The following is a 115343-nucleotide window of genomic DNA, read 5'->3' as shown; positions in this document are numbered from 1 at the left end:
ACCGCAAATGCGGATGTGGAGAAGAAAATTGTGACGAGAGACCCGACTGCGAGTTGTATGATGCGTTTCATGATGTTCACCTTCTGCCTGAGTGAGTAAAAATAAATCCAACTTTGCCAATACTATATTCAACACTAAGGCGTAATACTAACCGGTGCGATGGTTTAATGCTGTAGTCAGATGTTCCTTAATTTTTTAGGATGGTTGCCCTGGTTATGGGGTACACGATGCGTAAAATCTAGTCAGTTGGGCATTGGAACGGGGATCTGTGGTTACCCGAAATTGTGGTGCACACAGGTAATTGGATGGGCGAGATGACTTGCTGATGGTACTGAGACCCGGAAAATTTTCCCGCCGGGATGAAGGTTTACTTTAAAGCAATGCATAAAAACGGTTTTATCCGGATTAAGCAATTTTCTCCAGGTTGCTGCCGGCTTTTTCAGCCGCATATAAATGCACATGCAGCAGATCGTATATGCGCTCTCCGCTGAGTTGTTTCACATCGAATCCGGTTGCCAGCTGGATTTGCGTGAATTCCTTGCTGGCCAGCGTATCGTAGCCGATGTAGCCCATCGACCATTGCGAAAAACGGCGTGCGTCTACCGGTTCGAAATCAAGGACGACCACATCGCCATGGCGTGGATCACACTGAATGCGCTCGAAAGTTTCCTGAATATCATCGTGCATGCCTTCGAGCACTTGAGCAAAGCATTCCTGGTTGAACATGAGCGCGCCGGTAATGCCGGATGCCGCATTGCGTTGCCGGGAAATGGTCAATATCTGTTCGATTTCCTTATGAACATTTTCATTGCTGCCAAGAATCGTGTTTTGACTTAAATAAATCAGCCGGTATAAATTTTGTGTCATGGTTGCTTCCTCACTGCGATGGTCATCGTAAACTATGATATGAGCGCTTGAATTTGTTCAGCCGGGACCGGTTTGCTGATTAAATAGCCTTGAATTTCCATGCAACCATTGTGTGCCAGATATTCGAACTGCTCTTCTGTCTCAACGCCTTCGGCCAGGGTTTTTATCCCCAGCGCGCTACCGAGCGTTATTACCGCCTTAATCAGGGTGCGTGACTTGTCAATTTGCATACGGTGAACAAATGATTGATCAATTTTGATTTTTGAAAACGGAAAACTGCTCAAATAATTGAGTGAAGAATATCCTGTACCAAAATCATCCATCGCAACAGATACGCCCAACGCCTGTATTTCCTTGAGTTGCTCCAAAGCGTTTGCTACATTTTTGATCAGCAAGCCCTCGGTAATTTCCAGTTCCAGGCGTTGCGGTGCAAGGCTGCTGGCTGAAAGCGCCGCTTGAACGATTTGTTTCAAGTTGCCGTTTTCAAACTGCACGGGTGAGACGTTAACGGCAATCTTGATGTCTTCCGGCCAGGTTGTTGCTTCCCGGCAAGCCGTATGCAGCACCCACTTGCCAATTTCGTGAATTTCCCCTGTTTCCTTCGCCAACGGAATAAGCCGGACCGGCGATATGATTCCGGCGCCTGGTTTTTCCCAACGGATAAGCGCTTCAAACCCAACTATTTTTCTATCCTGCATGCGGACTTGCGCTTGATAAAATAACGTGAATTCCTGTAAAAAAAGTGCGCGCCGCAAGCCAACTTCAAGATCATGCTGTTCGCCCGCATTTTCTTGCAGGGATTGTTCATACAAGCGATAACTCCCGCGCGCATTGTGCTTAGCATCATACAGCGCCAGTTCCGCATGTTTGATCAGATCGCCGCTTGATCCGGTATCCTGATGCAAAATCGCAAGACCGATGCTGGCACTGATATTGGCTTGTTGACCATTGATCAAAAAAGGGCGTTTGAGCAGCCCGATGATGCGCTCCGCCATTGCGGTAGCGGCTACCGGTTGATTTTGATTGATTTGCAGCACGACGAATTGATCGCCCGAAAAATGCGCTACAAAATCATCCGAACGAACGATGCGCAATAATCGCTGCGCGGCGAATTTCAATAATTGATCACCGGCATCGTGTCCCAGTGTTTCATTGATTTTCTTGAAGCGATCCAAACCGATCATGATCATGGCCAGCGAAGCAGCACCGGATTCATCCGGTTTCCAATTTGCGATGCATTCATTGAGCATGCCGCGATTGGCCAATGGTACAGGGCTATGGTTTTGTGCTTGATGGTTGATTACGGATTGCGAAAAATTGCTGGAAGACAAACTCTCAACGATGATCAACCGCTGTTCCTGATTGCATGTGATGACATGCACATGAAGCGTTTTGTTATCGACTGTAGAAGTCAGTTTGATCGTTTTTGTATGCTGTCCGGCAATGGCTTGCCGGAGTAGATCGGGTGCTGACCCATTGAGCGGGGTGGTCAAATCAAATAATGTTTTATCCGCAACATCCGGCGGTAAGGCAAGAAGATTTAGAAAAGCCGGATTGGCGGATATGATTTTTCCTGCCGTATCAACCCAAGCGAGTCCACAAGACGAATCGATAGCCGTAAAATTCATTGCACTACGCTGTGATTGACGATTATTAATCTTGTGTTCCCCAATAGCTGATTGATGCAGGGAATTATAAATCATTCCAATTCTAAACCGGGATAGCTAATGCTAATGCGATTTACATGAAGGATGGTGCACACTGCTGTAGTGTGCGCTCGTGCTACTTAACGATTAAAGCAAATAGCGCGTGTGTATTTTGCTGGTACAACTACCGATGGTGAGTATGGCCGTAGAGCTTTACCGCTGATTAAATATACCCAATCGTTGAAACCCTGAAGCGATAACCGCTGTAGGCTCATGAACATTGCTGTCTGATTATGATTTCGGCATCTTCGAGTTCTGCCTTCCGGCGTCCATAGCCACATTGCTCGATCAATTTTCGCGCTGCGGCAAGATCGGCGGCGGGCGAGTTCCAAGGGTACGTTGTTTCGCGGAAGAAGAGGCGGGCGCGGTGGAGGTGAATAGCAGCCATGTACAGCCGCATGGGACCGCGTTCGGCGATTTCCCAGGCTTCGTCCAAATCGGCCTGCGCGCTCTCGGGGCCGGTCTGTCTGTCTTCGAGGAACCGCAGCCAGGCGCGGGTGAGGAGGCCACGGGGAATGTGGTGCATCGTGCCGGCGCGGCGGAGGCCGGACACGGCGGCATCTAGTTCGCGGCGGGCGGTTTCAAACGCACCATCTCCTCCTTCCAGAATCGCCGCGTAGAGTGCAGCGCGGCCCAGAGTTAGGTGATTGAGGGCAATGTCGAGAAGTGCGATGTTGTTAAGCTTGGCCCACTCGAGTGTCTGCTTTGTGCGTTGGGAGACGTCTTGTAGCGTCGTGCTATGAGCGATGATTTCTTCTGGTGGTTGCAAACCGCCGCTACAGATGATTTGCCACGCGGCGCGCTTGGGGGCGGAGAGGAGCAGGGCGCAATACCGGAAGCCTTGTACCGAGTAGAGCAGCGGGTAGTCGGACTGCCTTTCCTGCTGCATTTGCTCGGCCTCGCGGAAGAGTTTCTCCGCCTCGGCCCGGCGGCCCGCCTGGTGCAGGGCGTCGGCGTGGGTCGTGCGAAAGGCCATCCGCAGAAACACATCGCCGCTGCGGTCGGCGTAGGTCAGGGATTGCTCGGCATTTCCCACCGCTCTCGCTACTTCGCCCAGCGCCAGCTCCAGCTCGCTCAGGTTGCTGGCGGCTTGAGCTGCTTGCTTCCACTGCTCCAGTTTGACGCGACCTTTAAGTCCAGTTCGCATCGGTTCGATGGCCTCCGTTAGTCTACCCAAGGCACGCAGGCGTGTGGCGGCTGCACCTAGCAGCCAAAGTTGGTTGGTTTCTGTAAGTTTCATTGAGACACGACTCCACGGTGAATCAAAGAAGCAGGCGACTGCTCCTAAATCAGGACCGAACGCGCCGAGCTTGTCGAGGCTATAGTGTTCATTCCTACGAAGTGTGCGGCCAAAGTAAACCTTATCACAAGCCTCCTGCTGCAACTCCGCCTGGCAGCCGTGGGCCACGGTTTGGTAGAGCGGCTGGAGATCTTCGAGCGTGGGCTCGTCTTTGTCCTCCGTGGTCGCGCAAAGGTGTTCGTAGAGCCGCCGGTGGGCGGCGCACCAGGTGTCGGGTTGTTGGGTGCGCAGTTGCCGGGCGAAGTATTCGCGCAGAAGCGGATGCGCATCCAGCGAGACGAGCGCGCCGGACGCATCGCGGTTCACCGTGAGCAGTTTTGCGGCCTCGAGACCGCTGAGGCAGAATTCCCAATCGTCGTCGGCCAGTCCGGCGAGCGGTTCGGTGAGGCTAGGGATGGTTTCGCGCCGCAGGGCCGTGAGGCAGACGGCGTCAGCTGGCCGGTCAAATAGACCCATGAGCCGCAGCACGGCCACTTCGCGCTGGCCCTCAATGCCGCCGTCGCGCAACAGCCATTGCTGGTAGGCGGCCATGGTGCGGAACGCGTGCCCGCCGTCCATCTTCTCGTCGGCTTTTTCGAACTTCACGCGGTCGCGTTGGTGGATGTTGCCGTTGAAAGCGCGTTTCAGGAATCCGCCGAGCAGGGTCAGCGTGAGGGCGTGGCCTTTCACGTCTTCGACCAGCGCCGCGAATTCTTGGCTCCCGCCGTGCACGCCCAAGGTTTTGAGCAGATGCACACCGGCATCGAGGGACAGGCGCAGCAGCGGCACTTCTGGTGCGGTGGTTTGCCGGAACGCCCGCAAGTCCGGCAACGAATGCCGAGTGGTGACGATGCACAGGCCGTGACTGGCGGCAGCCAAGCCTTTGAGCAGCGCGGTAATACCTTGGTCCTTGAGTTCGCCTGGCATAGGCGCGCTGGGTGCGTATTGCAGTGGCTCGAGACCGTCGAGGATGAGCAAGCTGCGCCGCTGGCCGACGAGGCGAGCGAGGCGCTGGCCCTTCTCGAACGCGCCTGCGCCACTCGCAGCGAATTCCTTGTCCTTTTCATCCTTGGCAAAGAAGTTCAGTGCTTCCTTCAAGAACAGGTCAGACGATGCCGCGACCTGATCGCGCGTGCCCTGGCTGTAGAAACTCCAAGCAAAGGCGGCATCGCAACCGGGCCAGTCCTGCCCCGCCAGTTCCGCGACCCACTTGGCGGCGAGGGAAGTTTTGCCTTCACCGCCCAAGGCAACGAAGGTAAGGATGTGCGGGCGGCCTTTCTCCAAGCGAAGCGTCTTTTGCCATGCTTCGTTGAGGAGCTGGGTTTCTTCCTCGCGGCCGATGAGTTGGGCTGGAGCATATTTACCAATGCGAGCGATATCGAAACAGCGTTCGGCTCGTGTACCGGGACGGAAGTCTATAACGTCGCGATCACTGAAGCTCTGGGGCAGCGGGCAATCTTCGCGCCATACCGGGATAACGCGTTTGCCGAGGCGGCGAGCGAGTTCGACTTCCCGGCTTACCCAAGCGGAGGAATTTGAGGCAGCGGTAATTACGACGACGAAGGTGTCAGACTCGGCAATGCCTTGTTCGATGCGCGGCCAGAACTGTTCATCCGGCTTGATGGCGCTGATATCATTGAAGACATCATCGAAACCGGCTGCGCGTAAAAAGGATTCCATTTCCGCGACGAAACTGTCGTCGGCACTGCTGTGAGAAACAAAAGCGCGGGGCATCGGTTAAGTTTTGAGAATCATCCAATTTCAATTTGCTGTCATCATAACAAACTTGCTCAGCTCCACAAGACGGATAGCGTGACGCTATTGACACATAGTCCGACTAACTCCCTCCAAAACCCGCAAAACTGTTGAAGCCTATTGCTTATCCAGCCGGCGATACTGAATCGCTTCCGCAATATGTTGATTGTTGATTTTCTCAATGCTCGCCAAATCCGCAATCGTTCGCGCGACTTTTAAAATTCGATGGTATGCACGGGCGGATAAGTTCAAACGGCTGATCGCTTGTTTCAGCAGATTCTCGCTGGCGTCATCGAGTGCGCAGAGTTGGTCGATTTCCTTAACACTCAAGCGGCTGTTGGTTTTGCCTTGCCGGTTAAGCTGCAATTGATGGGCTTTTTCAACGCGCTGGCGGATGGTGCTGCTTTTCTCGCCTGTTGTTTGCTGTTTCATCAATTCTTGTTGCGGCACCGCCGGTACTTCGATTTGCATGTCGATGCGGTCGAGTAATGGACCGGAGATTCGTCCGCGGTAGCGGGCGATTTGATCGGGGGTGCAGTGGCATTTGCCGGAGGGGTGGCCTAAATAGCCGCAAGGGCAGGGATTCATCGCGGCAATCAGCTGAAATTGTGCGGGAAATTCGGCTTGCCGTGCGGCGCGGGAGATGGTTATTTTGCCGGATTCGAGCGGTTCGCGCAGGACTTCCAAGACTTTGCGGTCGAATTCGGCCAGTTCGTCGAGAAATAGCACGCCGTGCATCGCCAGCGAAATTTCTCCGGGGCGCGGGTAGCTGCCGCCGCCGACCAGAGCAATGCCGGAAGCGGTGTGGTGCGGGGAGCGGAATGGGCGTTTTTTCCAGTTATCAATATTGAAGCTACCCTGGCTCAATGATTGGATTGCAGCGGATTCCAGCGCTTCCGCTTCGGTCATGGGCGGCAGAATACCGGGAAAACGTGCCGCGAGCATTGATTTTCCGGTGCCGGGCGGGCCGATCATCAGTAGGCTGTGTCCACCTGCGGCGGCAATTTCCAATGCGCGTTTGGCGTGCGTTTGTCCTTTGACTTCGTCCAGATCCGGGTAAGCAGAACCGCTGGTATCCATGTCATTGGCTGCGGGATTTTGGTAAACCGGCAAGGATTCGTGTCCGCTCAGGTGCGCGCAGATTTGCAGCAGCGACTTGGCGGCGTAAATCGTGGCTTTGTTGACGAGTGCCGCTTCGGCGGCGTTTTGTTGCGGTAAAACAAAACTTCGTCCGGATTGCGATGCGTTGTAAGTCATCGCCAGCGCGCCGTGGATTGGCCGCAATTCGCCGGTTAACGCCAATTCTCCGGCCCATTCATATTGATCCAGTTTGTCGCTGGGGATTTGCCCCGTGGCAGCGAGTATTCCCAAGGCGATGGGCAGATCGAAACGCCCGCTTTCTTTGGGCAGATCGGCGGGCGCCAGGTTAACGGTGATGCGTTGCGCGGGGATTTTGAATTGCGCGTTTTGCAATGCCGCTCGGACGCGGTCTTTACTTTCTTTGACTTCGGTGTCGGGGAGTCCGACGATGGTGAAGCTGGGCAAACCGTTGGCGATGTGTGTTTCCACCGTCACCAACGGTGCTTGAATACCTGCCAACGCCCGGCTATACAGAACAGCGAGAGACATAGGCGAGTCGTAATCCTAGAGGCGAAAGTACGGCCTGGAGCAGGTCTGAACGAAGCCAGGAGTGATGATCTGCGTAAATTACCCTTCGGTCTGTATTTGATCCGGTGTCACATTTCTTTCTGTTGAGGTAGAGGTGGATTGATTAAAGCGCGCTTCCAGTTCAGCAACCCTGGCTTCGAGAAGTATTAATTTCTCCCGGGTGCGTTGCAGCACTTCCTGCTGGATATCGAATTCATCGCGCGTAACGAGATCAAGCCGTGAGAATGCGCCCGATAACAGGACACGAATATTTTTTTCGATATCTTTGGCTGGGCTGTTCTGCAATATTTCGCTGACTTTGGTATTGATTTCGTCGATTACATTTTTGTTAAGCATTGATGTTCTCCTTGTTGATGAGACTTACCAGTTGATCAGCTGATTGGGATGGCTACGTGATAAAATCCAAAACACTTTTTACTTTACGAAAACGGATTATCCACTGTTATTGAATTGGGTTCCAGTTTAAACAAACTGTTATCAATCGCTGGTTATTGTGCCATGTTGCCGCTGGCCGGTGAATAGATGAATACACTCAATTAGTGCTTTGTTTTAATACCGGTAAATTATCCGGGTACATCAATGGAACGTAAACAATTACTCGAACGCTGGCTGCAAGATCAATTTCCTGCGCAGCCATTTACTTTGCAGCCTGCATCCTCGGATGCCAGCTTCCGCCGCTATTTTCGTGCATCCTTGGGTGATCAGACGTTTATCGTCATGGATGCGCCGCCGCAACAGGAAGACTGTACGCCATTCTTGCGCGTAGCGGAAATTCTGACGGCTAGCGGTGTGCATGTGCCGAAAATACTGGCGCAAAATTTGGATCTGGGTTTTTTGCTGCTGTCCGATCTGGGCAATACGACATTTTTGCAAGCATTGAATCACCAGAACGGTAATGCTAGCAAGCTTTACGGGGAAGCGGCGGATGCGCTGATCAAGATACAATTGTCGCATCAGGCGGCAAGTCTGCCAGCTTACGATGAAGCCTTGCTGCAACGGGAACTCGATTTGTTTCCGGATTGGTATATCGCGAAGCATTTGCAAGTGGATTTGACGGAACAGCAACAAGCCGTTTTGCGCGCTGTTTTTTCCCGGATTTTGCAGAACAATCTGGCGCAACCGAAAGTGCTGGTGCATCGCGATTATCACTCGCGCAATCTGATGGTGACGTCTCCCAATCCAGGCATCATCGATTTTCAGGATGCCGTGTATGGCCCGATCACCTACGATCTGGTGTCGTTATTCAAGGATGCCTATATCCATTGGGACGAGGAGCGCATTTTGGATTGGACGATCCGTTATTGGGAGAAAGCGCGCAAGGCCGGGCTGCCAATCGCCGCCGATTTCGCGGAGTTTTACCGGGATTTTGAATGGATGGGCGTGCAGCGCCATCTCAAAGTGCTGGGAATTTTTGCCCGCCTGAATTACCGCGATGGGAAAGCCAATTATTTGAACGATATGCCGCTGGTGATGCATTATCTGCGTAAAGCGTGCGAGCGCTACCGTGAACTGGCTCCGCTGCTGAATTTGCTGGATGAATTGCATCCTGTTGAGTCAGATCAGAAAATTGGCTACACCTTCTAAGCGTATTCCTTATAAAGCGATGATTCTTGCCGCGGGACGCGGCGAGCGCATGCGTCCGCTTACCGATGCGGTGCCGAAGCCTTTACTGAAAGCGGGCGGCCATGCGTTGATCGAATATCAGTTGCACAATCTGGCGCGCGCGGGTTTTACCGATATCGTCATCAATCATGCATATCTGGGTGAAATGATCGAAAATGCATTGGGTTGCGGTGAACGTTATGGTGTTAATATTCACTATTCACCCGAGAAAGTGGTGCTGGAAACGGCTGGCGGGATTGCCAATGCTTTGCCGCTGTTGACGGATGAATCCGGTAGTCTGCCGTTTCTTGTCGTCAATGCGGATATTTTTTGCGGCATGGACTACGCGGCGTTGCTACCGGTTTTGCATGCGATGCAAACCGATACAAACCAGCGGCTTGCTCATCTGGTGCTGATTGACAATCCGCCACATCATACCGATGGTGATTTTGCGCTGCATGGCGATCAAGTAAAGCTGACTGGAAATCCTAAGCTGACATTCAGCGGTATCGGCATCTATCAGGCGCAGCTTTTTAGCGGTATATCGCCTGGCTTGCCGGTGAAACTGGCGCCGCTGCTGCGGCAAGCCATGACAGAAGGAAAAGTCAGCGGTGAATATTTTTCCGGGCAGTGGGTCGATGTCGGAACACCGCAGCGGCTTGAATGGCTGGACAAACAACTCCAATCGCGCGCAGAATCAACAGCAGGATCGGTTTAAGGACATCAGAACTCGTTTATGACACATTTTCAACATTTCATCGCCCGCCGCCAGCATCTGGCCAACACAATGCAATCCGGCATCGCGGTTATTCCGACAGCGCCGGAACGGTTGCGTAACCGGGATGCGCATTATCCGTACCGGTTCGACAGCTATTTTTATTATTTGACCGGCTTCCGCGAACCCGAAGCGGTGTTGGTCCTTGTTGCTGCGAATGATAAAGCACCGTCGAAGCATATTTTGTTCTGCCGCCAGAAAGACCAGGAACGCGAGATCTGGGATGGCTTCCGTTATGGCCCCGAGGCCGCCAAAACAATATTTGGTTTTGACGAAGCGCACCCGATCGATCAACTGGATGCATTGCTGCCCAAATTATTGGCCGATCAACCGGCGGTCTATACCGCAATGGGATTGGATGCGGCGTGGGATCAACGCGTTATCGGCTGGTTAAACCGGGTGCGTGAATTAGCGCGCACGGGCGTTGCTGTACCGGCGGAAATTCATGATAGCCGTGCGCTTCTGGATGAAATGCGCCTGATCAAAGGCACCGATGAATTGCAGATCATGCAGCGTGCCGCGGATATTTCGGCGCAAGCGCATCAGCGCGCGATGCAGACGGTGCGTCCAGGTATGCGCGAATTTGAAGTCGAAGCGGAATTGCTTTATACGTTTTACCGGCACGGGTCGCAAGCACCGGCTTATACTTCCATTGTTGCAGGCGGCGCCAATGCATGCGTGTTACATTATGTGCAGAATGATGCCGAGCTGAAATCAGGCGATTTATTACTGATCGATGCCGGGTGCGAGCTGGATGGTTACGCGTCGGATATCACCCGCACATTTCCAGTGAATGGTAAATTTACCGCCGCGCAGCGCGATGTTTATCAACTGGTGTTGGCTGCGCAAGCCGCCGCAATAGCGCAAGTACAGCCGGGAAGGCGCTGGAATGATCCGCATCAGGCGGCATTGCAGGTATTGGCCCAGGGTTTCATCGATCTGGGATTGTGCCAAGGCAGCGTCGATGCGGTGCTGGAATCGGAAGATTACAAACGTTTTTACATGCACAGAACCGGGCATTGGCTGGGCATGGATGTGCACGATGCCGGTGAGTACAAGCAGAAGGGCGAATGGCGTGCATTGCAGCCTGGCATGGTGCTCACCGTTGAGCCGGGGTGTTACATTCGTCCGGCGGATAATGTGCCGGAACATTTCTGGAATATTGGTATCCGCATCGAAGACGATGTCGTGGTTACTCCATCGGGCCATGAGATTTTGACGCTGGCGGCGCCCAAAACAATTGCCGAAATAGAGGAGTTGATGCAATGAGCGATGAAGAAAGGAAAATTATTATCAGCAGAGTTTCCGAGTACCGCCAGGACGAATCAGGTCAATATCAGCGTGTGCCGGTTTCTCCGGTGAATCGCTGGCTGACCTATGCGATACTCATTCCCGTTGTGGCGATCATGATCGTACTCGGCATATTCTTTTTTGCCGCTTTTCTTGCGCTACTGGCAGTGGCCATTTTGGTGGTCGGAACACGCTTCTGGTGGTTACGCAGGAAGTATGAAAATTCCATGCAACATCCCGGCGATGCCAACCGGCAAGCGGAAACGGATCAGACCGTGATCATCGAGGATGCGCAGATCATTGAAGAAACAGAAGCCCGCAACGAGCAGAAAAAACATTAAACGGAGTTAAATCAGCCGGTACACGCTGTGTTACCAGCTATTTCGATGGAATCAATTTCATCTGCCTTTGAGCAACACCCGGAAGAAATGCCGTTGGTTTCCCGCTGACCCAATTGGCGTGCCCGCTGCCGTAATACGGCGACAACGGGTGTCCGCTTTGCCCGCCGGGCATATCAAAATATCCTTGTTCTTCCTGCCCTGGCGCAACCACCGAGCGTTGCGATGCGCCGAAGTTGGGCGATTGCACACGCGGCATGTTGTGATCGCCGGGCAGCGGGTCGTGCGGCATATCCAGCCATTGCGCAATCCACCCGGGCAGTTTCTGGCTGAGCGGATGCTTGATCCGCGCGGCATTCTGCATTCCCCAGTTTCGCTCGGCAATGCCGCCATCCTGCTGTAATTGTGCCGCAATCGTTTGCGCGCAGCGGTAGAGTAATTCATCCCAAGTTTTATACGGTGACGGAAGCAGATGCTGCGGCTGGTGCTCGATCAATTGCCAGAGAATCGATTCGGTTTGGCTGAGTCTGGGGAGTTCAAAATTTTCATGATGCTGCCGCACCGGTGCAGCAAATCCATTTAACACGGTTTTCATCACTTCATAGCGGTACGCACGTACGATGCGGTATGCAACAGAATCCGCGGCAGCCTGTTCATTCCAACCGGCCAGCGCGGTTTTCATGACCGGAATCCATGAGGCCGCGTCGTCTGCTGTTTCGAGCGTGGCTTGCAGTAACTGATGCCAGCGGGTTAACAACAGCGCGCGGTAATCCAGCTGAATGGCTTGCAAGTCATCGACGGTAAACTGTTCGCGCGCCAATAAGCTGTCACGGATTTGCGTGGCGCGTGCGCCCAGATCGAAACCGCCATTGCCCAGCAGCATGAGTTGATCGCCCGAGACAGTGCGGGAATTGGCTGACCATAATCGTTGCGAAGCGGGGTTGTGAAGCACTGGATAATGCCCGGGATCGAGCCAGCCATGCCAGCCGGTATCGGGTTGCGTCCAATCGGCGGGTATTTGCCCATCATAATTGCCGGAACGGGCGGGAATGCGGCCCGCGAGCGTCCAGCTGATATTGCCGTCGCGATCACCGGCGATGAAGTTTTGTACCGGAATGCCAAATTGTTGCGCAATTTTCGCGGCCTGTGCGGCGGTTTTTACTTGTTCCAGCTGGATCAGATTGAGATTGACGGCTTCCGGCCGCAGCGCAGTCCAGGCCAGCGCCAGCGGTGTTTTATCATGATCTTCCGCAATGACCGGCCCCCATCCGGTTTCGGAAATCGTCAATACTTCATCCGGGGCGTTGCGGATACGGATGGTTTCCTCGACGATTTGCAGCGGTTGCCAGCCGGTTGCGCCGAGATAGCGTGTGTTATCGCGATCATCGATTGTAATGCGCACCCAATCGGAAAAATCGCCGTGGCTATTGGTGAAGCTCCACGCAATATGCCGGTTTGATCCGGTCACGATCGAAGGGACACCGGGTAAGCTTATGCCGGTGATGTCGTGCTGCTGGCCCGAAGTGGTGGCATCGGGATAAATCAGCCGGGAACGGAACCACAGATTCGGCACCCGCAGCGTCAAATGCATGTCATTGGCGACGATTGCAGCACCATCGGCTAACGCGCCGGAAACCGCGAAACTGTTACTGCCCGGGGACTGTTCCGTATCCAGCTGGCCATCCTTGAATAAATGTTTATCCAGCACTTGCAGGTTGATATCGGTTGCCGGCGGGAGTTGCGCCTGGGTAATCGGCGCATCAAGCAGCGGCGCATCCCAATTTCCGGCATTCTGCGTCAGAAATTGATAGACCGATGCGGGTAGCGTTGCGCGTAACCGCGATAACGCCAGCTCCCGGTCAATGTTTTCTTCGTTCAAGGTGAAGAACATCGCATAAATGACCAGGATACTGTCCTCGTTGCGCCAAGCGACAGGCTGGTTTTGTGTCAGTAAATAAGGAAACGGGCGCACCGCCAAAGCGGTGAGTCCCTGATTCACGCCGGTCCGGTAAGCATCAAGCAATTGCCGCTGTTCTCCGGAAAGCTGATTCAGCACCTCGGTTGCGCGTGCGCGCATGCGAAATAATCGTGCTTTACGGTCATGCGGCGCTGCACCGGAGCCGAATAATTCGGCCAATTCACCCGCCGCTTGGCGGCGCATCAAATCCATCTCGAAGAAACGTTCCTGCGCATGCACGTAACCCAGCGCCTGCGCCAGATCCAGCTGGTTTTGACCTTGCAAGGTGACACTGCCTAACGCATCCCGGTCGATGAATACCGTGCTGGCCAAGCCGGGTAACGCCGCTTCGCCGTCATATTGCGGCAAGCTGCCGCGCAATAATAACGCTGCTGTAAGCATCAATAAGCAAACGATTAACAGGCTTGTTATCAGGAAGAGGCGGATAAAACGTAACGTAGACTGCATAAGGAAATGAAAGTAATTAGATCGTTAGGTGAGTAGCGATGCGGGACATACATCGAAGGCGCGATATTATGCATGAATTATTATTTAACATATTGATATTAATAATTATTCGTTATTATTTTCAATGTTTCGATAATAAAGGGGATGATTCCTTCTTTATTCCCGCTATTGAATCCCAGTGTTCGCAATGATAATTCATTTGTAGATATTTGGAGCTTGTCATGGCTGAAGATAGTGATTTAGAACGTACCGAGGAGGCGACGCCGAAGCGCATAGAGAAAGCGCGAGAGGAAGGTCAGGTTGCGCGTTCTCTGGAACTGACTACGTTTACTGTATTGCTGGCATCCTCTGCCGGGATATTGTTCATGGGAAGCGGCATGATGGACAAGTTGCTGAAACTCATGAAAGCGGGCATGCAATTGGACCGTGAGCTGGCATTTCAACCGGATCTGATGGTCAACCGCATGTACGAGCTTGCGTTTGAAGCTTTAATCGCGATTGCGCCTTTGTTGTTTTTACTTCTGGTCGTAGCCTTCTTCGCACCGATGTCATTGAGTGGCTGGATGTTCAGCACCAAGGCACTGATGCCCAAATTTGACCGCATTGACCCCATTAAAGGTATCGGCCGGATTTTCTCCGTGAACAGCCTGATCGAGCTGGTGAAAGCGATTCTTAAAACGATCGTGATCGGTGGTGTCGCCGCGTTGGTGATCTGGTACAACAAGGAATCCGTGATGATGCTGCTGACGTTGCCTATCGATCTTGGCATCAGCCGCACGGGTGAATTCCTGATGATGAGTTTTCTGCTGATTGTGGGTGCGATGATCCTGGTGGTTGTGATCGATGTGCCTTACAAAATCTGGGAACATGCCAAGCAATTGCGAATGACCAAGGAAGAGATCCGCAAGGAATACAAGGAAAGTGAAGGCGATCCATTTATTAAAGCACGTATCCGCGGTTTGCAACGGGAAGCCGCGCGCCGCCGCATGATGGCGGAAGTACCGAAAGCCGACGTTATTGTCACAAACCCGACGCATTACGCCGTGGCACTGCGCTATCACAGTAACAGCATGCGGGCGCCGAAAGTCATCGCCAAAGGCGTGCATTTACTGGCAGCGCGCATTCGTGAGGTTGCCGAAGAACATCGTATCCCAATTCTGGAAGCCCCGCCGCTGGCGCGTGCTTTATATCATCACGCCGAATTGGAAAGTGAAATACCGGAAAAATTGTATACCGCAGTCGCCGAAGTGCTGGCTTATGTTTTCCAGTTGAAGCGCTATAACGAATACGGCGGAAAAGCACCGCAACCGCCAGTGGATGTGCCAGTTCCTGCGGAATTGGATCCGGGACAGCAGGCAGTCTAGCGGGACGGGATAACGTTGAACACTATTAATGAACAGTTTTTATGGCCCACACTATGAATAATGCAGCTACATTGTCATCCGTAGGAATGCTCAATAATCTTAAGAACTTGGCTGGGCCAATGTTGATTATTATGATTCTGGCCATGATGGTGTTGCCGCTGCCGCCATTCATTCTGGATGTGTTCTTCACTTTCAATATCGCGGTATCGATCATCGTGCTGATGGTCAGTCTGTACACACGGAATCCGCTGGATTTCGCGGTTTTCCCGACAATTCTGCTAATTACTACCTTGCTGCGGTTATCGCTGAACATCGCTTCCACCCGGGTGGTATTGCTCGAAGGTCATACCGGGCCCGATGCTGCCGGTAAGGTGATCGAAGCGTTCGGGCACTTTCTGGTGGGCGGGAATTACGCGGTCGGTATCGTCGTATTCATTATTCTGGTGGTGATCAACTTTGTTGTGATTACCAAAGGTGCGGGACGTATTGCCGAAGTCAGCGCGCGTTTTACCTTGGACGCCATGCCGGGTAAGCAAATGGCGATCGATGCCGACCTGAACGCCGGTTTGATCGGCGAGGATGAAGCGCGCAAACGCAGAGCAACGATTTCCCAGGAAGCGGATTTTTACGGTTCCATGGATGGTGCCAGCAAATTCGTGCGCGGCGATGCGATTGCCGGCATCTTGATTATGTTGATTACCATCATCGGCGGGTTGATTGTCGGTGTCATGCAACATGATCTGGAGCTGGGCGCGGCGGCAAAGAATTACACCTTGTTGACCATTGGCGACGGCTTGGTCGGACAAATCCCGGCGCTGATTATTTCGACCGCAGCCGGTTTGATGGTGAGCCGTGTCACCACCGATGAAGATCTGGGCGAACAAGTTCTGAATCAGCTGTTCAACAAACCGCAAATATTGGTTATCACCGCAGTTATTTTGGGCGTGATGGGAATGATTCCCGGCATGCCGAATTTTGTATTTCTGCTGATTTCGTCCATTTTGGGTGGAATAGCCTACTTGAAAATAAAAAATCCAGTTGTTAAGCCGGTTGAAACGGTGGTTCCGGAATTGCCTTCCATCGAAAAAACGGACGCAAGCTGGAGTGACGTTACCCCGATTGATACGTTGGGATTGGAAGTCGGCTATCGCTTGATTCCTTTGGTCGATAAAGCGCAACAGGGCGATCTGCTGAAAAGAATCAATGGTATCCGCAGAAAATTCGCCCAGGAAATCGGTTTCCTGCCACCGGTCATTCATATCCGCGACAACCTGGAACTACGTCCGAATGCTTATTGCATCACGTTGAAAGGTTCGATCATCGGGCAAGGCGAGTCGTATTCCGGCATGTATCTGGCGATCAATCCTGGCCGTGTCACTGCGCAGTTGCCTGGCACCGCAACGACCGATCCGGCGTTTGGTCTTCCCGCCGTTTGGATCGAAGCCAATTTGCGCGAGCAAGCGCAAATCAACGGTTATACCGTGGTTGATGCTAGTACCGTGGTGACCACGCATATCAATCATTTGATTCATATGCATGCGGCCGAGTTGCTGGGCCGGCAAGAATTGCAAAAGCTGCTGGATCATCTCAATGCGCAGTTTCCGAAACTTATCGAAGACTTGGTACCGAAGTTGCTGCCGTTATCGACGGTACAAAAAGTTTTACACAATCTATTGGAAGAAAATGTGCATATCCGCGACATGCGCACCATCATTGATGTGCTGACCGAATATGCAGCGCAGACACAAGACGCGATCGAACTGACCGCAGTTGTTAGAACCGCTTTGGGGCGTGCGATCGTCGATCAATTTTATCCTGCCGGTTCTGAAGTCCAAGTCATGAGCCTGCATCATGACCTGGAAAACATACTGGGTCACGTTATGCAGACCGGTGGCGGACAGGGTGCCGGAATCGAACCCGGGTTGGCCGATACCTTGTTGAGAGAAGCGCGTAATGCGGCTCAGCAGCAGGAAAAACTGGGATTGCCGATGGTATTGCTGGCGCCGGGCTCGATCCGTTTCCTGCTGGCCAAATTTTTACGCCGCGCGATTCCACAGTTAAGGGTGTTGGCGCATTCTGAAATTCCGGATTCACGAAAAATCAAAATCACTTCCGTGGTTGGAGGTAACAAATGAAAGTAAAACGCTATCTTGCTTCCACATCCCGCGAAGCGCTCCGTCATGTCAAAGAGGAATTGGGTGAGGACGCGGTAATTCTGTCGAACCGTAAAACCCGGGATGGCGTGGAGATCATGGCATTGGCGGATTCCGATATGACCGATCTGGTGCAACCAAACACACCGGCTATACCGGCTAAGCCATCAATGCAATCAACCCATTCAATGCCTTCAATGCCGCCGTTGCAGGGTATTTCGCATTATGAGCAAAGCAAAATGCTGAACGCGGCGGATCCGTATTCAGACATGCTGCCCATGCGCAATGAACCGGCGGAGTCGCGCAAAACTTCGAGCGATGTGCTGTCCGCATCCTTAGCCAAGGACATCATCACCGAGATTCAAGCGATGAAAAGTACGCTGGAAGATCAGCTGGCGACCGTAGCCTGGGGGAGTTTCACCCAGCGCAGCCCGGAAAAAGTAAAGCTGTTACGCACTCTGCTGGATACGGGATTCAGTCCGCTATTGGCGCGCCGTCTGATCGACAAACTATCCGCCGGTCTCGATTACGAGCACAGTTTGAAACAAGCCATGTCCGCGCTGGCCTTTAATCTGCGGACAGCGGCCAGTGACGACATAATTGAAAAAGGCGGGGTGTATGCACTGATCGGCCCGACCGGAGTCGGTAAAACAACGACCACAGCGAAGCTGGCGGCGCGTTGCGTGATCCGGCATGGTGCCGACAAGGTTGCGTTGCTGACGACCGATAGTTACCGTATCGGCGGTCATGAGCAATTGAGAATTTATGGGCAATTATTGGGTATTCCGGTACGCAATATCAAGGATACCGAGGATTTACAGCTGACGCTGTCGGAACTTAAGAATAAGCATATGGTGCTGATCGATACCGTGGGCATGAGTCAGCGCGATCAAATGGTGGCGCAGCAAATCGCCATGCTCAGCAACTGCGGCGCGGATGTGAAGCGCATGCTCGTTCTCAGCGCTGCATCCAATGGCAGCACATTGGATGAAGTGATCGCCGCGTATCAGAAGAACGGAATTTACGGTTGCATCATCACAAAAATCGATGAAGCTGCGAGCCTGGGCGTGGCGCTGGATGTCGTTATCCGGAGAAAATTGCCGCTGCACTATGTCGCCAACGGGCAGAAGGTTCCGGAAGATATTCATACCGCCAATTCACGCTATTTGTTGCATCGCATTTTTAAATCAGTGCCGGGTGATACGGCTTTTACTTTACAGGATGCGGAGTTCGCGTTGGTTATGGCAACCCGGAATACCGAGCCAGCGCCATCGGAAGAAAGATCATTAGCGGGATTCATGTATGACTAGGTTGATTTTACAAGATCAGGCCGCGGGTTTGCGCAACCTGACTTTCTATCAGAAGCGTGATCCGGCGCGCGTCTTTACCATCGCCGGCGGCAAATCGCGTGTCGGGAAAACCAGTATGGTTGTGAATCTTGCGGCAGCGCTGGCGCAGAACGGGCAACGGGTTTTATTGATCGATGAGAATCCTTGTCATAACAATATCTGCACCAGTTTGGGTTTGCAGGCGCGCTTCGATTTACTGCACGTGATTCATAAGGATAAAAGACTCGACCAGGTGCTGCTGCAAGGCCCGGAAAATATCACGATCTTATCGGCGATGCGCGGCATTCATGCACTGAACAAGTTGAACCCGCTCGAACAGGATTGGCTGGTCAAGAGTTTTTCCGAGCTGACGGAGTCCGTCGATATTGTGTTGATCGATACCGCCATGACCGGCACGACGCATGTTTTACCGTTAAGCCTGGCTTCGGAACAAGTCATGATCGTGATTTCCGGTTCTGCGGCATCAATTACTGGTGCTTACGCGCTGATCAAAATCATGAGTCAGGAGTATTCCAAGCAGCATTTTCTGATTTTGGTGAATAAGGTTGAATCGGAAACGGAAGCACTGATGATTTATCAGAATTTATACCGGGTGGCGCGCCAATATTTGTCGGTTTCGCTTGAATATGCCGGTTACGTTGAAAGTGATGAGCGATTACGGAGTGCAACGCAATTGTGTAAACCGGTGATCGAGATGTTTCCGGCTTCTCAGGCGGCTATTTGCTTCCGGCATGTAGCAGAAAATATTTTGCGCTCTACTTGCCCGGATAAATATAGCGGGGGAATGGATCATTTCATGCAGCGATTGATTATGACGAGCCATTTGAGTATGGCTAATTTTACGGTGTGATTGAATATGTATACTGCGACTGGAACCAAAACGATTGATAAAGAACAATTTATCACTGAATTTACGCCACTGGTAAAGCGCATTGCTTACCATATGATGACGCGTCTGCCAGCTAGCGTACAAGTTGATGATTTGATTCAGGTCGGCATGATCGGCTTGCTGGATGCGATTAATCGCTACGAAGGATCTTACGGGCGTCAGTTTGAGAGTTATGCGGCCCAACGGATACGCGGTTCGATTCTGGATGAGCTGCGTGAAGCCGATTGGCTGCCACGCAGTATCCGTAAAAAGATGCGCCGGATCGAAGCGGCGGTGAATATGCTGGAACAACGGAATGGGTGCGCACCGAATGAGCTGGATCTGGCAGCCGAACTGGAGATGTCGTTGGATGAATACCACGAGACCCTGCAAAGTGCACGCGGCGCACAGTTGATTTATTACGAAGATTTTCAGCAGGATGATGAAGAGCCGTTTCTGGATCGGCTTTTCATTGATTCCGAAGGCGATCCGCTAAATGCGCTGCTGGATGAAAATTTTCGCAGCACATTGATTGCTGCCATTGATAACCTCCCGCCACGGGAAAAGCAGGTCATGGGTATGCATTACGAGCAGGAAATGAATCTGAGGGAAATCGGTGAGGTGCTGGGTGTCAGCGAATCCCGTGTATGTCAGTTGCACACGCAAGCAGTGGCAAGGCTGCGCAGCCGCTTAAGAAATACTTGAAGTGTTTTATACCGTCTATCCGCGCCATTAAACGGATTATGTGATGCTTAAAAAATCGAAGATGGATTTGAACAGCGTCTTTGGCATTCTGCTGGCCTTGGTGGCAATCATAGGCGGGCAGTTTCTTGAAGGCGGGCATATCAGTTCTTTGTTGCAAGCGGCCGCATTTGTAATCGTGATGGGCGGCACTGTCGGAGCGGTTTTACTGCAAAGTCCGATGAAAATTTTTGTCAATGGTCTGCGAATGGGCGCATGGGTTTTCTTTCCACCGGAGCACTCTCCGCAAGCCCTGATTAAACAAATTATTAATTGGGCGCATATTGCACGGAAGGAAGGGTTGCTGGTGCTTGAAGAGTTTGTTCCCGGTGTAAAGGATCCGTTGACAAAGAAGGGATTGCAATTGCTGGCGGATGGCAGTCCGCCTGAAAAAATCCGTGAAGCTTTAGAAATTGATGTTTTGGCTTTGGAGAACTATCAACGTCAGTCGGCCCGGATCTGGGAAGCTGCCGGCGGTTATGCGCCGACGATTGGCATTTTAGGCGCCGTACTCGGATTGATTCACGTAATGGAAAACTTATCCGATCCCAATCTTCTGGGAAACGGTATTGCGGTTGCTTTTGTGGCGACAGTCTACGGTGTTGGATTAGCCAATCTGGTTTTCTTGCCGGTAGCAAATAAGCTCAAAACTATCATCGGCGAGCATGTCGTAATGCAGGAAATTCTGCTTGATGGTTTTGTGGCGATTGCGCAGGGCGAGCATCCGCGACTCATCGAGAGCCGGTTGAACGGCTATTTCATTTAAATCTGATACAAGCAGAATAACGATCAGTAAATAATTTCTGAAAATCCGATGCTGAGAAAAAGAAAACAAAAAAATGATGATCACACTGAAAATCAGGAACGTTGGCTTGTGTCCTATGCTGATTTCATAACGCTGCTGTTTGCTTTTTTTGTGGTGATGTATGCCGTTTCATCGGTAAATGAAGGCAAGTACCGCGTTCTAAGTTCTTCGTTAGTGAGCGCATTTAAGAGCAGTAATCCAACAAACGCGGTGCCGGTGCAGTCGACGGAATTTATACCGATTAATATCCACCCATCAAATGAAACGGATTCAATCAAACTGATTGATAATCTCAGTATTCATAAAGCAAAAAAACAAGAAAAAATGAAAAGCATGGCTAAGAATATCCTTCATGCTTTGGATCCTTTAGTGAAGGATGGTCAGGTGAGAATTACCCAAAGTTCTTTGGGAATAACGGTAGAGATTAATGCCAGCGTTCTTTTTTCACCAGGGCAAGCAAAACTGGCCGAGAATTCAAGCTTGACGCTCCAGGCCGTAGCCAATGTGATCAAGGGTCATGAGCACGAAATTCATGTCGAAGGGCATACGGATAATTTGCCGATCCATAATGGCAGTTTTCCATCAAACTGGGAATTATCGACTGCTCGTGCTAGCAGCGTGGTCAGATTATTTATAGAAAATGGCGTTGAAGCGCAACGGCTGACTGCAGTGGGATATGGCGAGAATCGGCCGATAGAGAGTAATGACACCCCTGAGGGAAGAAAAAGAAACCGCCGGGTATCGGTTATGATTTTATCTGCCGATCCAGATAAAGTAACCGAAATTCCTATCGTTGAGTAATTGTAATTGCGCTAAGCTTAAATGTAAGTCTGACCTTTGGGGCCGTAGAGTGAAACATTTCCTGCCGCACAGTGCAGTGCGGCGAAAGCGCGTTGATTATGTTGTAGTTGAGTTGAAATCATCAAACCATTTGAGTGATTCAGTTGTTGAGCTAATTTTGCCAAATCGAGTAATTCATTCCATAAATTTTTTACTTCCAATAGATCTGAATGTTGCTCGATTAGTCCGATCAACCAGGCATCAATACTTTTTTTCTCTAGATTGAGTCCTTGTTTCTTAAGGTAATCAGTGCGATGTTCATCAAACTGTATCAATTCTTCGATTAAGCGTGATTTATCTGAAGCGAGAAAATCTATCGCTTCTATTTTTCCTTCCACGAGCGCATTTTCTTCTTTTCTGAGAATCTCAATAAATGCTTGAAAAATACCTTGTTCATCCTTTAGTTCATTCATAAAGCACATTATGTGCTGTGATTGAGACATTAGACGGCACCTTTCTTAGATTGAATTAATTCTTTAACTGTTTCGAGTAATCGATCAGCTACAACTTCAGGATTTATCTGAAAATTACCTTCGCTAATTGCTTGTTTTATTTCTGCGACACGAGCAGTATTAACAATCGAGCCATTTGCGGAACTACTATCAATATTTTGCAGTTTCGCCGCGTTCGGGCTTAAATGCACACTATTTTCTTGACTCGCATCCGTGCTGGGTGTGATATCAGCCCGCCTTTTTCCATCACTGACAGATACGGTTGACACTGGCTGTAATGATTTATCTATTTTCACTTTTAGACCTCTTGACGAAATTCATTGAGTGCCTTATCGACACCTTTATGCAGAACTTTAGTAATCAAAGCTTTTTCATGAAACTTAAGAATATTAAAGCAAATGATTAAATTTTTTATTGTTGTAATGTTGTTACGACACAAGTTGAAATGAAATTCAGTATTTTGAAATATATAATTCTATTGTTTTGCCAGATTTTGGTGACTGGTAAACCAAATGGATATCGTAGATAATCAATTTTCCTCGGAAACCATCATATATTATTTCTAACCGGTAGCTAAATGTCTTTTATATTTAAAGCAAGTGCCAGTGCATTTCGCGACTTAGTACGTTTCAAAATTGCTTGGATCATTATTTGGCCAATTATGGTTTCGATCCTGTTATGGCTCATCATCGGTTTTGTTTTCCAGAATAGTTTTTCTGAATTAGTTGCCATGTTATTTGATCAGATTGGAATTGGCGAATGGTTGCGGGATATGCAGTCTGATTGGGTGTCCTCTGCTATTCAGAATCTCTTATACTTCATGGTATACGTGCCGCTCGTAATAATGACAACGCTGATGATTACCGCTATTTTTGTAATGCCCGCGCTTATCAATCTGGTGGCGAATCGCGACTATCCGGAGCTTAAACGGGAATATGGCGGTAGCATCGCCGGTAGTGTCGTCAATGCAGTTCTGGCGTGCGGTATTTTTATACTCATTTGGGTTGTCACGTTACCGTTATGGGCGGTGGGTGCGGGTATCATTATTCCTTTTGCTGCTGCAGCCTTTATGAATCAGCAACTATTCCGCTACGATGCATTATCGGAGCATGCCAGTAAACAGGAAATCAAGACGATATGCGCGAAAAACAGATATTCATTGTGGGGATTGGGATTATTGACCGGATTAATTCAATTTATACCGATACTCAATTTGCTGGCGCCAATTTATACGGCACTCGCGTTTATTCATTTTGGATTGGATCATCTGAAGCTTTTGCGCGCTCAAAATCTACTGAATAGTAGCCTACCTGCGGATAATCATTAATTTGTACCCGTTGAAGCAGTAATAATTCCGGTCAAATTGAAATCAGGAATGAATGAGCAACAGTGGAATCATGATTTTATTGAGCTCTCGCCGATATTTGAGCCTTTTTCGTATCTGCAAAGATATTTCAAGAATCAGCAATCCTGGCCCGAGCCTGACGATCTAAATAAGCTCTGCGCTCAGCAGAACCGGAAAATACTTACCCGATCAGGAAAACCGGTCCGCTTTGTGCCTCAAATTCCCGGCAAGTTTGATGCTGAGCAACGATATGAATCCGGAATTTACTTAACCGGTAAAATACCGACTAGAGCGCAGAATTGGCACGATTTTTTTAATGCTTTGGTGTGGCAAATTTTTCCGCAAGCTAAATCCGTGCTCAACCAGCTGCACTATCAGGCACAGTTGGTTGAGTTATCAAATCAGTTACGGAATCGTTGCAAATTACGAGATGCTGCAACGCTGTTCGATGAATCCGGGGTGATTGTCGTATGCAGTCAGACAGCATTAATTCAGTTGATAAAAGATTTTGAATGGAAGGAATTGTTTTGGCAGCAGCGCAAAACGGTGCTGTTATCAATGCGATTTTTTGTTTTTGGCCATGGACTGTACGAGAAGACATTAAATCCCTATGCCGGTATGACGGGCAAGGCGATAATTTTTGATGTGCCGGAAGCTTTTTTTGCGCACGATTTACCAGCTCAATTGCGTGCTATCGATGCCATGTTGGAGCTTTACTTATTGCAAACATTATCGTCAACTTCCGATTTGGTGCCGGTTCCACTTTTAGGATATCCGGGTTGGATTGGCGATAACGACAGTGAGTCTTATTATGAAAATAAACAATATTTTCGTGATCGCCCCAAGTCCGTACAAAAGAGATAAGTGTTTATCCATCCTGACCGGTAAGTTGATTGGATGGATTCCGCAACGAAAAACGCCCGATACCGGAATTAATCCATATGTTTTACGATTCCCGGCTGTTTTTTTGTTAAAATGCACCGCTTAATTTACTAATTTATTGGAGTATTTAATGGCAATTGAGAGGACACTATCCATCATTAAACCGGATGCTGTGGCGAAGAATGTGATTGGGCAGATTTATTCCCGTTTTGAATCAAATGGTTTGAAAATCATTGCGGCGCGAATGATGCATTTGTCACAAGCAGAAGCTGAGCAATTTTACGCCGTGCATCGCGCGCGTCCGTTTTTTAACGATCTGGTCAAATTCATGATATCGGGTCCTGTGATGGTGCAAGTATTGGAAGGAGATGAGGCCATTAAAAAGAACCGCGATCTAATGGGCGCTACCGATCCCAAGAAAGCGGAGAAAGGAACGATTCGCGCCGATTTTGCCGACAGCATTGACGCCAATGCAGTACATGGTTCCGATGCACCGGAAACGGCCGCGGTTGAAATTGCCTGTTTTTTTCCAACATTAAATATCCATTCCCGTTGAAGCACTGCGTGCTGTAGCTCAATAGTGACAATCAATCTGTTAAATTACGATGGTAAAGGCCTGGCTGATCTTTGTACCGGAATAGGCGAGAAACCTTTTCGTGCAAAGCAGCTGCTGCACTGGATCCATCAGTCCGGTACCGCTGATTTTGCTGCGATGAGCGACTTGGCAAAAAGTTTGCGTGAAAAACTCGCTGCGATGGCGGTTATCGAATTGCCACAGATCACTTCTGATCATGTCGCCGCAGACGGCACCCGCAAATGGCTGCTGTCCGTCGGCTCCGGCAATGGCATAGAAACTGTCTTCATACCGGAAGCAAATCGCGGCACGCTATGCGTTTCCAGTCAGGTAGGATGCGCTTTGGCCTGTACTTTCTGTTCAACCGGAAAACAAGGCTTTAATCGTAATTTAACAGTGGCTGAGATCATCGGGCAACTGTGGATTGCCAACAAAACAGTTGGGTTGAATACCGGTGACCATGCATCCCATGCAAACAGAGTCGTGACCAATGTGGTGATGATGGGCATGGGTGAACCGCTGGCCAATTTTGATAATGTGGTAACCGCGCTGGACATCATGCTGGATGATCATGCTTATGGTCTTTCGCGCCGGCGCGTCACGGTCAGTACATCTGGGCTGGTGCCCGCCATCGATCGATTGCGCGAGCGTTGCCCGGTCGCTTTGGCGATTTCCTTACATGCGCCGAACGATGCGTTACGCGATCAACTGGTGCCAATCAATAAGAAATATCCGATCAAGGAGCTGTTGGCTGCCTGTCAGCGCTATCTGCCGTCAGCGCCGCGTGATTTCATCACATTTGAGTATGTCATGCTGGACGGTGTGAATGACAGCACTGCACATGCGCGCGAGCTTATAAAACTGGTGCAGGATGTTCCTTGCAAATTTAATTTAATTCCGTTCAATTCATTTCCGGGTTCCGGTTTCAAGCGCTCAAGCGCCGAAGCTGTGCGGATTTTCCGCGAGATATTGATGCAAGCGGGATTGGTGACTACGGTACGTAAAACCCGTGGTGACGATATTGCGGCGGCCTGCGGCCAGCTTGCCGGGCAGGTAAAAGACAAAACACGCCGCACGGCTAATTTAAAGACAGAGGCGATGCAGTGAAAAAAAAACTGTTGTTTTTTTTCATACTGCTGCAATTTCTGATAGGGTTTAGTGGGTGCGTGCAACAGTCAACGAATAACGGAATGCCGGTTCAAGCAAACTCGGACCGGGCTTTTCAAAGCGCGAAGATTCATACGGAACTGGCAGCGGAATATTTCTATCGCGGCCAGCTGGATGTGGCGATCGAGGAAGTAAACGAAGCATTAAAAGCGCAATCCAATTATGCGCTTGCCTACAATGTGCTGGGGCTGATTAATATGACGCTGAATGAAGATAGCAAAGCACTGGATAATTTTGAGCGCGCTATTCGTTTGGCGCCGAGGAATTCGGAAATTCGCAATAACTATGGATGGTTCTTATGCCAGCGCTTTTCACAACGCATGGATCAAGCCATAGATCATTTTATGATGGCTGCTAAAGACCCTCTTTACGCAACACCGGAGATGTCTTATACCAATGCCGGGATTTGCGAGACTAAGCGCCAGAATTACACTGAAGCGAAAGTTTTTTTACAAAAAGCATTATCCCTTAAGTCCAATTATGCACCCGCAGCGATCGGATTGATTGATATCGATTTTCAACGTGGCAATTTAGCCGATGCAAAATCCAAGCTCGCACTGTTTTTGCAAAATAACACGCAAACAGCAGAGAGTCTGCTGATGGCGATAAAGATTGAACAAGCAATGGGCAATCAATTAGCCGCTGAAAGTTACATTTTTCAGTTGCAAAAACATTTTCCGGAATCTAAAGAAACGGCCATGGTTCGAGAAGGAAGGATGAGATAATGACGATGACTGATGAAAAGAGCAGCGATAATCGTTCGTTTCCTGAGAATGAGTCACCGGATCCAGTGACGCATGGAAATGTGCAGATGACCGCGACGGAAACAATCGAACTGTCATCTGATAAACCCGTGGATGATTTCAGTCCGCTGGCTTCCGGTTTGAATAGTCATCAAAAGCAACTGCAAACGAATAATAATTACAACAGCATGAATACTTCATTTGACAATAATCAGGCGAGAAATGAATTCAACGCTATCGATTCGGCGAGTGTCGTGCAAAGCGTCGGACACTTGCTGCGTAATGCGAGAACGGCCAAAGGCTTGAGTATTGATGATGTGTCGCGGCAATTGCGGTTGTCGGCGCAACAAATTGAAGCGATTGAAAAAGAAGATTTTGAGAAATTACCTGGACGGACTTTCTTGCGCGGCTTCATCCGCAATTATGCCAATCTGGTTCAATTGAATCCCGTTCCGCTGCTGCAAATGCTTCCCGAATCGACCCGAGTAATATCGACTTACGAGCGTACGCCGTTTAAGAACAAACAAATATCGTTTTCCTCGAATCGCGAGAAACCCGGCAACCATTCATTGATCATCGCGATCATTTTGTTTGTCATTATCCTGGGTGCGTATTTCCTGTTTGAAAACGGTGGTTGGAATAAAAATTCTGACATCAGTGCCGAAAGTGTAGAAACGAAAACGGAATCCGCCACAGCCTCAGTGGAAATTCAGCTGCCTTTGCCGGGAGTGGTTAAAAATACATCCAATACATTCGACTCACAAGCCAATAAGTCATCGGAAGTCAATAATCCGGTTCCGGCCACGGAAAATACAGCGGCTCAGGCGGATGCAAAAACTGAAAGCGCGCCAGAAAATAAATCCGCTGTTGAAAAAACTGAGAAAACCGTTGCTTTCGATAAAAACACCGGTCATTTATATTTTAAACTCACTGCGGATTCATGGATCAAAGTGGTGGATGGCAAAGGTGTAACTGTGTTCGAGCAGCTTAAAAAGAGCGGCAGCGAGCAGATTGTCACGGGTAAGCGGCCGCTATCCCTGGTCATTGGCAATGCATCAGGTGTCAATCTCACCTATAATGACAAGGAAATCGATATTTCATCCTATAAGAAACAAGGTGGAACCGCGCGTTTCACGCTCGAATAAAAATGCCTGTAATCTTTTGATCTTAATACAACTAAATTATGCCTGAGAATAATTCTGCAATAAATCGCCGATCCAGTGTGGGTGTCCGGATTGGTTCTGTCATGCTGGGCGGCGGTGCGCCGGTCGTAGTGCAATCCATGACAAATACGGATACGGTTGATGAAGTTGCCACAACCGAGCAAGTTGCGCAATTGGCGCGCGCCGGATCCGAACTGGTGCGTATCACCGTCAATTCCATGGAAGCGGCGAAAGCAGTAGCCGGAATCCGCGCGCGTTTGGATGATATGGGATGCCACGTGCCGCTGGTCGGTGATTTTCACTTCAACGGGCACAAATTGCTGACCAGTTATCCCGATTGCGCCAAGGCTCTGGCGAAATTTCGTATCAATCCGGGAAATGTCGGTCACGGCAAGAAACGTGATGAACAATTCGCGACATTGATTGAAACTGCGTGTAAATATGACAAGCCGGTACGTATCGGCGTCAACTGGGGAAGCCTCGATCCGGAAATGCTGGCGCGCATCATGGATGAAAATGCTGCTTCCAGCGATCCGCAAGATGCCAAGTACGTCATGCGCGAAGCGCTGATCACCTCGGCGCTGGAAAGCGCGGCAAAGGCGGAAGAAATCGGCTTGAATCGCAATAAGATTGTTTTATCGTGCAAAGTCAGCGGTGTGCAGGACTTGATCATGGTCTATCGCGAATTGGCTGCGCGTTGTGATTATGCGTTGCATCTGGGATTGACCGAAGCAGGTATGGGCTCCAAAGGGATCGTGGCATCCACGGCGGCATTGGCCGTGCTGTTGCAGGAAGGCATCGGCGATACGATTCGTATCTCGTTGACACCGGAACCGGGTGGCAGCCGTTCGCGCGAAGTAATTGTTGCACAGGAGATTCTGCAAACGATGGGATTGCGCGCGTTTGTTCCGCTGGTGGCGGCTTGCCCGGGGTGTGGCCGTACCACCAGCACGTATTTCCAAGAATTGGCGGAAAGCATTCAAGCGTATGTGCGTGATGAAATGGTGGTGTGGCGCGAGCAATACGATGGCGTAGAAAATATGTCACTGGCTGTAATGGGATGCGTGGTGAACGGTCCGGGTGAAAGTAAACATGCCAATATCGGTATCAGCTTGCCGGGTTCTGGTGAAAATCCGGTAGCGCCGGTATTCGTGGACGGACAAAAAACCGTCACTTTGAAAGGCGATAATATCGCCAACGAATTCCGTGCGATTGTTGATCGATATGTCAGCGAAAAGTATCCGAGAAAAGCTGTCTGATGGCTAATGGTGTTAAAGCAATCCGCGGGATGAACGACATCCTGCCGGATGAATCCTATCTCTGGGCGTATTTTGAACAAACGGTGCAGCAATGGCTTGCTGCGTATGGTTACCGCAACATCCGTACCCCAATCGTCGAACAGACCGATTTATTTATCCGATCCATTGGAGAAGTTACTGATATTGTTGAGAAAGAGATGTATACCTTTGTGGACCATCTCAACAATGACAGCTTAACGCTGCGGCCGGAGGGCACGGCTTCATGCGTGCGTGCTGTGATCGAACATAGCCTGTTATATTCCGGTCCGCAGCGCTTGTATTATGCCGGTCCGATGTTCCGCCATGAGCGTCCGCAAAAAGGCCGCTACCGGCAATTTCATCAAGTTGGTGTGGAAGCATTGGGTTATGCCGGACCGGATGTCGACGCCGAGCTGATTGTGATGTGCGCGCGTCTTTGGGATTTACTGGGAATCTCCGGTTTACGGCTGGAAATCAGCACATTGGGCAACGCCGAGTCGCGCGCGTTGCATCGTACCCGGTTGATCAAATACTTTGAACAGCACCGTGATGCGCTGGATGAAGATGCGCTGAGACGCTTGCATACCAATCCGTTGCGTATACTCGACAGCAAAAATCCAGGCATGCAAGATATTATCAACAATGCGCCTAAGCTGATGGACGATTTGGACGCCGAATCGCTTAGTCATTTTGAGTCTTTGCAGCATATTCTGCGGGTGCGGGGCATTAACTTTGAAATTAATCTGCGCTTGGTCCGAGGGCTTGACTATTACAATCGCACTGTTTTTGAATGGGTCACCGATAAGCTCGGCGCACAAGGAACAGTGTGCGCGGGCGGGCGCTACGATGGTTTGGTTGAACAAATAGGCGGTAAGCCTTCGCCGGCGTGCGGTTTTGCCATGGGTATCGAACGCTTGCTGGCATTGATGCAGGAATGCGGTAAGGAAATTGCGCAACCGGCGCCAGATATTTATATTGTCCACCAAGGGGATCAGGCGATGGATTACGCTTGGACATGCGCTGAATTTCTCCGCGATGAAGGGTTTGATGTGATTTTGCATTGCGGCGGCGGCAGTTTCAAATCGCAAATGAAAAAGGCCGATGGCTCCGGCGCGCGCTATGCCATGATTATCGGCGATGATGAATGTCAGGCGCAAGAAGTGACGCTTAAGCCATTGCGTGAACCGGTCGAGCAGGCACGGGTGAAATTAAACACCGTTACTGAATTAATTAATAAGTAATTTTATCATCAATAAATTAGCACTAATCAGGGAAATACCATGGCATATTCTCACGAAGATCAAGAAAGAATTGAAGGATTCGCTGCGTGGTGGAATCGGTACGGCAATACGATTTCCATTTTTTTGATTGCGGTTCTTGTCACGGCAGGCGGTACGAAGGCCTGGCAGTATTATCAGCAAAAGCAGGCACTGCAAGCGGCCGATTTGTACGCTTTATTGCAGCAAGTGCAAACCAGCGAGGATGCCGCAAAAATCAACGATGCCGCGCAACTGCTGACAACAGGCTACCCCTCCAGCGGCTATGCGCCCCGGGCGGCACTGATCGCCGCGCAAGCCGATGTTCAGGCGGGCAATAACAAGCGTGCCATACAAACCCTGCAATGGATTATCGATCATGCCAAAGAAACTGAAATGCATGATCTGGCGCGCTTAAGAATATCCGGCATCTTATTGGACGAAGGAAAGTACGATGAAGCATTACGCTTGTTGAGCGCTGGGCACGGAAAAACTTTCGCCGGATTGTATTTGGATCGCAAAGGCGATATTCAAGTGGCAGCCGGAAAGATTGCCGAGGCTAAGCTGAGTTATCAGGAAGCGATTGATAAAATGAGTAAAAGTAACAACTACTTCAATATCGTCCAAATGAAACTGGACGCGTTGGGCGATTCCGATTAGATCCGTTGCTAAAGTGGCTGTTTTGTTGAGTCTCACCCGATCCGGGCGATTACTTCCTTCCTGGTTGATTGTTGCGTTGCTGCTGTCAGGCTGTAGCACGTTCAACCCCTTCGATATGCGTGTCATCGAATCGATGAGCACGGGAATATCCGATCTGATGATCACCGATGAGCCGATCGTCTATGAGAAGGAAGAGTTGGCCGCTTTAAAGGCAGCCGATCGTATTCCGCTGAAGTGGAAAAATAAAGTGGGTGAAAATGAGATCGCTTCCTTCTATACCGCGTACGACAATGGCGCAGTCTATGTTGCTGATGAAGCCGGTAAACTGACCAAATATAATGCCGCAACGGGCAAGCAGGAGTGGCAGGTCAAATCCAAAAACAAATTTTCTGCCGGCGTGGGTATTGGCGAAGGATTGATCCTGATCGGAACCTTCAAAGGCGAAGTACTTGCTTATAATGAATCCGGCCATATGTTATGGCAAGCGTCGGTCACCAGCGAAATCCTCAGTCCGCCGCAAGTGCAGAATAATATCGTGGCCGTACGTACTGTCGATGGCCGTATATTTGCACTGGATGCCATCGATGGCAAGCGGAAATGGATTTACCAAGGCGCGACGCCGTCATTGACGGTGCGCAGCACGGCCGGAATAACACTGGCGCATGGCGCCATATTTGCCGGTTTTCCAGGCGGAAAAATGGTTGCGATGAGCTTGTTCAACGGCAACATTGGCTGGGAAGTCGCCGTTTCGCAACCGCGTGGCGTAACCGAATTGGAGCGCATGACCGATATCACCAGCGCGCCGGTGATTAACAATCGCCTCGTCTGCGCGGTTGCGTACCAAGGGCGTGTTGCCTGCTTTGCGATTAACGACGGCGCGTACATCTGGTCGCGTGAATCCTCCAGTAGCGCGGGCTTGGTGATGGACAACGATTATGTGTATGTAACCGAGGATAACGGCGTGGTGGCGGCCTACGATCTAATGAGCGGCGCCGGCATGTGGAAACAAAGCCGCCTGGGAAGTAAGAAATTAACCCGACCTGTGATCATCGGGCAGTATATTGTGGTCGCGGACGATCAGGGTTTTGTTAATGTATTACGTAATTATGATGGCGCATTGGTGGCCCGCTCCGCCACCGACGGCAGTGTGATTCATAATGCGGCCAGTGTTTTGCCGGATGGTTTTGTAGTGCAGACAACAAAGGGCGGTGTTTACGCTTTCAGCACGCAATTCTAACAGCTTCATTCTTTCCATTTGACGACACATAACGTGTTACGGTAGCAGCAAATATCATGAAACCCACTCTTGTTCTGGTTGGCCGTCCGAATGTCGGCAAATCGACCTTATTCAATCGCTTGACGCGCACGCGCGACGCCATCGTCGCGGATATTCCCGGTTTGACGCGAGACCGGCATTACGGCCAAGGCCGGGTAGGGAATAAGCCCTATCTGGTCATGGATACCGGTGGTCTTGAGCCAGTTATCAAGGAAGGCATTCTGCACGCCATGGCTAAGCAGACGCTGCAAGCCATTGACGAAGCGGACAAAGTAATGTTCATCGTCGACGGCCGTCAGGGTGTGACCGCGCACGACAAAATCATCGCCGAGCAATTGCGTAAATCCGGGCAAAAGATTCTGTTGGTGGTGAATAAGACCGAAGGCATGGCAACCGCCGTCGTCACGGCGGAGTTTTATGAATTAGGTTTGGGTGATCCCTGTGCAATTTCAGCCATGCATGGCGATAACATCCAGGAACTTGCCGATCTAGCCTTGGTGGATTTTCCGGATGCCGAAGAAGAAACCCCTGAAAGCAAGCATCCCAAAATTGCCATCGTGGGTCGTCCGAATGTCGGAAAATCCACGCTGGTCAATACGCTGCTTGGCGAAGAGCGGGTGATCGCTTTCGACCAGCCGGGCACAACGCGCGACAGCATTTATATCGATTTCACGCACAAAGACAAACAATACACGTTGATTGATACGGCCGGATTGCGCCGCCGTGGTCAAGTGCATGAAACTGTGGAAAAATTCTCCGTCATCAAAACGCTGCAAACGATTGAAGACGCGAATGTCGTCGTGCTGGTGCTGGATGCGCGCAATGAAATTTCCGATCAGGACACACATATCGCCGGATTCATCCTGGAAACAGGACGTGCGCTGGTCATTGTAGTAAACAAATGGGACGGTCTGGACGACTATCAGCGCGATACGATTAAACGCGAATTAAACCGCAAATTGGCATTTCTGAGCTTCGCGCAATTGCACTACATTTCCGCGTTGCACGGCACTGGCATGAAGAATCTGCTGCCTTCGATCGATACGGCTTATGCCGCGGCCATGGCGCATTTGCCGACGCCGAAACTGACGCGCGCATTGATAGCCGCGGTCGAAAAGCACCCGCCGCCGCGCGGCGGCATGTCTCGTCCGAAGATGCGTTACGCGCATCAAGGCGGCTCCAACCCGCCGTTGATCATCGTGCACGGCAGCATGCTCCAACATGTACCGGAAACTTACCGGCGCTATCTCGAAAACACGTTTCGCGAGACTTTTGAACTCAAAGGCACGCCGTTGCGCGTCGATTTTAAAGTCGGGCACAATCCCTACGCCGACAAAAAGCCCGCTCCGCCAACCGAAGATGAACAACGGCGCGCGCATAACCGGCGCAGACGTAACCGCAAGAAATACGGCTAAACCGGAAAACGTGGTTACTCATCTTCCGCTTACCCGGATGCAACGCTTAGATTCTAACATCGCTGCCGATTGACGGACTGATTCGATCGGATTAGATTGACCGCTGAAGCGGAAACGGACTTCTTCCGGCATTCTGCCGTACCTTCCTGAATTGATAGGGGCCAATCAATGAGTAAACATTACCTCAGCCTGCTTTTCTCCCCGCGTTCCGTAGCCGTGATCGGTGCCAGCAGCCGGTTGGATTCGGTCGGCGGCGTCGTGTTCAAGAATATGCTGGATAGTGGCTACCAAGGTCAGCTTTATCCGGTGAATCCGAATCACGCTGAGATCCAGGGTCTTCCCGCTTATGCCAGCATTGAGTCGATTGCCGAGCCGGTCGATCTGGCGATCATCATCACCCGGGCGGCGACAGTGCCGGATGTCGTCGAATCGTGTGGCAAGCGCGGCGTGCGGTTTGCTTTGGTATTGTCGGCGGGATTCAGGGAAACCGGGCCGCAGGGCGCCGCGCTGGAGCAGGCCGTGGTTGCAAATGCCCGGCGTTATGGCATGCGGCTGATCGGACCGAATTGTCTGGGTATTTTGTGCCCGGCGTCGGGATTGAATGCCACCTTCAGCAACGGTGGCGCGAAAGCGGGCGGATTGGCGCTGATTTCGCAATCCGGCGCATTCTGCACCGCCATCATGGATTGGGCTAAGCCCAACAATGTCGGTTTTTCCAGCATCATTTCGATGGGTTCCGCTGCGGGCATGGATTTCGGCGAGATTCTCGATTACCTTGCGTCCGACCCGCATACCGAAAGTATTCTGCTGTATATCGAAGGTGTGCAGCATGCCCGCAGCTTTATGAGTGCGTTGCGCGCGGTGGCGCGGATCAAACCGATCTTCATCGTCAAAGCGGGCCGTCACGCGGTGGGTTCCAAGGCGGCGCTTTCCCATACCGGTGCGCTGGTCGGCTCGGACGATGCATTCGATGCAGCCTTGCAGCGCGCCGGAGTGGTCCGGGTCGACACCATCGTGCAATTATTTTCTGCGGCCAAGGCGCTCTCAACCCATTTCCGTCCCGGAGGCAACCGGCTGGCCATCGTCACCAACGGTGGCGGTCCCGGCGTCATGGCGGCCGATCGCGCCGCGGATCTGGGCGTGACGATGGCTACGTTGTCCGACGGCACGTTAGCGCAATTGAATGCGGTTTTGCCAGATACGTGGTCGCACGGCAATCCGCTCGATATCATCGGCGATGCGACTGCGGAACGTTATCGCCATGCGGTCGCACACTGTCTGCAGGATGATGGCGTGGATGGCGTGCTGGTGATTCTGGCACCGCAGGCGATGACCCAGCCGCTGGAAGTGGCCAATACGATCATTGCGATGGCCGCGCAGTTCGATAAACCGCTCATTGCTTGCTGGATGGGAGAAGTGCAAGTTGACGCCAGCAGACAAGCGTTCAACCGGGCAGGAATCCCCAATTTCCGCACACCGGAACCCGCTGTCGAAGTGTTTTCCTTTATCTCTGCTTATTATCAGAATCAAAAGCTGCTCATGCAAACCCCCGGCCCGATTTCCGATCATGACGTGCCGGACGAAGAAGGCGCGCGCTTGCTGATTGAAGGCGCATTGGCGGAGCATCGCAAGATTCTGTCCGAGATTGAATCGAAAGCGATTCTGGCGGCGTTTCGCATTCCGATCGCCAAAGCCGTAGTGGTGCGTTCTCCGAACGAAGCCCTGTTGATTGCGGAAGAATTCGGCTTTCCGGTTGTGATGAAAATCAATTCGCCGGATATTACGCATAAATCCGATGTGGGTGGAATCCGCCTCAATCTCGGTAATGCGCAAGCGGTCCGCGCGGCGTATCACGACATCATCCAATCGGTGCAAAAGAAAAATCCCGGCGCAAGAATCGACGGCATCGTCGTCGAACCGATGGTTGTCAAACCGAATGGCCGGGAGTTAATGGCCGGTGTGACGACGGACGCAGTATTTGGCCCGGTCATTACGTTCGGCGCGGGCGGTGTGCTGGTCGAAGTGCTGGGCGATCGCACTGTGGCTTTGCCGCCGCTGAATGGTTTCTTGGTGAAGGATATGATTCAGCGCACACAGATCGCCAAACTGCTGAACACTTTCCGCCACATGCCAGCCGTCGACATGGCGGCGCTGGAAAGCATTTTGCTGCGCATATCGGAAATGGTGTGCGCATTACCGTGGATCAAGGAAATGGATATCAATCCGCTGATCGTCGATGAAAACGGCGCGTGCGCCGTTGATGCGCGCATTGTGGTGGATTATCTGCAACCCTCCGCCGATCACTATGCGCACATGGCGATTCATCCGTATCCCGCTCACCTGATCACGCGCTGGCAATTGCCGGACGGCACCGGCCTGACGATCCGGCCGATACGCCCGGAAGATGCGGAAATAGAGCAGGAATTTGCACGTGGATTATCCGCCGAGGCAAAATATTTCCGTTTCATGGACACACTGCAAGAGCTTTCGCAAAGCATGCTGGTGCGTTTCACGCAAATTGATTATGACCGTGAAATGGCGTTCATCGCCGTACTGAAACACGATAACCGGGAAAAAGAGTTAGGCGTATGCCGCTATGTGGCGAGCGCCGATGGCCAATCCTGCGAGTTTGCTTTGGTTGTGGCGGACGAATGGCAAAACAAAGGTATCGGCAACAAGTTGATGAATTGCCTGTTTGATGCCGCCCGCGCCAAAGGTATCAAAGCCATGGAAGGCGAAGTGCTGGCAACCAATCGATCGATGCTGGAGCTGGTGCACCGGCTTGGTTTCGAAGCGAGCATCAGCCAGGAAGATAGCGCCATCCGGCGGATTGTGAAACAACTGCTGTGATCTTTCATTCCATGGTTTGATTTATAACGCATGCGGGCGATAATGCAATCTATTCGCGACTTGATTGAGCCGCTACGGCTAACCCATTTTTCCGGTTTTCTTCATGACCAATGATTCTTTAACACCGGCCTGCGACAGTTTGAATATCCTGGATTGCACGCAATGCCCGCGCTTGGCCGATTTTTTGCAAGCGGTGAAAGCGCAATACCCGGATTATCATGCGCGCCCCGTCAGCGCGTTCGGCGATGCGAACCCCAAGCTGCTGATCGTCGGCCTGGCGCCCGGCATGCACGGCGCCAACCGCACCGGGCGGCCGTTTACCGGCGATTATGCCGGGATTTTGTTGTATCAAACCTTGCATAAATACGGTTTTGCCACCCATCATGAATCGGTATCGGCCGATGATGGATTGCAACTGACCGGCTGCCGCATCACCAATGCAGTGAAATGCCTGCCGCCGGAGAATAAGCCGGTTCCGCAAGAAATCAAGCAATGCAATCAATATTTGTCGGTTGAACTCGATCAGTTTGTGCAACAAGGCGGTGCTGCCGTGCTGGCGCTGGGTACGGTGGCACATCAGGCGGTGCTGTTGAGCTTGCGGCTGAAAGCAAAGGATTATCCGTTCGGTCACGGCCAGGTGCATCAGTTACCGCCGGGCAATGGCGTACGGCTTTATGACAGTTACCATTGCAGCCGCTACAATACGCAAACCAAACGCTTAACGGCAGAAATGTTCGAGCAAGTGTTTGCTAACATCGTTGCTGAACTTCAATCATAACAATCCATTAAGAAGGAGAAACTTTACATGCCTTACGTCAATATCCGCGTGGCGGGAACCTTAACGCGCGAGCAAAAACGGCAGATCGCCGAGGAACTGACCGATACGCTGGAACGCATCGCCAAGAAACCGAAATCGTACACCTACATTTGCTTTGACGAACTGCCCGATGAAAACTGGGCGGTCGCGGGAAAACTGCTCGGCAGCGAGGATTAAGCGGTTTGACCGACACCGTCTTTAACGCCAAGGCGTTTTGCCGGGATTTGCCGTTGCAACCGGGCGTTTACCGCATGCTCAACGCCAAAGGCGAAGTGATCTACGTCGGCAAGGCAGTGAGCCTGAGAAAGCGGGTTTCTTCGTATTTTCAGAAAAGCAATCTGGCGCCCAGAACGCAATTGATGGTGTCGCAGGTGAGCGGGATTGAAACCACGGTCACCCGTTCGGAAGCCGAAGCGCTGCTGCTGGAAAACAATCTGATCAAAAGCCTGAAGCCGCGCTACAACATTCTGTTCCGCGACGATAAATCGTATCCGTACGTAATCCTGAGCGGGCACGAATTTCCGCGCCTGGGGTTTTACCGCGGTGCGCTGGATAAGACGCATCAGTATTTCGGGCCGTATCCGAACGCTGGTATCGTGCGCGAAAGCATCCAGCTGCTGCAAAAAATCTTCCGCTTGCGCACCTGTGAAGACAGTGTGTTCAGCAATCGCACGCGGCCCTGTCTGTTGTATCAGATCAAGCGCTGCAGCGGCCCGTGCATCCATCGGATCAGCCCGCAGGAATATCAGGCGGACGTCAACAATGCCGAATTGTTTTTGCAAGGCAAGCAAACCGAGGTCATGGAAGTGATCAACGCCAAGATGCAGCAAGCGTCCGAGCGCATGGAGTACGAGCAGGCCGCGCTATTGCGCGATCAGATTCAGGCGTTGCGGCGCATTCGCGAGAAACAGTTTGTCGATAGCGGCAAAGCGCTCGATGCGGATGTCGTTGCTTGCGTGCTATCGCCGGATGGTTCCGGTAAAGCGTGCGTCAATTTGGCGATGATCCGCGGCGGACGGCATTTGGGCGACAAGAGTTTTTTTCCGCAAAATGCGGACGATTACAGCGCAGCCAATGTGGTCGAAGCATTTCTGGCGCAGCATTATTTGAACCGCAGCGCGCCGCCATTGATTATTCTAGGCGAGAAAATCGAACGCGAAGCATTGCAGCAATTACTAACCGAACAGTGCGGACATAAAATCACCATCCAGCTCAATCCGATCGGCGAGAAGCGCGTGTGGCTCAACATGGCCATCGAGAATGCGCAGCTGGCGTTGAAACAGATGATGAGCCGCCATGCCAGCCAGGAAAAGCGTTTACAAGCGTTGCAGCAAGAATTGCAGATGCCGGGAATCCAACGCATCGAATGTTTCGACATCAGTCATACGCTCGGCGAAGCAACCGTGGCGTCGTGCGTGGTGTACGATAATTTTGCCATGCGCAATAACGAATACCGCCGCTATAACATCGACGGCATCACGCCCGGCGACGATTATGCGGCGATGCGCGAAGCATTGTCGCGGCGCTATCAGAAAGTCGTCAGCGGCGAAGGGCAATTGCCCGATCTGATTCTGATCGACGGCGGCAAAGGGCAGGTGACGGCGGCGCAGGAAGCGTTGCAGGAGCTCGGTATCTCCGACGCGAACTTGCTGGGTGTCGCCAAGGGCGAAGAACGCAAACCCGGGTTGGAACAATTGATTTCTCCGCTGTTCGAAAAGCCGTTACAATTGCCCAGCGAGCATGCGGCATTACACCTGATTCAACAAATCCGCGACGAAGCCCACCGTTTTGCGATACAAGGCCACCGCGGCCGGCGCGCCAAAGCCCGCACCAGTTCATCACTGGAGAATATCGAGGGTATTGGCGCCAAGCGCAGACAGCAATTGCTGGGCCGGTTTGGCGGATTGAAGGGCGTGTTGACCGCAAGCATTGAAGAATTACAACAAACTGAGGGAATCAGCCGGAAATTGGCGGAAAAAATCTATAAGGAATTACATTAATTTCGCGCTGGATAGCCATCCGGACGGCTTCCCGTTAAACAATCCATTTCATACATCATGCCTTTCAACCTTCCCAATATTCTCACCTGGCTGCGCATCCTGGCCATTCCGCTATTTGTCGGTATTTTCTATCTGCCGCACGACTGGCTGTCGCCCACGCAGCAAAATTTAGTGGCGACGCTCATTTTTGCCGGTGCGGCGATAACCGATTGGCTGGATGGTTATCTGGCGCGGGTTTTAAACCAAACCTCGGCATTCGGCGCTTTTCTCGATCCGGTCGCCGATAAACTGATGGTTTGCGCGGCTTTGATCGTGCTGGTTTATCTGGAACGGCTGGATGCGCCTATCGCTTTTGTGATCATCGGGCGGGAGATTACCGTATCGGCATTGCGCGAATGGATGGCGCAAATCGGCCAATCGAAAAGCGTCGCGGTATCATTCCTCGGCAAAATCAAAACCACGTCGCAAATGATCGCCATTCCGCTGCTGCTGTATCATGAGAAAATCGGCGAGCATTTCGATCCGCAGCAAGTCGGCACTTGGTTTATTTATATTGCCGCCGTGTTAACGTTGTGGTCGATGTTTTATTACCTGAAAGCCGCCGTGCCGAAAGTGCTAGAAGATGAAACAAAACGTTCCTGATGGTTTCATAAACATGACCGGGACGATCAGCAATGAAAATATGGATTGATGCGGATGCCTGCCCGGTCGTCATTAAAGAAATTCTGTTCAGAGCGGCTGAACGAACGAAACGGCAGTTGATACTGATCGCCAATCATCCTCTCTACATCCCGCCATCGCCGTTTATCCGCATGCAGCAAGTCGAATCCGGATTTGACGTGGCCGACAATGAAATCGTCAAACGAGTGGAAAGCGGCGATCTGGTGATTACCAGCGATATTCCCTTGGCGGCGGAAGTGATCCGGAAAGAAGGTCTGGTATTGAGCCCGCGCGGCGAACTGTACACCAAGGAAAATATCGGCGCGCGTTTAAGCATGCGGGATTTCATGGAAAACCTGCGCAACAGCGGCGTGGATACCGGCGGTCAGGCCACCATGAACCAGAATGACCGTAAAGTGTTTGCCAATCAATTGGATAAGCTATTGGCCCAATAACCGGGCCAGGTTGCTCATTCTGTCAAAACTAGCATCACTCATCTGATCCGTGACTTGCTTGTACTCTCAGGCCGGAAAGATAGCAAAAGCCTGCCGCTATCGTATAAAGATCATCATTACGCTGTAAGTCGTTCCGGAATCCCGTAACCATTTGCTTCCCGTTAGGCCGGGTTTATTACATTCGTAATTGTCTATTAAACATAGATTCCAATGCACGCAGCGATACGGCTTGCTGCAAGACCCTTTTTCCCGAGTTTTTTCTCTGCTTTAAAATTAATTCATGCAATTGCTGCTCAGTGATGTCAAAAAAATGTTTTCTTCTGTTGCCATTTATCGATGTTTGCATTTTGGCTTTGATGCCAGCATTTTCCAGCTTTCGCTTGGCTGTAATAGCGCAGCAACCCAATATTTCTGATACTTGTTTTGTGGTTAACATTTCTATTTCCTTGGTCAGCAATTTCATTTGTTTTTATAAAAAATGAATTTTATTCAATTGACTGTTACGCCTGAATGACAATTCTCAGAAATTGCTATGCGGGCTTAATTAACCGATGGGGTTGAAAAAGCACGCGCAAGTTTGTGTTGAAAGCCTAGCTTATGCCATTGAGAAGATCTGATCCGATTCATGTTTCTGTCATGCTGCTGTCATCCCAGCGTGTAAAAATTGCACGGCTTTCCAGTATCAAGATTACTCATCAAATGACTGAATTTCATCGAACTTCGTAGGAAATGAATATGCTAATTTTCAAACAAAAATCAAAAATAATTCTGCCAATGTTTTTGGCAATCTCATTCGTAGTACCGATTGCCAATGCAACGCCCGTATTGCTAGGTATCGGTAATCTTCCAGGAACCGGAAGTGATTTGTCAGGTTTGACAGGTACACTTGAAAGTGGAACTTCTGCTAACCTACTCGGCGGAATGGGTTCTGGTTTTGCATATGCCGGCAACAATACGTTCTTGGCGTTGCCGGATAGAGGACCGAATGCGCTCGCCTATGCCGGAGGAAGTAGCGTGGATAACACGACATCCTATATTTCCCGTTTTCATACAATTAGCTTAAGCTATTCGGCAGGCACCACGCTTCCTCTCGCAGTGACAACCGCTTTAAACAGCACTACTCTGTTTTCAAGCACCACGCCTCTGAACTATGCAAGCGGCGCCGCGCCTTCGTCAAACACAGCAACGATCAATTATTTCAGCGGCCGTTCGGATAATTTTGCGGCGGGCAACTCACTCAATCCCAATAATGGAAGACTCGACCCGGAAGGCATTCGCGTCTCAAACGACGGTAAAAGCATATTTATCTCGGATGAATACGGCCCTTACGTTTATCAATTCGACCGTCAAACCGGCGAGCGGATCAAATCGTTCACCTTGCCGGATAATTTAGCTGCCGCTAATCTAAGTTCAAGTGGTGCTTCTGAGATCAGCGGCAACGCCACTGGCCGGGTTGCCAACAAAGGTATGGAAGGACTGGCTATTTCTCCGGATGGCACAACGCTATTCGGTTTTATGCAAAGCCCATTGCTGCAGGATGGCGGTGACGGCGGACGAGCCAACCGCATCGTTTCGATAGATATTGTTACTGGCGCAACGCACGAATTTGCCTACGATAACCAGATTGGTACTAAAAATTACAATAGCAGTGAGATACTTGCCATTAATAATCATGAATTCTTGGTTCTTGAACGGGATGGCAAGGGATTGGGCGACGGTTCAAAAGCAGCGATCAAACAATTATGGAAGGTTGATTTGAATGGTGCTACCGACATCAGCGGAATTAGCGGCGAAGCCAATTTGTTAGCCAATCAGGGACACCCGGATAAGAGCTTGTTCCTCGACATCAGAGCGCTGCTCAATGCGAATGGAATTACGGATGCGAATATTCCGGCCAAGCTGGAAGGCGCGGCTTTTGGTGATGACGTCATCGTTGGTGCGGAAACTTACCACACGCTCATCTTAGCCAATGACAATGATTTTTCAGCCATTGCTGGGGATAATCAGTTCTTCGTGATTGGCTTCAAGGATGCGGATCTTGGAGGATCTATTTTTCTTCCTCAAGCAGTAGCCGCAATTCCAGAGCCGGAAACCTATGCAATGTTGTTAGCTGGACTGGGCTTATTGGGATTTATGGTGCGTCGTAGAAAGTTATCATCGCTATAATTTAGGTTTTACCGATAACAGAATGGGGGCATAGATTCCCATTCTGTTATCTTAGACAAAGGTATGAGGTTCTTTTCCCTCGAGTTGCTGTAAAGACCGTGAGGGCGGATTATGGCAGCCCATCTCGATTAATTGGCGTTGGTAGAGAGCTGCGCGCTTAAATGTTAAGCGGTTTTTAAATTGGATGGATTTTTCCAGTCAGGAATGATCAATCGATTACTGAAAATCATGATTTCAGAATCTTCAGGGCGATTTCGTGCATTGCTGGAGATATCATGGACAATAGTCGGATAACCTTTGTACAGCTCCACAATTCCGGGATGATTAGGATATGAAACTATCCAGTGCTGCAAGATATTTTCCTTGATCAATTTTGCCAAACTCACTCGATGATGATGAGAATCGTGATCGTGATGAAGACCTCGTTCTTCGGTATGACAGGGAATATCAAAATAAACGAGTGTTTTATCAGGCAGTGACGGTAATACTGTCTTAATTAAGCCGGTAGCATCTTGGTTATATAAATGAATGAGTGAACGATGCAGCGCAATCCATTCAATGCCGCGAATCAAATCTAGCTTATTAAAGCGGGCATCAAACTTCCAGTGCTTGCCTTGGCTTTTTCCATCAGTAACATCTCCGTATAGAATTGCTAACCGATTAATCCGATTTAGAAAGAAGATTGAGAAGCCCACTTCGAGTGCGCTGTGATTTTCAGGAGAACGCAAGATATCTTGTTGCCGCTGCCATTCTTCTGTTGTTATTTTAATATCGTGAATAGCTTTACAAAGCGCTTCAGGTTGATTGATGACGCTGTGCCAAAAAGCGTATACCGCAGGATTTGCAGCGTTTAAATGAACACGAGACACGTAACCTTGCGTGAGTAAATTCAGCGCGATCCCTGCGCTTTCAGCATAGGGCTCAACATAATGTCCATCCAGCAAATCATTGTGCGCAAAAATTATTTTAAAGAAGCTTGGTATATTGCTTCTTCCTTTGGGGTAACGCAGCGGGGTATTGAACTTCATAGAACACTCCATCGTGAATTTGATACTAAACTCACACGCAAAATTGAAATCATATTTTTATTATACATTCGCGGTGAAAAATAATGTGCAATCAGTAATTTGTAACATTTCTGTAATAAAACTCTTCCGGAGTTTTTAGCATCACATTGTTGAATAATCGAGAATTGCTGGAAATATGCCAAAAAGGCGGCCAATCAGAATAGCTGCTTCGTACGCTAGGGAAACGCCGGACGCCGGGAAGTTTTTAAGTGAAATGGAAGGGATGATGACCAGGTTGGTGCTCGCATCATCCGCCGGAAATTGCGATTGCTGAATTCATCGTAAATCTGGCAGTTCCCTAATTTTCGACAACCGTTGCAAATTAGCATCACGCATCCGTGCAATCTTAACTGCCTGATAGCAATTAATCTTAATCAAAAGATGATCGATTTTTTGATTCCAAATTAAAAAATCCGCAAAATTTTCCTGCACAAAAAATAATTTGTGTTGTACCATTAGTGCCATAGCATTCTCCATCAACCACTAGATATTGTGGTTCTATTCAAATAATGCTATTCCATTGAATCAACAGAAATTTGTATTTTTCTTTGATGAATCATCAGTCAGGAGGAATCACCGATGCAGCTTACGACAGAACAAACTCACCCCAAACCTGTTTCCGGAAATCAAAGTTTTATGGATACACCTGCGCAAAATCCCCGTTTTTCCCAGCATAAAGTCATCCGCCGCAACGGTGCGGTGGTGTCGTTCGAGCCGGGCAAGATTTCAGTTGCGCTGACCAAGGCGTTTATCGCCGTCGATGGCGGGCAGGGCGCGGCATCGGTGCGGGTGCGCGAAGTGGTGGCCGGGTTGACCAACGATGTGGTGAATGCACTGCTGCGTCGCCAGCCGGATGGCGGCACGTTCCATATCGAAGATATTCAGGATCAGGTCGAACTGGCGTTGATGCGCTCAGGCGAACACGACGTGGCGCGAGCTTATGTGCTGTATCGTGAAGAGCGCACACGCGAACGGGCCAAGCTGAAACAGAAATCGGCCGCCGAGACCGCGGCGGAAACGTTGTACGTCGTCGATAACGGGCAGCGCGTGCCGCTCGACATCGCCAAGTTATCCGCATTGATCGAATCCTCCTGCGCCGGCTTGGGCAATACCGTCGATCCCGCGCTGATTCTGAAAGCCACCGTCAAGGACTTGTACGATGGCGTATCGCTCGATGAAGTCAACAAATCCCTGGTGCTGTCGGCGCGCGTGCTGATCGAGAAAGACCCGGCGTACAGCTATGTCACCGCGCGCTTGTTGCTGAACAACGTGCGCCACGAAGTGCTGGGCGAGGAAGTCACGCAACAGGCGATGCACGCGCAGTATCAGGAATACTTCCCAGTATTCATCAAGCGCGGCATCGAAGCCGAATTGCTCGATCCGCGGCTGGCGCAGTTCGACCTGAAGCGCTTGTCCGAAGCGCTGGACGCGGATCGTGACTTGCAGTTTGATTACCTCGGTTTGCAAACGCTGTACGACCGCTATTTCCTGCATATCAAGGAACGCCGCATCGAATTGCCGCAAGCGTTCTTCATGCGCGTAGCGATGGGTTTGGCGCTGAACGAAATCGACCGCGAAGCGCGCGCCATCGAGTTTTATCACGTGCTGTCGAGTTTCGATTTCATGAGCTCGACGCCGACACTGTTCAATTCCGGCACTTGCCGTTCGCAATTGTCGTCGTGCTATCTCACGACCGTGCCGGACGATCTTGACGGCATCTACGAAGCGATCAAGGAAAATGCGTTGCTGGCCAAATACGCCGGCGGCTTGGGTAACGATTGGACGCCGGTGCGGGCGATGGGCGCGCGCATCAAGGGTACCAACGGCAAATCGCAAGGCGTGGTGCCGTTCCTGAAAGTGGTGTCCGACACCGCCGTGGCGGTCAATCAGGGTGGCAAACGCAAGGGTGCGGTATGCGCGTACCTGGAATGCTGGCATCTGGATATTGAGGAATTCCTGGAATTGCGCAAAAACACCGGCGACGACCGCCGCCGCACGCACGACATGAACACCGCGACGTGGATTCCCGATTTATTCATGAAACGTGTGATGGATGGCAGCGATTGGACACTGTTCTCGCCGTCGGATACGCCCGATTTGCACGAAAAATTCGGCCAGCAATTCGAGCAAGCGTATCTCGGTTACGAAGCGAAAATCGAACGCGGCGAGCTGACGCTGTACAAAAAAATCCCAGCGGTGCAATTGTGGCGCAAGATGCTGAGCATGCTGTTCGAAACCGGCCATCCGTGGATCACGTTCAAGGATCCGTGCAACGTGCGTTCGCCGCAGAACCATATCGGCGTGGTGCATAGCTCGAATTTGTGCACGGAAATCACGCTGAACACCAACGACAAGGAAATTGCCGTGTGCAATCTCGGTTCGGTCAATCTGCTCGCGCACCTGAAGGACGGCGCGCTCGATCTGGATAAACTGAAACGCACCGTGCGCATTGCCATGCGCATGCTCGACAACGTCATCGACATCAATTTCTACGCCGTCGCCAAAGCGCGCAACGCCAACCTGAAACACCGTCCGGTTGGCCTGGGCATCATGGGATTCCAGGATTGCCTGCATCAGCTGGGCATTCCTTATAGCTCGAACGAAGCGGTGGAATTCGCCGACCGTTCGATGGAAGCGGTGGCGTATCACGCCTACTGGGCGTCGACCGAACTGGCGCAAGAGCGCGGTTGCTACAGCAGCTACAAAGGCAGCTTGTGGGATCGTGGCATCCTGCCGCACGACACGCTGGAAGTGTTGCGCAACGAGCGCGGCGGTTTTGTCGAAGCCGATTTGTCGGCGACGCTCGATTGGGACGCATTGCGCGCGCGCACCCAGCAATACGGCATGCGCAATTCCAACTGTCTGGCGATTGCGCCGACCGCGACGATTTCCAACATCGTCGGCGTTTCCGCCAGCATCGAGCCGACGTATCAGAATCTGTACGTCAAATCCAATCTGTCCGGTGAATTCACCATTGCCAACAAATCGCTGGTCAACGATCTGAAAAAACTCAATTTGTGGGATGAGGTGATGATCGCCGACCTGAAATACTTCGACGGCGCAATCAGCAAAATCGACCGCATTCCGGACAATATCCGCACGCTGTATGCCACCGCGTTCGAGATGGATCCGCGCTGGCTGATCGAAGCGGGCGCGCGGCGGCAGAAATGGATCGACCAATCGCAATCGCTGAATATTTACATGGGCGGGGTTTCTGGCAAGAAATTGGACGAAACCTACAAGCTGGCGTGGCTGCGCGGTCTTAAAACCACGTATTACCTGCGTTCGATGGGCGCGACAGCGGCGGAAAAATCCACAGTGCGCGCCGGTTCGCTGAACGCGGTGCCGTCCGATGGCGGCGTGGTCAAAGCCGCAGTGGAAGTATCCACGGTGGAAATCAAATATTGCGCCATTGATGACGAGAGCTGCGAGTCCTGCCAGTAAAGAACAACCAGGAAACGCTGAATTAATCGATGTTTCCTCAACAATATGAATAAAGGAGTAAACCCCATGCTGACATTTGAAGACGAACCGCAACAACCGCAAACACCACCGGTCAACGCCATGCCGCGCACCGCGCACGATTTTGAATTGCCGCTGGCAACACCGGCGCAGGATGACCGCGATCACAGCACCGCCAGCCACCAGCTAGGTGCGGAATGCGGGCAAGATGTAGCGGGCAGCGCGAACCGCCGCATCTCAGTCGAGGACAAATCCATCATCAACTGCAAAGCGGACGTCAATCAACTGGTGCCGTTCAAGTACAAATGGGCGTGGGATAAATACCTCGGTGCTTGCGCCAATCATTGGATGCCGCAGGAAATCAGCATGAGCCGCGACATCGCGCTGTGGAAAGACCCGAACGGCCTAACCGAGGACGAGCGCCGCCTGGTCAAGCGCAATCTCGGTTTTTTCGTCACCGCCGATTCGCTAGCGGCGAACAACATCGTGCTCGGCACCTACCGCCACATCACCAACCCGGAATGCCGCCAGTATTTGCTGCGCCAGGCGTTCGAGGAAGCGATTCATACCCATGCGTATCAATACATCGTCGAATCGCTGGGCCTGGACGAAGGCGAAATCTTCAATGCATACCACGAAGTATCGTCGATCCGCGACAAGGACGAGTTTCTGATTCCGTTCATCGATACGCTGACCAATCCCAACTTCAGAACCGGCACCTTGGAAACCGATCAGCAATTGCTGAAAAGCCTGATCGTGTTCGCCTGCATCATGGAAGGCTTGTTCTTCTATGTCGGCTTCACGCAAATCCTGGCACTCGGGCGGCAAAACAAAATGACCGGCGCGGCGGAGCAATACCAATACATCCTGCGCGACGAATCGATGCACTGCAATTTCGGCATCGACGTCATCAACCAGATCAAAATGGAAAATCCGCATCTGTGGACCAAGGCGTTCCGCGATGAAATCAGCGCGCTGATGCAAAAAGCCGTGGCGCTGGAATACCGCTACGCCGAAGACACCATGCCGCGCGGCGTGCTCGGCATGAACGCGCCGATGTTCAAGGAATACCTGCGCTACATCGCCAACCGCCGCTGCCAGCAAATCGGCCTCGACACGCTGTACCCGAACGCCAACAATCCGTTCCCGTGGATGTCGGAAATGATCGATCTGAAGAAAGAGAAGAATTTCTTTGAAACGCGCGTGACGGAGTATCAAACGGGTGGGGCGCTGAGTTGGGATTGAGGGTTGCTGCAGCCGATGCAATCAGTTTATGCGACATATTAGTCGTTTATATTAATTCATCTCGCTCCAGTCATGAAATCAAAAGAAGCTTTACAACACCTTAAACAGCATGAATCTCAATTGCTGGCGATTCACTATTCCTGCCAGTCTCTCGGCGATGGAAATGAAGGTCTATCGCCTCGTATCACTTCAATCGCTGTGCTGCATCTTGCAAGCTCAAGTATGCATAGTTTCTCAATTCACCTGATTGCAGAAGTTCGCAATGTGAAGAGAGAAGAAATTCATGATCATTACGATGATCTTGAAAAGCACATGCTTATTCAATTCTATGACTTTGTAAAATCACATCAAGGCGCCTTGTGGATTCACTGGAACATGAGCAACATCAACTATGGATTTGAAGCTATCGCACACCGCTATAAGGTTCTGTCCGGTACTGATGCTCCTCAAGTACCAGACTCAAGAAGATTTAATCTTTCAACACTAATCTTGGCCATTTATGGCGGAAATTGTGTTAATAATCCAAGGATGGTCAATCTAATGCAACTTAATGGTGGTCGTCCTCGCGATCAACTAACTGGCCCTGAGGAAGTTGAAGCATTCAGAAATAAGGAATACATCAAGTTACATAAGTCCACGATAAGCAAAGTGTACTGGTTCCAGTCGATGTATTCTAAACTTCAGGCTAGAAAAATCAGAACTACTCATACAAATTTCTGGAATCGCATAAACGAATTTATGGAAAATCCCGCTGCAAAGCTCTTAAGCTTCGTCAGTGTTCTTTATACCCTGTTTCAGTTAACTCAAGCAGCGTATATCGGCTTTCCATTACCTCAACAAAACAACGTAAAACTATCTAACCCGGTGGTACAGGGGGATTTACACGATAAAACTGCGCGGTCTCCCTAGCCTCCGAAATATACAATAAATGAAGTCTCAAACTGGAATCTTAGCTCGTAGGTTGGGGTGAGGCACGAACCCCAACATAACAAAGCCACCAATCGTTGGGCTTCATTTCATTCAACCTAACCTGCTGGCATAATTCAAACATTATGCATCCCTCTAAGTCATTATGAAGTACGTTGGCAAGTATGGTGAATATCGCGTTTTGGCCTGTCTACTTGAGCAGAACGTCGAGATTTACCCAGCGATTAAAACAAATCAACCTGACTTTGATCTAACCGCTATCCCTGCAAGTGGAAAGATTGTGAGGATTCAGGTTAAGACAACCGAACTAAGCAACAAAAGCACAAATAACGCCATTAAATGCATCGACAAACAATATGATTTCTTGGTGATCGTGATTGTTGATAAGAATAAAACTCGCTTCTTTGTTATGACCAAGAGCGAGGCTTTGGCGGCAAAAGGTGATGGCAAGCTACTTAGTACGACGAAGCAGCAAAAGAAGGAGTCCCAAGTCAAAGATATTCTTCTACCCTATGAGGACAAGTGGGAGAAGATTGTAAATGCATAACAAGCTTGTAAACCTGACTTCAGCTCGTAGGTTGGGGTGAGGCACGAACCCCAACACAACGGAGCAGCCAATCGTTGGGCTTCATTTCATTCAACCCAACCTACGGTGTTGATGGATTTTGCAATCTTCCCTAACAAACGAATCTGTCCCCTTCGATATTTTTGTTCATATATAAGTGTTAATTAGTCATTGATATGTTCATGTTTATGTATTAATATAATTAATAATATGGACATATTAATATGAACAAAAACCAAGCATCGCTCGCTAGAAAGCAATTGGAAAGACGTCTCTCACCCTTGCGTGAGGCAGGGATTGTTGCGCCGCCACGAGGATGGATAAAGGCCATTCGTGAAGCACTTGGCATGACTGCCCGCCAGCTTGCGGCGCGTATGGATGCTTCCCCTTCACGTATTCCGGTGATCGAAAAAGCGGAAGTGACTGGAGCAACTACGATCAAAACCTTGCGTGAAGCTGCCGAGGCAATGAACTGTACCTTTGTGTATGCTTTCGTGCCGGCAAAACCGCTCGATGATATTCTGCGTGAGCGTGCCATCCAGAAAACGCGCAAAGATATTGCCCGGCTCGATCACACCATGCGACTGGAAAACCAGGCTTTGCTCAAATCCGATCTCGACGATGAACAGCGGCGCATGGTCGAACTGATCCTATCAGGCTCACTAAAAGGGTTATGGGAGGATAAATAGCATTGTCATGCCAGATCCATTATTAATCGATGACGATGATGCTAATACCCCACTTACAGACGAAGAGCGTGAGCAGCTTATTCCTGCCTATATCACGCTGCGGCACGAACTCAACGAAGCGGAGCAAATCAACATCGGCCAGGCGTTGCGCTGGGCTACCGCACGCAAGAAACGGGATGTGCTGGATCAAAATTTCTTGCGCCAATTGCACAAGCGCATGTTTGGGGATGTGTGGCGTTGGGCGGGGCAATATCGCACCTCAGCCCGCAACATTGGTGTCGATGCCTATCGGATCACAATGGATGTGCATCAAGCCATTGGCGATGCTTGTTACTGGATCGAACATAAAACCTACCCGCCGGATGAAATTGCGGTGCGGTTTAGTCACCGCCTTGTTGCAATCCATCCGTTTCCCAACGGAAACGGACGCTTCTCGCGTTTTATCGGCGATCTTCTCGCCCAGCAGCTTGAACAGGAGCCATTCACATGGGGGCGTGCAAATCTGGTCGATGTTGGAGAAACCCGCGCTCGCTATATTGAAGCCTTACGTGCCGCTGACAATCACGCTATAAAGCCACTCCTGCTATTTGCGCGTTCTTAACTAGTAGAATGATAAACTCATGGTAATTCAGCGATTCGTTGGTAAACCAGAGCTGCAATTTATTCAATGATCTAATTTGATGAGGTAACTATCTATGCAAACCCGTGAAGAACGCGACACCATGGGCGTGGTCGAGGTGCCCGCCGCCGCATTATGGGGCGCGCAAACGCAGCGCTCGTTGCAGAATTTCAAGATTTCCGGCGAGCGCATGCCGGTGGCGCTGATTCATGCGCTGGCCCGGGTCAAGCGCGCCGCCGCCAAGGTCAATCACGACTTGGGATTGCTCAATGCAGCGAGTGCCGCGGCGATCATCGAGGCGGCCGACGAGGTGATTGCTGGAAATTTCGACGATCAGTTTCCGCTGGTGGTGTGGCAAACCGGTTCCGGCACGCAGACCAACATGAACGTCAACGAGGTGCTGGCGAACCGCGCGTCGGAAATTATCGGCGGCGGGCGCGGCGCGGATCGCAAGGTGCATCCGAACGACGACGTCAACAAAGGGCAATCGTCCAACGACGTATTCCCGACCGCGATGCACGTTGCGGCGGTGCAGGAATTGCAGCAGTGCTTGATTCCGGCGATTCAATTGTTGCGCGGCACCTTGGCGGCCAAGGCGCAAGCGTTCGAGGCCATCGTCAAAATCGGCCGCACGCATTTGCAGGACGCCACGCCATTGACGCTGGGACAGGAGTTTTCCGGTTATGTCGCGCAATTGGATCACGGGCTGAAGCATGTGCAAGCGGCGTTGCCGCATGTGTGCGAACTGGCGCTCGGCGGCACGGCGGTCGGCACCGGGTTGAACGCGCACCCGGAATTCGCCGTGCGCGTCGCGGCGGAGTTGTCGCGCTTGACCGGGTTGCCGTTCGTCACCGCGCCGAATAAATTCGAAGCGCTGGCGAGTAACGATGCGCTGGTGCACGCACACGGCGCGTTGAAAACGCTGGCCGCGTCGCTGATGAAAATCGCCAACGACATCCGTTGGCTGGCATCCGGGCCGCGTTGCGGCATCGGCGAATTGCGCATTCCCGAGAACGAGCCGGGCAGTTCGATCATGCCGGGCAAGGTCAACCCGACGCAATCGGAAGCGATGACGATGGTGTGCTGCCAGGTGATGGGCAACGATGTTGCGGTCAACATGGGCGGCGCGCTGGGGAATTTTGAGCTGAACGTGATGAAACCGCTGATCATCCATAATTTCCTGCAAAGCGTGCGGCTGCTCGCGGATGCGATGGTGAGCTTCAACGACCATTGCGCCACCGGTATCGAAGCCAATATTGACCGCATCGACGCGCTGATGCACCACTCGCTGATGCTGGTGACCGCGCTGAATCCACATATCGGTTACGACAAATCCGCCGAAATCGCCAAGAAAGCGCACCGCGAAGGCACAACATTGAAAGCCGCCGCGATTGCCACCGGGTATGTGACTGCTGAGCAGTTCGACGCGTGGGTGGTGCCGGAAAAGATGGTCGGCAAATAGCGCTCGATGGCCGCTTCTTCCAATTCTTCCGAACCGGTCACGCGCCGCGAACGTTTCGCGTGGTGCATGTACGATTTTGCCAATTCCGGCTATACCACCGTTATCCTGACCGCTATTTTCAATGCCTACTTTGTCGGCGTGATCGCCGCCGGGCAGGGGAGCGGCGATGCCACGTTGTTGTGGACGCTGGCGATGGCGGCGGCGAATGCGCTGGTTTTAATCAGTGCGCCGGTGGTGGGCGCGATAGCTGATTATTCCGGCGCGAAAAAACGCTTTCTGACGATTACTACCATCGGTTGCGTGGTATTCACGGCGCTGTTGTATTTTGCCGGGCCGGGCGATATCGCGTTGGCGGTGGTGCTGGTGATTCTGGCGACTTTTATGTTCGCCAGCGGCGAGAATCTGATCGCGGCTTTTCTGCCGGAAATCAGCACGCCGCAAACGATCGGGCGGCTTTCCGGCTACGGCTGGGCGCTGGGTTATTTGGGCGGCTTGCTGGCGCTGGTGTTGTGTCTGGTTTATGTCAAGTACGCCGAGAAGCAGGGCATCGAAGCCGCGCAGTATGTGCCGGTGACCAATCTGATCGTGGCGGCGTTGTTTGCGCTGGCCGCGCTGCCGACGCTGCTGTGGCTACGCGAGCGCGCCACGGTCGCGGAATCGTTCGATAGCGCGCATATCGTGCGGCAAGGGTTCAGCCGTTTGCGTGCCACGCTGCGCGAAGCGCGTTTGCATACCGATTTGTTCCGCTTTCTGCTGGCGTTGACCACGTATTATGCGGGCATCCACATCGTCATCGTGCTGGCGGCGGTGTACGCGCAAGAGGTGATGGGATTCAAAACGCAGGATACGATCATCCTGATTATGGTGGTGAACGTGACGGCGGCGATCGGCGCTTTTCTGTTCGGTCATTTGCAGGATCGCATCGGCTCGCTGCGCTGTATCGCGATTACGCTGCTGATCTGGATTGCGGCGATTGGCTGCGCGTATTTCGCCGACGATACGTTGTTATTCTGGGTCGCCGCCAATTTGATCGGCACTGCGCTCGGCGGCGCGCAATCGGCGGGCAGGGCGCTGGTCGGACAATTTACACCACCCGGGCGGCAGGGCGAATTTTTCGGCTTATGGGGATTGGCGACCAAACTGTCCGCGATCATCGGCCCGCTGACGTATGGCGGCATGGTTTACCTATTTGCCGGAGATCATCGCATTGCGTTACTCAGCACGCTGGGGTTTTTTGTTCTTGGTCTTGCGATGCTTTCAGCCGTCGATGAGCAAAGAGGGCGTGAAGCGGCTAATATCAAGTACTAAAGGAATTTCTAGGTAGAACGAGGGGATTTTTTGAAGGCTCCTGTAGGAACAATGTCGATCCTACAGGGTATTACTCAACAACAATAAACAGTAAAACGGCTGAATAGTTAAGAATTAACTATTATTTGCCTGGAAGCTCGTTACGGCCTTCTGCTGGTTTACCTTCATGAGTGGTGCCATAGTTATCTGAACTTGCGCTTTCTGGCGCTGTTGGTTTTCCACATGCTACTAACGATAATGCTAAAAGTGTTACAACAAAAAATACTGAAAATTTCATTTGTGGCTTTTCCCTAAAATTAATAAATACATCTTTTTCATTTTTGTCACAGTAAAACTATACCACGTTACGAAGAATAATCACTGATAAATTGCGATTTAGCGCATTTAAATACCCGCTGGATCGCTTTGAGTTTGAAATGGGCTTGTTGCTGGCTGGATTTACAGGATAGTAATTAACATTCTGATGCCCAAGCCATAGAGCAAAACAACAAAGATTGTTCTGAGCGTGGCGGTTTTGGTGGAATGTGTAAGCTTCGCTCCGAGCGGTGCTGTTAACATGCTGGCCGATACCAGCCAGGCTAGCGCGGGTAAATACACATAGCCTAAGCTGAAATCGGGCAGTGTTTCCGATTGTAAGAAACCATTCGCGATATAACCGGCCGTGCCAGCCAATGCGATAGGGAAGCCGATCGCCGCCGCGGTGCCGATAGCGTGTTGCAGCTTGACGTTGCATAGTGTCAGGAATGGCACGGACAACAATCCGCCGCCGATTGCAACTAAGCTGGATAGGGCGCCGATAACATTCCCGGCGAGAAATAAGCCGAATCTCCCAGGGAGTTGAAATAATGGACTGGGACGAAACTGTAGCAGCATTTGTGTGGCGGCGTAAAAAATGAAAATGACAAAAATAACGCTGAGCAGTTGACCTGTCATCGATCCGGCCAGTGTTGCGCCGCCAAAGGTGCCGAGAAAAATGCCCGGGGTAATATTCTTCACGATGGGCCAGTTTACGGCGCCATGCTGGTGGTGGGTGCGTAAACTGACGGCCGACGTGAAAATGATCGTGGCCATCGTGGTGCCCAACGCAAAATGGATGATGCGGTCGGCGGGAAAATCCTGCGCAGTGAACAGTGAAATGAGCACGGGAACGATAATCAGGCCGCCGCCAATGCCGAGTAAACCGGCAAAAAATCCCACAAATGCTCCGGTTAACAGATAAATCAACCACCATTCCATAATGTAAGCCTGATAAAAAAGAATTGGATTGCGCTACAGATACTGCAAGATAAATTGCCATTCGGCCGGATCGACCGGCGTAATCGATAGACGGTTACCCGTTTGCAACATGCGCACCCTGCTTAGTTGCGGATATTGCCTTAATTCCTTGATCGGGATCGGGCGCGTTCTGTGCAGTAGCATGATGTCGACATTAAACCAGCGCGGATTGTCTTGCGTCGCTTTAGGATCGAAATACTTGCTGGCCGGATTAAATTGCGTGGCATCCGGATACGCCGGTTTGCTGACGACCGCAATGCCCATGATACCGGGATCTTTGCAGCAGGAGTGATAGAAAAACACCTGATCGCCCACCGTCATCTGGTTGCGCATGAAATTGCGCGACTGATAATTACGCACACCTTCCCAGGCAATCGTTTGATCCGGCCGTGCGGCAAAATCATCGATACTGAATTCATCCGGTTCTGACTTCATTAACCAGCAGCGCATTTTTTACATGAGTGGTGATTTTTACAGGCAGCTTTGTATAGAGTGGTTCATTATAATTAATGACCTGCGGCCAGTTTTATTTTTGATGAAAATTCTGCACGCTAACGGCCAGCTTCTGTAGTATATTCCAAAACTTTTCTGCGTTCTGACGACTTACACTATGAATAATCACACACTTTCTGATATTTCGGTTGATACTTGGGTACAAGGTGGCCCGCTCTCGCTCAATGATCTGACCGGTTCGGTGGTCTTGATCGAAGTTTTTCAGGTCAATTGCCCGGGGTGTTTCATTTACTCGTTACCCAGGGCGGTTGATTTGCATGAGCGGTATCATGCGCAGGGCCTGAATGTGATCGGCTTGGCTACGGCATTTGAAGATTACGATAAGAATACACTGGAGAATTTGCAAAAGTTAATCGCGACCGGCGAAGTGATCGGTGAAACCTATAAGGCACTCAATCAATACGGTTTATTGTCGGACGGTAAGCTGAAGTGGAAAATACCGTTTGCGGTGGGTATGGACCGGGTTGTGGCGGAAACCGAGCCGGTGACCGATGAACGCGTGCTGCATTATGCGCAAAATTTTTTGCCCGATTTCGACAAGTTCAACGATGAGCAGAAAAAAACCGTGTTGCAGCAAGTCCACCATTATATGACGCAGAAATCGATGCGCGCGGAAACTTTCGAGCGCTTTGCGCTGCAAGGAACGCCATCGTGTATTTTGTTCGACCGTAAAGGTGAATTAAAAGATGTATCGTTCGGGCAAATAGACTATAAACAGGCGATGGTCGAGCATTTTCTGGCGGAGAAAATCTAGCTTCATAAAAAGTTTTGCCGCGATGTACTTGTTAACCGGCAGCTAGTGTTTCTTGAAGCCAAACCTCGAATGCCTGATGATGATTCAGATCATATTGCCAGCAGAGGAATCCCATCTGCTGGCCGGCCGCGATATTTTGCGGCTGATCGTCAATATAAATGGTCTCGGCTGGATCCAGCCGGTATGTGTTGATCGCATATTGATAAATGGCCAGTTCCGGTTTCAAAATACCGGCCTCAAATGACAAAATTTTGTGTTCAAATAAAGCGAACTCAGGGTAGGCAGTAAATATCCACGGACAATGGATCGCATTGATATTCGAGATCAGAATCAGGTTGTGGTTATCGGCGGCTAGTTGACGAACGCAATGCCACATGGACGCATTGCGAGTGAAGATTTGTTGCCAAGCCTGGTAAAACTGTTCCCGTGTAGCATCACTTCCCAAGATACTCAGCGCCCAATCCGCATAACCGGCTGGATCAATTTGTCCGCTTTCCAATTCGTCTTTACGGTGCAGCACCGAACGAATCCGTTCGTGCGCGTTATCGGTTCCTGACGGAATCAATCGTGCCAGTGACGATTCAAAATCAAAATCCAGCAATACGCGACCGATATCAAATAAGAATGTTTTCGTGCGGAAGGGAGGATTTCTGCTGCTTTGCTGTATCGATGGAATTACGCGTGTAGTCATTGCGGGAAGAAAAAACTAAAAAGGACAAGAGATGTTTTGAATATCTCTTGTCTTGCAATAGCTCCCCACATATGCCGTCAGACCGTCATCTTGAACCATAGGGTCCAAGGTGGTTGCTTCATGGATACATCAGGAACATCCCGAAAGGACGCGCACAACAGTATCACTGTAATCCACAACCATTTTCTAAAAATGGTTCAAAGAATATAAGTCTAAACGAACACCGCAGGGATTAACCTGATTTACAACGATAACTATTAACTATACTAACTTTCTTTATCAGTCAGAACTTCATCAACTTTCTTTCTTAATGAGACAATTCTACGCCGAAATTCATCGATGTCAAAACCAGTTCCATTGCGTAGCATCAGCAGTTCATGCGCGATCTGCAATGCTGCGATAAGCGCGATGCGATCAGAGTCAACAATCTTTCCTTCTGCTTTGATTTCTTGAATTTTTTTATCAAGATAAGCTGCGGCAAGCAGGATTTCCTCACGTTCTTCATCGGGGCAAGTAATGCAAAAATCCCGTCCCATGATGTTGAGGTTTAGCGGTTCATTATTCATTATCGGGTATGTTTAACAAAAGTGTTTCAAGCCGATCCGCTGTAACATGTATTTTCTCATTTAATTTCTCGCAATGCGCATGCGAGTCCGCAAGTTCTTTGCGCAGTTTATTATTTTCAATGCTTGTATTTTGATACAAGTGTAAAAGTTGAAAAACTTTATCTTCTAAGGATTTCAGTTCTGTTTCCATGGGGCACTAATTTATGAACTATTAAAAGGGTTAATGGGTAACCAAATCTACAATTCTTATGCCGTGCCCGGGTATTCACTGAAATATTATTATTATTTTTGTTGTTGTTTTTTTTATAGAGATTTTATTTACCGGTACTTATAGTTTGCGATGTGTGCCATCACAAAAAGGAGCATTACCGGTTTTTTTGCAGGTACATAGCCATGCAGTTTTGTCTTCACTCACACTAAATTTCTTGGGTGTAAATTCTGTATTTTTATGCGAGCCGTCGCAAAAAGGCTGAGATTTGCTGCGACCGCATGTACACCAATAATAATCTTTCCCGGATTCCAGTTTGACTTCGATCGGTGAAAAAGGTTGGTTTGTGTTCGAGGTATTTTCCATTTTATCTTTTTATCAATAAGTTATTCAATAATTGTCTGGCAGTGATTCTAGATATTAAGTACGTCTTTTCACTAAATTATAATATTTATCATTATTATAGCTATCATTCCACAATTATCGCTGAACTATATTGGCTAACTATATATTGTTAATACTATTTATTGAAACAATTGACAGTTGTCCTAGCGATTACGGATGCTCACAGATTTAACTTTAATTTTTTATCAAAAAATATTTATACAAATAACCGCAATGCGCTCGGACTGCCAGCGTTGATATGATTCTTTTTCATTGCGGTTTGTATTTCGATGAGCTGTTGTTTGCTTCTTTGAATTCCGCTGTCACTGAGCGGGACGCGGTTATCGTCAACCATGATTCCGCCCAGCGTATTAGAGAAAATCTTCGCCAGATGCGTCATCTGATCAAATACTCTTTCACCTTGCGCGACTCTGGGTACATCCAATAAGAAAGTAACACCATGCGTTGTTAACGATTTCATATTTTCAGGCAAGAACGGAGGAGATTCATAATTGCTCAAAATAAACAATACATTATTGGTATCGTCGCGATACTTGAATAAACCATCTGAATCCAGCTTAAAGCCGGACGCTTCGGCCAACGCGCGAATCTTAGTGCCGACAAAGGCACCGTTGTCCTTGCTGATGATGTTGATGCCGATCATGACATCCACATCGGCGCAGAATTTATCGAGCTGGACGGCTTTTTCGTGTGCGCTGACGATGTCCGGGCATTCCGCTGCGGCATGAACTTGCGTTGCGAAATCCTGCACCAGATCGCGGAATTTGGATAAATTGACTTCGCTGATCGGACCCGCTCTATCGGCAAGCTGCAAGCAGCCTTTTAAATGACCGTAACCATCGCTATCGACATTGGATTCGTTGGTAATCTCCTCCCAAGGTTCATTTTTATCTTGTTGACCGAGCCAGTATACCGGTTTGCCGAAATCGAATTTTCGTTGCAGTAATTTTGCAATATGGGTATTGGGGATGACGGACTCGGAACGGATGTTGACGATGTAATTCGTATTGCCGTCGTAATCCAATAACGGCGAAGCGGCCGACGAAGTTGTGGCCGTAGCGGTGCTGATAGGGATATTGATTGCAGCTTGAGCAGGTGGTGCCGCCGGTGGCCTTTTGGGTTCACTCGCTGGCGTATCGATTGGCGCGAAAGTATCTAAGGGGATATCCGCCGGGACTTTATTAAATTTTGGTTCAATCCGCTGAAACGGCTCATCGGAATTCTGGTCATCGAGCAGAATGTCATCGTGTTTATGATCGAACGCAGCTTGAATTTTTCGCCGGTAACGCAGTTGTTGCCACCAGTTGAAGACAACGACACCGGCAATAACGATGATGCCGATGATGATCAAGCTTATCTGCAAGTCACTCATACTCAATATCTCCATATTATTTCCCTGCTATTTCGCACAATTACCGTTACGTGCAGTATTAAAATTAAATTATGTCAGCTTTATGGAATTAATCACAGTCATTAGATAGCAGGCTGTTTTTCGCGTTTGCCCATTTGTACCGCCGTAGCAAGATCGACAGCCACTATCCTTGATACCCCTTGTTCTTGCATTGTAACTCCAATTAATCGCTGCGCCATTTCCATCGTGATTTTATTATGGCTGATGAATAGAAATTGCGTTTGTTTGGCCATGGTTTTCACCAGTTCACAGAAACGGCTGGTGTTGCTGTCGTCAAGCGGAGCATCAACCTCATCCAACAAGCAGAAAGGTGCCGGATTGAGCCGGAATAAGGAAAAAATTAATGCCAAAGCCGTCAATGCTTTTTCTCCGCCGGATAATAATTGGATGGAGCTATTTTTTTTCCCGGGTGGTTGCGCGGTCAGCATTAAGCCGGCATCTAAGTTTTTATCATCGCAGAATTCGAGTCTGGCTTGTCCACCGGCGAAAATGACCGGAAAAATCTCACGTAAATAAGTATTGACTTGAGTGAATGTGTCTTGCAAACGTAGTTCGGTTTCCCGGTCAATTTGCTGGATAGCACTTTCCAAAGTTGCAATGGCTGCATTTAAATCCTGTAATTGCATCAGCAGACTGGATTCTCTGCTTCGGCCATTTTCGAGTTCCTCCAATGCGGCAAGATTCACAGCCCCTAATGCCGCAATTTCCGCATTCAGTTTTTCGATCTCTGAGTGCAACCCGGTAACACTTTTCTTGGTACTTAAGGGTAATAGCACTTCGGTATCAACATGAGCATCTCGGATCAATTCATCAAATTGGCCAATGGCGATGCTCGCCGCTTGTTCCTTGAGCCGGGCTTGATTAGTGGCCTCGCGTAGCGTATGCGATTTTTGTTCCGATGCCATCCGGGTTTCTTCGATGCGCCGTAAATGGCTAATGGTATCTTCAACCGCTTGCCGTGCTTGCAATGCGGCTTGTTCAATCGATTTTCGCTGTGTTTGGGCGGCTTCTAGGCGTCCGGTGAGCGGAGCAACATTCAGTTCGTCCATTTCGCTGAGCAAGTTGGCTTGGTTTTGCGTTAAATGTTGCAGTTCTTCATCCAGCGACTGTATGTTCAACTCGATTTCTATGATTTTGTTCTGGCAGGTTTGCGCCTGGAACGCCGCTTCTTGCATCACGCGGGTCGATTGCTGGATGTTTTGCCGTTGCCGTGCAAGTTGTTGATTGGCCGTTTCCCAGGCGAGCTGTGCTTGCTGCGCTTGCTCCTTGAGTGTGGCAATTTTTTGCTGATTGTCCTGCAAATGGATGGTTGCGGATTCTCGCAGCGCATACTCGTGTTCCAAGGCTTGCCGGATTTCCGTCAACTCAGCATTGATCTGGTTATGGCGGTGTGCTGCACGTTCGCTGGCTTGCGACAATTTCACCGCATCCAGCTGTAACGCATGCCGCTGCTGTTGCAATTGCTTGCTATTTTTATCAACCGTTTGAATGGCATTGTTCAGTTCAGCGAACTGCTGCTCGGTTTTGGCCTGCAGATCGCGCTGCATGCGCAGGGCGGGTTCGAGCTGGTCCATTTCTTTTTGTATTTGAATGAGCTCTTGCTGTCTTGATAAAACCCCGTGCAATTGCGAATCGGGTGCATAAAAAGTGATACTGGTGCGGGTCAGGATGTGTCCTTGGCGGGTAACGAGCAGTTCGCCAGAGCCCAGAGAATTTCTATCGCTGAGACCTTCTTGGATATCGTTGGCGATATATACATTTTTTAACCAATGGCCCAGTACGGATTGAATTTCAGGCTGATTGACCGTGATGCAGGTGAGTAATTTTTGACCTGTGTGGTTGTGCATGTCACTGGACGATAAATCATCGGCGAAGCCGGATTTTTCATGCAGCGTCCATTTTCCCTGCGGCACGCCGTCAATCCAATCGAGGATACTATCCAGCTGCTCGATCTCAATACTATTAAGCCGTTCGCGCAGAATCGCTTCTAATGCGCTTTCCCACTCTGGCGCGATGCTGATTTTCTGCCATAAGCGCGGCAAGGTATCCAGCTGTCGTTGATGAAGCCAAGCGGTTAAGCTCTGGTTGTTTTCCAGTTTCTGCTGCAAATTTTGCAATGCCGTGTGGCGGGCTGACGCTTGCGACAATGTCTGCTGCAGTTCTTGAATTCCTCTGACAATATGCTGTTTGGACTGGGTTATTGCCGAGAGTTGTGTTTCGATTTCCTGATGCTTACATTGTTCTTCTTCCAGCCTATTTTCAGTGTTATCGATCTGCTGCTGTAATTCCGTTAATTGGCCAGGATCAATGAGCACAAATTCGCTTTGTTCTTGTAATAAGCGGGCATGGCGCGCCTCAAGCTGTTGAATATTTTTTGCCGCATGCACGAGTTGATTGTCTTCCAGGCGGCTGGTTTGTTCGACGAGCAGTAAATCCTGCCGGAGCTGGTTTAATTTTTCCTGACAGGCATGAAAATTTGCCTCTATGGCTGGGAGTTTGTCGTTTTCTTCATGGCATTTTTGAATGCTGTCTTGTTGCGCTGATTCAATTTTTATTTTTTCCTGCTGCCAATGCGCCAGATTTTCCAGTTTGCTAGCTTTCAACTGATTATTTTTTTGCAGCTGATTTTCAACTTGTTGCGTTTGTTGTAGCAGGCGATCATGCGTGCTGTTTAGATGATTGATTTCCTGCGCTAAACGTCCTATTTCGGCATCCGCCGTATACAGTTGCCCCTGTGCCTGAAGCAATTGGTCGTTTACGGCATGTTCTTTTGCACGTGTTGCTTCATAGTCTTTTTCTGCTTGCTGCTGATTTGCAAGCACAATTTCCAACTCGGTTTCCAGCTTTTGAATGTCTTGTTCCGCACGCTGCTGCTGTTTTTGCGCCTCGGTTCTGCGCAATACCCATAGCAAGGATTGCGAGTGGTGCAGATTTTCCTGCAATTGTTTGTATTGTTGCGCGATTTCTGCTTGCACTTCCAGATGCTGCAGCTGTGTGCCCAATTCCTGGCAAATATCTTCCAAGCGGGTGAGATTTTTTCTCGACTCAGCAAGCCGAGTGGATGTTTCATGCCTTCTTTCACGATATTGGGAAATTCCGGCAGCTTCTTCGAGGAAGTTTCGTAATTCCTGCGGCTTGGCTTCAATAATGCGGGAAATCATACCCTGTTCGATAATGGCATAACCCCGGCCTCCGACACCTGTACCCAAAAAGAGATCGGCAATATCCCGGCGCCGTACGGGCAAATTATTGATGTAATAACTTGAGTTGCCATCGCGTTGAATGACACGTTTGATGGCGATCTCAGCGTAGCTGGACCATTGTCCGGTAATCTTATTGAGATGGTTGTCAAAGACGATTTCCACACTGGCGCGGCCAACCGCTTTGCGGTTATCCGATCCGGAAAAAATGACATCCTGCATCGAATCGCCCCGCAAAGCGGAAGCTTTCGATTCTCCCAGCACCCATCGTACGGCGTCGATGATGTTCGACTTACCGCAACCGTTAGGGCCTACGATACCAACCAGATCTTGCGAAACGGGAACTACAGTGGGATCGACGAATGATTTGAAGCCGGCGAGCTTGATATGAGCTAGGCGCAATTTTTTGTTTATTGGGTAAGGCAGTTATAATAAATAAAGCGCATGACGCATTTTATCATTGTAACCGAATTAATTTAACCACGAGCATGAAGAAGAATGGCCAGTAAACCTGAAAAAACACTTGAAACCTTCCCGAATCCTTTTACCAGTCGGGACTACCATATTCATATGGAGATTCCTGAATTCACTTGTTTGTGCCCGAAAACGGGACAACCCGATTTCGCCACATTAATTCTCGATTATATTCCAGACAAAAAATGCGTCGAACTTAAAAGCCTGAAACTCTATATCTGGTCGTACCGGAATGAAGGCGTGTTTCATGAAGCCGTGACGAATAAAATTCTCGACGATCTCGTCGCTGTTTTAAAGCCCCGCTATATCCGGTTAACTGCGCGTTTTTATGTGCGTGGCGGTATTTTTACCAATGTTATCGTTGATCACCGGAAAAAAGGATGGCAGCCAAAACCGGTAGTTTTGCTACAGGAATTTAATAGTCAGTCGAATATTCGTGAATGATTCTTAATAATTATCTTGAAGATACTAATTTAGTATTATGATTATTAAACATATTTATTAAATTTTCATTTTCTTTTTTGTAAAAAATAGTTTGCAAATGCAAAAAATTTATATATCCTGTTAATCGATATGGATATAGAAAATAATATATGTAAATGATTTTAAAAAGAAAAAGCATTGTTTTGCTGATATCGCTGGCACTTGGGTTTTGTTCATTTATAGCACTGAATGCATTTGCGGATACATTAGTACAAGATAAGATTCAGTATCATGCAAATCTGTGGGGTCGTATACAAAACGGTTTTGCCTTGGCGTTGCCACCCGATAGTAAAACAATTCGCAAAATAGGCGCCTCCTATACACAGAATCCAGAGTTATTTAATCGCATCATTGCCAATAGCGAGCGGTACCTGTTTCATATTGTGGAGGAAGTTGAGCGTCGTGGCATGCCGATGGAAGTCGCACTGATGCCGGTCATAGAAAGCGCTTACAATCCGCTGATAAAATCCAATAGCCAAACGGCGGGTTTGTGGCAATTTCAACCCGAAACGGCGAAAATCCTAGGGTTAGCACAAAATGTATGGCACGATGACCGCCGAGACGTTATAGCTTCTACCCGAGCTGCACTGGATTATTTGCAGTATCTCCATGCGAAATTTGATAACTGGAAACTGGCCATCGCGGCTTACAATTTAGGCGAAGGTGCAGTCAGCAAGGTATTATCCAGAAGTCTTCATAAGGGCAGGTCGAGTAATTTTTATGATTTGAATCTGCCCAGCGATACCAAGCACTATGTTTATAAGCTATTGGCCGTTAAAGATATCATCGTCAATAGTAAGAAATATGGCATACAAATCCGGCCGATAGCGAATCGACCGTATTTTGATGAAATCAAAATACATGAACACATCGACATCTCTCTCGTTACCCGTCTTGCCAATATTTCCGAAGCTGAATTCAATGCATTAAATCCTGCCTACAATCGTTATGTCATCAAGGTGACGGACGAACCTCGCACGTTGTTGTTGCCTAAAAGAAATAAAGATATTTTTCTGAAGAATCTTGAGACATATCAAGATCCTAGAATATCTTGGCAAATTTATCACGTGAAGAAAGGGGAGAGTATCAATGAAATCGCAGCGCGTCATCAGACTACCGTGAAGCAATTGCAGACAATTAACGGTATTGCGCGCAGCAAAAATCTTACCCTCGGACAAAAAATATTGGTACCGCAGATTGTGTCAGAGAATTATAGCGATGCTGCCGCACTGAAGAAGAAACAGCTGCAGAATTATCAATCGAATGTTTATGTGGTGAAAAAAGGCGATACCTTATATGAAATCGCCAAGCGTTACGGTACGACCGTCAATCAGATCAAGCTTTGGAATAACAGCGATGAAAACTTGTCCGTTGGCCAGAAGCTCGTGATTGCGAGAAGCTAGGCGCTATTCCTGATTGCAAATATCAATTTCAAACACTTTTTAGCAGCTCGATCGCCCAACTGACCCCAAATCCGGTAATGTCACTATCTACCGCGCCCAAACCGTCCTTATGGCTACTAGCCGATAAATCCATATGTAACCATGGTGTATCGCTGACAAAGCGTCGTAGAAAACAAGCAGCGAGAATATGATCGAATTCTCCCCCTAGCTCGCATTGCTTGATATCCGCAATGGCGCTTTCAAGGCTTTCTTCATAATCGGAATCCATCGGGAAAACACACACACGCTCACCACTTTCTTTGCCCGCGGCAATGGCGACTTGCAATAACTCATCGCGGTTGCTGAAAATTCCGCTGTAGCGGGATCCTAAGGCAGTCTTCATGCTGCCTGTTAACGTAGCGAAATCGATGATCAAATCGGGTTTTAATTGGTTGGCCAATGTCAAAGTGTCCGCCAATACCATTCGCCCTTCGGCGTCAGTATGCACGATTTCGATGGATAACCCGCTGAGTGCTGTGATGATGTCATTTTGTTTATATGCGCGAGGACTGATGTGGTTTTGCGCTATGGCTAGCCAGCAATCCATTTTAATCGGGATTTCAGCGCGCGTTGCGGCAAGCAAAATGCCCAATGCGACGGCCGATCCGTTCATATCCTCGTGCATTCCTTGCATATACCGGGCTGGTTTTAGATTATGGCCGCCGGTATCAAAGCAAATGCCTTTTCCAACAATTGCGATGGTCTTGTTGTCCGGATTTTGCTTGCCTTGATATTGCAGATGGACGATGGCGGCGTCTTCGGTATCACTGCCTTGCGCTACCGCCACGAAAGCGCCGGCGCCGATTTCTTTCAACTTATTGAAATCGTATTCCTGATATTTCCAGCCCTCATTCTCAGCCAGTTTCTTAATTTGCTGGCGATAAGTGGTGGGCGTTAATTCATTGGCCGGTAATGCCGTCAAACCGCGCGCAAGCAAATTTCCTTCCGCCCGAGCGCGTTGCAGTGTAAAGTTTCCGGCATCTTTGTAGCTATATAAAAAAATTTTCTCCAGCGGTTTTCTGACGGGTTTGTTTTTACGCACCGGGAGTACGGCGCCATTCACCCAGCTGGTAAAAACAGCCAGTTCGGAAAAGATTTTTCTTTGTTGCGTTGTGCCATGCACAGTAATATGCAATTCAACAGGATTTTCCCCAAGCAGCAATTTGACCGCTTTTCTCACGGTGGTCTGTTGCTCGAATACGGTCTGATTCGTGTCGATCATCGCCCAAGCGCATAGTTCGCCATCCGGAAGGTTGGCGCTGACTGGCGTAGTGATAAGATCCGTTAATTTTATCTCGCGGCGCAAAAGTAATTTATTCAGTGATTCTTCACCGGGAATATCATACTTTTTAGGGAGTTTTTCTAACTTCGGGAGGATTACGAGAGTATGCGATGCTTTAGTAGATGGATCGATCGATGATGTATTTTGGAAAAGGGATGCCAGCATTGAAAGCTTTCCTGTTGTATAGTTTTTTTTGAATGACAGAATTGTGCGTCATTGCATTAAGAATGATTGCTGTAATTAATATTGATATTATATACGTCTTATACCCATTATGGCTGGGATAGACTTACAACGTATGGATTTATTCTGATTCTACCGGGGAGTTTCAAATAGGGATGCATCAATATCTCGAATTAATGCAGCATGTCATTGATCACGGTCATCGTAAATCGGATCGGACGGGAACGGGGACACTATCGGTTTTTGGCTATCAAATGCGTTTTGATCTGGCGAATGGCTTTCCTTTGGTAACAACGAAGAAATGTCATTTGAAGTCGATCATTCATGAGCTATTGTGGTTTCTGCAAGGCAATACCAACATCGGCTATTTACAGCAGCATGGTGTATCGATATGGAATGAATGGGCAGATGCGAATGGCGATCTCGGTCCGATATACGGCCATCAATGGCGTTCCTGGACGACAGCGGAAGGCGGGCATATCGACCAGTTACAGCAGGTAATCCAGCAAATAAAAGATACCCCTGATTCCCGGCGTATGATTGTGTCGTCATGGAACGTGGGGGATTTGCAAAAAATGCGCTTGCCGCCATGCCATGCTTTTTTCCAGTTCTATGTGGCGAATGACCGGTTATCGTGCCAGCTTTATCAACGCAGCGCGGATATTTTTCTTGGCGTGCCTTTCAACATCGCATCGTATGCCTTGTTGACGCTGATGATCGCGCAAGTGTGCCGCCTCAAAGCTGGTGATTTTGTGCATACCTTGGGTGATGCGCATCTTTATCTCAATCATTTGGAACAGGCCCGTGAACAACTGTCGCGCGAACCCAAACCTTTGCCAACCATGAAATTAAATCCCGATATCAGGGACATCCTGGGTTTTCACTATGAAGATTTCAGCTTGGAGAATTATGATCCTCATCCTGCTATCAAGGCGCCGGTAGCTGTATGACGCCACTACGTTTATCTATCCTGGTAGCCATGGCGAAAAATCGGGTTATTGGCCGGGATAATCGATTGCCTTGGCATTTACCAGCTGATTTGAAACATTTTAAGTTTCTAACGATGGGGCAAACCATTGTGATGGGACGTAAGACCTATGAATCCATTGGCAAACCTTTGCCTGGCAGAGCTAATGTCGTGATTACCCGCCAAACGGATTATGAAATACCCGGGGCTGTCGTTGTCAATTCTCTGGAAGATGCATTGCTAGTCTGTGAAGAAACCAGCACGACTGACACTGAGAATTTCATTATCGGGGGTGAGAAGCTTTACCAGCAAACGATTAAAATATGCCAGCGCATGTATATCACAGAAATTCAGAGTGATTTTGATGGTGATGTTTTTTTCCCGCAATTTGATCCCGGCGACTGGGAAGAGACGCAGCGCGACAAACACGTTGATGGAAATTTAGAATATCACTTTGTCGTTCTCGATCGTAACTCAAGCACGACATAGCAATAATTCCGGTGATTTTTTAAGCTACTTGAAGCAGAAATGGTGAAGTCATGCAGCTCTTCACCATTTCTATTGACGATTCTTAATCAGGCTAACCCGATTCTGGGAGCTTAAATCACTTTCACATCGGGTAATGGAAAGCCATTAAAATTGCTGGCGTATGCCGTCGTATAGGCGCCTGCATTAGGAATATAGATGAAGTCGCCTTCTTGTATGTCGTTGGGCAACATCAAGTCATGCATCAGGATATCCACGGAGTCACAGGTTGGTCCGGCAACTGACCATGGAATATTGCTGCCTTTCCGGTCGGTGAGAATCTCATAGCGTAAACCCTCGGTCATTTCAATGACACCGCCAAACATGCCTGCATCCCAGTACATCCAACGCTTTCCATTGCGTGTTGCTGTTCCAACCACGCGGCAGACAAAATAAGCCGAATCCGATACCAGATAGCGGCCTGGTTCTGCCATGATACGGAAATTGTCCGGTAAATCAGAGATGGCTGTATTGATGACATCAGCAATGACTTCAATGGAAGGAATCGGTTTGATGTGGCGAACCGGGTAGCCACCACCGATATTGAGCAAGCGGGGGGTCAAACCAGCCAGTTGCATTTCAGCGAATACTTTTTTAGCCCGTTCGATACCGACACGCCAATTTTGAGGATTACGGCATTGCGAGCCGACATGAAATGTAACACCTGCCAGATCTGCTTTGAGTTTGGCGGCTTCTTGGATGATTTCATTGATATCGGCTAAGTGTGTACCGAATTTTCCGGCTAATGGCCAATCGCTGCCGATATTGGGGGTATCGATGCGCAAATACATTTTGGCATCGGGTTTGACGCTGAAGATTTTACGCATTTCTTCAATGCTATCAATTACGTACCACTCAACGCCTTTTTCTGCGGCGTATTCGAGATAAGCTCTGGATTTCATCGGGTTGCTGTAGAAAATTTCAGCACCTGGTACACCTAATTTGAGTAATACGTCTAACTCAGCGATGGAGGCAATTTCAAAACCAGCGCCTTCTTCGATCAGTGTTTTCAGTACACGCTCATCGGGATTGGCTTTCACTGCATAATGCGGATGCACTCGGGGCATTGCAGTCTTGAAGCGTCGGGTTTTTTGCCGGATTATATTGCTGTCAACCAGTAAAAAAGGTCGTCGGTAGCCTTCACTTAAAGCATTTCGAACATGCTCAAAATTCAGACTGATTTCAGGGTGCGTATCAAACAGAACTTCAGATTGGTCGGATTTTTGAAGTGTGGACGAGAGTATAGCCATGCATATGCTCCTTTATAAAACGCTACGTTTCAGGAATGTGAATATTTACTAAATCCGCGGGAGCAAAAAAGTTCTTGGTGCTTCTCATGATGACCTCCTTATCGGTGAGTTTCCTGGATTTAAATTTGCACGCATTATAGTCTGCATTCGGGGCAAATCAAGTTTTTTTTATCTATAATAATATTTAATAAAAAACAATAACTTATGCATATATAATTTATGCCCTATTAGACGGGCATTTAGCAAAAAAGTTTAGCGTATTTTTGAAGTTTGTTTCGTGTGGCTGTCTCGTTTTGACACACGCGGAAATATTGAACACACAATTTCCCGGATATTCATTAATTTTGGGTTGACTAATTCCAGTGTAACTTCAAATAACCATCTGTTTTTTCATTGAACTTTAAAAGAAATCGATTCTCTCCGCGGCGAATTGTCTGGGGTCGGGAAGCCAATTTGAACGGTCCGGCAGCAGAATGTGATTTTTCTATTTTTAATCGTCCAGCTCGGGGTGAGAAAATTTTCAATTCAAACCGGTCTGAACTCATTTCACGGAGTTGTGGCGCAAATGGTTTTGCCAAAGGTTCACCGATGAACACACCTTGGCCCGGCCACGCGACGCTTTTCCAATAAGCCTCAAGCGCACTGGCGCCCAATGCATAATGAAACATGGCGACTACCGGAGACGGGAATTTTTGCGGGAAACTGCAAGGCTCAATGACCGTGCCATAGCTTGCCGTGGCGCCTGCTTCCAGCCAGCGCAAGCTGCTCATTTGGGAAGAATCGGTCAGCATGCCGCCCACCGATGTCAGGTGATCCGCCAGTGCACCGGGGATAAACTCGAGCGTGTCCAACGAGGATACGTGGGTAAGTCCGGTAAAATAAAAAAGCACATCCTTGCGGTCTGAAATGAAATCGGCATCCAATACTTGCACTGGGAAAATGCCGGAAAATTCTTTTGCTGTCTCAGCGAAAATTACTGAACGCGTACTGCGTGCTTTATCCGAGGTGTTCAACAGATATGCTTGACCTTTGGGAAACGTATGATCGGATGCAATGCCCCGGTCAATCAAATCCTTGACCTGCGTAAACGAGGTGCCAGCCAGCATCATAGCCGGGCGCATCTTGTAATCATCGAATGGGTAAGAGCCGAGCGCATTGAAATAAGGACTCGGTGCTGTCGGTTCGCATTTATCGGCGCAGTATTTTTTGTCGAAGCCGAATGCCAAGGCGGAAGTCAGCGACATGCATTCCACCCGGTACGGCGCTGTCCAGGCGACTGCGAATGCTTGCACATGTTCAGGAGTAAGCCGATCGATTTTGGCTTTCAGCTGCTTGAACTCCGTTGCGGTCAGGGTGGTGCGGTCGGGTGGAAAACGCAAATGAATGACATTGACTTCCGGTATCTGCCGTGCGCGCTGATAGTAGCTGCCTACTTGCCGGGAGAGCGGGTCGCTGTCATTGATGATAATCGCGATATCTTCCGGCATTAAGCCGGTACGCGTCAGAGAAATATGTTTCAAAGCCTCTGCCGCAAGCGTCACGGGAAATGCGGAGAATAAAATCAACGCGAGAATAACTGGAAACCTTTTGATTCGTTTTGCGCATATTTGAGTCAGCATCAATGAGTCTCCACATGGTTTTATTCCTTTGACTTCAAATTTTCGGCAATGTTACACCTTGTTGTCCCTGATATTTGCCACCCCGGTCTTTATACGATGTTTCACACACCTCGTCCGATTCAAAGAAAATCACTTGCGCCACGCCTTCATTCGCATAGATTTTGGCGGGCAGGGGGGTGGTGTTGGAAAACTCCAGCGTGACATAACCTTCCCATTCCGGCTCGAATGGCGTGACGTTGACGATAATGCCGCAGCGTGCATAGGTCGATTTGCCCAAGCAGATGGTCAGCACGTTGCGCGGAATGCGGAAATATTCAACCGTGCGCGCCAGTGCGAAAGAATTAGGTGGGATGATGCAAACATCGCTTTTAACATCAATAAACGAGTTGGAGTCAAAATTTTTCGGATCGACAATCGTGGAATTGATGTTGGTGAATAACTTGAATTCATCCGAACAACGGATATCGTAACCATAGCTTGAAGTCCCGTACGAAACAATGCGCTGATCGTCTTTTTGCCGGATCTGGTCGGGCTCGAACGGTTCGATCATGCCGTGTTCGAGCGCCATGCGGCGTATCCATTTATCTGATTTAATCGTCATCCTTCAATTTTTCCTAGTCATTTTCCATTACGATTTTAGCGAACAATTCCGAGTGATCTTCGGCGGATTCAGCCACCTTAACGGCAACTCGCCGTGCAATTAAACGGTAAATTCCGGCAATTTTGCCATCCGGTTCCGCTACGACGCTGGGTTTACCCGTGTCGGTGTGCTCGCGGATCTTGATATCGAGCGGTAATGCGCCCAGGAATTCGACGTTGTAGTCCTGACACATTTTTTCGCCGCCGCCGGTACCGAAGATGGGTTCGGTATGTCCGCATTGCGAGCAGGTGTGCGTGCTCATATTTTCCACGATACCCAGAATCGGAATACCCACTTTCTCAAACATCTTTAGACCTTTGCGCGCATCGAGTAGGGCAATGTCCTGCGGTGTGGTGACAATAACGGCGCCGGTCACCGGGATTTTTTGCGCGAGTGTGAGTTGAATATCGCCGGTACCGGGCGGTAAATCCACCACCAGATAATCCAAATCCTTCCAATTGGTATCGTTGAGCAATTGCTGTAAGGCTTGTGTCACCATCGGGCCACGCCACACCATCGGCGTCTCGGCGTCGATCAGCAAACCGATCGACATGGCTTGTATGCCGTGCGCCAGCATCGGTTCCATGGTCTTGCCGTCGTGTGATTCCGGATGGCCGGTAATGCCGAGCATCTGCGGCTGCGACGGACCATAAATATCCGCGTCCAGAATGCCCACGGATGCGCCTTCTGCCGACAATGCCAGCGCCAGATTGACTGCCGTTGCCGATTTGCCGACACCGCCCTTGCCGGATGCTACGGCAATGATATTTTTAACGCCGGGAATCAGCTTGACACCGCGCTGCACACCGTGCGGAATGATTTTGCTGTTCACGCTCACCTGGATAGCGCCGATACCCGGCACCGTTTGCAATGCTGCGGTAATTTGCTGCTGTACCTGATTCTTGACGCTGTTGGCGGGGTAGCCAAGCTCAATGCCGACCGTTACATTATTTCCCGCAATTTGAATCGCGCCGACGGATTTCGCAGTCACGTAATCTTTATGGGTGGTTGGATCAATGGTTTGTTGCAATATAGATTGTATTTGTTGTTCGGAAATGGTCACTACGAAACTCCTTTTAACGCTCGCTGAGCGGCTCACAATTTAATCGGGAAATGGTAACAAATATCGGGAATGCACACACAGTTTGTTACAATTGACACTTATTTAATCTGATTCGTTTAATAATTAATGAACAAGCGAAAAATTCTGGTCACTTCCGCGCTTCCTTACGCCAATGGCAGTATCCATTTAGGTCACTTGGTGGAATATATTCAAACGGATATCTGGGTGCGTTTTCAGAAAATGCGCGGACATACGGTTTATTATGTGTGCGCGGATGATACGCACGGTACGCCGATTATGCTGCGCGCGGAAAAAGAAGGCATCACACCGGAAGCTTTGATCGCGCGCGTTCACTTGGAACACTTCGGCGATTTTACCGGTTTTCATATTCAATTTGATAACTATTACAGCACGCATTCAGCGGAAACGCGGCATTTTTCCGAGGATATCTACGGCAAGCTCAAAACCGCCGGATTGATCGCCGTGCGTGGCATCGAACAACTGTATGATCCGGTGAAGAATATGTTTTTGCCGGACCGTTTTGTCAAAGGCGAATGCCCGAAATGCGGCGCCAAGGATCAATACGGCGACTCTTGCGAAGCGTGCGGCGCGGCGTATGCGCCGACCGAACTGAAGAATCCCTATTCCGCCGTATCCGGCGCGAAACCGGTCAACAAATCATCCGAACATTATTTTTTCAGTTTATCCGATGCGCGTTGTGCCGATTTTCTGCGCCAATGGGCCTGCAATGGCGACCATCTGCAACCGGAAGCGGCTAACAAAATGCGCGAATGGGTCGGCGAAGCCGGTGAAAACAAGCTCTCCGATTGGGATATTTCGCGCGATGCGCCATATTTCGGCTTCGAGATTCCCGGTGCACCCGGCAAGTATTTTTACGTCTGGCTCGACGCGCCGATCGGTTACATGGGTAGCTTTCAAAACTTGTGCGCGCGTGAACAAATCGATTTTGACGAATTCTGGCAACCACAATCCGATACCGAGCTGTATCACTTCATCGGTAAGGATATTTTGTACTTCCACGCGCTATTCTGGCCCGCGATGCTGAAAAACGCCGGTTACCGCACGCCCACCAAGATTTTTGCGCATGGCTTTCTGACCGTGAATGGTGAAAAAATGAGCAAGTCGCGCGGCACGTTCATCACCGCCGAGAGCTATCTGAAGCAAGGCTTGAACCCGGAATGGTTGCGCTATTACTATGCCGCCAAGCTCAACAGCACACTGGAAGACATCGACCTGAACCTGGACGATTTTGTCGCGCGCGTTAATTCCGATCTGGTCGGAAAATTCATCAACATCGCCAGCCGCTGCGCCGGTTTCATCACCAAGCGCTTTGACGGTAAATTGGTTTCCGGCGAGCAATATCAAGCATTGCAAGCCATCGTGGACAAGCATTTTTCCAGTTGGCGCCCCGAAGTCATCGAACAAGCCTTTGAGGAACGTGAATTTTCCGCAGCCATCCGTCAAATCATGAAATTTGCCGACGAAGCCAACGAAATGATTCACAATTTAGCGCCGTGGGAAATTGCTAAGCATGCGGATCGCGCTGACGATTTACACCGCGCTTGCAGTCTCGGTATTCAGTTGTTCTATTTGCTATCGCGTTACTTGAAGCCAATCCTGCCTGGTACCGTGCAGCAGATCGAAGCATTTCTCAATGGCGAACCGCTGACTTGGCCGCAATTGCGGGCTGATCAACCGGTTTCCGATCTGTTACTGCCTGCAGGACATACCATCAACACTTATCAGCACTTGATGACGCGCATCGACACCAAACAGATCGACGCACTGATCGCCGCCAACACGCAAAGCCTGACCGCTTTACCGCCGCAATCGCCGGCAAGGCACGCGGAAAAACAGCAACACGCCATTTCCCCGATTGCCGAAACAATTTCGATTGACGATTTCAGCAAAATCGATTTGCGCATCGCCATGATTGTCAACGCTGAGCATGTGCAAGGCGCGGAGAAACTGTTAAAACTGACGCTCGACATCGGCAGCGAACAACGCACGGTATTCGCTGGTATCAAATCTGCATACGATCCGCAGCAGCTGAAAGGGCGCTTGACCGTGATGGTCGCCAACCTCGCGTCGCGGCAAATGAAATTCGGTTTGTCGGAAGGCATGGTGCTGGCTGCGGGCGGCGGCAATCCGGGTGAATTGTTCATTCTGTCGCCGGATTCCGGCGCGCAGCCGGGCATGCGGGTTAAGTAATTCCGGCGCATGGGAGCGAGCACCATTGCCGGGCAGATCCAAAACCTGGAACTTAGCTTGCTGCAAACCGATCTGAACGCACATCCTGAACGAACCGACGAATTATTGGCGGAAAATTTCGAGGAAATCGATCAGCGCGGGCAAATTCATAGCAGAGATGACGTGATCAATTGGTTGAAACATAAAGATCCGAGTCTGCGCTGGGCTTTTAAAGATTTTCGCGTCAAAGTACTAACCAGTGATTTTGTGTTGGCGACCTATTCGCTACAAAAACCGGATCAACCGGACACCGATACAGCCGGATCGATTAGAACCTCGCTATGGCAACGCCATGGTAATCAATGGAAAATGGTTTTCCATCAAGCATCCAGAAAAAATTAACTTCTCGCACAACAGGAGCAGGCCGTGGAACTCAACGAAGAGCAACAACAGCAATTTAACGATATCAAGAATAATCTCGCCACCGTCAAACAGCGCATCATCGATGCCTGCAAAAAAGCCGGACGGGACCCCGCCAGCGTGCGGCTGCTGCCCGTGACCAAAACCGTATCCGCGGAGCGGCTGCGCATTGCCTTTGCTGCCGGTGTCGATGAGATGGGCGAAAACAAAATCCAGGAAGCGCGTGAAAAATCCGAAGTTATGGCCGATTTAGGCATCAAATGGGCGATCATCGGCCACCTGCAAACCAACAAAGCCAAATACCTGGCGCGTTTCGCCAACGAATTCCAAGCCTTGGACAGCCTCAAAGTCGCCGAAGAACTCGACAAACGTCTGCAAAATGAAGGCCGCGCCATCGACGTCTACGTGCAAGTCAACAGCTCCGGCGAAGAAAGCAAGTTCGGCCTGCCGCCCGAAGCCGTGCGCGATTTCGTGCAACACCTGCCGCAGTTTTCATCATTACGTATCAAAGGCTTGATGACGCTTGCAATCTTCTCAACCGACCACGACCGCGTACGCGAATGCTTCGTCAAAATGCGTAACATACAAGCCATGCTGCGCCAGGAAGCCCCCGCCGGATTATCGTTCGACGAACTGTCGATGGGCATGTCGGGCGACTACGAACTGGCCATCGAAGAGGGCGCCACCGTCGTGCGCGTCGGACAAGCGATCTTCGGCAAACGGCCGCTGCCGGATAGTCATTATTGGCCCGGGTTGGGGTAATAGATAATAAGGTGCTATAAGTGATGCACCTTGTACTTGCTAAATTACCAAACTTGGATAATGTAATACGCTAAATTTTGAGGTGAGATAAAAATAGACCAATTTACATACAATAATTTGATTATTAGTAGCAAATATATCAACTGACAAGTTTATGCAGATATTTTGCTTTTTTGCTATCTGTCTAATTTTAGTTTGACAGCAGGAGAAACTGTGTCGTACATCGACTCAATCACAGAAACTCTGGTTCGTGAGTGGGTAAAGCTCTACAAGGAACACCCCAAGCTTACAGTGACGATCACAATCGTTCTGGGTATTGTCGGCGGAACGGTTGCGTACTTTACAGAGCAGCACAACCAAGAAGTTCGAGAAGCGAGGCGTCTCGAGAATCTGGACTACGCAAATCAAGTGCGATCGCTAGATGAGACGCGCAAGAACCTGAACGCACTGATTGAGTTTGTAGATAGTCAGAAGCAGCAATTAGAGACATCACATCAAGCTCTTCAGGCAATCAAGTCTGAGCATGAACGAATGAAGCCGCTTCTTGAATCTGATCGCGAAGTCATTGACGCAATCTTTGCCGCGCAAGAGACTAGAAATCAATCGGCCCAGAGCACAGAAAGATGGATCGGTTTTGGTCTTGGTGTTGTCGCATCGCTAATAGCATCATTCCTGTGGGCAGCCATCACGTATGCATTGCGCAGAAATCAATCTTCATCGTCTGTCTAACATGGCGTTCAACCTCGCGCTGGACGCTGTGCGAAGCGCGGTAGGTTGGGCTGCCGAAGAAAGCCCAACACTAACCAGTAATCATCGGGATTAGTTGGATGACAAATCAATTCATCCATTATTCTCTGCGCGGGCGAAGTGGAAAAATGCGCCGACCGTCAGGGAATTGATCGCGATGGCGATGATGTTCCAGATAATGATCGGCATGGAATCGATCAAAACGCCGTAATAAAGCCAGGCAATCTGGAATACGCCCATAATGCCGGCCATGGTTGGATTCATACCTTGAGCGCTTTTCCGTTTGAGCATTGCATACAAATCCGGAGCGGCGGCGAAAGTGGTGCCGAAGCCAGCGACGAATCCGATGATTTCATGCCCTTCCATTCAGATCCCCCGTTGTTTTTTGTTTGTATCCCACGAATCTCAATTCATTCCGTCGTTCGCTATAACCCTTCCAAACCACTGAGATGAAGTAACACTGATGAAGGAACCCATTCATAAGAATTTCTAGCGTTTCTTATTTTTGCGCTGATTAATTTGTGCAACATGGGGTGATTGCCGTCTTGACCACATCAGCGCCGCGATACCTGCCAAAATCATCGGGATCGATAGCCATTGGCCCATGGTAACGCCGAGTGTCAGAATGCCCATGAAGCCATCTTCTGGTTCGCGGAAGAATTCGGCAAATGAGCGTAAAACACCGTAACCGATCAAGAACATGCCGGTGACCGCGCCGGTTGCGCGCGGTTTCGATGAGTAAGTCCAGATGACGATAAACAACAGCACGCCTTCGAGTGCGAATTGATACAGTTGGGATGGGTGGCGGGGGAATTCGTCGACATAAGGGAAAACCATGCCCCAAGGCACATCGGTGTGGCGTCCCCACAGTTCGCCATTGATGAAATTGCCGATGCGTCCTGCGGCTAATCCCAGCGGAATCAGCGGAATGACGAAATCCGTGACGGTTAGCCAGGACAATTTGTGTTTGCGCGCCAGTAATACCATGGCGACGAAAACACCGAGAAATCCGCCATGAAACGACATGCCGCCTTCCCAAATGGCAAAAATGTGCAGCGGGTGGTCCAGGTAGTAACCGAATTGATAGAACAGCACGTGCCCCAAGCGTCCGCCCAGAATCACACCCAGCATGCCGTAAAACAAGGCGTCGTCGAGCATTTCATAGGTGAAAGCCGAATGCGGATTGTGTTTGATGCGATACCGTCCGAGCAGAATGAAGAGCGCGAAACCGAGCAAATACATCAAACCATACCAATGAATGGAAAGCGGTCCCACGGAGATGGCAACGGGATCAATTTGCGGATGAACTAGCATAGTTTCGGCCTTATTTACGGTAAAATAGCGGCCATTATACCAAGTGCGCTTGTGTGCGCCTTGTCATAAATTGTATTTTTATCTCATTCAGGAGCAAGCATGCCAGACAATAAACGTAGCCAGATTATTACCCAAGGAGCACAACACGCACCCAGCCGCGCCATGTTGCGCGCGGTCGGTTTCAGTGATGGGGATTTTAACAAGCCGATTGTCGGCGTGGCTAACGGTTATTCGACGATTACGCCGTGCAATAAGGGTTTGAACGAACTGTCGCTAAAAGCCGAATCAGCGCTGAGGAAAGCTGGTGCGATGCCGCAGATGTTCGGCACCATTACGGTATCGGACGGTATTTCGATGGGTACCGAAGGCATGAAGTATTCGCTGGTGTCGCGTGAAGTAATCGCCGACTCGATCGAGACCTGTGTGCAGGGGGGGAGCATGGATGGCATCATTGCCATCGGCGGTTGCGATAAGAATATGCCGGGTGCGATGATTGCGATTGCGCGTATGAATGTGCCGGCGATTTTTGTCTACGGCGGCACGATCAAGCCGGGGCACTACAAGAATCAGGATCTGACGGTGGTCAGCGTATTTGAAGCAGTAGGGCAGCACAGTGCGCATAAAATCGACGCTGAAGAGTTATTGCAGATCGAACGGCACGCTTGTCCCGGCGCTGGTTCGTGCGGCGGTATGTTTACCGCCAACACCATGTCGTCCGCTTTTGAAGCGATGGGCATGAGCTTACCGTATTCTTCCACGATGTCTGCCGAAGACGGCGAAAAGATGACCAGCGCCGGGCAATCGGCGGAGGTGCTGGTGAATGCCATTAAACAGCAAATTCTGCCGCGCGATATCATCACGCGTAAATCCATAGAAAATGCGGTTGCCGTGATCATGGCGGTAGGCGGTTCGACCAATGCCATCCTGCATTTCCTGGCGATTGCGCATGCCGCCGAGGTTGAATGGCGCATAGACGATTTCGAACGGATGCGCGGCAAAGTACCAGTATTATGCGATTTGAAACCATCCGGGCGTTACGTCACGGCGGATTTGCACCAAGCGGGCGGTGTGCCGCAAGTGATGAAAATGCTACTGAATCATGGCTTGTTGCATGGGGATTGCATCACCATCAGCGGACAAACGATCGCCGAAGTGTTGAAGGATATTCCCAATACGCCACGCGCAGACCAAAATGTGATCCGGCAGTGGGAAAATCCAATGTACGCACAAGGACACTTGGCAATCTTGAAAGGCAATTTATCGACCGAAGGCTGCGTAGCGAAAATTTCCGGCATTAAAAATCCGAAAATTACCGGACCCGCACGCGTATTTGAATCGGAAGAAACCTGCATGGCAGCGATTCTGGAACGTAAGATTCAACCGGGTGATGTCGTGGTGATCCGCTACGAAGGCCCGAAAGGCGGTCCTGGCATGCGGGAAATGTTGTCGCCGACTGCCGCGTTGATCGGTGAAGGGCTGGGCGATTCCGTCGGTTTGATCACCGATGGACGTTTTTCCGGCGGTACTTACGGCATGGTGGTTGGTCACGTTGCGCCGGAAGCTTTTGTTGGCGGCACGATTGCATTAGTACAGGAAGGCGATTCGATCACCATTGACGCCGAGCAGCGGCTGCTGCAATTGAATGTGTCCGATGATGTGCTGGCAAAGCGCCGTGCAGCCTGGCAACCGCCGCAACCGCGTTATTCACGCGGGGTATTGGCCAAATATGCGAAACTGGTTTCCAGCGCCAGCGCGGGAGCGATAACGGATTAAACCGATAGCGCTGACATGAAGAACGATCTGATCCGGTTTCTTCATGCTCTGCTGGAACTAAATAATTTAACCTTAAGTCTTAGCAAGGCAGTATCATCGGAGTTTGCAGCAGCGCCGGTAATCACAAACTTACAGGAATTGCTGCAAGTCTGTAAAGTTCGGGTTAGAATATCAACCCTTTTATAATTTTAATAAGGAAGAGATATGAAAAAAGTTTTAATTGGAGCAGTTGCTGCATCTGCCATTTTATTAGCTGGTGTTGCTCAAGCTAATGCTGATTTGGCAAAAAACAGTGGATGTTTGAATTGCCACAATGTTGACGCTAAACTGGTCGGCCCAGGCTTAAAAGATGTTGCAGCTAAATATGCAGGTCAAGCGGATGCTTCTGCATACCTGGCAGATAAAATATTGAAAGGAAGTAGCGGTGTTTGGGGTCCAATCCCAATGCCACCAAATGCTAACGTTAGCCCAGAAAATGCTAAAGTATTAGCTGACTTTATTCTGTCACTGAAGTAAGTCGTTCTGAATTCAGGAAAGCCGACGCATAACAACGTCGGCTTTTTATTTGCCCGGATATTTTGCAAGAATGCTTTGTAGTGATGGAGGGAACAATGAAAACTCGTATCAAATGGAAAGGGAATGTCAGTTTTGAAGCTGAAGCTGGCAGCGGTCATTCGGTATTGATGGATGGTGCGCCGGAGGCTGGCGGACAAAACCTCGGACCGCGTCCGATGGAAATGCTGTTAATGGGGCTGGGCGGTTGTACCACGTTCGATGTGGTATTGATTCTGAAAAAAAGCCGTCAGGACATCACCGATTGTGTGGTTGAAATCGAAGCTGAACGCGCGCCGGTCGATCCGAAAGTATTCACCCATATCCATTTGCATTTCATTATCACCGGACACAATTTGAATCCGCAGACGATTGAACGTGCGATTGATTTATCTGCGGAAAAGTATTGCTCGGCTTCCATCATGCTGAAACAAACGGTAAAAATCACGCATGATTATGAAATTATTAATGCTTGATGATAATTTCCTGCATCGCATTGTTGAACCGGTAATAGCTGGAGTTGCGCAGGAGTTTTAAACGAGCAATTCAACGGGTGCCTGTTTTATGTTTTCTATACACACAGCGCTTCTGTTAACGACTTCACTTCCGCTTCCGAGTCCTTCAGCACAGCACTCAATGTTTCCTCGTCGGTTAATAAATCGATATTGGCAATGCTGTAACCCATTTGGTTTGAGGGCAGAATAAACGGGGATTTGACGGGAGCCAGCTGATCGGCGAACAGCAGCGTATCGCCGAGGGTGGAAGGAGGAAATGTCAAATATCCGCGCCATAAATAGACGATGCTGTCGATCACAGGCTCTGGAACCCATAAGGCTTTGAGAATGGCGGTGCCGATTTTAATTTCACACTCCAGTTCCGTCTCGTCTTCCAAATCTTCGTCACTGTTCCAGGAACTGGCGATGCTCTCATCGGTCAATCCAGGATAATGCTTTTCTCGCGCTAACAGATAGAACCAGCTGATTTCGTGAATGATTCCAGCGAACATTGCCGTATCCGGATCTTGTTTCGTAATCCGGCGGGCGATAACCTGCGCCAGCGCTGCTACATGGGCGGAATGCTGCCATAATTGCGTAACCATTTCGTTCCGCACTTGCGGCCCGGTAAGCTGCTGCACCACGACAGCTGTTGCTAGGTTGCGTACGGTACGCAGACCAATCAAGGTAACCGCCGAACGCACATCGGTAATTTTTTTCCCCGAACGGTTGAATACCACTGAATTGGCTATAGCCACGACTTTGGCCGACAGCAACGGTTCCAATTGAATGAACTTGATCACCATCTCAAGATTGCAATCGGGATCATTTAACGCTTTATTGATTTTGATTGCCGTATGAGTTGAGGTGGGAAAAATTAATCTTCCTTGTTCGACTTCAGCAGCCAACGCACTTAAAATTGCGCTTTTTTCCATACAAATCCCTTTTCACGAGTGAGCCAAGGCATGGGCTATCATCCATACTTCTCAGCTTACGCTAGGATCGTGAATAATGATCTGATAAAAAGCGCAATGAATTGAAGCTATTTCCAATTCTGTTGGCTTGTACTGCAAATAAGCAAGTAATGCGCAGCAAGTGTGTTCCGGTTTAAAGCAGGCCGGATTCGTGCGCCTGTTGATCGGCATGGTAGCTGGAGCGCACCATCGGGCCGCAGGCGGCATGGCTGAAACCCATTTCCAGCGCGGCTTGTTCAAAAATTTTGAAACCCTCAGGCGTAACGTAACGCATGACCGGCAGATGGCCGATGCTGGGTTGCAAATATTGACCGATAGTGAGCATTTCCACATCATGTTCACGCAGGTCACGTAGTACTTGCATGATTTCTTCGTCGGTTTCGCCTAACCCGAGCATTAAGCCGGACTTGGTGGGGATGTGCGGAAATTGTGCTTTGAAGTCCTTGAGCAGTTTCAGCGAGTTTGCATAATCAGCGCCGGGACGGCATTGTTTGTACAAGCGGGGTACGGTTTCGAGATTGTGGTTTAAAACATCCGGCGGGCAGGCGGCAAGTTTTTCCAGCGCCACTTCGAGGCGGCCGCGGAAATCCGGCACCAAGGTTTCGATTTTGGTATGTGGCGAATGCGTACGGATTTCACGGATGCAATCGGCAAAATGCTGTGCGCCGCCGTCGCGTAAGTCGTCACGATCCACGCTGGTGATGACCACATAGCGTAATTTCATGGCACCGATCGATTGCGCCAGATGCAACGGCTCATCCGCATCCGGCGGTTTGGGGCGGCCATGCGCGACATCGCAGAAGGGGCAGCGGCGGGTGCATAAATCACCCAGAATCATAAAAGTGGCGGTGCCTTTACCGAAGCATTCGCCGATATTCGGGCAGGATGCTTCTTCGCACACGGTATGCAGCTTATGTTCGCGCAGCAGCCGTTTGACTTCGTAATAATTTTCGCTGTTCGACGAGCGTACGCGAATCCACGAGGGTTTGCGCAGTAATTCGTCGCGCGATTGTGGTGCTATTTTGACGGGGTTGCGTGCTGTTTTATCAGCGCCTTTTTGGCGGGTATCAGTGGTCATGTTGTTCCGTTAATCGTTTTGTGAGAAGTTTTTCTTGTAATTGATCGGCCAGTTTAGTGCTTAAAATGTCCGTGCCATCGGGAATACCCAGGTTTTTGGTTTGCGTGACTTGTAATCCTTGATAACCGCAGGGATTGATGTACGAGAACGGCGTCAAGTCCATATCCACATTCAGCGCAATGCCGTGGTAGCAGAAGTTTTTTCTGATTTTGAGTCCCAACGAAGCGATTTTGGCATTTCCTACGTAAACGCCGGGAGCTTCAACTCGCCCGGCAGCGTTAATGCGATAGTCTTGGAGTAAGCCGATCACGGCGCTTTCCATCAATCTGACCAATTCACGTACGCCGAGTTTCAGGCGGCGGATATCCAGCAGCAGGTAAGCGATGATTTGCCCCGGCCCATGGTATGTGATTTGACCGCCGCGATCCGTTTTGACTACCGCAATTCCATGATCGTGGAGCAAATGCTCGGGTTTGCCTGCAATGCCTTGGGTAAAAACCGGCGGGTGCTGCAATAACCAGATTTCATCGCGCGTTTGTTCGTTCCGGCTGTCCGTAAAATCCTTCATGGCCTGCCAGGTGGCCTGGTAATCCGATAATCCCAGGGTTCTGACGATGAAATGCTGCGGTGTGCAAACAGGTGTGGAAAGATTTTGCATCGGGAATGATCACAATACCACAGCAACCAAGGGATGACTCGACAGTGCTTGGTACAGGGCATCCAATTGTGCTCGGGAAGTGGCGCGAATAGTGCACGTCAGGCTTAAATACGTGCCATTTTTACTGGCCCTGACCGCCATCGTCTCGGTATCGAAATCGGGAGCATGATATTTAACGATCGCCAGCGCAATCTGTGTGAAATCCTGTTGCGCTTTACCCATGATTTTGATGGGAAAATCGCAAGGATATTCGATCAGTGAAGGCTGTTCTGACATCGGAAAATTCAAGCCACCGGTTATGAATTCGAGCAACCGCAGGAATGGCCGCGCATATTGGTGGCTTTATAGTCCTGGTACAGCGCGTGCAAGCGGGCAAACAGCGGCCCCGGTTTTCCTTGTCCTACCGGTTGATTGTCCAGCGACGCGATCGGCATGATTTCTTTGGTCGATGATGTCAACAGAATCTCATCGGCCGTACGGACTTCTGCTTCCGTGATTTCACGGATTTCGTGCGGTATTTTATTCGCTGCTGCCAATTCAAGCACCACATCATAGGTAATGCCGGGCAGCATCAGATTACTTTTCGGCGGAGCCAGCAGTACGCCGTTCTTAACGACAAAAATATTACTGGCGGCACCTTCGGTGAGGAAGCCATCCCGGATCAGAATAGTTTCAAGCGCGTGCACATCCACCGCCAATTGCCGCAGCAGCACATTCGGTAGTAATGAAATCGCTTTGACATCGCAGCGTATCCAGCGGTTATCAATCGCGGTAATGGCCGAAGCACCGCTGGCCAGCAGTTCCGCGGGCGGTGGCAGCAGCGGGTTGCTCATGATGAAAACAGTAGGCGGCACATTGACCGGAAACGCATGATCCCGTTTGGCGACACCGCGCGTGATGTGCAGATAGAGATATTGATCCTCTGCGTCGCTTTTGGCGATGACTTGCTCTAGCAGATTCTTCCATTCGTCGTTACTGAACGGATTTTTCAAGCGGATGCCATCCAGGCTGTGCTGTAGCCGGTTGAGATGCTTGGGGAGGCGGAAGGGTTTGCGCGAATAAGCCGGGATGACTTCATAGATGCCATCGCCAAAGATAAAGCCGCGATCCAGCACCGGAATGCATGCTTCTTCAATGGGCATAAACTTACCGTTCAGATATATCATGCGAACCTTCTATGATGTGTTAAGACTGGATTAATTAAAGAGTAATTTTACACTATCCCAAGCACGGCCGATGAAGTTCGCGGTATCGACTTTCTCCAGAGCGACCAATGGATAGGTTTCAACGGTTTTGTCATCCAGCGTGAATTTTACCGTGCCGACTTCCTGTCCCAATTGCACCGGTGCGATCAGCGGTTGTTTGTATTCCATGGTGGCTTTGAGTTTATCGCCTTGACCTTTAGGAAGGGTGAAATAAACATCCCGGTCGAATCCGGCTTTCAACTCGTTTTGCGTGCCTTTCCATAAATGGATGGTGGTCAGTGAATCGTTCTTTTTATATAAATGCAGTGTGTCATAGAACTGGAAACCGTAATTGAGCAGACGCTGGCTTTCGATGCTGCGCGCATTGGCCGATTTCGCGCCGATCACCACCGATATAAGCCGCCGTTTGTCGCGGATTGCGGAAGTAATCAAGCAATAGCCGGCGGTTTTAGTCCATCCGGTTTTCATGCCGTCGACATGCGGATCGATCCATAACAACCGGTTTCTGTTGGGTTGTGTAATGTTGTTGTAGGTATATTCTTTTTGTGAATAGTGCGGATAGAATTCAGGAAAATCACGGATGATGGCCGTTGCCAGCAGTGTCAGATCATGCGCCGTGGTGTAGTGCTCCGGATCGGGCAAACCGGTCGAATTGGTAAAATGCGTGTTTTTCATACCCAATCGGCCTGCTTCTTTATTCATCAGATTGGCGAAGCTGGCTTCTGATCCTGCAACTATTTCCGCCAATGCGATACAAGCGTCGTTGCCGGATTGCACGATCATGCCGCGGATCAATTCTTCCACGGTAACCTGTTTGTTGGGTTGAATAAACATGCGCGAGCCGATCATACGCCAGGCGCTTTCTGATACCGGAACCGGTTGATCCAAGGCAATCTGCTTTTGTTTGATGGCGGAAAACACCACATACGCGGTCATGAGTTTTGTTAACGATGCGGGTTCGATGCGTTCATCCGCGTTCTGACCGGCCAATACCTGGCCGGTTTGGAAATCTGACAGTAAATAAGCTTTGGCTGCGATGGAAATATCTTGTGATTGGGCAGGTACTGACGAGACAGCGAGGCATACTAGCAATAGAACGAATAAATGCTTCATAAGAGTCTGGAGTCTGCAAAAAATAAACATTATAGCTTGCTGTCAGGGAATCTAAAACCTTCGATTTTTTGAGCGAAGAAACAACGACCTTGCTCAAGAGCTACTGGATGGTTTGTCGATGACACCCATGTGAAATCCCAATTTTCCTTGGCTGCGCTCCTTGAAATACTGTTTCAAAGGATCGTGGATGACGCGAAATGCCATCTCTTCCCAAGGAATTTCGTGCTCGGAAACCAGTTTGACTTCCAGGCTTTCAATGCCGGGCTTGAAATCGAGATCGAGCAATCGCGCGCGGAATAAGATATAAACCTGGCTGATATGCGGCAGGCTGTAAACAGCATACAAATCGCCGATTTCCACCCGTGCATTGGCTTCTTCCAGCGTTTCGCGTGCGGCGGCTTGTTCCAGCGTTTCATTATTTTCCATAAAACCGGCCGGTAGAGTCCACCAGCCCAAGCGCGGTTCAATGGCGCGGCGGCACAACAAAATTTTATCTTCCCATTCCGGAATGCACCCGACCACCATTTTGGGGTTCTGATAGTGAATGACCTTGCACGTCGTGCACACATAGCGCAGCAGGGAATCTCCTTCGGGTATGATCAACTCAACGGTGGCACTACAATGACTACAATATTTCATGGGTAAATCCTTCAGTGCATACGGTAGGATATGAACGCGTTTTACTGTTCGGTGACGGTAAATTTCCGGCTTGCCAATTGGTTTCCGGATTCATCGATTAATTCAACGCGCCATTCGCCCAGCCGCCGTTGATCCAGTTGCTTGCTGGCATGCGTGCGCCAATTGTTGTTGTGCACCTGCAGGTTTAACTTTGAATCCAGTTTGTCATTGTAATACCAGTCGATACGGATTTTCTTTCCCCGCATATTTTTTAAATGCAGGTAAAAATGAATCGGTTTGGATTCACCCGGTTGCAGCTGCACGGTGTCAATCGAATCGACCGGTTCACGTGCGTCTATCGCATGACTTAATTGTGCGCGGATAACTTCAGCATGATCGGATGTTTGCTGCGGTTTTACTTGTACAGCCGTTTTTGGCACCGCTTTTCCAGCGTTATCGGACAAGATCCGCTGCGGTTTTTTTGCGGGTATTGGAACTGGTTTGGGGGCAACAGGTTTTGTATTGGGTTCGGCTGGTTTTGCAGGAGGTTTCTGCACGCTGATCGATTCACCCGGTTGCGTTCCGGTCGTATTGCCGGTTGTGCCGGGTTCCGCCTCGGTTTTTTCCGGGGAAACGGCTTGTCCGGAAACTGCAGCAGCGGTATGGCCGGATACAATCGTCTCATCGGCGGTTGTCTCAGTGCCACTGCTGGAAAAGAGCAAATAACCAGTCAAAACGAGAATGGCTAGCAGCAATGCTGCTGCAATGGCGATTTTGTTCCAATCCAGTGTTTCTTCGTAAGTGACTTCCGGTTCGGGATAAATCTCTTCGATGGCTTGTGGCGGTTGCTGAATCTGAATACGGATTTTTAATTTATTGTTGCTCATGTCGCGTGTCGTTTCTTGAGACATTGGGATTTCGTAAAGGAATTTTTCGATGGAGTGTGCAGTATAAAGGATTTTTTGCCAATAACTGAAACCGTGTCTTGCTGCTATTCGCTATACTTCCGGTATGAAAGAGAGCATTCATGACATAAGCCATCGTGCGCAGGTGTTGCGAGCTGAGATCGAGCTGCATAATTACCGTTATTATGTGCTCGATAATCCTTCTATTCCTGATGCGGAATATGATCGATTGCTGCGCGAATTGCAGCACATCGAACAGGATTTTCCGCAACTGATTACCACCGATTCGCCGACGCAGCGGGTGGGCGCGGCACCGCTCAAAGCCTTCGCGCAAATCACACATGCTATTCCGATGTTGTCATTGAGTAATGCGTTTGACGATAGCGAAGTCGAGGCCTTCGACCGGCGTGTGGGTGCTGGCTTAGCCCTTGAAGCTGAGCCAGTTGCTTGGACAGTTCTCGACTCCGTGGAATATACCGCAGAACCCAAATTCGACGGGTTGGCGGTCAGTTTGCGTTATGAAAATGGTGATTTTAAAACCGGCGCAACGCGTGGCGATGGCTATGCTGGTGAGGATATTACGCTGAACCTGAGGACGATCCGGTCAATTCCCTTACGATTGCCGCTGGTTCATCCGCCTGCTTTGCTGGAAGTGCGCGGGGAAGTGTTGATGTTGAAAAAAGATTTTCAGCGATTGAATCAGCAGCAATTGGCCAAAGGCGAGAAGGAATTCGCCAATCCCCGCAATGCCGCCGCGGGTTCGCTGCGTCAACTTGATCCCGGCATCACGGCAACCCGGCACCTTACTTTTTTCGCGTATGGCATCGGGCAATGCGACGATGCAGATTTGCCGCAGGATACGCATTATCGGATGTTGCAATATCTCTCCGCTTTGCATTTTCCGGTATCTCAGGAATGCAGGGTAGTGTCGGGGTTAGCCGGATTGCTGGATTACTATCAAGCGATTGGCGCTAAACGTGATGCTTTACCGTACGCCATTGATGGCGTCGTGTATAAAGTCAATTCATTGGCATTCCAAGAAAAGCTTGGTTTTGTGTCACGCGCGCCGCGTTTCGCCATCGCGCACAAATTCCCGGCGCAGGAAGCCATCACGCAATTGCTCGATATCGATGTGCAAGTCGGTAGAACTGGCGCCTTAACACCGGTTGCGCGGCTGCACCCGGTATTTGTCGGTGGCGTCACCGTGACCAATGCAACCTTGCATAATGCCGGCGAGATCGAACGCAAGGATGTGCGTATCGGTGATACCGTCATTGTGCGCCGCGCCGGTGATGTGATTCCGGAAGTAGTGGCAGTAGTGGCGGAAAAGCGTCCGCCCGGTGCTTTGGTATTTACCATGCCGGAACATTGTCCGGTGTGCGGTGCGAAGGTGGTACGCTTGTCGGACGAAGCGATCGCGCGCTGCACCGGCGGTTTATTTTGTCCGGCGCAGCGCAAACAGGCAATTTTGCATTTCGCGTCGCGCCGCGCGCTGGATATTGAAGGATTAGGGGACAAACTGATCGATCAGATGGTGGATCATGCCATTATCCGCACACCGGCGGATCTGTATAAATTGGGATTGGCCGCACTGGCCAGTCTGGAACGCATGGCGGAGAAATCCGCTGGGAATATTTTGCGCGCGATTGAAAAAAGCAAGCACACCACGCTGGCCAGATTTATCTATGCGCTCGGGATCCGCAATGTCGGCGAGGCGACGGCGAAAGATCTGGCCGCGTATTTGGGCAGTCTGGACCAGTTGATAGCGGCGGACAGCGAACGTTTGCAGCAAATTCTTCGCTTGCAGCAAATTCCCGATATCGGTCCGGTGGTGGCGCAGAGTATTGTAGATTTTTTTGCCGAGGCGCATAACCGCGAAGTCATTGAACAACTGCGCGCCTGCGGCGTGCATTGGGATGAACACGAAGGTAAATCCGTGCAAAATGGTCAGACTGCGCCGCTAAGCGGAAAAACTTTCGTGTTGACGGGTACCTTGCCGGCGATGAGCCGCGAAGAAGCCAAGGAAAAAATCGAAGCGCTGGGCGGCAAAGTCAGCGGCAGCGTTTCCGAGAAAACCGATTATGTCGTCGCTGGCGCCGATCCGGGCAGTAAATACGACAAAGCGGTGAGCATCGGGGTTACCATTCTTGATCAAGCAGGATTAGAAGCGTTGCTGAAATAATCCGTCACTGCCGCCACGAGAATAAAATGACAACAAAGTTGTCATTTTATTCTTTGATCTACAGCGTGTTATCTTTGGTTAACGTGAATGTTCCGGCAGGAACGCCATTGACACTATACCCATAAGTTCCAGCCGGAAGTCCGTAGACTTCGAGGGGGATGATTTTTTCGTACGGCACAAGCGCCATTGTGCAGGCTATCCCTTCAGGGAATGGATTAGGCCCGGCATGAAGAATAATTTCAAAAGTATTGTCCTTGAGCACCTGATTGATTTGCTGAAAGTACCCGCAACCATTTGAAAATTGTCCGGTGATTTTGAGAAAAACCTGGACCGGTGACGAATCTACAATGATGGCTTCAACTTTTTCATCATAGGTTGCAGGACCGGGAATAATTTTAGTTTCGACAAACTGATTGAGTTTCCAGCTGTTTGTGGAGGCTTCAAACTGAAATTCCGCGTTCTGAAAGCTACCCGGTTGCGCATCGGTATCAACACGAGGGATGATTAATTTACCATCGCGAAAGATTGGGTAATCGGAGGCATGGGCATTGCGTTGTGAAAAAACAAGGCTTGCCAGTAAAACAGTAATTCCGACCGCCAGGTATTTTGTTGTGAAGATTTGCATTTTATTGATCATCGGGGTTAAGCATATTAAAAACAACGGCCGCCAATGCGCCACCGGCGAAGTCGGCAGAAATATGAATCCAGATATTGTTCCAATCCATTAAACCCATTAATGGCGCGGCAATCGCAACCGCTGGGTTAAACGCGCCACCGGAAATTCCGCCCACGGAAAATGCGCCCGCCATGACCACAAAGCCAATAGCTAATCCGTAAAAGGAATTGCCGCTGGTTCCTTTTGCCGTGGCGACATTAAGTACCACATACGCTAATGCAAACGTGAACAAAAATTCGGCAATCAGCGATTTGGTTACATCGATAGTTCCGGCGGCAGTGCCTGAGCCTACCAGGAATTGTGCAGTCAATGCGCCTGCGGCCGCACCTAGAATTTGTGCAGTGAGGTACACCGGTACGTCAGCCATGGTACATTTCCCGCGGATGAGCACGGCCAAAGTGACGGCCGGATTATAGTGCGCACCGGAAATATGTCCACCGGCGTACACCAAAACCATTAACACGGAACCAATGGCGAGAGGAGCGATGACACCGGCGCTGCCCGGTATTACCGTTAAGCCTATGGTGAGAACCAAAAAGAAAGTTCCAATACATTCAACGATAAATTTATTCATGGTGAGTTACTCCTTTAAATGAAGTACTTCCATTTAAGCATAAAAAAATTTTGTGTGTAAGAATTTTTACCTGCATGGGCTGAATTGGAAGTATTCGAAGCTTTCAGTACGGCGCTATAATATCTCATTAAAAAACGCGATATTATTCGAACCAGAGTCCTAAATCTTTCATGCAAACTTACCAGCAACTGGAACAAATTCTGAACACGGCGGAATTAATTCATTCCGAGCAAACCGTCACGCAAACGGTGCAGCGCATGGCAGCGGATATCACGCGTGTGTTGTCGCATCAACAGCCGCTGGTTTTGTGCATGCTGGGCGGAGCGGTGATATTTACTGGACAACTGCTACCGCAACTGCGGTTTCCGCTGGATTTCGATTATGCGCATCTGACACGCTACGACAAGAAAATGCAAGGTGGAGAAATTTACTGGCGGGTGGAGCCCAGGGAAAGTGTCAAGGATCGCGTCATTCTAGTGCTGGACGATATTCTCGATGAGGGCATTACACTGGCCGCTATCCGCGCCAAAGTGCTGGAGAACGGCGCGAAAGCGTTTTACAGTGCGGTGTTTGCCGAGAAAGAAACGGGCAGACCTAAACCGCTGAAAGCCGATTTTGTCGGATTGACGGTGCCGGACCGGTATGTGTTCGGTTTTGGCATGGATATCCGCGGCGCATGGCGGAATTTGCCGGCGATTTATGCAGTAAAAAACTGAAAGGGAAAACTATGCTTGCAATCATTGGCGGCAGCGGATTGACGCAATTATCGTGTCTTGAGATATCCCATCGGCAAATCATACGCACTCCGTATGGCGAGCCTTCCGGGCCGCTGACATTCGGTAAACTGCATGGCGAGGATATCGTTTTTCTGGCACGGCATGGCCACGGCCACACGATACCGCCGCATGCGATCAATTACCGGGCGAATTTATGGGCGCTGCATTCCCTGAAACCGGCGCATGTGATTTCGGTAGCGTCGGTGGGGGGTATCCGTGCCGACCTGACGCCAGGCAAGCTGGTGGTGCCCAATCAAATTATCGATTATACCTATGGACGCAATTTCACTTTTTTTGAAGGAAAGGATCAACCGGTGACACATATTGATTTTACGCAACCGTACAGCCAGCAAACACGCGCCTTACTGCTGCAAGCGGCCAGCAATGCTTATGAAGCCATCTTCGATGGTGGTGTTTATGCCGCAACGCAAGGGCCGCGGCTCGAAACCGCCGCGGAAATCAACCGGCTGGAACGCGACGGCGCGGATATCGTCGGCATGACCGGCATGCCGGAAACGGCGCTGGCCAGGGAGCTGGGCCTAAGTTACGCCACATTGGCCGTGGTCGCTAATCAAGCCGCCGGAAGGGGCGTCAATGTAAACGCCATACCGCTGAAGGAAATTCATACCGTGTTGGAACAAGCGATGGTGCGTGTCAGAAACATTCTCGAACATGTGGTGAACTGCCATGGCCATTAGATCCGTACTGAAAATGGGCGATCCGGTATTGCTGCAAGTCGCCAAACCCGTCGAACAATTCGATACTGCCAAGTTGCATGAATTGATACGGGATATGCAAGACACCATGGCTTACCTCAACGGTGCAGGCTTAGCCGCGCCGCAGATTGGCGTGAGTTCGCAGGTGGTGATTTTCGGTTTTGACCAAAATCCCCGCTACCCGCGCGCGGAAGAAGTGCCTTTCACGGTTCTGATCAATCCTCAACTGATACCGTTATCCGACGACAAGGAAGACGATTGGGAAGGCTGCCTCAGCGTACCCGGCATGCGTGGCATGGTGCCTCGCTACTCGCGCTTGCGCTATCACGGCGTGGATCAATACGGCACAGCAATTGACCGTAGCGTCAGTGGTTTTCACGCGCGCGTGGTGCAGCATGAATGCGATCATCTGCAAGGAATTCTCTACCCGATGCGCATCAAGGATTTCCGGCAGTTCGGGTTTACCGATGTGCTGTTTCCGGGGCAGGGTGTTGTGGATGATTAGAACTTTATTGCTTATTTTTATCGAGTAAATCCTGCCGGAGTAGAGATCCGTTGAAGAATGAGTGGCACTTCCTACGTAAATGGTGACTTACTACATAGTATGGGCAATGGTGCAATAGCACTTACCGCACATCATTGAATCCTGCCACATGAAAAGAATCAGCTTGCTTTTGTTCGCTTCACTAATCGTTTGCGCCACTTTTTTACGGAGAAAGCCAGACTGGACAGAGAAGTTAAGCAGTTTTGTGCGGTTGATGGCGGGATTAAGAGGTATGAAAAAATGACATTGTCAGCTGACAAATTTGAGAAGGATGGCTCTTATATGTTTCATCCAAGCAAATTGCAAAACCGGATCATAATTATTACTACGAATCATTTCAGCAATTTCTGGTTGAGGGAAATCTATGCCCTTGACGAGCACAAACTCATTAAAATTGTCTCTGTAAGTCTAGAGCCTATATTTCTATCAATGAATCAAGAGGAATAGTGAGTGAATCAATTTATCGATTATTTCAAGTAAGCCGGATTAGCTTCAATTGCTGATGCATAGAATCTGGAAATCAGTCGCCCGGCTACTGAATTATGAGGAAGGAATCGACCAGGCTGAGTAGCTTGATGTAATGGGGTAGTGCCACGCCGTGCTGAAATCGCGCCGGGTGATTCGGATGCCGGGCGGGGATTGGCGTCTTTTGTATTCATTCAGATGAATCAGACGGATAATTTTGGTGACGTCCGCTTCGCTGAAGTTCATGGCAATGATTTCCTGCGGTGAGCAGTTCTTTTCCACGTAAGCTTCCATGATGGCGTCCAGAATATCGTACGGCGGCAAGCTGTCTTGATCGGTTTGGTTGGCGCGAAGCTCGGCGGATGGTGCGCGCGTGATGATGCGCTCAGGGATCACGTGGCTAATGCGGTTGCGGTATTCGCACAATTGATACACCAGGGTTTTGCTGACGTCCTTCAAAACCGCGAAACCACCCGCCATATCGCCATACAGCGTGCAGTAACCGACCGCCATTTCGGATTTGTTGCCGGTGGTTAACACCAATGAGCCGGTTTGGTTGGATAGCGCCATCAGCAAGGTGCCGCGGATGCGTGCTTGCAGATTTTCCGGCATGGCTGTTGTTTCCGCAGCGTCAGGTGCAATCCCAAAATCACTTTCGACAGCTGATAAATAATGCTCGAACAAAGATTGAATGCTGCATTCGTAGTGCTCAACGCTCAGTAATTCAACCATTTCGTTGGCGTCTTCCCGGCTGATATTGGCAGTGTACTGCGATGGCATCATGACGGTTTTCACCTTGTCCGCGCCCAGTGCATCGACCGCGATCGCCAGCGTCAATGCCGAATCGACACCGCCGGAAAGCCCCAGAATCACACCGAGAAAGCCATTTTTGCGCACATAATCGCTCACGCCCATGCATAAGGCCTGATACACGCTGGCGGCCGTTACCGGTGAAACGGGCAAGTTGCTTTGCAGCGGTTGTTTATCGTGAATGTCGACGATTGCGATGGTTTCAACAAATTCATCCAGTTGATGCGTCAGTTCGCCTTGTCCGTTCATCGCGAACGAAGCGCCGTCAAAAACCAATTCATCCTGCCCGCCGACCAGATTGACATGAATCACCGGAATACCGGTTTGCTTGCTAAAGCGGTGTGTCGTTTGGCAGCGCGAAACTTGCTTGTTGATATAAAAAGCCGATGCATTGAGCACCAATAAGATATCGCAGGTGGAGCGATCCATCGTATCGATCAAATTACCGAGCCAGAAATCGGCGCAGATCACCAGGCCGAATTGAATGCCGGCCAGTTCAAATACACAAGGCTTGGCGCCGGTATCGAAATAGACTGTTTCGTTGAAAGGCTTTGTGCTGAGAATTCGCTTGTAATAAGTGTGCAGGATTTCGCCATCGCGAATCACTGAAGCGGCGTTGTACAGCTTGCCTTCCTGAATGTGTGGATGGCCTACGATTAGGGTGATGCCATTAATCGCCTTGACCAGACCAGCCAAGGCAGCGGTACATGATTGGCAAAAATTTTCGCGTAATAGACAATCGCCGGGAGGATAACCGGACAGCGCCAGTTCGGGTGTGATGATCAGTTCAGCGCCGGATTGCTTGGCGTGTTCCGCTGCGGCGAAAATTTTGGCGGCATTTCCGCTGATATCCCCAACCGTGCAGTTTATTTGTGCGATCGCAATGCGCATCGGTTGCGGGATGTTATTCCGGATTAAAACGGCAATTGCGCATCGGGCTTGGCTTGCAGAATATTGCGGCGGAAATCTTCCTGGATACGTTTCAAGGCTGCGTCATTATCGGCTTCAAAGCGCAAGACCACTACCGGTGTGGTGTTGGAAGCGCGCGCCAGTCCGAAACCGTCGGGGTATTCCACCCGTAGACCGTCGGTGGTGATGACTTGCTGCGGGTTATCGAACACGGCGTTTTTCTGCAATTGCACAATCAGTGCGTGATTTTCGCCTTCTACCGTGCGTACTTGCAATTCCGGTGTGTTGAGGCTGTCGGGCAGGTTATTCAGCGTAGCGGTGATATCCCGTTCGCGGCTCAGCAGCTCCAGCAACCGCGCACCGGCGTATAAACCGTCGTCAAAGCCATACCAGCGTTCTTTAAAAAACAAATGACCGCTCATTTCCCCGGCTAACAAAGCTTTTTCCTCGATGAGCTTGGATTTGATGAACGAATGCCCGGTTTTCCACATGACCGGCATGCCGCCGTGCTGGCGGATCCATGGCGCCAGATTGCGCGTGCATTTCACGTCGAAAATGATTTTTCCACCGGGATTGCGCGACAACACATCAGCGGCAAACAGCATCAGTTGGCGATCAGCGTTGATGATATGGCCACCCTTGGTGACGATGCCGAGCCGGTCGCCGTCGCCATCAAATGCCAAGCCGATTTCCGCATCGGTCGTTTTTAACGCTTGAATGACATCGTTCAAATTCTCGGGCACCGACGGATCGGGGTGGTGATTGGGGAAAGTGCCGTCCACGTCGCAGAACAGCTCGCTCACTTGGCAACCCAATTCGCGATAGAGCGCCGGTGCATACGCACCCGCCACTCCGTTGCCGCAATCGACCACGATTTTGAGCGGACGGGCCAATTTGATATCGCCGGTGATTCGCGTGCGATACGCATCGGCGATCGCGTGTTCGGAATAGTTGCCCGCGCCGTGAGTCAGGTTGTTGTTTTCGATGCGTAAGCGCAGTGCTTGGATGGTGTCCGCCGCCAAGGTTTGTCCGCCGAGTACGATTTTGAAGCCATTGTATTCGGGCGGATTATGACTGCCGGTGACCATCACGCCGGAATATTGACACAATTCGTGCGCGGCGAAATACAACATCGGTGTCGCCACCATGCCGACATCGACGACATCGATGCCGCTTTTGCGGATGCCGCGCGCCAATGCTTGGGATAACTCGGTTCCGGATAACCGGCCATCGCGGCCGATGGCGATGGCGGTCAGATTCCTGGCGCGTGCTTCGGAGCCGATGGCGTGGCCGATTTTTTCTACGTTTTCCGCGGTGATCGTTTTGCCGACGATGCCGCGAATATCATAAGCCTTGAAAATTTCATGAGGAATGGCTTGCATAATCTAATCGATCCGGAAGAAAGGTTGTTGATAATACGTGACAAATCGTAACTGATCTAATGACAATTTATCATCGGAACGCAAGTTTCCGCAGAAATTAACCGGTTACATTAGTGATGCCCAGCAACCGCGCCGCCTTTCAGGGTGTAATGCGTGCCGCAGTATGGGCACAGCGCTTCGCCGGTAGCTTCGATGGGCAGGAATACGCGCGGATGGGAATTCCATAACAGCATTGCCGGGGTCGGACAGTGTAATGGCAGATCGTCGGCGGTAACTTCGATTTCCCGAGTTTTATTATTGCTTTGTTGATTCATAGAAAATAACTCCAAAATAGCGGTATTAAACTAAAGTGAGCCAATCGGTGTGATTTTTGGCCCGGCCTTTAACGCAATCAAAGAATAGGGTTTGCAGCTGCGCGGTAACCGGTCCGCGTTTGCCCGGCCCAATAATACGGTTATCCAATTCGCGGATCGGTGTGATTTCAGCTGCGGTGCCGGTGAAGAATGCCTCATCGGCACAATAAATTTCATCGCGCGTAATGCGTTTCTCAATCACGGGAATACCAAGTTCCGCTGCTAATTCGATAATCGAAGCGCGTGTGATGCCTTCCAGGCAGGAGGTTAAGTCCGGCGTGTACAGTTTGCCTTGTTTGACGATGAAAATATTTTCTCCCGAACCTTCGGCCACATAGCCTTCCACATCCAGCAGTAAGGCTTCGTCGTAACCGTTCAGCGCTACTTCCTGGTTGGCCAGAATCGAATTGGCGTAGGTCGTGACCGATTTGGCGCGGCACATGTTGATGTTGACATGATGCCGGGTAAAAGACGAAGTTTTTACGCGGATGCCGTTTTCCAGCGCTTCCGGTCCCAGATAAGTTCCCCATGACCAAGCGGCGATGGCGACATGCACCGATAGTGTTCGGGCGGAGAGTCCCATCGCTTCGGCGCCATAAAACGCGATTGGGCGGATATACGCGGACGACAGTTTGTTTTGTTTCACCACATCGCGCTGCGCTTGCATGATGGTGGCCTTGTCGTACGGTATTTTCATCATGAAAATATGCGCCGAATTGAATAAGCGATCGGTATGTTCCTGCAACCGGAAAATCGCCGCGCCCTGCGCAGTTTCATACGCGCGTAATCCTTCAAAAACACCCAAACCATAATGCAACGTGTGCGTTAGTACATGCGTATTGGCATCCCGCCAGGGAACCATTTTCCCGTCATACCAGATTACACCGTCACGGTCAGCCATTGACATTCAGGAACTCCCGATAAAATTCTGAAAAGCCGTATTCTAACTTATTTTTGATGCGACGTTGAAACATGCCCATCCCTGAGACAGCGAATATCTGGACTCAGGTGAGACAATTTGCCGCATTGCTAATGGCAAGGTTCCACCTGATAATCTTAAGCCATTGCATGGACGGTAATTTTTGAATCAATAGCGCATCGCCTCGGTTTTGCTTTAACTTCTCCAATTACTCGCAGATCTACTTCACCACGTCCGATCCAATCACTACTGTAGCGCATTGGAGGCGCTTATTACTATGTTACTAAAATCAGCGATTCATAGTGTATTACCCGTAATTATGCTGTTAGGGGTTATTCAACCCGATGCGTTCGCGCATACGGTGATCGATCCGCCGCAAGTTACGGAGGGCAAACAATCGAATAATCACACGGTGATTACTCACGGTTGCGGCGATGCGGCTGTCATCGGTCAGAGTGTTGTCATACCGGACGGGATCAGTTCTTCCATCGTGGCCAATGGCAATCCACATGCCGGTCCCCTCAGCGATTTCTTGCAGAATTGGGGAGGAATTATATTTGTGCAGGATCGCTCATTATTTAGTGAGCAGGATCGAAAAACCGATGCGAATGGAAATACGATCGGATTCTGGTTTGGCGGTGGCCAAACGGTGGCATCGTATGCTTGGGGACGCATTCCATTCGTGTCGAAAGCAGTGTTGTTTGTGCCGGAATCCTGCGCCAAGACGGTGCGGTTTGCTATCGCAGTGGCTGACATTTGCAAGATAACCAATATCAGTGATATGAACGGAGCGGATACGGTTAATTTCTGGACTCCCGCTGTCGGATCGAAGTACGACGGCACACCGGGAGATCACGCCTATGATTTTCCAGTGTATTTCACGATCAACCGGGATTTGGAAACAAATCCACTGCCAGAATCCTGTGGAGCAGGCCTGCAGGTGACGATAAAACCGTCCGCCGCCCAGATCGATCGTGATATGCCCATCATTTTTAACGGTACACAAGTGTGGCCGCAGCCTTGATCCATCATCATCGCATCGTATAAATTTAAGGAATTAACACTATGGCGCTACCCGTTCAACAAGAAACTGTAATTCTTCAATTGACACAGGCTATGTTCAATGCAGCTCCAGGCGCGATTTATCTGGAAGCACTCGTCACTCAGGTAGAGGCCGGTCAATCATTAGCCGATCTAGCCCAATCTTTGATGGGCAGTACATTATTTTTTGGCAAGAATTATGCAACGGATCTGACCCCGGAAGCGTTCGCAGAGGCCTTTATTCAGGATTTGATCGGCGATAACGCCACTCCAGAGAGCAAAGCCCTAGCCATTGATTACGTTACCGGAAAAATGGCTGCCGGAGCAACGCAAGGCGAAGTCATCGCCGATGTAACCGGCATACTGTCAGCCTTTCCGGCAACCGACCCGGTTTGGGGAGCAGCCGCATTAGCGTACAACACAGGGAATGCGGCAAAAATTATCGATCATCTGGTGGGAAACACGGTGTCAGCCAGTGACAAAACCATCGCGATCGATTATATCCATGCACAAATGGGTGCCGGGCAGACTTTCGGCGCAACGGTCGCGGATCTCTTAAGCGTGCTGGATGTTATGGATCATGCTGATCCTGTCTGGGGTAATGCAGCAGCGCAATTTGATAACCGCATTGAAGTATCGCGTTATTACTCGATCGAAAAAGCTGGTGCTGCGACAGACTTAGCAACGCTTCAGCAAGTTCTCACAGGGATAACTCCGGATGTGGCCACAGTTGCGACGGCCAAGGCCGCGGTAGACAATCTGCTCGACAATCCGGTCATCGATCTGGCGCTGCTTGATGGCGCAAATGGTTTCAAGTTGAATGGCGTGATCGGCAGTGATGACACAGGCGAGTCGGTAGGCAGTGCGGGTGATATCAATGGCGATGGTTTTGATGACCTGATCGTTGGCGCACCGCATAATTTTGACGATTTCTACTCTGGCGCCAGCTTTGTGGTATTTGGTAAAGCTTCGGGTTTTGACCCAGCGATCTCTTTATCCAGCCTGAATGGCACGAACGGATTCCGCCTCAACGGCGTCGCAGGCGGGGATGCCGCAGGTAATGCGGTGAGTAGTGCCGGCGACATCAATGGGGACGGCTTTGATGATCTGTTGATCGGCGCGCCGATCTCCGATGTGCCAAAAAATGATACGGGATACACCTACGTCGTATTCGGTAAATCTTCAGGTTTCAGCGCGACGATGGAATTATCGAGTCTGAATGGCAGTGACGGTTTCCGTATGCATCTTGATAAAGCCGACCAGCTTTTAGGCTGGTCTGTCAGCGGTGCGGGAGATGTCAATGGTGATCATATCGACGACTTGATTATTGGCGCACCGATTGGCGAACGCGGCTACGTTGTTTTTGGCAAGACTTCCGGTTTCGATTCGCAATTGGATTTAGCCAGCTTGGATGGCAGTAACGGTTTCCAAATGAATGGCTTGGAAGCTGGCGCGCAGTTTGGCAATGGCGTGAGTGCCGGGGACATCAACGGTGATGGTATTAACGACTTGATCGTCGGTTCCTACTACGGAGGAAGCGGCACCAGTTATGTGATTTTTGGAAAATCATCGGGTTTTGACGCCATACTGGATTTATCCGCCTTGGATGGCAGTAACGGTTTCAGTGTGGAAGGCGCAGCGGAAGGGGATGAGGCGGGCTACTCGATCGACAATGCGGGGGATGTCAACGGTGATGGATTTGACGATGTGATCATCGGCGCCCGGTCCGCGGGCATCGATGGTAAAGCATCTGGTGCTGCTTACGTTGTGTTTGGCAAGGCTGATGGCTTTGAAGCCACATTGAGTTTATCCAGCTTGGATGGCAGCAATGGCTTCCGTCTTGAAGGCGTGGCGGAAGGCGACAAAGCCGGTAGATCGGTGAGCACTGCTGGAGATTTTAATGGCGATGGATTTGCTGATGTGCTGGTCGGTGCTGTCGGTTCTGATGCGAACGGTGTGGATTCGGGCGCCGCGTATGTTGTATTCGGTAAAGCTTCGGGGTTTAGCGCTTCGCTGAACTTATCCAATTTAAGCAATACCGACGGCTTTGCCTTGCGTGGATTGGCGGCTGGTAATTCATTGGGCAAATCGGTCAGTAGCGCGGGAGACCTCAACAACGATGGTTTTGATGATTTGATCATTGGCGCTTCTTCGGCTAACGGCGATGCTTTCAATTCTGGCGCGGCTTATGTGATATTCGGTCATAGTTTCGCCAGTGCGGCAGCTGCTAAAACTGTTGCAACCGATAGTCATGATGCGACTGGTCAGGACGCGGCGCTACTGTTAACCGGGGTTAATGCGGCGATGGATTTGATATGAACGCGTGTTTCACAGCATACCCATGATTTGCACCAATTCAATGAAGCATTGCGTTTTTTATGACCACTAACGAAATTCCGGTCACGGCAACGCTGGAAATCACAACCTCACGCCAACTGCTGTCGTGGTTGGCGGAGCAAAAGATTTCTATCGCGCTGACGACATACCAGATTGGCAAACTGTATTTTATCGGCTTGAAACCCGACAATGCGCTTTCAGTGTTTGAACGCAGTTTTAACCGCTGCATGGGACTGTGCACGACAGCGAATGGTTTGTATATGAGCAGTCTGTATCAGATCTGGCGCTTTGAAAATGTCTTCGAACCTGGACAGCAGCAGGATGGTTACGACCGGCTGTACGTACCGCAAGTGGGTTACACCACCGGCGATCTGGATATTCACGACATAGCCGTGGATAGTCATGGCCGGTTGGTGTTCGTCAACACGTTGTTTGGTTGCTTGGCGGCATTGAGTGAAGCGCATAGCTTTAAACCGCTGTGGCAACCCGCGTTCATCAGCAAGCTGGCGGCGGAAGATCGCTGCCACCTGAATGGTTTGGCGATGCGGGATGGTGAACCGGCGTATGTCACCGCGGTTGGCCGTTCCGATGTCGCCGATGGCTGGCGTGAGCATCGTGCCGATGGCGGTGTGGTCATCAGTGTAAATACTAACGAGATCGTGTGTTCCGGGTTGTCGATGCCACATTCCCCGCGTTGGCATAACGGCAAGTTATGGCTGCTTAATTCCGGTACCGGGGATTTTGGCTATGTCGATCCGCAAACGGGACAGTTTGAACCGGTTTGTTTTTGTCCCGGCTATATGCGCGGACTCAGCTTTCACGGTGATTTCGCCTTAATTGGAATCTCCAAACCACGTCACAATAAAACTTTCAGCGGCTTAGCGCTGGATGCGAATCTTAAATCACGCAATGCCGAAGCGCGCTGCGGCGTTCAGATCGTGGATTTGCGCACGGGTGATGTAGTGCATTGGCTGCGCATGGAAGGCGTAGTTGAAGAACTGTACGATGTTGTTGTACTGCCGGGTGTGCGGCGTCCGATGGCGTTGGGCTTCAAAACCGATGAAATTCGCCGGATATTGAGTATTGAAGTTTAGTTCTGCGGCGGGTGTTGAAAAGCTTGTTTGAAATAATCATCAAATTTTGACCGGACATTGCGCGGATTTTGCACGATTTCCCCGATCAGTTGAAAAAGCCGGTAATTTTCTGTATTCAGCAGCCGGTGCTGTTTGATCATCTTGAGGGTGTGCGGTCCTTCGCCTGAAATACCATCCGTTTCTTCTCGTGCCAGTTTGCGTCCCAATTCATGATGATGCGAACTTTCGCTGGTAGCGGTGGTGATCAAATCCCCCAATCCCGCCAAGTGATACGAGCTGTCGGCTTGACCGCCCATGACCTGCGTGATTTGATTTAATTCTTGCAGAACCGCCGTTGCCAGATAGCCGCGCACGTTATCACCAAGTTGGAGTTCATCAGCCATGCCGAACGCCATCGCGTACACATTTTTTAATATCACCGGCCAGCTGATACCAGCGATGTCAAACGTGTGCTCGATATACAGCCTGGTGTGATTAAAACACCCTTGGATGGCATGAAATGCGGCAAGATCGTGGCAGCCCAATTGCGCAAATGCGTACCGGCCTGCGCGGATTTCCTCGGAAATCATCGGGCCATACAGAAGCGCGTACGGTTGATGCGCAGGCAGGTTTTCCGCAAAAATTTGCGCTGCGGTTTTGCCGGATTCATCGAGTCCCTTGGCGATGCTGACGCATGAGCCGTTTCTTTTCAGTAACGGTGCGATGCGTTGAGTTACTTCGCGGTGCGGATTGACAGGCAGACAGAACAATACGATGTCTGCAAGCGGCGCGCTTTGTTCCAACATAGTGTATGGGTAGTTACGCTGCGGAAATTGCTCCCAAATCGCGAATGTGTGCCGGTCCTTGAGCAGATATTCCATCGCATGACCCATTTCACCGTGACCGAGGATGAGAATATGTAATGATGATGTCATAAATTAAATTGATACTTTTGGGTAGTTTTTGCTGCTATTGCTCGAGTGCGGCAATTTACCGCATTGCTAACGATTACATTTTCATGAACAATGAATTGAGTAAGCCAAGTGAATAGTTGATATTTCTGTCCGTTTTTGATGAATCTTTATTAAGTAAAACACAAACTGCCTTACCCCTATGATCGCACAAAAAATTAACGCAACCCATGCATTGAAAAATCAACGCATGGCGCTTACCCTTCAACAACAAACTTCCATTCTTCAACTCATGCTGGCTATGTTTAAGACTGCGCCAGGTGCGTCGAATCTGATGTCTCTAGGCTCGCTGCTGCAGGGCGGCCAATCCTTGGCAAGTCTGGCGCAATCGCTGACGGAAAGCTCTCTATTCTTTGATCGGCAGTATGCAGCGTACTTGAAGCCGGATGAATTTGCAGTCAAGTTTGTTCACGATTTGGTTGGCGACCGCGTGTCGATTAGCGATAAAAGCCTAGTCGTTGATTACTTGACGCACCGGATGATCGCCGGCGCTACGCAAGGAGAGCTGATCGCAGAACTCATGAGTACTTTATCGCCCATCCCGGCTTCGAATCTGAATTGGGGTAAAGCCGCCTCGCATCACAATACCCGGAATGCAACCAAAGTCGTAACGCATCTGCTCGGAAGCACCTTTACACCAGCCAATATTGCGGTAGTGGTCGATTATCTGTTGGCGCAAATGGCGGCCGGTAAAACGTTCGGTGAAATGATCGTGTGGGCTATCGATACCGTGATTGGCGTTGATCATGACAATGTCGTATGGGGAAAAGCGGCCGTGCTTTTCAACAATCGCATTGAAGTTTCAAAATATTATTCGGTCGATAAAGCCGGTACTGCGATCGATAGGGTAGCTATGCGGCAGATTTTGGCGAAAGTGACGGTTGATACCGAAACGGTTACCGCTGCCAAAATGACCATCGACCACTTACTGTGTAATGACAGCGGTTTTTCCAATGATGCTGTTGATGACTTTCAACTCGATAAGATACTGGTTATTAAGAAGAATAACGTATTGCCCATACCGCAGGGAACAGCAAAACGGATCGAACTGATGGTTTAATCAAGTTTACTGCGGGAAACTTCCAACACGAATTAATCCGGAATTAACTTACTTTTCCAGCGAAGAAAAGAATTTTTCGGTTCAAACTTTGGTACTATTTGCACACAGCATTCCGCTCGAAAGAGTGCTGTCTGATCGGTTGCTATAAGGTAAATAGTCCATGCCGCGTATCCAAGCAGTATTTCAAAATGCGCAAGGCGAATCGTTATCCGGTTTGCTGGAAATGCCATCTGGCGCGATTAAATCGTACGCGCTCTTTGCTCACTGTTTTACCTGCTCCAAAGATAATCCCGCAGCTGCGCGGATTGCGCTCGCATTGGCGGATCGCGGCATTGCGGTATTGCGTTTCGATTTTACCGGCCTTGGTAATAGCCAAGGCGATTTCTCAAATACCAATTTCTCTTCCAATCTACAGGATTTGTTAGCCGCTGCGCGCTACCTGGAGCAACATTACGCTGCGCCCGCGCTTTTAATCGGACACAGCCTAGGCGGCGCTGCTGTACTCGCGGTAGCGCAAGACTTGCCGCAGGTCAATGCGGTGATCACCATCGGCGCACCGGCAACAGCGGCGCATGTCAAACATTTGTTTGCCGATTCGTATCGGGAATTGCAGAATCAACCATCCGTACAGGTCGAGTTAGCTGGAAGAAGCTTTAAGATCCAGCGTCAATTTATTGATGACTTGGAGAAATATAATTCAGTTGCGCATATCGGTGCGTTAAAAAAGGCATTGTTGATATTTCATTCGCCGGTTGACAAAGTCGTTTCTATTGATGAAGCGGGGCGCATTTTTGCCGCGGCCAAACATCCGAAAAGTTTCGTCTCTCTTGATCATGCCGATCATTTGCTGTCCGATCCGGAAGATTCTCATTATGTCGCGGAAGTTTTGTCGGCTTGGGCCAGCCGTTACTTGAAAACGGATCCAGTTCCGGTTAAAACAGACGATGCGCTCCGGCCAACCGTTGAGCCGGGTAGTGTGATCGTGCGGGAATGCGATAAAAAATTTACGCGTGAGATTTTGACACCGCACCACCGGCTGATCAGCGATGAGCCAATCGCACTGGGTGGCGCGGATCTTGGATTCAATCCCTACGAGTTATTACTCGCTGCGCTGGGTAGCTGCACTTCGATGACGCTGCGCATGTATGCGAACCACAAACAAATAGACTTGCAAGACATTACTGTGGAACTGCATCACAGCCGGGTTCACGCCGAAGACTGTAGCGGTTGTGAGAAGCAAAAAACACAAATTGATGTCATTACGCGCACAATTCAATTACACGGTAATCTGAGCGATCAACAGCGAGCGCGATTGCTGGAAATTGCCAATCAATGTCCGGTACATAAAACTTTGCAAAACAAGATTCGGATAGATACTAACCTGATAGATTAACTTCACTATGCAATCAGATGATACTATAGAGAAATATCGTGTTGATAAATGGCTGTTTGCGGCGCGGTTTTTTAAGACGCGCTCGTTGGCGGCCGAAGCGATTGATCGCGGCCGGGTTACGGTGAATGGCCAGCGGATAAAGCCTGCCAAAATACTCGTAGTAGGGGATATGCTGACAATTCGCATTGATAATTATCAATATGATATTGAAGTATTGGGATTATCGAATAAAAGAGGATCTGCCACAGTGGCGCAGCAGCTGTACCGGGAAACCGAAGAAAGCAAGCAACAGCGAGAATTGCTGGCAGCTCGCTTAAAAGCACAACCACCGCCATTGCATATCAAAGGACGGCCAACCAAACGTGACCGCCGCGTCATTGAGCGCTTCATTTCCAACCACGACGAATTTTAAGAATCCAGCGAAAAATCATGAGTAACGACACATTCAATTTAGGCAAAGAACAACTGATGCAACAATCCTTTGTGCAAATGGACAAGCATTTGCAAGGCGCGAGTTACACACCGGCACAAAAGCTGGCATTAACTTGCCGGATTTTGTTCGATAATGGCCACGATTCCGGCTTGGCCGGACAAATTACCACGCGCGGCGAGCAGCCGGGCACTTACTTGACGCAACGGCTGGGCTTCGGGTTTGACGAAACCTGCGCGAGCAATTTGTTACTCGTCAATGAAGATCTGGAAGTTTTGCAAGGCGATGGCATGGCTAATCCGGCCAATCGTTTTCATTCCTGGCTGTATCGCGCCCGGCCCGATGTGCAATGCATCATCCATACGCATGCCGTACATACCGCCGCGCTCAGCATGCTCGAAGCACCGCTGGAAATTTCGCACATGGATAATTGCGTGTTGTACGACGACGTGGCTTTCCTGCCAAAGTGGCCGGGCGTACCGGTGGGTAACGAAGAGGGTGAATTGATTGCTCAATCCATCGGCAATAAACATGCTTTACTGCTGGCACACCACGGCTTGTTGATCGCCAGTTCCAGCATTGAAGAAGGTTGTATTTTGGCGCTTGCTTTTGAACGGGCGGCACGCATGCAGTTGCTGGCGGCACCCGCCGGAAAAATCCAACCGATAGATCCCGCTTTAGGCAGGGAAGCGCGAGACTGGATTCTGCGCGGCCAACGCAGCGCAGTCACCTTTGCTTATTACGCACGGCGCACTTTGAGAAAAGGCGCGGATTGTTTGCAATAGATTGCATGTTATTGGTGTGCCGCTTCACTTTGGCGCTATGATGGATTGAATACCTCTATAAAAGCCCTGCAATCCTACCGTTAACCGTCTCACTAAAAAGTGCACAATATGCAAAATCCATTCTGTAGCTTGATTTCTTAATCTGTGGAACCGGAGCATTCAGAAGTAATCAAAATGATTATTGGTGATTGATTTGTATCATGAATATTAGTGGGATAGGTTTCTTTTCTACTTTTTATATTGAGCCCTATGATAAAAAAAGTGCAAGCAAGTGAAGTCCGGCTGGGAATGTATATCCATGAACTCCGCGGTAATTGGCTGGAACATCCTTTCTGGAGAAAATCGTTTAAGCTGGCGCAGCAGAAAGACTTGGATAAGCTTGTCAACTGCGATTTGGATGAAATATGGATCGATACCGCTAAGGGGCTTGATGTGGCTCCCGATGAAACCGGTCTGGTGAAAAACCTAAAGTCTGCCAATAATGTTACTCCTGTAAATAAAATCGCTACGGATGGATCACCCCCACCACCATCACCACCGGTAAAGAAACAGGTTGCACGCGTTTCAGTCGAAGAAGAACTGGATAATGCTAAAAAAATTCAGAAAAAAACCAAAGATGCAGTCACTTCAATGTTCAGCGATGTGCGTATGGGTAAAGCGCTTGAAATCGAAGGTGCGGAATCCCTGGTAGAGGAGATCAATCAATCGATGGAGCGCAATCCGAACGCGTTGCTCACATTGATCCGGCTGAAGAATGTCAACGAATATACCTATATGCATTCGGTTGCAGTTTGCATGTTGATGGTAGCGCTGGGAAAGCAGATGGGGCTGGATGAAGCGCAAATCAAACAAGCGGGCACAGCCGGATTGTTGCACGACATCGGGAAAATGTTGATTCCGGATGAAGTGCTGAATAAGCCGGGAAAATTGACGGATGAAGAATTTGCCGTCATGAAAAGTCATCCGGAGCGCGGCTGGGAAATTTTAAAGTCTTGTTATCAAGTCCATGAGACGACTTTGGATGTGTGCTTACATCATCACGAGCGTGTCGATGGCAAGGGTTATCCGGAAAAATTATCTAGTGATGCGCTGACATTGTTTGCACGCATGGGCGCGGTTTGTGACGTTTACGACGCCATCTCGTCGGATCGTTGTTACAAGCCGGCTTGGTCTCCGGCCGAGTCGATCCGCAAAATGGCTTCCTGGAAAGACGGTCATTTTGACGAAACTATTTTTCAAGCTTTTGTGAAAACCATTGGTATTTACCCAAGCGGTACCTTGCTAAAACTGAAATCCGGGCGCTTATGTGTGGTGATGGAACAATCCACAAAAAAATTAACCACGCCGATCGTCAAGACTTTCTTTTCGACACGTGCCAATGCGCATATTCCAGTTGAAATTCTGGATCTGTCGAAAGGCACGGATGTTATCGAAAGTATTGAAGAACCAACGAAATGGGGTTTCGATATTAATAAACTCCAAGGAATTTGAAATCAACTCGTGTGTTTTAATTTGTGAGTACGACAAGTATTTTTTATAATACCTAATGATTAACAATAGCTTAAGAAGAAAAGATAAAGTCAATAATGAATAAATGTCAGAGTATAAGTACTGCAATATTGTTTTTAATTATGCTGGCATCGCCCCATGTCATCGCGGATGCGGTGACTGATTGGAATCAACGCGCCGGCGATATCGTTGTCAATGCGAACATCGGACCACTTCCTGCCGAACGAGCGTTAGCGATTGTACAAACATCCGTATACGAAGCTGTTAATGCAATTACCCAACGCTATTCAATCAGCGATGTAAAACTGCAAGCTGGGCCAGGCGCATCCATAGAAGCGGCGGTAGCAGCAGCTAACCGCACAGCATTGATAAAGCTCGTGCCATCCCGGCAAACAGAGATTGATAGCGTTTACCATGCGGCACTGACAGCCATCGCCGATGAAGCAGCAAAAATGCGTGGTATTGCGGTCGGTGAGGACGCGGCGGCAGCGGTTTTGGCGCTACGCATCGACGATGGCGCAACCGCCAATGAATCTTACCGTCCTTACACACAGGCCGGGGTATATGTACCGACAGTGCTACCCGAAGCGCCGCAATGGATGTACCGCAAACCTTGGTTAATGACTCAGCCATCGCAATTTCGCCCAGGACCGCCGCCGGGATTGGAGAGCGAATTATGGGCGCGCGATTTCAACGAAGTAAAAGCGCTGGGCAGTAAAAACAGTCAGCAACGAAGTGCTGAGCAAACTGAAATTGCCCGGTTTTGGGAAGAGGTCATGCCACCGATTTATCATGGCATCGTACGCTCGGTCGCCAACATGCCCGGAAGAGAAATTACACAAAATGCGCGCTTGTTTGCCGCAGTGACACAGGCTTCTGACGATGCGCTGATTGCCGTATTCGATGCCAAATATCACTACGGTTTTTGGCGGCCGGTAACCGCAATCCGTAATGCGGATATCGACGGCAATGATGCGACTGAACGAGACCCATCGTGGATACCGTTTATCGATACACCGATGCATCCGGAATATCCTTGCGCGCATTGTATTGTTTCCGGCGCAGTGGGTACGGTACTGCAAGCAGAAATCGGCGATGGCCAGACTCCGCTGTTAACAACCACCAGCAAAGCAGCGGGTGGCGTGGCGCGTAGCTGGACGAAGTTAGATGATTTTATGCAGGAAGTCGCCAGTGCGCGTATTTACGATGGTGTACATTACCGCAATTCTGGTAAAGTTGGCTCTGAAATGGGCAAACAGATTGCCCAATTGTCCGTGAAGAAATATTTTTTGCGGAACAAATAGGTAAAAAAATTAAATTCTCCGGAAAATCAAATCCCATACGCCATGCCCAAGTTTGATTCCCCGTTGCTCAAACTTGGTCAATGGCCGATAATCCGGCCGTGGCGCATAGTCTGTTGCGGTATTGCCGAGCTGTGTTTCCTGGCTCAGTACATGCAATATTTGCTCAGCATAATCTTCCCAGTCGGTCGCTGCATGAATATACCCTCCCGGTTTCAGATGGTTGCATAAACGAGCGACTAAATCTGATTGGATTAATCTGCGTTTATGGTGTCTGGCTTTGGGCCAGGGGTCGGGGAAAAAAATATGAACACCATCCAGGCAGGCGGCCGGTAGCATGTGCTGCAAGACTTCTACGGCGTCATGCTGAATGATGCGTAAATTAGTCAATTCCAGTTGCTCGATTTGATTGAGCAAACTGCCTACGCCGGGCGTATGGACTTCAATACCCAGATAATCATTCTCCGGGTGCGATTGTGCGATAGTTGCAGTGCTTTCGCCCATACCGAATCCGATTTCCAGAATTTTAGGCGCTTCACGGCCAAAGATCTGATTGAGATCAAGCAGGTTTTCGCTAAATGGAATACCGTATTGCGGCAACAAGGTTTCACAGGCGCGGCGTTGCGCATTGGAAACACGCCCTTGACGAAGGACAAAGCTGCGGATGGTCTGCGGCATGGGTTAATGACGTGGCAATATAAAGCGGAATGGTTATTCGGATTTGCCGCCTGCCGGTTTTCCGGGAATTTTCTCAGTGCTGGCAATGACGCCTTCTGTCGGAGAGCTGGGACTGGCGCTATAGAGCTTTTTCGCCATGCGTCCGGCTAAATAGGCTTCGCGCCCGGCTTCGACAGCTTTGCGCATTGCCGACGCCATTAACACCGGATGTTGCGCTGCGGCAATCGCGGTGTTCATCAGAACACCGTCACAACCAAGTTCCATCGCGATGGTAGCATCAGATGCAGTGCCAACACCGGCATCAACCAGCACCGGGATTTTGGCATTGTCGATAATGATTTGCAGATTCCACGGATTCAAAATGCCCATGCCGGAACCGATCAACGAAGCCAGCGGCATCACGGCAACACAGCCCATGTCTTCCAGTTGCTTGGCGATGATCGGATCATCCGAGGTATAGACCATCACTTGAAAGTCCTCTTTGATGAGAATTTCCACAGCTTTCAGTGTTTCCACCATATTCGGATACAGCGTTTTAGGATCACCCAATACTTCCAGTTTGACCAGGCTATGACCGTCGAGTAATTCACGGGCCAGCCGCAACGTGCGCACTGCATCGTCGAGGGTGTAACAGCCTGCAGTATTGGGTAGCAGAGTATATTCGGAAGGCGGTAGCACATCCAGCAGATTGGGCTCACCGGCATTTTGCCCGATATTCGTGCGCCGGATCGCCACGGTAATGATTTCAGCGCCGCTCGCTTCAACCGCCGCGCGTGTTTCATTGAAATCCTTGTATTTACCTGTGCCGACCAGTAACCGGGATGAATAGGTTTTACCGGCAATAACTAAATTATCCATGAGATTCTTTTTATATCGATGTGTAGTGATTGAATAGCAGAACTTAACCGCCACCGACGGCGACGACAACTTCCAGCTGATCCCCATGAACCAGCATTTGTTGCGGAAACTGGCTACGCGGCACGATCTCGCCATTGCGTTCGATGGCAATCCGCTTGCCGTGCAAAGCCAGATGGTCGATCAGTTGTGCAACGTTAATCGGCGCTTCAAACTGCTGCGGTTGTCCATTAATAGTGAGTTGTATCATGGAAGAAAAAACTAGAATTGATATTTCAGATTAGCTGGATGAACAATCAAGAATCCGCTTGGATTTTATCATGTGGGGCGTGCAGTTTTGGAATAATTTATTCGAGCGATTAATCAAAATTCAAGATAAAAAAACTATGCAAGTCCGTTTGATTATGCATATCGAAAGAGTGAAATGAGGCATAAAAGTAGCTCAGCTCCTGAACGAATATCCATGAATTTGCAAGGTTTTCCGCCGATAATAAAACCCTATCGGCAAAAAAACATTTATTCGAACCGGTGTCATTTTGATCACTGGATTGAAACGAGAAATGTGTCTACAAAATAAAGCCATTCACGTAGAAATAATTTTAGGAGATTCTTATGTTGAAAGATATGACAGTGAAAACGGAGCTGATCATTGTGATCGGCCTTCTGTCAGTAATACTGATTGGTATCGGCGTGCTAGGCTTACATGGGATAAAACAATCGAACGAAGGATTGAGAACGGTTTATCAGGATCGCACGGTGACGGCTGTTGATCTGGCGACGATTAATGATATTTGGGAAGCTGTGCGTAAGAACGTTACCATTGCGACCAGCACAAAAAGCACGGAATTTGCGAAAGAAAAATCGGAAGAAACAGCAAAAACGATTAAAAGCGCCGAGGAAATCTGGGCAAGATTCATGGCGACTGAATTGACCACAGTGGAAGAGCAGCTCGCGCAAGAAAAACTGCGATTGCATGCAGCCTATGTAGCGGCAGTCAATAAAATATTCGCAATGACCATTGCCGGTGATTTCGATGGTGCGGCAAAGAACCTTAAAGACGAAGCGGAACCGCTGTTTTACCGCTTGCACGAAACCATTTACAGCATGATTACTTTGCAGGGCAAGGTTGCGGCCGAAGAGTATGAAAGCGCGGTAAGCGATTACAGCTCCATTTTCATGATTATGATTGCTACGATCAGCTCGAGCGTATTGCTTGCGTGTGCTCTGGGATACATTCTGCTGCGCGGTATTGTAAAACCGTTGAACGAAGCGATCACGATTGCCAATGCCGTTGCTGCAGGGGATTTATCCACCAGAATCGAACCCCGCTCTACGGTTAATGGATTTGGCCGCTTGATCAACGCGTTGAAAGCCATGAATGATAATCTGATCGATTTGGTAGGAAAAGTGCGAGTGGACGCCAATCTGATCCAAACATCCGCTGGTGAGATCGCATCGGGCAATTCGGACTTAAGCCAACGAACTGAAGAGCAGGCATCCAGTCTTGAGGAAACTGCATCTTCAATGGAAGAACTGACTTCGACCGTCAAGCAAAATGCGGATAATGCGCGCCAAGCTAATCAACTGGCTGCAGGCGCTTCCGAAGTCGCGGTGAGGGGAGGCGCGGTAGTGGGTCAGGTGGTGCAGACCATGAGTTCGATCAACGAAAGCTCGAAAAAAATTGTCGATATCATCAGTGTCATCGACGGTATCGCTTTCCAAACCAATATATTGGCACTCAATGCCGCAGTTGAAGCAGCGCGTGCCGGTGAGCAAGGCCGCGGATTTGCGGTGGTGGCTACTGAAGTTCGTACACTGGCACAGCGTTCCGCAACAGCAGCAAAAGAAATTAAGGAGCTGATCAATGATTCGGTAGCGAAAGTGGAAGTCGGCACGCGCCTGGTTGATGAAGCGGGCGACACGATGGATAAAGTCGTTACCGCAGTCAAACGCGTAACGGACATCATGAACGAGATTTCCGCCGCATCGCAGGAACAACATTCCGGAATTGAGCAGGTCAATCAAGCGGTCACCCAAATGGATGAAGTCACGCAGCAGAATGCAGCCTTGGTTGAACAAGCGGCATCCGCAGCTGAAACCATGCATGATCAGGCGCAAGCGCTCGCGCAAGCGGTCAGCGTATTCAAACTATCTGAAAGTAGCGGCGGTTCCAGCACTGCCAAGCCAGTCAAAAGAAGCAACCGGCCGGTTACAAAATTGCCAAATCGCGTTAAGGTGATAGCATCCGAGTCATCTGAACCACCTCGGAAGATAGCGGCCAACGGCGGTAATGACTGGGAAGAGTTCTAAGCGTGATTACTAGACAACCAGAAGTAGCAGGGTGGGTGGCGCAAAAAGAAGTATCTGGCAAACTCAAACGGTTACTGTAGGAAGTCGCATTCAAATGAAAACGCCTGTGCAATGCACCGGCGTTTTATCGAGCAAATTTGTAAAAAATAGAAACTATGTAGATTTCTCAGTACTTAAGTTTTTTAAAAAATCTTTAAGATGCTGAATTCTCTCTTTGGTTCTTGATTCTAAACAATATAGAGGATTAACACCAAGGTTTAAACAGTCTGAGTTTTTGAACCTGTTCCAATGCCTTTGAGAAGTTATAAAGTTTTCCTTATCTTCATCAGTAAGCTTCTCCACTAATTGTTTTTGAGTGTTTTTCAACTCTATCAATGCAGCTTGATACCGTTCCATTTCGGGATTTTGCGCATATGTTAAACTCGAAAGCGATAATCCAATACTGCCAAACAGAAAAACCAGTAGATATTTATAAGCAGTTCTTTGCATCTTTATTTCCTCCATTTTTGTGTCGCAAGTAAATTGCTTCGGAACCTGAATACTTTTTTTGTAAATATAACATAAGCAAAGCTCAATACAAAAGATGGATTGCTTCACGAAAAGTTCACAAATTGAGTTGTCGCTACGTTGGATCAACTCCCAAGGATCGGGTCACCAGCTAGCATGAGGCACATTCAAGGCAAAATCTGAAACGCTTTTCCAACCTTACCGTTGTACGAACTTTTCTTCGGTTTTTTCTTATTGCTGAGCTGGTTTATATTTTTGCTTGGAGTTGTCCCATTTTGACGGACATTTTTTCATGGAATCGAGAAGGTCTCGACCGGTAAAAGCGGATTAAAGTTTATCGCGATTTGATTATTCTCATTCAGTTTTCTCTCAAAATTGTTCGGTGATAAGTATCCCAGTCCGGAATGTCTGCGAGTGGGGTTGTACCAGACCTCAATCCAGGTGAATATGGCCAGCCTTGCTTCAGTTTTGTTTTTCCAGGAGCGCCTGTCGATCAGCTCACATTCCAGGGAAGCAAAAAAGCGCTCTGCCATTGCGTTATCATAGGCATCACCCCACTGCCCATGGAAAGGCGATCCCCCATCTCTTTGCATCGCTTGCCGAACTCAACGCTGGTATATTGACTGCCTTGATCGCTGTGGTGAATCACTTTGCCCGGTTTACGGGTGATTAATGCCATGTTCAA

At 49.7% G+C, this 115343-nt stretch carries 109 protein-coding genes, 1 other RNA gene and 1 pseudogene (1 of these 111 running past the window's edge); 63 read left to right on the top strand and 48 right to left on the bottom strand.

Features of this window, described 5'->3' with window-relative positions:
* The 6 genes from BLU57_RS16400 to BLU57_RS03010 all read right to left on the bottom strand — a co-directional run.
* A protein-coding gene (locus BLU57_RS16400; protein ID WP_256206069.1) for an FxDxF family PEP-CTERM protein crosses the window boundary here: on the bottom strand, positions 1-71 show its 5' end (the start). It extends 598 nt beyond the left edge of the window; 71 of the gene's 669 nt are visible here — the first part of the coding sequence; its start codon is at positions 69-71; its stop codon lies beyond the left edge, outside the window.
* Positions 72-405: 334 nt separating this feature from the next.
* The gene (locus BLU57_RS03030) at positions 406-867 is read right to left on the bottom strand and encodes a BLUF domain-containing protein (RefSeq protein WP_090315985.1); all 462 of its coding nucleotides are present in this window, start codon (positions 865-867) and stop codon (positions 406-408) included.
* Between the two features lie 32 nt (positions 868-899).
* Complete coding sequence (locus BLU57_RS03025) at positions 900-2495, bottom strand: bifunctional diguanylate cyclase/phosphodiesterase (protein ID WP_176776350.1); 1596 nt, start codon at positions 2493-2495, stop codon at positions 900-902.
* A gap of 289 nt (positions 2496-2784) precedes the next feature.
* On the bottom strand, positions 2785-5586 hold the full coding sequence (locus BLU57_RS03020; protein ID WP_090315979.1) for a toll/interleukin-1 receptor domain-containing protein: 2802 nt from the start codon (positions 5584-5586) through the stop codon (positions 2785-2787).
* A gap of 138 nt (positions 5587-5724) precedes the next feature.
* Positions 5725-7236 (bottom strand): YifB family Mg chelatase-like AAA ATPase, encoded by a 1512-nt coding sequence (locus BLU57_RS03015; RefSeq protein ID WP_090315976.1) that lies wholly within the window; start codon positions 7234-7236, stop codon positions 5725-5727.
* A gap of 78 nt (positions 7237-7314) precedes the next feature.
* On the bottom strand, positions 7315-7611 hold the full coding sequence (locus BLU57_RS03010) for an accessory factor UbiK family protein (RefSeq protein ID WP_090315973.1): 297 nt from the start codon (positions 7609-7611) through the stop codon (positions 7315-7317).
* 243 nt (positions 7612-7854) lie between these two features.
* Here BLU57_RS03010 and BLU57_RS03005 point away from each other — a divergent pair, with 243 nt between their 5' ends.
* From BLU57_RS03005 to BLU57_RS02990, 4 genes are read left to right on the top strand one after another with little or no spacing between them, the layout of a single operon-like run.
* Positions 7855-8859: an aminoglycoside phosphotransferase family protein gene (locus tag BLU57_RS03005; RefSeq protein ID WP_090315968.1), complete on the top strand. Its 1005-nt coding sequence runs from the start codon at positions 7855-7857 to the stop codon at positions 8857-8859.
* A 19-nt stretch (positions 8860-8878) separates the two neighbouring features.
* The gene (gene murU, locus BLU57_RS03000; protein WP_090316253.1) at positions 8879-9595 is read left to right on the top strand and encodes an N-acetylmuramate alpha-1-phosphate uridylyltransferase MurU; all 717 of its coding nucleotides are present in this window, start codon (positions 8879-8881) and stop codon (positions 9593-9595) included.
* 18 nt (positions 9596-9613) lie between these two features.
* On the top strand, positions 9614-10921 hold the full coding sequence (gene pepP / locus BLU57_RS02995; RefSeq protein ID WP_090315965.1) for a Xaa-Pro aminopeptidase: 1308 nt from the start codon (positions 9614-9616) through the stop codon (positions 10919-10921).
* The gene (locus BLU57_RS02990; protein ID WP_090315962.1) at positions 10918-11283 is read left to right on the top strand and encodes a hypothetical protein; all 366 of its coding nucleotides are present in this window, start codon (positions 10918-10920) and stop codon (positions 11281-11283) included. The genes pepP and BLU57_RS02990 overlap by 4 nt, the downstream gene beginning before the upstream one ends.
* Before the next feature lie 37 nt (positions 11284-11320).
* Here the strand turns inward: BLU57_RS02990 and BLU57_RS02985 are convergent, their stop codons facing one another.
* A complete protein-coding gene (locus tag BLU57_RS02985; RefSeq protein WP_256206068.1) occupies positions 11321-13639 on the bottom strand; it encodes a penicillin acylase family protein in 2319 nt (772 codons plus the stop codon).
* Positions 13640-13926: 287 nt separating this feature from the next.
* Between BLU57_RS02985 and flhB the strand changes: the two genes are divergently transcribed.
* The 7 genes from flhB to motD all read left to right on the top strand — a co-directional run bounded on the left by flhB (position 13927) and on the right by motD (position 21786).
* Positions 13927-15069 carry a flagellar biosynthesis protein FlhB gene (flhB, locus tag BLU57_RS02980; protein WP_090315956.1) on the top strand — a complete coding sequence of 381 codons (1143 nt, stop codon included), beginning with the start codon at positions 13927-13929 and terminating at the stop codon, positions 15067-15069.
* 53 nt (positions 15070-15122) lie between these two features.
* Positions 15123-17204, top strand: a complete 2082-nt coding sequence (gene flhA / locus BLU57_RS02975) for a flagellar biosynthesis protein FlhA (RefSeq protein WP_090315954.1) — start codon at positions 15123-15125, stop codon at positions 17202-17204.
* A complete protein-coding gene (gene flhF / locus BLU57_RS02970; protein WP_090315950.1) occupies positions 17201-18532 on the top strand; it encodes a flagellar biosynthesis GTPase FlhF in 1332 nt (443 codons plus the stop codon). The genes flhA and flhF overlap by 4 nt, the downstream gene beginning before the upstream one ends.
* On the top strand, positions 18525-19421 hold the full coding sequence (locus BLU57_RS02965) for a MinD/ParA family ATP-binding protein (RefSeq protein WP_090315947.1): 897 nt from the start codon (positions 18525-18527) through the stop codon (positions 19419-19421). Before flhF ends, BLU57_RS02965 begins: the two co-directional genes overlap by 8 nt.
* A gap of 6 nt (positions 19422-19427) precedes the next feature.
* Positions 19428-20144 carry an RNA polymerase sigma factor FliA gene (locus BLU57_RS02960; protein ID WP_090315945.1) on the top strand — a complete coding sequence of 239 codons (717 nt, stop codon included), beginning with the start codon at positions 19428-19430 and terminating at the stop codon, positions 20142-20144.
* A gap of 61 nt (positions 20145-20205) precedes the next feature.
* Positions 20206-20946, top strand: coding sequence for a flagellar motor protein (locus BLU57_RS02955; RefSeq protein ID WP_090316250.1), 741 nt, complete (start codon positions 20206-20208; stop codon positions 20944-20946).
* 48 nt (positions 20947-20994) lie between these two features.
* A complete protein-coding gene (motD, locus tag BLU57_RS02950) occupies positions 20995-21786 on the top strand; it encodes a flagellar motor protein MotD (protein ID WP_090315944.1) in 792 nt (263 codons plus the stop codon).
* 17 nt (positions 21787-21803) lie between these two features.
* On the opposite strand, the gene BLU57_RS02945 is transcribed toward motD, so the two are convergent.
* Both BLU57_RS02945 and flgM read right to left on the bottom strand, forming a co-directional pair.
* A complete protein-coding gene (locus BLU57_RS02945; protein ID WP_256206066.1) occupies positions 21804-22238 on the bottom strand; it encodes a flagella synthesis protein FlgN in 435 nt (144 codons plus the stop codon).
* A gap of 29 nt (positions 22239-22267) precedes the next feature.
* Positions 22268-22573 carry a flagellar biosynthesis anti-sigma factor FlgM gene (flgM, locus tag BLU57_RS02940; RefSeq protein WP_090315938.1) on the bottom strand — a complete coding sequence of 102 codons (306 nt, stop codon included), beginning with the start codon at positions 22571-22573 and terminating at the stop codon, positions 22268-22270.
* 281 nt (positions 22574-22854) lie between these two features.
* On the opposite strand from flgM, the gene BLU57_RS02935 reads away from it, so the two are divergent.
* The 17 genes from BLU57_RS02935 to BLU57_RS02855 all read left to right on the top strand — a co-directional run bounded on the left by BLU57_RS02935 (position 22855) and on the right by BLU57_RS02855 (position 40817).
* Positions 22855-23604 (top strand): EI24 domain-containing protein, encoded by a 750-nt coding sequence (locus tag BLU57_RS02935; protein ID WP_090315933.1) that lies wholly within the window; start codon positions 22855-22857, stop codon positions 23602-23604.
* 48 nt (positions 23605-23652) lie between these two features.
* The gene (locus tag BLU57_RS02930; RefSeq protein ID WP_090315930.1) at positions 23653-24486 is read left to right on the top strand and encodes a DUF3025 domain-containing protein; all 834 of its coding nucleotides are present in this window, start codon (positions 23653-23655) and stop codon (positions 24484-24486) included.
* A 148-nt stretch (positions 24487-24634) separates the two neighbouring features.
* Positions 24635-25060: a nucleoside-diphosphate kinase gene (gene ndk / locus BLU57_RS02925; RefSeq protein ID WP_090315928.1), complete on the top strand. Its 426-nt coding sequence runs from the start codon at positions 24635-24637 to the stop codon at positions 25058-25060.
* A gap of 24 nt (positions 25061-25084) precedes the next feature.
* Complete coding sequence (rlmN, locus tag BLU57_RS02920) at positions 25085-26185, top strand: dual-specificity RNA methyltransferase RlmN (protein WP_090315926.1); 1101 nt, start codon at positions 25085-25087, stop codon at positions 26183-26185.
* Positions 26182-26970, top strand: coding sequence for a type IV pilus biogenesis/stability protein PilW (gene pilW / locus BLU57_RS02915; protein ID WP_090315924.1), 789 nt, complete (start codon positions 26182-26184; stop codon positions 26968-26970). The genes rlmN and pilW overlap by 4 nt, the downstream gene beginning before the upstream one ends.
* A gap of 5 nt (positions 26971-26975) precedes the next feature.
* Positions 26976-28133, top strand: a complete 1158-nt coding sequence (locus BLU57_RS02910; protein ID WP_256206064.1) for a helix-turn-helix domain-containing protein — start codon at positions 26976-26978, stop codon at positions 28131-28133.
* A 38-nt stretch (positions 28134-28171) separates the two neighbouring features.
* Entirely contained in the window at positions 28172-29410 is a 1239-nt protein-coding gene (gene ispG / locus BLU57_RS02905; RefSeq protein WP_090315917.1) for a flavodoxin-dependent (E)-4-hydroxy-3-methylbut-2-enyl-diphosphate synthase, read from the top strand.
* Positions 29410-30669, top strand: coding sequence for a histidine--tRNA ligase (hisS, locus tag BLU57_RS02900; protein WP_090315915.1), 1260 nt, complete (start codon positions 29410-29412; stop codon positions 30667-30669). Before ispG ends, hisS begins: the two co-directional genes overlap by 1 nt.
* A gap of 39 nt (positions 30670-30708) precedes the next feature.
* Entirely contained in the window at positions 30709-31344 is a 636-nt protein-coding gene (locus tag BLU57_RS02895; protein WP_090315913.1) for a YfgM family protein, read from the top strand.
* 25 nt (positions 31345-31369) lie between these two features.
* On the top strand, positions 31370-32581 hold the full coding sequence (gene bamB, locus BLU57_RS02890; protein ID WP_090316247.1) for an outer membrane protein assembly factor BamB: 1212 nt from the start codon (positions 31370-31372) through the stop codon (positions 32579-32581).
* Positions 32582-32637: 56 nt separating this feature from the next.
* Positions 32638-34035: a ribosome biogenesis GTPase Der gene (gene der, locus BLU57_RS02885; protein ID WP_090315911.1), complete on the top strand. Its 1398-nt coding sequence runs from the start codon at positions 32638-32640 to the stop codon at positions 34033-34035.
* Positions 34036-34203: 168 nt separating this feature from the next.
* Positions 34204-36885: a bifunctional acetate--CoA ligase family protein/GNAT family N-acetyltransferase gene (locus BLU57_RS02880; RefSeq protein ID WP_090315909.1), complete on the top strand. Its 2682-nt coding sequence runs from the start codon at positions 34204-34206 to the stop codon at positions 36883-36885.
* A gap of 103 nt (positions 36886-36988) precedes the next feature.
* Positions 36989-37663 carry a uracil-DNA glycosylase gene (locus tag BLU57_RS02875; RefSeq protein ID WP_176776349.1) on the top strand — a complete coding sequence of 225 codons (675 nt, stop codon included), beginning with the start codon at positions 36989-36991 and terminating at the stop codon, positions 37661-37663.
* Between the two features lie 27 nt (positions 37664-37690).
* Positions 37691-37879 carry a tautomerase family protein gene (locus BLU57_RS02870; RefSeq protein WP_090315907.1) on the top strand — a complete coding sequence of 63 codons (189 nt, stop codon included), beginning with the start codon at positions 37691-37693 and terminating at the stop codon, positions 37877-37879.
* Positions 37880-37884: 5 nt separating this feature from the next.
* Complete coding sequence (gene uvrC / locus BLU57_RS02865) at positions 37885-39702, top strand: excinuclease ABC subunit UvrC (RefSeq protein WP_090315904.1); 1818 nt, start codon at positions 37885-37887, stop codon at positions 39700-39702.
* A 57-nt stretch (positions 39703-39759) separates the two neighbouring features.
* Positions 39760-40344 (top strand): CDP-diacylglycerol--glycerol-3-phosphate 3-phosphatidyltransferase, encoded by a 585-nt coding sequence (gene pgsA, locus BLU57_RS02860; RefSeq protein ID WP_090315901.1) that lies wholly within the window; start codon positions 39760-39762, stop codon positions 40342-40344.
* Between the two features lie 32 nt (positions 40345-40376).
* Positions 40377-40817: a YaiI/YqxD family protein gene (locus BLU57_RS02855; RefSeq protein ID WP_090315898.1), complete on the top strand. Its 441-nt coding sequence runs from the start codon at positions 40377-40379 to the stop codon at positions 40815-40817.
* A 175-nt stretch (positions 40818-40992) separates the two neighbouring features.
* Here the strand turns inward: BLU57_RS02855 and BLU57_RS02850 are convergent, their stop codons facing one another.
* The gene (locus tag BLU57_RS02850; protein ID WP_143026932.1) at positions 40993-41253 is read right to left on the bottom strand and encodes a hypothetical protein; all 261 of its coding nucleotides are present in this window, start codon (positions 41251-41253) and stop codon (positions 40993-40995) included.
* A gap of 299 nt (positions 41254-41552) precedes the next feature.
* On the opposite strand from BLU57_RS02850, the gene BLU57_RS02845 reads away from it, so the two are divergent.
* Positions 41553-42983: an esterase-like activity of phytase family protein gene (locus BLU57_RS02845; protein ID WP_090315892.1), complete on the top strand. Its 1431-nt coding sequence runs from the start codon at positions 41553-41555 to the stop codon at positions 42981-42983.
* A gap of 164 nt (positions 42984-43147) precedes the next feature.
* Here the strand turns inward: BLU57_RS02845 and BLU57_RS02840 are convergent, their stop codons facing one another.
* Both BLU57_RS02840 and BLU57_RS02835 read right to left on the bottom strand, forming a co-directional pair.
* Positions 43148-44011, bottom strand: coding sequence for a DNA adenine methylase (locus BLU57_RS02840; RefSeq protein ID WP_090315889.1), 864 nt, complete (start codon positions 44009-44011; stop codon positions 43148-43150).
* A gap of 315 nt (positions 44012-44326) precedes the next feature.
* Positions 44327-44515 (bottom strand): hypothetical protein, encoded by a 189-nt coding sequence (locus BLU57_RS02835; RefSeq protein WP_090315886.1) that lies wholly within the window; start codon positions 44513-44515, stop codon positions 44327-44329.
* A gap of 114 nt (positions 44516-44629) precedes the next feature.
* On the opposite strand from BLU57_RS02835, the gene BLU57_RS02830 reads away from it, so the two are divergent.
* The 8 genes from BLU57_RS02830 to BLU57_RS02795 all read left to right on the top strand — a co-directional run bounded on the left by BLU57_RS02830 (position 44630) and on the right by BLU57_RS02795 (position 54327).
* A complete protein-coding gene (locus BLU57_RS02830) occupies positions 44630-47494 on the top strand; it encodes a ribonucleoside-diphosphate reductase subunit alpha (protein WP_090315883.1) in 2865 nt (954 codons plus the stop codon).
* 66 nt (positions 47495-47560) lie between these two features.
* On the top strand, positions 47561-48757 hold the full coding sequence (locus tag BLU57_RS02825) for a ribonucleotide-diphosphate reductase subunit beta (protein WP_090315881.1): 1197 nt from the start codon (positions 47561-47563) through the stop codon (positions 48755-48757).
* Positions 48758-48829: 72 nt separating this feature from the next.
* On the top strand, positions 48830-49666 hold the full coding sequence (locus BLU57_RS02820; RefSeq protein ID WP_143026931.1) for a hypothetical protein: 837 nt from the start codon (positions 48830-48832) through the stop codon (positions 49664-49666).
* Positions 49667-49829: 163 nt separating this feature from the next.
* Positions 49830-50231 carry a hypothetical protein gene (locus BLU57_RS02815; RefSeq protein ID WP_090315877.1) on the top strand — a complete coding sequence of 134 codons (402 nt, stop codon included), beginning with the start codon at positions 49830-49832 and terminating at the stop codon, positions 50229-50231.
* 242 nt (positions 50232-50473) lie between these two features.
* On the top strand, positions 50474-50938 hold the full coding sequence (locus tag BLU57_RS02810; RefSeq protein WP_090315875.1) for a mobile mystery protein A: 465 nt from the start codon (positions 50474-50476) through the stop codon (positions 50936-50938).
* A 7-nt stretch (positions 50939-50945) separates the two neighbouring features.
* Positions 50946-51539 carry a mobile mystery protein B gene (locus tag BLU57_RS02805; protein WP_090315873.1) on the top strand — a complete coding sequence of 198 codons (594 nt, stop codon included), beginning with the start codon at positions 50946-50948 and terminating at the stop codon, positions 51537-51539.
* Positions 51540-51633: 94 nt separating this feature from the next.
* On the top strand, positions 51634-53019 hold the full coding sequence (fumC, locus tag BLU57_RS02800; RefSeq protein WP_090315871.1) for a class II fumarate hydratase: 1386 nt from the start codon (positions 51634-51636) through the stop codon (positions 53017-53019).
* Between the two features lie 6 nt (positions 53020-53025).
* Positions 53026-54327: an MFS transporter gene (locus BLU57_RS02795; RefSeq protein WP_090315869.1), complete on the top strand. Its 1302-nt coding sequence runs from the start codon at positions 53026-53028 to the stop codon at positions 54325-54327.
* 121 nt (positions 54328-54448) lie between these two features.
* On the opposite strand, the gene BLU57_RS15980 is transcribed toward BLU57_RS02795, so the two are convergent.
* The 3 genes from BLU57_RS15980 to BLU57_RS02785 form a co-directional block, all read right to left on the bottom strand.
* Complete coding sequence (locus BLU57_RS15980) at positions 54449-54604, bottom strand: hypothetical protein (RefSeq protein WP_164502710.1); 156 nt, start codon at positions 54602-54604, stop codon at positions 54449-54451.
* Between the two features lie 161 nt (positions 54605-54765).
* On the bottom strand, positions 54766-55563 hold the full coding sequence (locus BLU57_RS02790; RefSeq protein ID WP_090315865.1) for a sulfite exporter TauE/SafE family protein: 798 nt from the start codon (positions 55561-55563) through the stop codon (positions 54766-54768).
* Between the two features lie 33 nt (positions 55564-55596).
* Entirely contained in the window at positions 55597-56052 is a 456-nt protein-coding gene (locus BLU57_RS02785) for an EVE domain-containing protein (RefSeq protein WP_090315861.1), read from the bottom strand.
* A 160-nt stretch (positions 56053-56212) separates the two neighbouring features.
* Here BLU57_RS02785 and BLU57_RS02780 point away from each other — a divergent pair, with 160 nt between their 5' ends.
* Complete coding sequence (locus tag BLU57_RS02780) at positions 56213-56869, top strand: peroxiredoxin family protein (protein WP_090315858.1); 657 nt, start codon at positions 56213-56215, stop codon at positions 56867-56869.
* A 31-nt stretch (positions 56870-56900) separates the two neighbouring features.
* On the opposite strand, the gene BLU57_RS02775 is transcribed toward BLU57_RS02780, so the two are convergent.
* The 6 genes from BLU57_RS02775 to smc form a co-directional block, all read right to left on the bottom strand.
* A complete protein-coding gene (locus BLU57_RS02775; RefSeq protein WP_090315854.1) occupies positions 56901-57560 on the bottom strand; it encodes an HAD family hydrolase in 660 nt (219 codons plus the stop codon).
* Between the two features lie 58 nt (positions 57561-57618).
* A non-coding RNA gene (gene ssrS / locus BLU57_RS02770) (6S RNA) lies at positions 57619-57795 on the bottom strand.
* Positions 57796-57826: 31 nt separating this feature from the next.
* Positions 57827-58126, bottom strand: a complete 300-nt coding sequence (locus tag BLU57_RS02765) for a cell division protein ZapA (RefSeq protein ID WP_090315851.1) — start codon at positions 58124-58126, stop codon at positions 57827-57829.
* A gap of 328 nt (positions 58127-58454) precedes the next feature.
* A complete protein-coding gene (locus BLU57_RS02755; protein ID WP_090315847.1) occupies positions 58455-58700 on the bottom strand; it encodes a CDGSH iron-sulfur domain-containing protein in 246 nt (81 codons plus the stop codon).
* A gap of 235 nt (positions 58701-58935) precedes the next feature.
* Positions 58936-60111, bottom strand: a complete 1176-nt coding sequence (locus tag BLU57_RS02750) for a cell division protein ZipA C-terminal FtsZ-binding domain-containing protein (protein ID WP_256206063.1) — start codon at positions 60109-60111, stop codon at positions 58936-58938.
* Positions 60112-60212: 101 nt separating this feature from the next.
* Positions 60213-63752 carry a chromosome segregation protein SMC gene (gene smc / locus BLU57_RS02745; RefSeq protein WP_090315842.1) on the bottom strand — a complete coding sequence of 1180 codons (3540 nt, stop codon included), beginning with the start codon at positions 63750-63752 and terminating at the stop codon, positions 60213-60215.
* Between the two features lie 96 nt (positions 63753-63848).
* Between smc and queF the strand changes: the two genes are divergently transcribed.
* Together queF and BLU57_RS02735 are read left to right on the top strand one after the other, a co-directional pair.
* Positions 63849-64268 carry a preQ(1) synthase gene (queF, locus tag BLU57_RS02740; RefSeq protein ID WP_090315840.1) on the top strand — a complete coding sequence of 140 codons (420 nt, stop codon included), beginning with the start codon at positions 63849-63851 and terminating at the stop codon, positions 64266-64268.
* Between the two features lie 155 nt (positions 64269-64423).
* Positions 64424-65710, top strand: a complete 1287-nt coding sequence (locus BLU57_RS02735; RefSeq protein ID WP_090315836.1) for a LysM peptidoglycan-binding domain-containing protein — start codon at positions 64424-64426, stop codon at positions 65708-65710.
* Positions 65711-65738: 28 nt separating this feature from the next.
* Here BLU57_RS02735 and BLU57_RS02730 read toward each other — a convergent pair whose 3' ends face one another.
* The gene (locus tag BLU57_RS02730) at positions 65739-67196 is read right to left on the bottom strand and encodes a M17 family metallopeptidase (RefSeq protein ID WP_090315834.1); all 1458 of its coding nucleotides are present in this window, start codon (positions 67194-67196) and stop codon (positions 65739-65741) included.
* Positions 67197-67369: 173 nt separating this feature from the next.
* Between BLU57_RS02730 and BLU57_RS02725 the strand changes: the two genes are divergently transcribed.
* Positions 67370-68164 (top strand): thymidylate synthase, encoded by a 795-nt coding sequence (locus BLU57_RS02725; RefSeq protein WP_090315831.1) that lies wholly within the window; start codon positions 67370-67372, stop codon positions 68162-68164.
* Entirely contained in the window at positions 68161-68670 is a 510-nt protein-coding gene (locus tag BLU57_RS02720; protein WP_090315828.1) for a dihydrofolate reductase, read from the top strand. The genes BLU57_RS02725 and BLU57_RS02720 overlap by 4 nt, the downstream gene beginning before the upstream one ends.
* A 110-nt stretch (positions 68671-68780) precedes the next feature.
* Here BLU57_RS02720 and BLU57_RS02715 read toward each other — a convergent pair whose 3' ends face one another.
* The 4 genes from BLU57_RS02715 to apbC form a co-directional block, all read right to left on the bottom strand.
* Positions 68781-69956, bottom strand: a complete 1176-nt coding sequence (locus tag BLU57_RS02715) for a type III PLP-dependent enzyme (RefSeq protein ID WP_090315826.1) — start codon at positions 69954-69956, stop codon at positions 68781-68783.
* 353 nt (positions 69957-70309) lie between these two features.
* On the bottom strand, positions 70310-71575 hold the full coding sequence (locus tag BLU57_RS02710) for a TIGR03790 family protein (protein ID WP_090315824.1): 1266 nt from the start codon (positions 71573-71575) through the stop codon (positions 70310-70312).
* A gap of 34 nt (positions 71576-71609) precedes the next feature.
* Positions 71610-72176 (bottom strand): dCTP deaminase, encoded by a 567-nt coding sequence (dcd, locus tag BLU57_RS02705; protein ID WP_090315822.1) that lies wholly within the window; start codon positions 72174-72176, stop codon positions 71610-71612.
* A gap of 13 nt (positions 72177-72189) precedes the next feature.
* Positions 72190-73278 (bottom strand): iron-sulfur cluster carrier protein ApbC, encoded by a 1089-nt coding sequence (apbC, locus tag BLU57_RS02700; RefSeq protein WP_090315820.1) that lies wholly within the window; start codon positions 73276-73278, stop codon positions 72190-72192.
* Between the two features lie 126 nt (positions 73279-73404).
* Here apbC and metG point away from each other — a divergent pair, with 126 nt between their 5' ends.
* The 4 genes from metG to BLU57_RS02680 all read left to right on the top strand — a co-directional run bounded on the left by metG (position 73405) and on the right by BLU57_RS02680 (position 77400).
* Complete coding sequence (metG, locus tag BLU57_RS02695) at positions 73405-75510, top strand: methionine--tRNA ligase (protein WP_090315817.1); 2106 nt, start codon at positions 73405-73407, stop codon at positions 75508-75510.
* 9 nt (positions 75511-75519) lie between these two features.
* On the top strand, positions 75520-75891 hold the full coding sequence (locus tag BLU57_RS02690) for a nuclear transport factor 2 family protein (RefSeq protein WP_090315814.1): 372 nt from the start codon (positions 75520-75522) through the stop codon (positions 75889-75891).
* A gap of 24 nt (positions 75892-75915) precedes the next feature.
* Entirely contained in the window at positions 75916-76671 is a 756-nt protein-coding gene (locus tag BLU57_RS02685; protein WP_090315809.1) for a YggS family pyridoxal phosphate-dependent enzyme, read from the top strand.
* Between the two features lie 213 nt (positions 76672-76884).
* Positions 76885-77400 carry a hypothetical protein gene (locus BLU57_RS02680; RefSeq protein WP_090315806.1) on the top strand — a complete coding sequence of 172 codons (516 nt, stop codon included), beginning with the start codon at positions 76885-76887 and terminating at the stop codon, positions 77398-77400.
* A gap of 111 nt (positions 77401-77511) precedes the next feature.
* Here the strand turns inward: BLU57_RS02680 and BLU57_RS02675 are convergent, their stop codons facing one another.
* Positions 77512-77784: a SemiSWEET family transporter gene (locus BLU57_RS02675; protein ID WP_090315804.1), complete on the bottom strand. Its 273-nt coding sequence runs from the start codon at positions 77782-77784 to the stop codon at positions 77512-77514.
* A gap of 123 nt (positions 77785-77907) precedes the next feature.
* Positions 77908-78732 carry a prolipoprotein diacylglyceryl transferase gene (gene lgt / locus BLU57_RS02670; protein WP_090315801.1) on the bottom strand — a complete coding sequence of 275 codons (825 nt, stop codon included), beginning with the start codon at positions 78730-78732 and terminating at the stop codon, positions 77908-77910.
* Between the two features lie 99 nt (positions 78733-78831).
* On the opposite strand from lgt, the gene ilvD reads away from it, so the two are divergent.
* The 3 genes from ilvD (at position 78832) to BLU57_RS02655 (ending at position 81533) form a co-directional block, all read left to right on the top strand.
* Complete coding sequence (gene ilvD / locus BLU57_RS02665) at positions 78832-80505, top strand: dihydroxy-acid dehydratase (protein WP_090315799.1); 1674 nt, start codon at positions 78832-78834, stop codon at positions 80503-80505.
* Positions 80506-80709: 204 nt separating this feature from the next.
* Positions 80710-81021, top strand: coding sequence for a c-type cytochrome (locus BLU57_RS02660; RefSeq protein WP_090315797.1), 312 nt, complete (start codon positions 80710-80712; stop codon positions 81019-81021).
* Positions 81022-81116: 95 nt separating this feature from the next.
* Positions 81117-81533: an OsmC family protein gene (locus BLU57_RS02655; RefSeq protein ID WP_090315794.1), complete on the top strand. Its 417-nt coding sequence runs from the start codon at positions 81117-81119 to the stop codon at positions 81531-81533.
* 95 nt (positions 81534-81628) lie between these two features.
* Here the strand turns inward: BLU57_RS02655 and BLU57_RS02650 are convergent, their stop codons facing one another.
* The 8 genes from BLU57_RS02650 to BLU57_RS02615 all read right to left on the bottom strand — a co-directional run bounded on the left by BLU57_RS02650 (position 81629) and on the right by BLU57_RS02615 (position 88108).
* Positions 81629-82486: an HDOD domain-containing protein gene (locus BLU57_RS02650; RefSeq protein ID WP_090315791.1), complete on the bottom strand. Its 858-nt coding sequence runs from the start codon at positions 82484-82486 to the stop codon at positions 81629-81631.
* Between the two features lie 172 nt (positions 82487-82658).
* Positions 82659-83603: a lipoyl synthase gene (gene lipA, locus BLU57_RS02645; RefSeq protein WP_090315788.1), complete on the bottom strand. Its 945-nt coding sequence runs from the start codon at positions 83601-83603 to the stop codon at positions 82659-82661.
* Entirely contained in the window at positions 83593-84261 is a 669-nt protein-coding gene (lipB, locus tag BLU57_RS02640; RefSeq protein ID WP_090315787.1) for a lipoyl(octanoyl) transferase LipB, read from the bottom strand. The genes lipA and lipB overlap by 11 nt, the downstream gene beginning before the upstream one ends.
* A 9-nt stretch (positions 84262-84270) precedes the next feature.
* Entirely contained in the window at positions 84271-84537 is a 267-nt protein-coding gene (locus BLU57_RS02635; protein ID WP_090316241.1) for an HP0495 family protein, read from the bottom strand.
* Positions 84538-84557: 20 nt separating this feature from the next.
* A complete protein-coding gene (locus tag BLU57_RS02630) occupies positions 84558-85427 on the bottom strand; it encodes a D-amino acid aminotransferase (protein ID WP_090315785.1) in 870 nt (289 codons plus the stop codon).
* A 30-nt stretch (positions 85428-85457) separates the two neighbouring features.
* Entirely contained in the window at positions 85458-86579 is a 1122-nt protein-coding gene (locus BLU57_RS02625) for a D-alanyl-D-alanine carboxypeptidase family protein (RefSeq protein WP_090315782.1), read from the bottom strand.
* Between the two features lie 93 nt (positions 86580-86672).
* Positions 86673-87218 (bottom strand): NUDIX hydrolase, encoded by a 546-nt coding sequence (locus tag BLU57_RS02620; RefSeq protein WP_090315779.1) that lies wholly within the window; start codon positions 87216-87218, stop codon positions 86673-86675.
* Positions 87219-87259: 41 nt separating this feature from the next.
* On the bottom strand, positions 87260-88108 hold the full coding sequence (locus BLU57_RS02615) for a DUF2914 domain-containing protein (RefSeq protein ID WP_256206062.1): 849 nt from the start codon (positions 88106-88108) through the stop codon (positions 87260-87262).
* 100 nt (positions 88109-88208) lie between these two features.
* Between BLU57_RS02615 and ligA the strand changes: the two genes are divergently transcribed.
* The gene (gene ligA, locus BLU57_RS02610; RefSeq protein WP_090315776.1) at positions 88209-90284 is read left to right on the top strand and encodes an NAD-dependent DNA ligase LigA; all 2076 of its coding nucleotides are present in this window, start codon (positions 88209-88211) and stop codon (positions 90282-90284) included.
* Between the two features lie 58 nt (positions 90285-90342).
* Here the strand turns inward: ligA and BLU57_RS02605 are convergent, their stop codons facing one another.
* On the bottom strand, positions 90343-90909 hold the full coding sequence (locus BLU57_RS02605) for a hypothetical protein (protein ID WP_143026930.1): 567 nt from the start codon (positions 90907-90909) through the stop codon (positions 90343-90345).
* A gap of 1 nt (position 90910) precedes the next feature.
* Positions 90911-91534 (bottom strand): MIP/aquaporin family protein, encoded by a 624-nt coding sequence (locus BLU57_RS02600; RefSeq protein WP_090315771.1) that lies wholly within the window; start codon positions 91532-91534, stop codon positions 90911-90913.
* Between the two features lie 170 nt (positions 91535-91704).
* On the opposite strand from BLU57_RS02600, the gene BLU57_RS02595 reads away from it, so the two are divergent.
* Genes BLU57_RS02595 through def form a run of 3 tightly spaced genes read left to right on the top strand, consistent with a single transcriptional unit; the run spans position 91705 to position 93531 of the window.
* Entirely contained in the window at positions 91705-92250 is a 546-nt protein-coding gene (locus BLU57_RS02595) for a hypoxanthine-guanine phosphoribosyltransferase (RefSeq protein WP_090315768.1), read from the top strand.
* An 11-nt stretch (positions 92251-92261) separates the two neighbouring features.
* Positions 92262-93008 (top strand): S-methyl-5'-thioinosine phosphorylase, encoded by a 747-nt coding sequence (locus tag BLU57_RS02590; protein ID WP_090316233.1) that lies wholly within the window; start codon positions 92262-92264, stop codon positions 93006-93008.
* Positions 92998-93531, top strand: coding sequence for a peptide deformylase (gene def / locus BLU57_RS02585; RefSeq protein ID WP_090315764.1), 534 nt, complete (start codon positions 92998-93000; stop codon positions 93529-93531). Before BLU57_RS02590 ends, def begins: the two co-directional genes overlap by 11 nt.
* Positions 93532-94110: 579 nt before the next feature.
* Here the strand turns inward: def and BLU57_RS02575 are convergent.
* From BLU57_RS02575 to BLU57_RS02560, 4 genes are all read right to left on the bottom strand, one after another.
* On the bottom strand, positions 94111-95736 hold the full coding sequence (locus BLU57_RS02575; protein WP_090315759.1) for an NAD+ synthase: 1626 nt from the start codon (positions 95734-95736) through the stop codon (positions 94111-94113).
* Positions 95737-95759: 23 nt separating this feature from the next.
* Complete coding sequence (locus tag BLU57_RS02570; protein WP_090315753.1) at positions 95760-97136, bottom strand: phosphomannomutase/phosphoglucomutase; 1377 nt, start codon at positions 97134-97136, stop codon at positions 95760-95762.
* A 110-nt stretch (positions 97137-97246) separates the two neighbouring features.
* Positions 97247-97450 (bottom strand): zinc-finger domain-containing protein, encoded by a 204-nt coding sequence (locus tag BLU57_RS02565; RefSeq protein WP_090315750.1) that lies wholly within the window; start codon positions 97448-97450, stop codon positions 97247-97249.
* Between the two features lie 25 nt (positions 97451-97475).
* A complete protein-coding gene (locus BLU57_RS02560; RefSeq protein ID WP_090315747.1) occupies positions 97476-98396 on the bottom strand; it encodes a branched-chain amino acid transaminase in 921 nt (306 codons plus the stop codon).
* 289 nt (positions 98397-98685) lie between these two features.
* On the opposite strand from BLU57_RS02560, the gene BLU57_RS02555 reads away from it, so the two are divergent.
* The 3 genes from BLU57_RS02555 to BLU57_RS02545 are packed head-to-tail and all read left to right on the top strand — an operon-like array spanning position 98686 to position 102880.
* Positions 98686-99432 carry a hypothetical protein gene (locus BLU57_RS02555; protein ID WP_090315746.1) on the top strand — a complete coding sequence of 249 codons (747 nt, stop codon included), beginning with the start codon at positions 98686-98688 and terminating at the stop codon, positions 99430-99432.
* A 41-nt stretch (positions 99433-99473) separates the two neighbouring features.
* Positions 99474-101768 carry an integrin alpha gene (locus BLU57_RS02550; protein ID WP_090315745.1) on the top strand — a complete coding sequence of 765 codons (2295 nt, stop codon included), beginning with the start codon at positions 99474-99476 and terminating at the stop codon, positions 101766-101768.
* Between the two features lie 59 nt (positions 101769-101827).
* The gene (locus tag BLU57_RS02545) at positions 101828-102880 is read left to right on the top strand and encodes a TIGR03032 family protein (RefSeq protein ID WP_090315742.1); all 1053 of its coding nucleotides are present in this window, start codon (positions 101828-101830) and stop codon (positions 102878-102880) included.
* Here BLU57_RS02545 and BLU57_RS02540 read toward each other — a convergent pair.
* On the bottom strand, positions 102877-103794 hold the full coding sequence (locus BLU57_RS02540; RefSeq protein WP_090315740.1) for a hypothetical protein: 918 nt from the start codon (positions 103792-103794) through the stop codon (positions 102877-102879). The genes BLU57_RS02545 and BLU57_RS02540 overlap by 4 nt on opposite strands.
* 178 nt (positions 103795-103972) lie before the next feature.
* Here BLU57_RS02540 and BLU57_RS02535 point away from each other — a divergent pair, with 178 nt between their 5' ends.
* The 6 genes from BLU57_RS02535 to BLU57_RS02510 all read left to right on the top strand — a co-directional run bounded on the left by BLU57_RS02535 (position 103973) and on the right by BLU57_RS02510 (position 110311).
* Positions 103973-104890 (top strand): hypothetical protein, encoded by a 918-nt coding sequence (locus tag BLU57_RS02535; protein WP_090315737.1) that lies wholly within the window; start codon positions 103973-103975, stop codon positions 104888-104890.
* Positions 104891-105050: 160 nt separating this feature from the next.
* Positions 105051-106283, top strand: a complete 1233-nt coding sequence (locus BLU57_RS02530) for a bifunctional alpha/beta hydrolase/OsmC family protein (protein WP_090315734.1) — start codon at positions 105051-105053, stop codon at positions 106281-106283.
* A gap of 7 nt (positions 106284-106290) precedes the next feature.
* On the top strand, positions 106291-106695 hold the full coding sequence (locus BLU57_RS02525) for an RNA-binding S4 domain-containing protein (protein WP_090315731.1): 405 nt from the start codon (positions 106291-106293) through the stop codon (positions 106693-106695).
* Positions 106696-106712: 17 nt separating this feature from the next.
* Complete coding sequence (locus BLU57_RS02520; protein WP_090315728.1) at positions 106713-107498, top strand: aldolase; 786 nt, start codon at positions 106713-106715, stop codon at positions 107496-107498.
* 249 nt (positions 107499-107747) lie between these two features.
* Complete coding sequence (locus tag BLU57_RS02515) at positions 107748-108989, top strand: cyclic di-GMP phosphodiesterase (RefSeq protein ID WP_090315726.1); 1242 nt, start codon at positions 107748-107750, stop codon at positions 108987-108989.
* A gap of 140 nt (positions 108990-109129) precedes the next feature.
* The gene (locus BLU57_RS02510; protein ID WP_256206061.1) at positions 109130-110311 is read left to right on the top strand and encodes a vanadium-dependent haloperoxidase; all 1182 of its coding nucleotides are present in this window, start codon (positions 109130-109132) and stop codon (positions 110309-110311) included.
* 9 nt (positions 110312-110320) lie between these two features.
* On the opposite strand, the gene trmB is transcribed toward BLU57_RS02510, so the two are convergent.
* From trmB to thiS, 3 genes are read right to left on the bottom strand one after another with little or no spacing between them, the layout of a single operon-like run.
* Entirely contained in the window at positions 110321-110986 is a 666-nt protein-coding gene (gene trmB / locus BLU57_RS02505) for a tRNA (guanosine(46)-N7)-methyltransferase TrmB (RefSeq protein ID WP_090315721.1), read from the bottom strand.
* A gap of 33 nt (positions 110987-111019) precedes the next feature.
* Positions 111020-111844, bottom strand: a complete 825-nt coding sequence (locus BLU57_RS02500) for a thiazole synthase (protein WP_090315718.1) — start codon at positions 111842-111844, stop codon at positions 111020-111022.
* 43 nt (positions 111845-111887) lie between these two features.
* Positions 111888-112091: a sulfur carrier protein ThiS gene (thiS, locus tag BLU57_RS02495; RefSeq protein WP_090315716.1), complete on the bottom strand. Its 204-nt coding sequence runs from the start codon at positions 112089-112091 to the stop codon at positions 111888-111890.
* Between the two features lie 362 nt (positions 112092-112453).
* Here thiS and BLU57_RS02490 point away from each other — a divergent pair, with 362 nt between their 5' ends.
* Positions 112454-114151: a methyl-accepting chemotaxis protein gene (locus BLU57_RS02490; RefSeq protein ID WP_090315713.1), complete on the top strand. Its 1698-nt coding sequence runs from the start codon at positions 112454-112456 to the stop codon at positions 114149-114151.
* Positions 114152-114304: 153 nt separating this feature from the next.
* On the opposite strand, the gene BLU57_RS02485 is transcribed toward BLU57_RS02490, so the two are convergent.
* Together BLU57_RS02485 and BLU57_RS02480 are read right to left on the bottom strand one after the other, a co-directional pair.
* Entirely contained in the window at positions 114305-114640 is a 336-nt protein-coding gene (locus tag BLU57_RS02485; RefSeq protein WP_176776348.1) for a lysozyme inhibitor LprI family protein, read from the bottom strand.
* Positions 114641-114948: 308 nt separating this feature from the next.
* Positions 114949-115343: pseudogene (locus BLU57_RS02480) on the bottom strand (integrase core domain-containing protein); the annotation flags it as partial.

The organism is Nitrosomonas oligotropha (assembly GCF_900106555.1).
Classification (GTDB): domain Bacteria; phylum Pseudomonadota; class Gammaproteobacteria; order Burkholderiales; family Nitrosomonadaceae; genus Nitrosomonas; species Nitrosomonas oligotropha_A.
This window is presented reverse-complemented; position numbering and strand designations above follow the sequence as displayed.

Excerpts from the sequence above, each read along its gene's own strand:
- BLU57_RS02830 (WP_090315883.1), top strand. The coding sequence starts at position 44,630 with ATGCAGCTTACGACAGAACAAACTCACCCCAAACCTGTTTCCGGAAAT.
- BLU57_RS02655 (WP_090315794.1), top strand. The coding sequence starts at position 81,117 with ATGAAAACTCGTATCAAATGGAAAGGGAATGTCAGTTTTGAAGCTGAA.
- ligA (WP_090315776.1), top strand. The coding sequence starts at position 88,209 with ATGAAAGAGAGCATTCATGACATAAGCCATCGTGCGCAGGTGTTGCGA.
- BLU57_RS02650 (WP_090315791.1), bottom strand. The coding sequence starts at position 82,486 with ATGGAAAAAAGCGCAATTTTAAGTGCGTTGGCTGCTGAAGTCGAACAA.
- pgsA (WP_090315901.1), top strand. The coding sequence starts at position 39,760 with ATGCCTTTCAACCTTCCCAATATTCTCACCTGGCTGCGCATCCTGGCC.
- flhA (WP_090315954.1), top strand. The coding sequence starts at position 15,123 with ATGAATAATGCAGCTACATTGTCATCCGTAGGAATGCTCAATAATCTT.
- BLU57_RS02560 (WP_090315747.1), bottom strand. The coding sequence starts at position 98,396 with ATGTCAATGGCTGACCGTGACGGTGTAATCTGGTATGACGGGAAAATG.
- BLU57_RS03020 (WP_090315979.1), bottom strand. The coding sequence starts at position 5,586 with ATGCCCCGCGCTTTTGTTTCTCACAGCAGTGCCGACGACAGTTTCGTC.
- BLU57_RS02570 (WP_090315753.1), bottom strand. The coding sequence starts at position 97,136 with ATGCAAGCCATTCCTCATGAAATTTTCAAGGCTTATGATATTCGCGGC.
- BLU57_RS02535 (WP_090315737.1), top strand. The coding sequence starts at position 103,973 with ATGATCGCACAAAAAATTAACGCAACCCATGCATTGAAAAATCAACGC.
- BLU57_RS02880 (WP_090315909.1), top strand. The coding sequence starts at position 34,204 with ATGAGTAAACATTACCTCAGCCTGCTTTTCTCCCCGCGTTCCGTAGCC.
- BLU57_RS02820 (WP_143026931.1), top strand. The coding sequence starts at position 48,830 with ATGAAATCAAAAGAAGCTTTACAACACCTTAAACAGCATGAATCTCAA.
- BLU57_RS02875 (WP_176776349.1), top strand. The coding sequence starts at position 36,989 with ATGACCAATGATTCTTTAACACCGGCCTGCGACAGTTTGAATATCCTG.
- BLU57_RS03030 (WP_090315985.1), bottom strand. The coding sequence starts at position 867 with ATGACACAAAATTTATACCGGCTGATTTATTTAAGTCAAAACACGATT.
- BLU57_RS02955 (WP_090316250.1), top strand. The coding sequence starts at position 20,206 with ATGGATTTGAACAGCGTCTTTGGCATTCTGCTGGCCTTGGTGGCAATC.
- flhF (WP_090315950.1), top strand. The coding sequence starts at position 17,201 with ATGAAAGTAAAACGCTATCTTGCTTCCACATCCCGCGAAGCGCTCCGT.
- BLU57_RS02840 (WP_090315889.1), bottom strand. The coding sequence starts at position 44,011 with ATGAAGTTCAATACCCCGCTGCGTTACCCCAAAGGAAGAAGCAATATA.
- lipB (WP_090315787.1), bottom strand. The coding sequence starts at position 84,261 with ATGCAAAATCTTTCCACACCTGTTTGCACACCGCAGCATTTCATCGTC.
- dcd (WP_090315822.1), bottom strand. The coding sequence starts at position 72,176 with ATGACGATTAAATCAGATAAATGGATACGCCGCATGGCGCTCGAACAC.
- fumC (WP_090315871.1), top strand. The coding sequence starts at position 51,634 with ATGCAAACCCGTGAAGAACGCGACACCATGGGCGTGGTCGAGGTGCCC.
- ispG (WP_090315917.1), top strand. The coding sequence starts at position 28,172 with ATGCCTGAGAATAATTCTGCAATAAATCGCCGATCCAGTGTGGGTGTC.
- pepP (WP_090315965.1), top strand. The coding sequence starts at position 9,614 with ATGACACATTTTCAACATTTCATCGCCCGCCGCCAGCATCTGGCCAAC.
- BLU57_RS02965 (WP_090315947.1), top strand. The coding sequence starts at position 18,525 with ATGACTAGGTTGATTTTACAAGATCAGGCCGCGGGTTTGCGCAACCTG.
- BLU57_RS02690 (WP_090315814.1), top strand. The coding sequence starts at position 75,520 with ATGGGAGCGAGCACCATTGCCGGGCAGATCCAAAACCTGGAACTTAGC.
- motD (WP_090315944.1), top strand. The coding sequence starts at position 20,995 with ATGCTGAGAAAAAGAAAACAAAAAAATGATGATCACACTGAAAATCAG.
- BLU57_RS02710 (WP_090315824.1), bottom strand. The coding sequence starts at position 71,575 with ATGCTGACTCAAATATGCGCAAAACGAATCAAAAGGTTTCCAGTTATT.
- BLU57_RS02540 (WP_090315740.1), bottom strand. The coding sequence starts at position 103,794 with ATGACATCATCATTACATATTCTCATCCTCGGTCACGGTGAAATGGGT.
- queF (WP_090315840.1), top strand. The coding sequence starts at position 63,849 with ATGGCCAGTAAACCTGAAAAAACACTTGAAACCTTCCCGAATCCTTTT.
- BLU57_RS02750 (WP_256206063.1), bottom strand. The coding sequence starts at position 60,111 with ATGAGTGACTTGCAGATAAGCTTGATCATCATCGGCATCATCGTTATT.
- BLU57_RS02725 (WP_090315831.1), top strand. The coding sequence starts at position 67,370 with ATGCATCAATATCTCGAATTAATGCAGCATGTCATTGATCACGGTCAT.
- BLU57_RS02870 (WP_090315907.1), top strand. The coding sequence starts at position 37,691 with ATGCCTTACGTCAATATCCGCGTGGCGGGAACCTTAACGCGCGAGCAA.
- BLU57_RS02805 (WP_090315873.1), top strand. The coding sequence starts at position 50,946 with ATGCCAGATCCATTATTAATCGATGACGATGATGCTAATACCCCACTT.
- BLU57_RS02815 (WP_090315877.1), top strand. The coding sequence starts at position 49,830 with ATGAAGTACGTTGGCAAGTATGGTGAATATCGCGTTTTGGCCTGTCTA.
- ndk (WP_090315928.1), top strand. The coding sequence starts at position 24,635 with ATGGCAATTGAGAGGACACTATCCATCATTAAACCGGATGCTGTGGCG.
- lipA (WP_090315788.1), bottom strand. The coding sequence starts at position 83,603 with ATGACCACTGATACCCGCCAAAAAGGCGCTGATAAAACAGCACGCAAC.
- BLU57_RS02780 (WP_090315858.1), top strand. The coding sequence starts at position 56,213 with ATGAATAATCACACACTTTCTGATATTTCGGTTGATACTTGGGTACAA.
- BLU57_RS02945 (WP_256206066.1), bottom strand. The coding sequence starts at position 22,238 with ATGAATGAACTAAAGGATGAACAAGGTATTTTTCAAGCATTTATTGAG.
- BLU57_RS02845 (WP_090315892.1), top strand. The coding sequence starts at position 41,553 with ATGCTAATTTTCAAACAAAAATCAAAAATAATTCTGCCAATGTTTTTG.
- lgt (WP_090315801.1), bottom strand. The coding sequence starts at position 78,732 with ATGCTAGTTCATCCGCAAATTGATCCCGTTGCCATCTCCGTGGGACCG.
- def (WP_090315764.1), top strand. The coding sequence starts at position 92,998 with ATGGCCATTAGATCCGTACTGAAAATGGGCGATCCGGTATTGCTGCAA.
- BLU57_RS02545 (WP_090315742.1), top strand. The coding sequence starts at position 101,828 with ATGACCACTAACGAAATTCCGGTCACGGCAACGCTGGAAATCACAACC.
- BLU57_RS02775 (WP_090315854.1), bottom strand. The coding sequence starts at position 57,560 with ATGACTACACGCGTAATTCCATCGATACAGCAAAGCAGCAGAAATCCT.
- BLU57_RS02635 (WP_090316241.1), bottom strand. The coding sequence starts at position 84,537 with ATGTCAGAACAGCCTTCACTGATCGAATATCCTTGCGATTTTCCCATC.
- BLU57_RS03010 (WP_090315973.1), bottom strand. The coding sequence starts at position 7,611 with ATGCTTAACAAAAATGTAATCGACGAAATCAATACCAAAGTCAGCGAA.
- BLU57_RS02620 (WP_090315779.1), bottom strand. The coding sequence starts at position 87,218 with ATGAAATATTGTAGTCATTGTAGTGCCACCGTTGAGTTGATCATACCC.
- der (WP_090315911.1), top strand. The coding sequence starts at position 32,638 with ATGAAACCCACTCTTGTTCTGGTTGGCCGTCCGAATGTCGGCAAATCG.
- BLU57_RS02730 (WP_090315834.1), bottom strand. The coding sequence starts at position 67,196 with ATGCTGGCATCCCTTTTCCAAAATACATCATCGATCGATCCATCTACT.
- BLU57_RS02485 (WP_176776348.1), bottom strand. The coding sequence starts at position 114,640 with ATGCAAAGAACTGCTTATAAATATCTACTGGTTTTTCTGTTTGGCAGT.
- murU (WP_090316253.1), top strand. The coding sequence starts at position 8,879 with ATGATTCTTGCCGCGGGACGCGGCGAGCGCATGCGTCCGCTTACCGAT.
- hisS (WP_090315915.1), top strand. The coding sequence starts at position 29,410 with ATGGCTAATGGTGTTAAAGCAATCCGCGGGATGAACGACATCCTGCCG.
- BLU57_RS02600 (WP_090315771.1), bottom strand. The coding sequence starts at position 91,534 with ATGAATAAATTTATCGTTGAATGTATTGGAACTTTCTTTTTGGTTCTC.
- BLU57_RS02675 (WP_090315804.1), bottom strand. The coding sequence starts at position 77,784 with ATGGAAGGGCATGAAATCATCGGATTCGTCGCTGGCTTCGGCACCACT.
- trmB (WP_090315721.1), bottom strand. The coding sequence starts at position 110,986 with ATGCCGCAGACCATCCGCAGCTTTGTCCTTCGTCAAGGGCGTGTTTCC.
- thiS (WP_090315716.1), bottom strand. The coding sequence starts at position 112,091 with ATGATACAACTCACTATTAATGGACAACCGCAGCAGTTTGAAGCGCCG.
- BLU57_RS02790 (WP_090315865.1), bottom strand. The coding sequence starts at position 55,563 with ATGGAATGGTGGTTGATTTATCTGTTAACCGGAGCATTTGTGGGATTT.
- flhB (WP_090315956.1), top strand. The coding sequence starts at position 13,927 with ATGGCTGAAGATAGTGATTTAGAACGTACCGAGGAGGCGACGCCGAAG.
- BLU57_RS02825 (WP_090315881.1), top strand. The coding sequence starts at position 47,561 with ATGCTGACATTTGAAGACGAACCGCAACAACCGCAAACACCACCGGTC.
- BLU57_RS02795 (WP_090315869.1), top strand. The coding sequence starts at position 53,026 with ATGGCCGCTTCTTCCAATTCTTCCGAACCGGTCACGCGCCGCGAACGT.
- BLU57_RS02755 (WP_090315847.1), bottom strand. The coding sequence starts at position 58,700 with ATGGAAAATACCTCGAACACAAACCAACCTTTTTCACCGATCGAAGTC.
- BLU57_RS02715 (WP_090315826.1), bottom strand. The coding sequence starts at position 69,956 with ATGGCTATACTCTCGTCCACACTTCAAAAATCCGACCAATCTGAAGTT.
- BLU57_RS02630 (WP_090315785.1), bottom strand. The coding sequence starts at position 85,427 with ATGATATATCTGAACGGTAAGTTTATGCCCATTGAAGAAGCATGCATT.
- BLU57_RS02660 (WP_090315797.1), top strand. The coding sequence starts at position 80,710 with ATGAAAAAAGTTTTAATTGGAGCAGTTGCTGCATCTGCCATTTTATTA.
- BLU57_RS02855 (WP_090315898.1), top strand. The coding sequence starts at position 40,377 with ATGAAAATATGGATTGATGCGGATGCCTGCCCGGTCGTCATTAAAGAA.
- BLU57_RS15980 (WP_164502710.1), bottom strand. The coding sequence starts at position 54,604 with ATGAAATTTTCAGTATTTTTTGTTGTAACACTTTTAGCATTATCGTTA.
- BLU57_RS02530 (WP_090315734.1), top strand. The coding sequence starts at position 105,051 with ATGCCGCGTATCCAAGCAGTATTTCAAAATGCGCAAGGCGAATCGTTA.
- BLU57_RS02935 (WP_090315933.1), top strand. The coding sequence starts at position 22,855 with ATGTCTTTTATATTTAAAGCAAGTGCCAGTGCATTTCGCGACTTAGTA.
- BLU57_RS02785 (WP_090315861.1), bottom strand. The coding sequence starts at position 56,052 with ATGCGCTGCTGGTTAATGAAGTCAGAACCGGATGAATTCAGTATCGAT.
- BLU57_RS02735 (WP_090315836.1), top strand. The coding sequence starts at position 64,424 with ATGATTTTAAAAAGAAAAAGCATTGTTTTGCTGATATCGCTGGCACTT.
- BLU57_RS02500 (WP_090315718.1), bottom strand. The coding sequence starts at position 111,844 with ATGGATAATTTAGTTATTGCCGGTAAAACCTATTCATCCCGGTTACTG.
- ilvD (WP_090315799.1), top strand. The coding sequence starts at position 78,832 with ATGCCAGACAATAAACGTAGCCAGATTATTACCCAAGGAGCACAACAC.
- BLU57_RS02590 (WP_090316233.1), top strand. The coding sequence starts at position 92,262 with ATGCTTGCAATCATTGGCGGCAGCGGATTGACGCAATTATCGTGTCTT.
- BLU57_RS02895 (WP_090315913.1), top strand. The coding sequence starts at position 30,709 with ATGGCATATTCTCACGAAGATCAAGAAAGAATTGAAGGATTCGCTGCG.
- BLU57_RS02615 (WP_256206062.1), bottom strand. The coding sequence starts at position 88,108 with ATGTCTCAAGAAACGACACGCGACATGAGCAACAATAAATTAAAAATC.
- BLU57_RS02960 (WP_090315945.1), top strand. The coding sequence starts at position 19,428 with ATGTATACTGCGACTGGAACCAAAACGATTGATAAAGAACAATTTATC.
- BLU57_RS02510 (WP_256206061.1), top strand. The coding sequence starts at position 109,130 with ATGCTGGCATCGCCCCATGTCATCGCGGATGCGGTGACTGATTGGAAT.
- BLU57_RS02520 (WP_090315728.1), top strand. The coding sequence starts at position 106,713 with ATGAGTAACGACACATTCAATTTAGGCAAAGAACAACTGATGCAACAA.
- BLU57_RS02720 (WP_090315828.1), top strand. The coding sequence starts at position 68,161 with ATGACGCCACTACGTTTATCTATCCTGGTAGCCATGGCGAAAAATCGG.
- BLU57_RS02525 (WP_090315731.1), top strand. The coding sequence starts at position 106,291 with ATGCAATCAGATGATACTATAGAGAAATATCGTGTTGATAAATGGCTG.
- BLU57_RS02575 (WP_090315759.1), bottom strand. The coding sequence starts at position 95,736 with ATGCGCATTGCGATCGCACAAATAAACTGCACGGTTGGGGATATCAGC.
- BLU57_RS02595 (WP_090315768.1), top strand. The coding sequence starts at position 91,705 with ATGCAAACTTACCAGCAACTGGAACAAATTCTGAACACGGCGGAATTA.
- metG (WP_090315817.1), top strand. The coding sequence starts at position 73,405 with ATGAACAAGCGAAAAATTCTGGTCACTTCCGCGCTTCCTTACGCCAAT.
- BLU57_RS02850 (WP_143026932.1), bottom strand. The coding sequence starts at position 41,253 with ATGTTAACCACAAAACAAGTATCAGAAATATTGGGTTGCTGCGCTATT.
- BLU57_RS03015 (WP_090315976.1), bottom strand. The coding sequence starts at position 7,236 with ATGTCTCTCGCTGTTCTGTATAGCCGGGCGTTGGCAGGTATTCAAGCA.
- BLU57_RS02515 (WP_090315726.1), top strand. The coding sequence starts at position 107,748 with ATGATAAAAAAAGTGCAAGCAAGTGAAGTCCGGCTGGGAATGTATATC.
- BLU57_RS02990 (WP_090315962.1), top strand. The coding sequence starts at position 10,918 with ATGAGCGATGAAGAAAGGAAAATTATTATCAGCAGAGTTTCCGAGTAC.
- BLU57_RS02930 (WP_090315930.1), top strand. The coding sequence starts at position 23,653 with ATGAATGAGCAACAGTGGAATCATGATTTTATTGAGCTCTCGCCGATA.
- BLU57_RS02605 (WP_143026930.1), bottom strand. The coding sequence starts at position 90,909 with ATGCAAATCTTCACAACAAAATACCTGGCGGTCGGAATTACTGTTTTA.
- BLU57_RS02625 (WP_090315782.1), bottom strand. The coding sequence starts at position 86,579 with ATGAAGCATTTATTCGTTCTATTGCTAGTATGCCTCGCTGTCTCGTCA.
- BLU57_RS03005 (WP_090315968.1), top strand. The coding sequence starts at position 7,855 with ATGGAACGTAAACAATTACTCGAACGCTGGCTGCAAGATCAATTTCCT.
- BLU57_RS02810 (WP_090315875.1), top strand. The coding sequence starts at position 50,474 with ATGAACAAAAACCAAGCATCGCTCGCTAGAAAGCAATTGGAAAGACGT.
- BLU57_RS02835 (WP_090315886.1), bottom strand. The coding sequence starts at position 44,515 with ATGGCACTAATGGTACAACACAAATTATTTTTTGTGCAGGAAAATTTT.
- BLU57_RS02555 (WP_090315746.1), top strand. The coding sequence starts at position 98,686 with ATGTTACTAAAATCAGCGATTCATAGTGTATTACCCGTAATTATGCTG.
- BLU57_RS02765 (WP_090315851.1), bottom strand. The coding sequence starts at position 58,126 with ATGAATAATGAACCGCTAAACCTCAACATCATGGGACGGGATTTTTGC.
- BLU57_RS02550 (WP_090315745.1), top strand. The coding sequence starts at position 99,474 with ATGGCGCTACCCGTTCAACAAGAAACTGTAATTCTTCAATTGACACAG.
- BLU57_RS02565 (WP_090315750.1), bottom strand. The coding sequence starts at position 97,450 with ATGAATCAACAAAGCAATAATAAAACTCGGGAAATCGAAGTTACCGCC.
- BLU57_RS03025 (WP_176776350.1), bottom strand. The coding sequence starts at position 2,495 with ATGAATTTTACGGCTATCGATTCGTCTTGTGGACTCGCTTGGGTTGAT.
- BLU57_RS02490 (WP_090315713.1), top strand. The coding sequence starts at position 112,454 with ATGTTGAAAGATATGACAGTGAAAACGGAGCTGATCATTGTGATCGGC.
- BLU57_RS02985 (WP_256206068.1), bottom strand. The coding sequence starts at position 13,639 with ATGCTTACAGCAGCGTTATTATTGCGCGGCAGCTTGCCGCAATATGAC.
- BLU57_RS02910 (WP_256206064.1), top strand. The coding sequence starts at position 26,976 with ATGACTGATGAAAAGAGCAGCGATAATCGTTCGTTTCCTGAGAATGAG.